Below are 114,850 nucleotides of genomic sequence, written 5' to 3'. Positions count from 1 at the left end.
GGACTGACCGGCATGATCGTCGAGGCCAGCTTCACGCTTGTGCCGATCCAAACCGGCTGGATCAGCCAGCGCACGGTCGTGGCGCCTGATCTCGATCGGGCGCTGGCGGCGCTGCGTGATGCGGCGGAGGCCACCTACAGCGTCGCCTGGATCGATTGTCTGGCACGGGGGGCGGCCCTTGGCCGGTCGCTGGTCTATCTGGGCGAGCATGCGACGCCGGCCGATCTGACGGCGCGGGCGGGGGCTGACCGCTGGCCGCCGGCTGTGGGCGGCCGTTTCACGGTGCCGCTGGATGCGCCGTCGATGATGCTGAACCGGCTGTCGGTGGGGGCGTTCAACGCGCTCTATTACAAACGCGGTGCCCGGGCGGCCGGCCAGGCGATGCTGGTGCCCTGGGACCGGTATTTCTTTCCGCTCGACGGTATCGGCGACTGGAACCGCCTGTATGGCGCACGCGGCTTCGTGCAATATCAATGTGTTCTGCCGATGACTGCGGCCGCAGGAACGCTCGCCGATATCCTGGAACGGGTATCGCGGGCCGGTCACGCCTCGTTTCTGGCGGTGCTGAAGCAACTGGGTCCGGCTCATGGTGATCTGTCGTTTCCGATGGAGGGCGTGACCCTGGCCCTGGATCTGCCGGTGTCGGCACGGGTGCTGGCCCTGCTCAACGACCTGGACCGGCTGGTGGTGGCGGCCGGCGGCCGGCTGTATCTCGCCAAGGATGCCCGCCAGTCTCCCGCCACCTTCGAGGCCGGATATCCCGGTCGCGACCGGCTGCGCCGCCTGCGCCACCAGATCGGCGCCCCGGGGCGGCTGTCCTCGAAACTCTCGACAAGGCTTGGCATATGACCGCGAACGCGCTCAGCAAGACACTGCTCGTGATCGGCGGCAGTTCCGATATCGGCCGGGCGATCGCCAGCCGCTATGCCGTCGCCGGCTGGCAGGTGGTGCTGGCGGTGCGTGACGTGGCGGCGGGCACACGCAACGCCAGCGACATCGCGGCGCGCAGCGGCCGGGCGGTGCCGGTTCACCGGCTGGACATTCTGGAGACCGACCAGTTCGCGGCCATGCTCGACGGGCTGCCGGTCTTGCCGGATACGGTGGTGTGTGTGGTCGGCGACATGGGCGATCAGGCCCGGTCCGAGGCGGATCCCCTGGCTGCTCAGCGGGTGTTGCGGGCGAATTTCGAAGGACCGGCGCTGTTTCTGGGTATGATCGCCGAGCGGTTCGCTGCCCGTGGCACCGGCGCCATCGTCGGGATCAGTTCGGTGGCGGGCGACCGTGGCCGGGCCTCGAATTATATCTATGGCGCGGCAAAGGCCGGGTTCACGGCATTCCTGTCGGGCCTGCGCAACCGGCTGGCCGGCCGGGGCATCCGGGTGGTCACGGTGAAGCCCGGCTTCGTGCGCACCCGGATGACAGAGGGCATGGCGCTGCCCGGCCCGCTGACCGCCGATCCGTCGGAGGTGGGCCGTGCGGTGTTCCGGGCGGCTGAACAGGGCCGGGGTGAGGTGATCTATGTCCGTGGCGTCTGGCGGCCATTGATGATGGTGATCAGGGCCGTTCCTGAGCGGATCTTCAAGCGGATGCAATTGTGACGACACGCGATCTGCCCGGCCCCGGCCCCGGCCCAGACATCGGCCCCGACCATCTGCGCTGGCACACTGTGCTCGCCCGCCCCGGCGTGGTGATCATGCTGGTCTGCGTGGTCGCGGCGCTGGTGCTGGCGGTACCGGGCCAGACCGTGACCAACAAATACGTCAACGACCTGTTCATCTTCCTGGATGGCGTCTGGCGGATCGATCAGGGTCAGGTGCCCAATCGCGATTTCCATACCGCGCTGGGGCCGCTGGTCTATTACATCCCCGCCGCCGGGCGCTGGATCGGCGGCAGCTTCACCAGCGCCATGCCGATCGGGATGGGTCTGCTGCTGCTGGCAATGGCGCCGGTGATCGCCCATGTGCTGGCCTCGCGGCTGCGGCCGGTGCTGGCCATTCCGCTGGGCGTGTTTCTGGTTCTGGTGGTGGCGGTGCCGATCAATCTGGGCGAGGACATCCGCGAGCTGTCGTTCGCCATGTTCTATAACCGGGTGGGCTGGGCGGCGCTGGCGCTGCTGCTGATGCTGTATGTGCCGTCGCGGCAGCCAGCCGGCGACGGCGCGTCTGCCCGTCTGCTGATCTCGGACACCGCATCCGCCACGTTTCTGACCGTGCTGATGCTGTATATCAAGATCAGCTACGCGGTGGTGGCGCTGGCGTTTCTGTGTCTGCTGCTGATCGACCGGCGCCACCGGCTGTGGGCGGCGGCGACCCTGGCCGCCGCCATGCTGGTGGCGATGGCGGTGGAGGCTGTCTGGGGCGGCACCGCGTCGCATCTGCTGGATCTGATGCTGGTCGGGCAGGTCAGTGGCAATATCGACGATGTCGGCAAATATGCCCGGCTTCTGGGCGACAACCTGGCGGATATCGTGGTGTTCGCGGCGGCCGTGATGCTGTCGCTGTGGCGCACCCGCAGCCTGCGCGATCTGGTGTTCTTCGCGGTCTGTCTGGCGGGCGGCATGATGCTGCTCGCTCAGAATTTCCAGGTGCGCGGCATCGTGACCCTTGCCGCCGCGATCGTGGCCGCGGCTGAACTGGCGTGGCGGGTGCCGGCGACCCACCGGCGCGCGCGGCCGGCCTGGACGCTCGCCGCCATTCAGTTGCTGGTGCCGGCGATCCTGCTGCCGCCGATCGTGTTCAACGGCGCCGCCCTTGGCATTCATGCCGGACTTGCGGTGAGCGGACAGGGCGAGGGCTTGCCTCTGCCCAACTATCAGGGCATCCGGATGGTGGCGGCGCGGGATGGCTGGCTGCAGTCGATTTTCGACCGCTATCGGACCAGCATCGCCGATGGCCGCGACATTCTGGACGATCTCGGCGTCACCAGCGATCCGGCGGCCGGCGGCGGGCGGGTGGTGGTGCTCGATTTCGTCAACCCGTTCACCGCCGGCATGGGGCTGGCGCCGCCGCATGGCGACAGCACCTGGCACCACTGGGGGCGCACGATCGACGATCGCCACTACCTGCCGGCCGCGACCATGTTCCGCGATGCCGAGGTCGTGATGGAGCCCAAGGCGCCGATCGAGCGCGGCACCGCCGAGGGTATGCGCCGGATCTATGACGACACCCTGACCAGCCAGTTCCGGCTGGTGCGGGAGACCAGCGAATGGCGGGTGTTCATGCGCCGGTCGTCGATGCCGGGCGGGCCGCCGGTCCCGTCGCCGTGGCCGTCGCCGCCGGCATCGCCGGATCTGCCGCTGATCCTGACGGCCCGCTGATCCGGCCGGCCTGCGCCGACGGCACCCGCTGTCGCCAGCGATCCGCGACCAGTGACCCGAAGCAGATCAGCAACGCCCAGCCATAGACCGAGCCCAGCGTCAACTGGTCCAGCGCCGGGGCGCCCATCCGCGCCAGCACCATCGGCACCGGCACGCACAGCATCAGCCCTGCCAGCCGGATTTCGGGACGGTGCCAGCGGGACAGCAGCAGCGGCAGCAGGAACAGGGTATAGTGGATCCAGCCCAGCGGCGAGGCGAGCAGGGCCGCGAGCAGGGCGAAGCCGCTGGCGCGTTCGATGCCCGGGCGCCGGCGCACTGCCCAGAGCGCCAGCCCCAGCAGCAGCGCGATGCTCAGCGGCATGCCGGCCCAGGGCATGCCGGCGCGAGCGGCAAAGCCCGCGATCGAGGCATTGGTCAGGAACACCGCCCGGCTGCCGTCACCGGCGACCAGAGACAGCCATTGTCCATAGATATCGGGGCCATAGACCAGCAGCGGTACCGCGCTGACCACCGCCGCCGTGATCGCGGCGGCAATCGGCGCCGGGCGATGGCCGGCCAGGAACAGCAGCACCGGCCAGACCAGGACATTCGGCTTCATCGACACCACCAGCCCGATCAGGATGCCGGCGGCGATGTGCTGCCGGCGTTCCAGCAGCAGCCAGGCGGCCACGGCCATGAACACCAGCGGGATATAGATCTGGCCCAGCAGCAGCGTGTCCCAGAAACCTGCCAGCGCGAACACCCACAGCACCGTCAGCGGCGTGGCGCCATACCGGTCGAACAGCAGCAGCACGGTCGCTACATAGATGGCGATGCTGATCATCCGCCAGACCCGGAATGTCTGATGGACATCGCCGCCGTCGAATAGCTGGAACAGCAGGGCCGAGATCGGCGGATTGAGGTTGGGGTTCCACATGTCGAAGCCTGCGATCGACACGTGGAAGGTGAGTTCGTGAATGCCATAGGGGTCGAGCCCCTGGGCGGCCGCGCGGCCCGAGGCCACGAACGAGCCGAAATCCCACAGCAGATCGCCAGGCAGGGTGCGGAGGAATTCCCCGCCGATGACCCAGACGAGGATAAGGGCCACCAGCAGCCGCAGCGGCCAGTCGGTCATGGTCCGGACCATCGTCATCCTTCCGGCAAAACAGCATCCACCCGCACAGCAACATCCTGAACCGGCAAAGCGTTCCCCGGTTTCCCTTGTCGGGGCCGGTCGCCGCTGCCACCCTGCGTCGGACAAAATTTAAAATGATCTCAGATGGAGGGACGCACAGATGGCGGACACGACGGCGACGACGACGTTGGAGGGCGTGGAACTGCGCTCCAAGGTGACATCGGATGGCCGGATCGAGGTGTCGCTGATCCGGGTCGACGTGCCCGAGCCCGCCGCCGACGAGGTGGTGGTGCGGATCGAGGCGACGCCGATCAACCCGTCGGATCTGGGCCTGCTGCTGGGCCCGGCCGATCTTGACACCATCGCGACCGGCGGCACCGCCGATCTGCCGGCGATCAGTGCCGCGATCCCGCCCGCGGCCATGAAGGCGATGGCCGGGCGGCTGAACCAGTCGCTGCCGGTGGGCAATGAAGGCGCCGGGGTGGTGATCAAGGCCGGCGCCGATGCGGGCCATCTGCTGGGCCGGACAGTGGCGATGATCGGCGGCGCCATGTATGCCCGCTATCGCGTGATCAAGGCCGCCGACTGCCTGCTGCTGCCGGACGATGCCAGCCCCGCCGATGGCGCATCCTGCTTCGTCAATCCGCTGACGGCGCTGGGCATGGTCGAAACCATGCGCCGCGAGGGCCACACCGCCCTGGTCCATACCGCCGCCGCATCCAATCTGGGCCAGATGCTGAACCGGATCTGCCTGAAGGACGGCATCGGTCTGGTGAACATCGTCCGCAACGCCGAACAGGTGGCGCTGCTTCGCGGGATGGGTGCCGCCCATGTGCTCGACAGCACCAGCCCCGATTTCGCCGACCGTCTGACCGAGGCGCTGATCGAGGCCGGCGCCACCATCGGCTTCGATGCCATCGGCGGCGGCAGGCTGGCCGGCCAGATCCTGTCGGCGATGGAAGCGGCGATCGCGGCACGGGCCACCGGCAGCTACAGCCGCTATGGCTCGTCGGTGCACAAGCAGGTCTATCTGTATGGCGCGCTCGATACCCGCCCGGTCGAAATCCAGCGCAATATCGGCATGGCCTGGGGGGTGGGCGGCTGGCTGCTGTTCCCGTTCCTGCAACGGGTGGGGCCTGAGGTGGCCGGGCGTCTGCGCGCACGGGTGGCGGCGGAGCTGAAGACCACCTTCGCCAGCCATTACACCGCCGAAATCTCGCTGGCCGAGGTGCTGAAGCCCGAGGTGATCGCCGGCTACAGCAAGCGGGCGACGGGTGCCAAATACCTGATCAACCCGAACAAGGGCCTCTGACACGGAGCGCCCCGGATCTATCCCCGGGCGATCAGATGCAGGAACGACCCCGCGACCCGGCCGTGGCACAGCCCGGCCGCGGCCGCGGGCTCGCCCAGGGCGTCGGTGACCGCCCGCCACAGCGGCGGACCATCCTCGGCGGTGATGCTGGCATAGTGGAATTCGTGGCCGCGATAGCCCTGGCCCGCCTGCCCCAGCGGGCCATCGCCGGCCAGCCGGGCGCGGCGATAGCCAAGATGCAGCCGGCGGCGGGCGAAGCTGGTGTCGAGCGCCAGCAATCCGGCCATCGGCCAGTCGCGGCCATCGGCGTCGGTCAGGCCCCGCCCCAGCGCCATATAGCCACCGCATTCGCCGAAGATCACCGCGCCGCGCTGCGCCGCGGCCCGCAGGCCCGCCACCCAGCCATCGGGCCGCGCCCCCATGGCGGCCAGAACGGGGGCATGCAGTTCCGGATAGCCGCCGGGCAGCCAGACCGCATCGGCGTCCCTGTCTGGCGCCTCGCCGGCCAGGGGTGAGAACGGCAGTATTTGTGCGCCGGCATCGTGCCAGTCCTCCAGAATATGCGGATAGGCGAAGGCGAAGGCGTGGTCGCGGGCCACCGCGATCCGCTGGCCCAGCGGCGGCACGGCCGGTGTCGCGGGGCTGGCCGTCAGCCGGGGGCCGGTCGCGGCCCGCCGTGCCAGGGCCGCGATACCGTCGAGATCCAGATGAGCGGCCACCAGATCGCCCAGCCGGTCGAGCAGGGCATCGAGCCCGCCGGTCTCACGCGCCTGAACCAGTCCCAGATGCCGCGAGGGCAGGGCGATATCGGCCTGGCGGGGCACGAAGCCGAAGGCCGGCACCCCGGCTTCGACGGCGGCTGCGGTCAGGCTGCGGATATGGCCGGCACCGCCACAGCGGTTGAACACGACGCCGGCCAGATCGATGCGCGTGTCGAAACTGCGGAACCCATGGATCAGGGCGGCGGCGGAGCGGGCCTGCGCCGAACCGTCGACCACCAGCAGCACCGGCAGCCCGAACAGTGCCGCCAGGGCCGCGGCCGAGCCGTCACCGCCAGCCCCTGGCGCCGGCGCGCCGTCGAACAGCCCCATCACGCCCTCGATCAGCAGCAGGCCGGCATCGCCACGGCTGTCGATCATCCGCGCCAGCCGGTCGGGTGTCATCGCCCAGCCGTCCAGATTGACCGATGGCCGGCCGGATGCCGCCTCGTGAAAGGCCGGGTCGATGTAATCGGGGCCGATCTTGGCCGCCGCCGGCCGCCGGCCGGCGCGGGTGAAGGCGCGCAGCAACCCCAGTGTCATCGTGGTCTTGCCGCCCGAGGATGACGGCGCCGCGATGATCAGCGCTGACGGCCCGGTCACGCCTCTCCCGGTCACGACCCGGTCTTCTTCTGGCCATGGCGGGTGCCCAGTGGGTCGGCTGTCAGAGCCCGGCCGTCGAGCGCGCCCAGCCAGTCCAGCGCCGCCCGCAGCCGCACCACCGGCCCCATCACCACGATCGCCGGCGCCTCGATGCCTGATGCCGCGACATCGGCCTCGGCCCGGCTGACCGTGGTTTCCAGCACCCGTTGCGCCGGGGTGGTGGCGCGCGCGATCACCGCCACCGGCTCGTCCGGGTCGCGACCGCCGGCCATCAGCCGGGTGGCGATCTCGCCCAGATGTTTCAGTCCCATATAGAGCACGATCACCGGCGAGCCCTTGGCCAGCGCCTCCCACTCGATATTGCCGGTGACGCCGCCGGTGGTGTCGTGGCCGGTGATGAAGCTGACCACGTGGTTGGTGTCGCGATGGGTGACCGGGATGCCGGCATAGGCCGAGCCACCGATGCCGGCGGTGACGCCGGGAATGACCCGGAACGGGATACCGGCCTCGACCAGCGCCAGACCTTCCTCGCCGCCCCGGCCGAACACGAAAGGGTCGCCGCCCTTCAACCTGAGAACCCGCTTGCCCTGGCGGGCCAGATCGATGATCCGCAGCGTGATATCGGCCTGTTTCGGCGACGGGCGGCCGCCGCGCTTGCCGGCATATTCCAATTGCGCGTCGGGGCCGGCCAGCGCCAGGATGCGTTCGTCGACCAGCGCGTCATAGACCACGACATCGGCCGAGGCCAGCGCATGGGCGGCACCCAGCGTCAACAGCGCCGGATCGCCCGGCCCGGCGCCGACCAGCCACACCCAGCCGGGTTGAAATATGGGCAGGCCCAGGAAACCGGGCAGGGTGACGCTGGTCCGGGTCGCCTCGCTCATGCTGCCTGTCTCCTGTCGCTGACGGTGGAAAGATATCGTCCCGGTCTTGTCCCGGCTGGGGCTTTCCGGGGGTCGGGCTGCAATGGTATCGTCCGGCCATGAGCGATGCACCGTCCGACGCAGTCCCTGTCGATCAGTCCGACGCACCGACCGGAACGCCGGTTGAGGCGCCGGCCGGTGGCGGCCGCAAACCCGAAGGGGTGTTGCGTCGCGGTTGGACGACCGGCGCCTGTGCCACAGCCGCCACGGCCGCCGCTTTTACCACATTGGCCACCGGCCGGTTTCCCGACAGTGTCCAGATCGCTCTGCCCAAAGGCGAGCAGCCGGTCTTCACCCTGGCCGAGCGCCGGGTGGAGCCGGGCGGCGCCATCACCGCCGGCATCGTCAAGGATGCCGGCGACGATCCGGATGTCACTCATGGCGCGCTGATCCTGGCGACGGTCGCACTGGCGGCCCCCGGCAGCGGCGTGGTGTTTCGCGCCGGAGCGGGGGTCGGCACCGTCACCCGCCCCGGACTGCCGGTGCCGGTGGGAGAGCCCGCGATCAACCCGGTGCCGCGCCGGCTGATGACCGAGACCATCACCCGGCTGGCGGGGCTGTTCGGCCATCCGGGCGATGTCACGATCACGATTTCGGTGCCCGGCGGTGCCGCCCTGGCCGAGCGCACCTGGAACCCGCGCCTGGGCATTCTGGGCGGCATCTCGATTCTGGGCACCACCGGTGTGGTCGTGCCCTATTCCTGCGCGGCCTGGATCCATTCCATTCACCGGGGCGTCGATGTGGCGCGCGCCGCCGGTCTGGCCCGGGTCGCCGGCTGCACCGGCTCGACCTCCGAGGCGATGCTGCGCCGCCTGCTGCCCGATCTGCCCGATCATGCGCTGATCGACATGGGCGATTTCGCCGGCGCGCTCGCCAAATATCTCCGCGCCCATCCGGTGCCGCATCTGGTGGTGGCGGGCGGTTTCGCCAAGCTCGTCAAGCTGGCGCAAGGCGCGCTGGACCTGCATTCCTCGCGCTCGACGGTCGATTTCGGCCGGCTCGCGGCCGCCGCCGCCGGCATCGGCGCCAATGCGGCGCTGGTATCGGCGATTGCCCGCGCCAACACCGCCAAACAGGCGCTCGACATGGCCGTGGCGGCAGGCCTGCCGCTGGCCGAGGCCGTTGCCAGAGATGCGCGGGCAACCCTGGTCGCGGCGCTCGATCCGGCACCGGTCATGGTCGATGTAGTGGTGGCCGACCGGCTGGGCAAGCCGATGGCCGCCACCGATCCGGTTCTGCTCGGGGCGGCATGACATGGCGATCGGCACGCCCCTGAAGCTGCTGATCCTGGGCGGCACCGCCGAGGCGCGGGCGCTGGCCGAGGCCGCGACCGGCGCCGGCCACGATGTCTGGACCTCGCTTGCCGGTGTCACCGATGAACCGCGCCGGCCGGCCGGGCGGCTGTTGAGCGGCGCGCTTGGCGGCATCGACGGGTTGACCCGGTTGTTGCAGGCGGAAGGCTTCGACCGGCTGATCGATGCCACCCACCCCTTCGCCGAAACCATGTCGGGCCATGCGGTCGAGGCCGCGCGGCGGGCGGCGGTGCCACGGCTGGTGCTGCGCCGGCCGCCCTGGACCGCCGGGATCGGCGATCGCTGGTATGGTGTCGCCGATCTGGCCGAGGCGCTGGAGACCCTGCCGCGGGCGGCGGCGCCCGAGGATGGCCGCGTGTTCGTGGCCACCGGCCGGCGTGGGCTTAACCTGCTCACCCGGCGCCCGGAATACGGCTTCGTGGTGCGGACGATCGAGCCGGTGACCGTGGTGCCGCCGGCCGTCGACATCCGCTTCGTGCGTGATCGCGGGCCGTTTGACATCGCCGCCGAACGTCGGTTCTTTGCCGACCACGTCGTCTCCGCCGTGATCGCCAAGAATGCCGGCGGCACGGGGGCCATGGCCAAGATCGATGTCGCGCGGGAATGCCGCATCGCCGTCCTCATGATCGACCGGCCGCCGGTGCCCGACGGCCCGCTGGCGGCGGATGTCGCCGCCGCCATGGACTGGATCGGTCTGCCCGCCGAGCCGGCCTGAACTGCCGCCGAGCCGGCCTGAGCGACCTCACGTCCAGGCCGTATCGGCCTGTGTCAGCCGACCATCAGCGCCACACCGGCCAGCGCGATGCCGGCGCCGACCGCACGCTCAAGCTTCGCGACCTGGGCCTTGCGCATGCCCATGGCCAGTGCGATGCCGGCCAGATGCAGCAGGGCGGTCGCGGCCACGAAGCCCAGCGCATACAGTGCCGCCGATCCGCCGGCCGCCATCTCGGTGCCATGGGCATGGCCGTGGAACAGCGCGAAGACACCGGCGATGGCGGCGGCGGCCACCGGGTTCGGCCTGAAGGCGAAGGCGATCATCAGCCCGAAGACCACGATCGAGGCGGTGATGCCAAGCTCGACACCCGGCAGGCCGATGCCGGCCATGCCCAGCGCGCCGCCGGCGATCATCAGCGCAATGAAGCCCAGCGGTGCCGCCCAGATCATGCGGCCGCCGGTCTGGCCGGCCCAGAAGCCGACCGCGAGCATGGCCAGCACGTGATCGAGCCCGCCGATCGGATGGGCGAAACCGCTCATGAAGCCCGCGACCTCATGGCCGGTATGGGCGAAGGCCGGGCTGGCCAGGAGCAGGGCAGTGGCTGCGGTCGCAAGCGTGGTGGGCAGAAGGCGTCGGAACATGGGTACGGTCTCCGTCGTCGGGACGTCTGGCGTCGTGGATGTGAACGATAAGAACGGGCAGTTGGGGGCAGTGCGGGTCAGCCGGGGTCGGCGGTCACCACTCCGACGCGGGGGACGGCGTCTGTGTCGGCATCCGTGCGGCCGGCCGCGGGCGCCGGTCTGGCGCGTCGGGGCGCGGTCCGCTTCGGGCGCAACACATGCGCATGTCCAGGATCATAAAGCGCACTGTCGGCGAAGTCGCCGGGTGCGAAGACGTGGCCCACCAGCACCAGCGCCGTGCGGGTGATCTTGGCGGCGCGGACCTTGGCCGCGATATCGGCCAGCGTGCCGCGAATGATCATCTGATCGGGCCAACTGGCGCGATAGACCACCACCACCGGGCAGTCGTCACCGTAATGGGGGCCCAGTGTCCGGTGGATCTGGGGCAGGAAACGGATCGACAGATGGATGGCGAGCGTTGCCCGCGATCGGCCCAGTTCCTCAAGCGTCTCGCCCTCGGGCATCGGTGATGAGGCATGGCCAGTGCGGGTGACGATGATGGTCTGCGAGATGCCGGGCAGGGTCAGCTCGCTTTGCAGCGCCGCTGCCGCCGCCGCGAAGGCCGGCACGCCGGGGGTGACGTCGAAGGGAATGCCCAGCGCCCGCAGCCGGCGCATCTGTTCGGCCGTGGCGCCATAGATCGACGGATCGCCGGAATGGACCCGCGCCACGTCGTGGCCCTGGTCATGGGCCTGGCGCATTTCCTCGACGATCTCGTCGAGCGTCAGTGGCGCGGTGTCGATGATCCGCGCGCCCGTGGGCGCATAGTCGATCACCTCACGCGGGACCAGCGAGCCCGCGTAAAGGCAGACCGGGGCGCGCGCGATCAGGTCGCGGCCGCGCAGGGTGATCAGGTCGGGCGCGCCCGGCCCGGCGCCGATGAAATGAACCGTCATGCCACCTCCTCGCCGCGGCTGCCATAGCCGCGGGGTGTATAGACCCGCACCCCCTGACCCAGATCGAGCCGGCGGGTGCCGCGCGCGCCGACCATCACCAGGGTCAGCATGTCGACGGCGTCGACATCCAGGCTTCCAAGCTCGATCACCGTCACCGTCTCGTCGGGTCGGCCCAGATTGCGGGCCAGGATCACCGGCGTTGCCGGGCCGCGCGCGGCCAGCAGAATTTCGCGTGCCCGAGCCAGTTGGTGGCGGCGGCGGCGCGAGACCGGGTTGTAGAACGCGACCACGAAGTCGCCATCGGCGGCGGCCTGCACACGGCGCTCGATCACCGGCCAGGGGGTCATCAGGTCCGATAGCGAGATGGCGCAGAAATCATGGCCGAGCGGCGCGCCGGCGCGCGCCGCCGCCGCCTGCAGGGCCGAGATGCCGGGCGAGACCTGCACCCGCACCCGCGACCACAGCGGACGCGGACCGCCCTGATCCTGGCCACGCTCGATCAGTTCATAGACCAGGGCCGCCATGGCATAGATCCCGGCATCGCCCGAACAGACCAGGGCGACCTGGCGCCCTTCGGCCGCGAGGTCGAGCGCGCAGGCGACCCGGCGCTCCTCCTCGCCCAGCTCATAGCCATGGCGGCGCTTGCCTGCCGCGGCCGGCCCCAGCAGATCCAGATACAGGCCATAGCCGACCAGATCGGTCGATGCGGCGACCATGCGGTCCACTTCGGGCGTGCGCCAGTCGGCGCGGCCGGGGCCGATGCCCACCACATACAACATCCCCGGCGCCCGGCCGGTGTGGTCGACATCGATCGGCGCCGGTGCCAGCGCCACGGCACAGGTCGCCCGCGCCGATCTGCGCTTGGCCACGATCAGTCGGCCATCGGGGCCGGCGGCGGCCAGGGCCGCCGCCTCGGCCACACCGGCCACCCCCACCGTGGCCCGCACATAGTCGGAGGGGGTTTCCAGCCGCGGGGTTTCCTCCGCCAGCCGTGTCGCCGGATAGATCCGGACCGGAAGGCCAAGGGCGTCGGCGGCGGCGGCGATACCGGCCTCGTCGGCCTTGATGTCGATGGTGGCGATCAGTGCGACCGCCTCGGGCGCCAGTCCGGCATCGGCCAGTGTGTCATCGATCAACTGGCTGATTTCGGCAGCCGGCGCGCCGCGATCTGATCCGATGCCGACCGCGAGGCTTCGCGGATGATAGAGCAAGCCGCCGTTCGGGGGCACATCGCGCCGATGGCTGGTCACCACCGATACGGCGCCGTCGGGCGCCCGGGGTAGATGGGAAAGCCAGTCGGGCAGGGCGGTGCCGGACCGGATGGCTGCCCCGGCGACCAAGGCGGCCATTGCCGGCTTCGGGTCGCAGGCCGCAGCCAGTCGCCAGCCCGCCGGCGGATCGTCGAGCGCCACGCCGAAGCGCAGATCGCCGGCGGTGGTGATGGCCGCGATCGCATCGATGGCACCGGCGATCCGCCGCGCCAGATCATTCGCGCCATGATGGCCGCCCAGCAGCGGCACCACCACGCTGGCATCTTCCGCCACCGCCAGCACCGGCGGTTCTGTGGCCTTCGTGGCCAGCACCGGCGCCAGCATCCGGATCAACGCGCCGGCGGCGGCGATGCCGATCACCGGCCGGCCAGCCAGGAACAGTGCCCGCAGGCCATCGGCCACCGGCTCAAGCGGCACCACCTCAATGCGCTCGGCCACATCCAGCCGGGCATGGGGGCCGGTGATCACGGCGCCGGGCAGCAGCGCCGCCAACCGTCGGGCCAGCGGCAGCGCCGATGGCCCGAGGATCAGGATGGCGGGGGTCATGTCGGTCATCGGGTCGCCTCGCCGCGTCGGTGAACCAGGATCAGGCTGAAATAGGGTGCCGTGTCATCGGCCAGCATCGACAGCTTCAGGATGCGTTCCTCCGGCCGGGTCGCGCGTTCCACATACCAGGCGTGGTCGGCAAGACCCGCCGCCGCCAGCACCCGGCGCAGCTTGGGCAGATGGCGGCCGATCTTCAGAAACGCGGCACCATCGGCCGCGTCCAGCCGGCGGGCCAGTTCGGCTTCGGGCAGGGTCGCCGGGATGATCGCCAGGCTGTCGGTGCGCGCCGCCAGCGGCAGCACCAGCCGGGCGGCGGCGGCGGTCATCGAGGTGATGCCCGGTACCACCTCCACCCGGAAGCGCCCCGACAGCCGGGCCGCCAGATACATGAACGAGCCGAAGGTGAGCGGGTCGCCCTCGCACAGCACGCCGACATCGTGGCCCTCGGCCAGATGCCCGGCGATCCGGGCCGCGCCGGCATCATAGGCGGCGGCACCGGCGGCGCGGTCCTCGCGCATCGGCATCGCGATCGCGATCAGCGTGGCATCGGTGCGGATCAGCTCACCGGCGATGCCACGGGCGAGTCCGGCCCCCGAAGGCGCCGCCTCGCCGCCGGTTTCAGGCGTCTCTGCGTGGATATGTGCGATCACCGGCAGATGGCCCAGCAGCCGGGCCGCCTTCAGCGTGATCAACTCGGGGTCGCCCGGCCCCATGCCCAGCCCGATCAGCCGGCCGGCGGCGGCATCGCCGATCCGCGCCGCCATCAGCGTTTCCTCCAGGCATATTGAGTGACCGGCATGGCGGCACGCCAGCCCATATGCGGCCCCACCGGCACCGCGCGCGCGGCCTGAACGCGGATCAGGTCGCCGCCATGGCGATGATGAGCATCGGCCAATGCCGCCTCGCCCGAGAGCGTGACCGCGTTGGCGACCAGTCGCCCGCCTGGGATCAGGCGATCCATCAACAGCGCGATCAGGCCATCTTGTGCCACGGCGCCACCTAGAAAGATCGCATCCGGTGCCGGCAGTTCGTCCAGCACCGCTGGTGCCGATCCCTCGATCACCGTCAGCGCCGGCACGCCCAGCGCCTCGGCATTGCCGCGGATGCGGGCCGCCCGGTCTGCGCGGGGCTCGACCGCGATCGCCCGGGCGGTGGCCTCGGCGCGCAGCCATTCGATGCCGATCGATCCATTGCCGGCGCCGATGTCCCACAGCAGCGCGCGCGGCGCCGGCATCAGGCGGGCCAGGGTGATCGCCCGCATTTCGCGTTTGGTCAACTGGCCGTCATGATCGAAGGCGTCGTCATCCAGCCCCGGCACGGTCGGGTGCCAATCGGTCGCGGCATCGGCCGCAAGTGTCACCGCCACCGTGTTCAGGTCGGCGGTGGTGGCATCGCCCCAATCGGTGGCGCGGGTCTGGCGGATGGTCTCATGCGGGCCGCCCAGGCAGGCGAGCACGGTCATCCGGCTGGCACCGAAGCCGCGTTCGGCAAGCCGGCCGGCGATCGCCGCCGGGGCAGCACCGTCGTCGGTATATATAATGAGCTGCGCGCCCGGCTGGAGATGCCGGTCGAGCAGCGCCAGGGGCCGGCCATGCAGGGTGATCAGCCGCACATCCGGCAGCGACCAGCCCAGCCGCGCGCAGACCAGGCTGGCGGCCGAGGGTGCCGGATGCACTGTCAGCGCATCGGCGCCGAACCAGCGTGCCAGCGTGGTGCCGATGCCCCAGCAGAACGGGTCGCCGCTGGCCAGAACCACCAGATCATGGCCGCGCGCCGCCTCGATCACCGGCCGCAGGGCCTTGAGCGGGCTGGGCCAGGCATGTTTCGGGCGGGTATCGCCGGCCGGCAGCATCGCCAGATGACGGTCGCCGCCGATCAGGATGTCGGCCGCATCGACGCATGCGCGTGCCTGCGCCCCGAGACCGCCAAGCCCGTCCTCGCCGATGCCGACCACCGTGATCCAGGGGGCGGTGCCTGCCCTCATGGTGTCCATCACGGCGCCTCCTCATTCGGCGCGGCAATGGCGTTCACCGCCGCCGAGGCCATGGCGCTGCCACCCATCCGGCCGGGCAGGGTGAGGCAGGGGATGGCGAGCCCGGCATCGAGCAGCGCCTGCTTGCTTTCCGCCGCACCGACGAAGCCCACCGGAAAGGCCAGGATCGCCGCCGGGCGCGGGCCGCCGGCCGCGATGATCTCGATCAGCCGGAACAGGGCTGTCGGCGCGTTGCCGATCGCGATCACCGCGCCGGCGATCTGGTCACCCAGCGCATCGATCGCGGCCGCCGACCGGGTGGTGCCATTGGCGGCGGCCAGCCGGTCGGTCCGGGGGTCGTCGAGCCCGCAGAGCACGGCGTTGCCGGCGGGCAGGCGGCGGCGGATCACGCCCGACGCCACCATCCGGCAATCGGCGATCACCGGCGCGCCGCCGGCCAGGGCCGCGCGGCCGGCCGTGGCGACATCGCCCTGAAACGCCAGCCGGCCTGCGACATCGACCATGCCGCAGGCATGCACCACCCGGATCGCCACACCATGCAGGGTGTCGGGCAGATGGCCCAGCGGTGCTTCGGCCCGGATGATCGCGAACGATCGGGCATAGATCGCGGCCGGGTCGCGGTCATAGGCCGGGTCGCGGTCATAGGTTGGGGTTGCGGCCTCGTTCAGAGCCAGCGGCGCCGTCATCCCCGGGCCGCCTTCAGGCTGACAGGGCCCAGCGGATGGTCGGCATGGGGGTAGGGATGGTGATGATGGCCGTGGTCATGCCCATGCCCATGCGCGTGGTCATGGCTGTGGTCGTGCCCGTGCCCGTGCCCGTGATCATGACCGTGATCATGACCATGATCATGGTCGTGATCATGATGTGCGGCGTCATGGCCGGCCTCGGCCGGGGCGGGTGCGCCGGTGCCGATGCCCTCGACATGATGGTGATGGCTTTCCTGCGGCAGCCCGCGTTCGGCTTCGAAACCCAGCACCTGCACCCGGTATTTGCAGAGCTGGCAGTTCATGTTGCCGGTGCCGTGCACGATCTCCTGCACCCGGTCGACCATGGTCTCGATCACCTGGGGGTGGTCGCGCAGATAGCCGGCCTTCACGAATTCGATCTCGGGGAAATCGGCCGCGACCCGGTCGACGGCGTCATAGATCCGCTTGACCAGAATGCCGGTGAACAGGAAATAGGGGAACACCACGATCCGCCGGAAACCCAGCCGTACCGCATGGCGCAGACCCGGTTCGGTTAGCGGGAAGGTGACGCCGGAATAGGCGGTCTCGGCCCAGCCCAGGCCCAGCCCTTCCCACAGCATCCGGCTGACCTTGGCGACATTGGAATTGGCGTCGGGGTCCGAGGCGCCGCGCCCCACCACCACCAGCAGGGTATCGTGCCGCGACACTGCATCACCGGCCGTGCGCGCGGCATCGGCGCGGGCGATGGCGCTGTCGACGCGCTCGCCCGCCGCGCGCAGCATCCGCGGATCGATGCCCAGCTCGCGACCATAGCGGATGGTGAAGCCGGGATCGGCCCGGCCCTGGGCCATCTCACCGCCGGCGCGCACGCTGGTCTGATAGGTGTTCAGGACCGACGGAATGTCGTTCTTGGCGTGGCCGGCCGCGAACAGCATCCCCGGCACCGCCAGCACCTCGCGCACACCTTGGGCGCGCAGCCGGTCCAGTCCGTCGCGGATGATGGGCCTGGCGAATTCCAGATAGCCGTACTCGACCGGCACCGATGTGAAGCGGCGACGCAGCGCGATCGCAAGCTCAGCGAATTCGTCGACCGCGCCCTGATCGCGGCTGCCATGGCCGCAGATCATGATCCCCTGCCCGTCACCCAGTCCGAACATCGCCTTGCATCCTCCGGTCTCACACGATCCGGGCATCCGGCATCGGGCGGGCGGGGTGGAAGGCGACAGAGCGCGTCGGGGGCGCGGGCGGCGCGGCTGTCCCGCCGGGGCATCCGCTCTCTATATAAGAGAGAGTGGCGCCAAGCGATCCGCGACGATCGGCATCCCACGCGGGCTTCCGTCAGGATCCGCCCGTCCGCCGGCGCTGGTTGGCCCGGCGAAGCCCCGTCGCGACTGGCGTCCCGGGGCGTGGTGGCCGGTTCCGCTGTCATGCGGGCCGGCCTTCATCTCCGATCACCATGCGTCAACCGCGTCTGGGATGCAACAGCCGGCCGCTCTTCAATCACCGCGCAAGTAATATGTGCGGTGCACCTACACTGTGGCGGGTCTGAGAGGCGGAATTCGTCCTCGGCATGGGCTCCATGATCCCTTCCGGGTTGCAGGGCCGGGGGTGCGACCCCATGGCACCGTGTGCCCCGGCGGGCGGCTGCCGGAAATGCGAGTGCTTGAAAGTCAATGGGTTAGCCTGGCCAATCCCTTGTAAAGCAAGGGGTTTTCATTCTTGACACGCATATGGCTTCCCCGTATGGTTCACGCGCCTTCGGCAGCGCTGTTGCGGCGCGGCCGGCGCGCCCGGATCGCCGGATGACGGTTCGTCATATGTGTGATGCTCACACATCGATGATCCGGCATTCGTTGGTTCACCAGGGCCTTTCACCGACCGGATGCAAAGGCGGGCCAGACGCTCATGAACGACCGGGACGATGACCTGGGACTGAAAGAGCTTGAAGCCCGTCTGAAGCAGGCACGCTTGTCCACCGACCGCCGCAATGGCGACGGCCCGGAGAATTCGCGTGGGCCGGCGAGGGGCGTGGGGTTCGCCGCCCGTATCGGAACAGACATCCTGGCGGCGCTCGTCGTCGGTCTCGGTCTGGGCTGGTTTCTGGACCGGTGGCTCGGGACGGCGCCTTTCGCGATGATGGTCTTTTTTGTACTTGGTGCGGCGGCCGGCATACGCAATGCCTATCGCCTGGCCAACCGCACAATGGGCGAGATCGACGCGGAAGAGAAGGCGGACCGGGAGGCAGGGGGCCGTGACGCGGCGGACCAGGACGTGGCGGGCAAACAGCCCGACTCTGACAAGGATCGCTGACGGGCGGCATGCCTGCGGGCTTGGCACGCTACAGATTTCGCTGGCCATGGATCGGTGATCCGCGGTACAGCCGGACGGAAATCGGGTCCGCGGGGTAACCGCGGGCATAAGGTGCGGAAGGTGTACGGCACGGTGACTGACGTGCCGAACGGCTCCGGCCAGGGTTGAGTTCTTAAAAGAGCGAGGACCACGGTGGCGGAAGCGCATAGCCCGCTTGAGCAGTTCGAGATCAAGCGTCTGGTCGACCTCCAGATCGGCGGCGTCGACATCTCCTTCACCAACTCGTCGCTGTGGATGTTCATTGCCATCGCGGGCGTGACCCTGTTCCTCACGCTTGGCTCTCGCAGCCGGGCGATGGTGCCGGGCCGAGGCCAGTCGATGGCGGAAATGTCCTACGAGTTTGTAGCGAACATGCTCCGCGATAACGTGGGATCAGAAGGCCGGAAGTATTTCCCCTTCATCTTCACGCTGTTCATGTTCATTTTGTTCGCCAATCTGGTGGGCATGCTCCCTTACAGCTTCACCACGACCAGCCATATCGTCGTGACCTTCGCGATGGCGCTGTTCGTCTGGATCCTGACCACGGTCATCGGTCTGGTGAAGCATGGCACGCACTTCTTCAGCTTCTTCGTTCCGCAGGGCGTGCCCGTGTGGATGATGCCGCTGGTCGTGCCGATCGAGATCATCTCCTACCTGTCGCGGCCGATCAGCCTTGCGGTGCGACTGTTCGCCAACATGGTTGCCGGTCACACGATGCTGAAAGTGCTGGCCGGTTTCATCATCGCACTCGGCGTCGCCGGCATTGCGCCTCTCGTGGTGGTCGTGGGCCTTACCGCCCTCGAACTCTTCATCGCGGCACTCCAGGCCTATGTCTTCGCGATCCTGAGCTGCATCTACCTGAACGACGCACTTCACCTGCATTGAGAACATTCGGGCCTCGGGGTTCAGGGCCGGCGACGTCGCCGGGCCGCCCCTTGGTCGCGAGCAGGTTCTGGGCGATCGCCCCTCGTTGAAAACCAGTCCCTTTGTCAAGATAAGGAAGTTGAGCGATGGAACTGGAAGCCGCAAAGATGATCGGTGCCGGCCTCGCTGTGCTCGCGCTGTTCGGCGTCGGTATCGGTATCGGCAACATCTTCTCCTCGCTGGTCAGCTCGCTGGCGCGCAACCCCTCGGTCCGCACCACCGTGTTCCCGCTGGCAATGCTGGGCTTCGCGCTGGTTGAGGCGGTCGGCCTCTTCGCCCTGCTGATCGCGCTGATCATCCTCTTCGTGTTCTGATCAGCACGCAGCCGGGATCCGGTACCGAACGGGCCCGAGGGGTGTGAAAACACCACCTCGGGCGCGTTCGTGAGGGCCCGGAGGGCCAGCGCACGACATCATGGTTCTGAGCCATGCATCGCCTGCCCGTGCCCGTCCGCGCCAGACTTTCGACATGACGGCCGGCCTAAAGGCCCCGTCCACGAAATGCCCCGGGAGACCCATGCCTCAGTTCGAACCGAGCACCTTCGCGTCGCAGATCTTCTGGCTGGTGGTATCCTTCGGCCTGCTCTATCTGCTGATGTCGAAGATCGCGCTCCCGCGCATCGCCGATATCCTCGAGGTGCGCCAGGACCGTATCGCCGCTGATCTCGATCGTGCCGAAGCGCTCCGGCGCGAGGCCGAAGAGGCGCGCGCGGCCTATGAACTGGCCCTGAGCGACGCCCGTTCCGAAGCCCAGAAGCTTCTGGAAAACGCGGCCGAGCAGGCCCAGGCCGAGGCCCAGCGTCAGCTTGACGCGCTCGATGAGCGTCTGGCCGCCAAGGTGCGCGAAGCCGAAGCCGGCATCGCCGCCGCCAAGACGGCTGCCATGGCCGACATGGCGACGCTTGCGACCGAGACAGCCGAAGCCGCGACCGCCAAGCTGGCCGGCGCACCGGTCGATCCGGTCACCGTGCGCCGCGCCGTCGACACGGCGCTTGCCGCCACCTCGTCGCGGAAGGAGTGAGGCTGATGTTCTCCGATCCCACCTTCTGGGTCGCTATCGCCTTCATCCTCTGCATGGTGGGCCTGGGGTTCCTCAAGGTCCACAAGACGATCGGCGGCATGCTCGACGCCCGGGCCGACGCGATCCGTGCCGAACTCGATGCGGCGCAGAAGCTGCGCGAGGATGCCCAGGCCCTGCTGGCCCAGTATCAGCGCAAGCAGCGTGAGGCGATGCAGGAAGCCGAGCAGATGGTCGCCCATGCCCGTCACGAGGCCAAGCGCATCGTCGAGCAGGGCCAGACCCAGCTCTCGCAGTCGATCGAGCGCCGCGAGCGGATGGCGATGACCAAGATCTCGCAGGCCGAAAGCGACGCCATCGCCGAGGTCCGCGCGACTGCGGTCGACGTGGCTATGGCGGCGACCGAGCAGGTGCTGCGCACCCAGCTTTCGGCCGATCGTCAGGCCAAACTGGTCGACGACACCATCGCGAGCCTGAAGACCCTGCATTGAGGCCGAAAGGCCGGGCGGCTATGCCGGCGAAGCCGGCCATGGCGTTTTAGATGCCGGAAAATGCCCCTGACGGTTCTGCCGCCAGGGGCATTTTCCGTTGGGCGGCCAGATCGCTGTTGCCCTGCTGGCACGGAGGTTGCCGACGGTCCATCAGCCATGCCTGCGGTCTCGCCATGGCCTCGGCGATCAGGCAGGATGCGAACGCGGGCGGGCGGGTTCGCGGCCGGATACAGTCGCCAGGATGCGGCCGATGCTGCCGGTGGCCGGCCGGTGCGATCCGGGGCTCCGGTGCGATCCGGGGCCGGACGCATCTGGGCGGTCCGCAGAGCAGTCAAGATGGGGACGGGACGGGGCGTGTTACGGTTTCATTCACTCAGGGTGGCGGTGTTCCTGGGCGTCGCGCTGATTCTTGGCGTGACCGCGGGCGTCATCCTGCCATCGACCACCATACTGCTTGAACGAAGCTTCGTGGCTGAGCGCGACCGCGAGGCCCGCAACACGGTCGACCTGTTCGCGACCAGCCTGCGCGAGCGGTTCCAGGCCCTGATCCGCCAGAAGGTCGATACGGTCGAGCAACGCAAGCGCTCGCTGGAGGATCACGGCAATCAGGTGGTGTCGGTGCTCCAGTCGTTTCGTGGCATGGCGGCAACCGGGCGGATGTCCGAGACCGAGGCGCGAAACGCGGCGCTCGACTGGCTGGTCAGCCAGCCGCGCAGCGAAACCCGCTATATTCTGGTCTATGACAGCCAGATGCGGATGCTGGTGCATCCCGACATCGCCCGGCTTGGTCAGACCCTGCTCGACGGCGTCGACATGAAAGGCCGGCCGACCTTTGCCGCTGCGCGCGCGGATGTGCTGACCTATGGCAATACCTTCTCGACCTTCGAACGCCCCAGCCTGGACGAGACCAGCACCCGGCTGAAATTCGGTTTTTTCCGCGGCTTTGCCCCCTGGGACTGGACTGTGGCGATCATCGCCGATGCCGAGGATGTCCAACGCGCCGCCGATGCCCAGATCGACCAGATGATCCGCGATCTGACCACCAGCGTTCACGCGCTGCGGCTGGGCGATCGCGGCCGGGCGATGATCTTCGATGGCGCCGGCCAGATGGTGATCGCCCCCCAGGGCGGCGATGCGGCCTGTGCCGCGGTCACCACTGGTGCCGGTGGCTGTGGCGATCTGTTCCATATGCTGCCGGGCGATCTGCCACGACAGCGCACGATGGGCATCGCCCCGCCCGATGACGCCGGCGACCTGGTGCTCTATGCTTATCTGTTCCGCCCGCTGGACTGGCGGGTGGCGCTGGTGCTGTCGCGCGACGACATTCTGGGGCCGGCACATGAGGTGACGCGCAATCAGGCCCTGCTGCTGGGCAGCGTGCTGGTGTTGTCGTTTCTGGCGGCCTATCCCCTGTCGGGCCTGCTGGTCCGGCCGTTGCGCCGGCTGGAGGTGCGGGTCCGGGCGCTGTCGTCGCAGGACTTCACCCGCGATGCCGAGCCCGACGCCGATCTTGCCCGGCTGATCGACGACCGGCGCGACGAAATTGGCCGGCTGGCCGGCGCCTTCGCCTTCATGGACCGTACGCTGCGCGAGAAGATCCGCGAGCTGATCAAGATCACCGAAGAGCGGATGCGCATCGAAGGTGAACTGGCGGCGGCGCGAGACATTCAGGAAGGCCTGCTGCCCAAGACCTTCCCGCCCTTCCCCGGCCGGCCGGAAATCAACCTGAACGCACGGCTGATCTCGGCCAAGGAAGTCGGCGGCGATCTGTTCGACTTCTTCTTTGCCGAGGACCGCTATTTCTATTTCGTCGTCGGCGACGTTTCAGGCAAGGGCGTGCCGGCGGCGCTGTTCATGGCGATCACCCGGACGCTGTTGAAGACGTCGGCCGAGAAGGGCCTCAGCCCGGCGGGCATGCTGGCCGAGGTGAATGACATGCTGGCGCGTGACAATCCGAACACGATGTTCGTCACCCTGTTCTGCGGCCGGCTGGATCTGGCCAGTGGCCGGCTGGAATACTGCAATGCCGGCCACAACCCGCCACTGCTCTTGCGCAAGGGGGCAGCCCCGGAAGCGCTGACCACGGTCTGCGGTCCGGCGCTGGGTGTGATCGAGGACATGCCCTATCGGGCCATGGCGCTGGACCTCATGCCCGGCGATGACCTTCTGGTCTATACCGATGGCGTCACCGAGGCCCATAATCCGCAGAACGTCCTGTATGGCGAACCCCGGCTGTTCGGCATCGCCGAGCCCGGCATGCAGGGCGATCCCGCCGGCTTCGTTGACCGCCTGTTCGACGACATCACCGAATTCGTCGACGGTGCCGCCCAGTCGGACGACATCACCGTCTTCGCCCTTCACTATGCGGGGCCGGCCGAGGCCGCCTCGAACCCGCCTGCGGCACTACGGAGCATCGGATGACCTTGAGGAAGCCTGCCACCCTGTTCGGCCGCGCCATGCTCTCGCTGCTGATCGGCCTTGCCCTTGCCGGACTGCTTCTGGGCCTTGTGCCGGCACCGGCAGATGCCGCCGAGGCGGCAGCCTCTCCGCCGCCGACCGCCGCCGAGCGCGCCGCCGCCGAAGCGGTGCCGGAAACCCCGCCTGCCGTCGCGCCCGAACACCGGTTCCGGATCGGCTATTACGAGGGCGGGCAGTACGCCGACTACAAGATCATCCTGGCGGCGATCGTGCGGGGCATGATCCAACTGGGCTGGGTGCCGGACATCGACCTGCCGCCGAATGACAGCTTCACCGATTCGGCCGATCTGTGGCAGTACCTGGTGGCCAATGCCCGCGGCCCCTATGTCGAATTCGTGGCCGATGCGCATTACACGGCCGGCGATTTCGACCCGGAGCGGCGCAAGCTGGTGCGGCCTGAACTGATCGAGCGGCTGGCGACCCGCGGCGACATCGACCTGATGATCGCGATGGGCACCTGGGCCGGCCAGGATCTGGCCAATGACGCGGTGGCGGTGCCGGTGGTCGTGGCCTCGACCTCCGACCCGGTGGCGGCGAAGATCATCCCCAATCCGGATGACAGCGGCCGCCCCAATCTGCATGCCAAGGTCGAGCCCGGCCGCTATGGCCGCCAGGTCGAACTGTTCGAGGACATCGTCAAGGCCGATCGCCTGGGCATCGTCTATGAGAACACGCCGGAAGGCCGGACCTTTGCCGCGATCGAGGAACTGGAAGCGGTGTCGGCCGGTCGCGGCTTCGAACTGGTGACCTGTTTCGCGCCGTTCAACGGCGTCGATCAGGAGGTGGCGAAGGCCGAGGCGGTGCGCTGCTATGAGGAACTGGCCCCGAAGGTGGATGCCTTCTACATCACCGTGCATCGCGGCGTGACCAGCAGCAGCCTGCCGCGCATCGTACAGGCGGCGCTGGATGCCGGCATCCCGACCTTCTCCATGGCCGGATCGGCGGATGTCAGCCGGGGCGTGCTGATGAGCATCGCCCAGGGCGACTTCACCTATGTCGGCCGCTATCACGCCGAAATCATCGGCCGCATCCTGAACGGCGCCCTGCCGCGGGCGCTGGATCAGCGCTGGGTGGCGCCGGCGAAGATCGCGCTCAATCTTGAGACCATGGAGGTCATCGGCTTCAACCCGCCGGTCGACATCCTGCTGGCCGCCGACGAGATCTATCGCACCATCGAGCAGTGAGCCGGCGCGCATGATGCTGGCAGATCCCGCACGGAGGCCGGATATGACGACAGGGCGCCGCCGCCAAGGCTGACAGGCACATGGCGGCGCGCGGCCACCAGCGCGCGCAGACGCCGGGCCATGCTGCCATGACCGGCCTCGACCATGGCGATGGCGCGGTCAGCGCCGCTCTGGCCGGTGCGGCAGACATGGTCGGGATAGGCCAGGAAGCGCTGATCGGCGGCGTCCAGCCCGCCGGCCGCAATCTCCACCAGTTCGGCGGCCAGGGCGGCGGCGGTCAGGCCATCGACCTCGGCTGCCATGGCATCGCGGATCGCGGCCGTCCGGAGCGCCATCAAACGGCCCCAGCCATGGCGGTCGATGGCGGCAAGCGCGCGGTCCGGATTGGCGAGCAGGCCCTTCTGAAGCGCGCCGGCGGCATTGACCACGCTGCCGGCGACCGCCGGCCCGGCCCGGTCGATCAGATCGCGATCGGGCAGATTGGCGCCGGGGGCGCGGCCCTCCAGATAAACCGCACGGGTGCAGGCGCCCATCAGCGCCGCGATGGCGTCGTCATCGTCGATCGCCGCCACCAGATCGGCGGGATCGGGCATGTGATCGGGGGAAAAGGTGAAGCGCAGCCGGGCGTCGAGGAAATTCGACGACTGCATCGCCGCGAAATGGCCGGCGGTGGGCGTGACCATCACCTCGGCGCCGCTGTCGCCATACAACCGTCCGGCCCAGCCCTGCCGGCGGGTCAGAAACTGGCGCAGACTGGGTGTGCCGTTGATCTCGACCAGCCCGCCGATCTTCGATGTCGGCGCCAGATCGGCCGGGCCGAAGGGCAGGGCCGGAACCGGCGCATCCATGCCCAACGCCCAGCGCAGATAGGCGCCAAGGCCGTTGAACGGCTGCGCCGGCGGCTGAAAGCAGATCCGGTCACGCGCCGCATGGGCCGTGCCGCACATCCGCGGCCACAGGGTCAGCCGGTTTTCCTTGAAGCCGGTGGCCGCGCCATTTTCGAACGGGCTGTTGGCGAACAGGGCGATGAAGGCGGCGGAAAAGCCCAGCACGATGTTGACCGCATCGGCGCCGCGCGCGATCTCGACATCGGTCGACGGGCTGTTATGGGCCTTGGCGTCGATACCCGAGGCATGCACCCAGCCCCGGGTCTGGTTCCAATAGTCATAGACCGGTTTGGGCGCGCGGGTGCGGGCATAGAAGCCGGCATCGGTGGCCTGGAACGGATGTTCGGCCAGATTGACCAGCATGCCGCCTTCGGCCGCGACCGCGGCGCCGATCCGCTCCAGGGCTGTCGCCGCCGATGCGTCGAGGGCGGGCAGATCGGGCTCGGGGCCAAGCGATGCTTCCAGATTGTTGAAGCCGTTATCGACCGAGATCACGCCCGACGGGTCGCGCAGGCCGATCAGCGCCCCACCCAGCATCAACGCCGATACCGGCGCATCGCCAGCGCCGACCCCCGACAGAAGATGGCCGAAGGCGCCGGGCACCGCCAGGCTGCGGCCATCGGCCTCTGCCGCCACCGGCAGTTCCACCTCGACGCCTACTTTGACCGGCGCGGCACGCCACCCGATCCGGTTCATTGGCCGGTCACCTTGCCCACGGGGGCGTCTGTTGCCGCCATATCGCCCGGCTGGCCGCCGCCCGGGCCGGATGAGCCCGCCAGCCCCTTGGCGATCCCCAGCTTACCCGGCGCCTTGTCGAGCAGCAGGAAGATCAGCCCGGCCATCAGCATCAGCCCGGCCGTGGCGGCAAGGCCGGCGGTGGTGCCGACCACGGCGAACAGCCCGCCGACGATCAGCGGCCCCAGCATCTGCCCGAATTTGTCGGCCGAGCGCTTCATGCTGACCGCGCGGCCGATACCGGCGCGGGCGACGCCTTCACCCTGCAGGCCATGGGCGCTCTGCGCGCCGCCGGCGATGCTGCCCGACACGCCGATCAGGAATACGGCGGCGACCAGCGCCATCAGATTGCCGCCCAGGCTGGCGACCACCAGGGCCAGGGCGGCGGCGATCGCGCCCGCCACGATGAACGGACGCTTGTCGGTCATCCGGTCGGTCAACCGTCCGAACAGCGGCCCCAGGATGATCACCGCCAGACCATTCACCATCAGCACGCGGCCGATATCGGACTGGTTGATGCCCTGTTCCGACAGATAGACCGGCACGGCGAAATTCAGCAGCCCGACCTGAGCGATCGAGAACGGCACCACGCTGCACAGCAGCACCAGCATGAAGGTGCGGTCACCGAGCAGGCCTCGCCAGCCGCCGCCCTCTGCGGCGGCAACCGGCCGGGTGGCCGGCCCGATCACGGGGGCGGCCGGCAGCGGCGTTGCCGTGTCGTCATCGACCACGGCCATGGCGTCGGTGCCGCCGGCGGTGGCGGACAGCTGCTGACGGGCGGCGGTGATCGCCACCACCGCCACGATCAGCGGCAGCAGCAGGAACACCGCCGCCATCAGGAACACATTGCCATAGCCAAGCTGCTCGGCCAGCATCGCGCCGATCGCGGTGCCGCACATCTGGCCCACGAAGATGCCGGCGATCAGCGCCGCCGTGGCGCTGCCCCGGCGTTCCGGCCGTGTGGTGGCGTAAAGATGGCTCTGAATGCCCATCCAGGCGAAGCCATAGCCCAGCCCGCCCAGCGCCCGGGCGGCAACGAAGCCCAGGGGATCGTTGGTGACCGTCATGACCAGCATCGAGCACAGATTGGCCAGACCGCACAGGGCGAAGCCGGTCAGCACCGGCACCTGCCAGCCCCGCCGGTCGGCCATCGGGCCGGCGATCAGGGCCGTGATCAGCGCGCAGAACATTTCAGCCGAGACCGGGGCCGCCATCAGCATGTCGCTGGGCGGCTGTCCGCCCGTGGACGACAGCGCCCGCATCGCCAGCGGCACGAACGACAATGGCAGCGACCAGGACAGCAGAAACAGGAAAGCCATCGGTCGGGCGAAACGGCTGTCGGCGATGGCGGTGGCCGCGGCCGAGCGCCCGCGCACGGCCGCGAACACGAAGATCAGCCCTTCGCCCACGATCATCGCCGACACCAGCGCGAGCGTGATGGCATCCAGCACGCGGGCGCGCACGCTGGTGGCGATGGTGCTGCCCGACAGGGTGACGGCGACATAGCCGGCGGGGCGGTCGTTCGAGCCGATGGCGGTGCCGTCTGCCGCGACCGATCGGGCCAGGGCGCGACGCACCACCGGGCCGCTGCCGGCATCGGTCACGCCATAGCCGGCGATCCGCCGGCCATCGGCATCGATCAGCTCGGCACCGCCGATCAGCGGCACGGCATCCACCAGCCGGGCGAAATTATCCTCGATCCGGCTCATGAAACGCAGACCGATGCCCTTGTCGAGCAGTTGATCCAGGTCATGGGCAACCGACATTGCCAGTCGGTCGCCTTGCCGGCCGGCGGCGGCTTCGACGGCGCCCCGGAATTCGCGGATGCTGTAGGCCGCGAAGGCAAGCTGGGCCACCACCACCACGGCGATGCCGGCGATGCGCATCCAGCCCAGTTGCAGGGTGCCGCGACGCCGGCCACGACGCGACAGGGCGAGGCCCAGCCCCACGGTCAGCACCACGCCGGCGAGCGTGATGGTGATGGCGGCCAGGGTCATCGCCTGGACGGTTTCGGTGACGGCGGCAGTCTGTGCCCCGGCGGGCAGGGCGGTCGCCAGGTGGCCGATCACCTGTCCGCCCGCCTCGCGGATCGGGAACAGCACCCAGCGGGAGCCATTGACCACCACGTCATGCACCCGGCCGCCGCCACTATCGGCCTGCGCGGCCGGTGGCAGTTCGCCCCGGCCCCGCATCTCAAGAACGCCGCCCGTGGCATCCAGCACCGCGGCCTGGGTGACCACGGGGATGTCGGCGCGGATATCGTCGAGCAGGGCGTCGAGGCCGGCGAATTTCTCCAGCGGCTTGCCATAGCGCACCGACACCTGCAGCCGGTCGGCCCATTTGCCGCCAACCGCCTGCACCTCGCTCAACGTGGCTTCGGCATCCACGCGCTTCAGGGCGGTGAGGTTCAGAAAGCCTGCGATCCCCATACAGACCGGCAGCAGCAGTGCCAGAGCCAGGGTCAGCCGGAAGATCGGTCCGCGGGGGGCAGATGGCGAGGTCATGTGTGCAAAGGTCCGACGGCAGATATGGCTGCGGCCGGAGCGACCGTCAGCGGCGCCTATCCTACGACGGTCCGTCAGAAATTGCGCGGGGCAGGCGTTGCCGGATCAACCCGGATTGACACAGGTGGCCACAAGAGCGGGCAATGCTGCAACAGCCGGCAGGACCGGGGCGGCGCGCGTGGAACCGGGGAGGGATCGGCCCGGATCGCCGGTCATGCAAAAACCCCGCGCCTCGGATGAGGCACGGGGTCTTCGAAGCTCAGTCCGGTGGGCTCTCGGCGAACCCTGGACGGCAAACCCGCTAGGGTCAGCCGACGATCCGGAGGTTGTCGGCAGTCATCTTGCCGCTGCGACGGTCAGCGACCAGTTCGTAATCAACGCGCTGGCCTTCGACCAGCTCGCCGATGCCCGAACGCTCGACGGCGCTGATGTGCACGAACGCGTCATTGCCGCCATTGTCGGGAGCGATGAAGCCGAAGCCCTTCTGGGCGTTGAACCACTTAACGGTGCCGGTCTGCATGGGGAATGTCCTCATCTGCAGTGTGTCTACATAGCCGCGTTACCGCAGCCATCGGAATCGCATTTCAGGAAAGAAGAGTATCAGCTCGACGCAAATTTTTTAGCGCAAGATCAAGTCATTCTGGTCCATCCATCGACGGGCTGAACATGAGCGTATTCTGAGAGAAATTCAAGCGTCATGATCGGATTTCCGGTCGATTCATCGTCCGGCTCGGGCGAGCGGGACAAAAATACATCGCTTTTCCGGCGGTGTGACAGTTCATCACCTCACCGCTGCGCCGTACCGGATGGCGGGCCGCCGGTCGCCTGGAAGCCCATGATCCGGGCAAAACTATTCAGCGTGCGGTCGCGTGCATCCGGATCCCGCAGCAGGCGGCTGGTCTGGGCATAGGCCAGCACCATGCCGAACAGCAGGAAGGCGCGGTCGCGGTCGCAGCCGGTGGGGCTGGCGCGATCATCGGCGGCCGAGACCAGTTCCGCCAGCAGGTTCTGCCACTGGCGTTGACCCTCGACCAGTTTGTCGTGCAAGGGGCCCGGCTGGTCGTCGAGTTCCACAGCCGCCGCGGTCAGCGGGCAGCCGCCGGGCAGATGATGGCCATCCACCCAGGCCAGCCAGTTCAGGAACACCGCCGCAAGCCGCGCCCGGCCGGGTGGCTGCGCGCGTGCCGGGCGCCAGACCACGGCGGCGAAGCGGTCCTGCATGGCGTCCAGCAGGGCGGCCTGCAACGCTTCCTTCGACCCGAAATGGGCGAAGACCCCGCTTTTCGACATGCCGAGCGCCGCCGACAGTTCCCCCAGGCTCAGCCCCTGCATGCCCTGCAGGCTGGCGCGGTCGAGCGCCGCGGCGATGATCCGCCGCCGGGTGGTCTCCGCTTTGCTCATCTATCCGCTCCTGGCATCCGCTCCTGGTCGCATATCTGGCCGCGGCGTCGCCTCGGCGCCGATCCAGCATAGGGGCCTTGACCAAAAAGTACGATCGTTCACTAATAATCCACAGACCGTTTTTTTGTGGAGCCCCCGCCGCCATGTCCGACATCACCTTGTTCTATGCCAGGGCCGCCTGCTCGCTGGCCGTGCGGATCGTTCTTGAGGATCTGGATCTCGCCTATGAGGACCGGGCTGTCGACGTCAAGGCGGGTGAGGCCGGGGCGCCCGCCTTCCTGGCGGTCAACCCCAAGGGTCGGGTGCCGGTTCTGGTGACGGCCGCGGGCGACACGCTGACCGAGGCGCCGGCGATCCTGATGTATCTGGCGCTCAGCCACCCGCAAGCCGGGTTGCTGCCCGCCGATCCGCTGGGTCATGCCCGGGCGCTGGAATGGTTGAGCGAGTTGTCGGGCGTGATGCATGGCCAGGGCTATGGCGGGCTGTGGCGCAGCACCCGGTTCAGCGACGATCCGGCGGCGCAGGATGGCATCCGTGCCCGCGCGGCCCGGACCATCGCGGACCAGTCGGCACGCATCGATGCCCGCCTGTCCGGACGCGACTGGGCGCTTGGCGACCGCTATTCGGTGGTCGACGCGTTCCTGCTGGTCTTCTATCTGTGGGGGCTGCGCGGCGGCACCGACATGGCGGGGCTGTATCCGAACTGGCATGCCCAGGCGGAACGCGTGCTGGACCGGCCGGCGGTGCGGCGGGCGCTGGCGCGTGAGGGGTTGGCCTGAGTGCCGTGGTTATGTGGTTATATGGGGATGGCCGGGTGACGGCTATCCCTGCGGCCGCATGATGAAATCGATGAAGGCCCGGAGCGCCGGCGGCACCTGACGTCGGCTGGGATGATACAGATAGAAGCCGGGAAAGGGCGGTGACCATGCTGCCAGCAGATGCCGCAGCCGCCCGGCCGCAACGTGGTCGCGAACCAGATCGGCGAAGAAGCAGCCGATCCCGGCGCCATCGAGGGCGGCGCGCACCAGCATGTCGGGCGCATTGGTGATCACCGGGCCCGGGACCGCGACGGTCAAGGCCTCGCCATCGCGGCTGAATTCCCAGCGATAGGGGGCGCCGCTGGTGGGCCAGCGATAGTTGAGGCAGCGATGTCGGCCCAGATCGCGCGGCGATGACGGTGTGCCGTGACGATCCAGATAGGCCGCGGCTGCCACGACCATCATGCGCTGTGCGCCGCCCAGGCGGATGGCGATCATGTCGCGGGCCACGGTTTCGCCCAGGCGGACGCCGGCATCGAAGCCGCCGGCGACGATGTCCACCAGACGATCATCGACCGTGATGTCGAGCATGACCGCCGGACAGGCGGCGCTGAACGGGGCGATCAGGGGTGCTATGTAATGCAGTGCCGCATCCCGGGTCACGTTCAGCCGCAGAACACCGTGCGGGCTTTCACGATTGCGGGTCAGGTCATCGACCGCGACATCGAGTTCCGCGAGCGCCGGCAGGATGCGCGCCAGCAGGCTGGCGCCGGCGTCGCTGATCGCGACACTGCGGGTGGTCCGGTTCAGCAGCCGCACCCCCAGCCGGTCTTCCAGGGTGCGGATCGTCTGGCTGAGCGCCGATGGCGTCATGCCCAGATGGGCCGCGGCGCGCGCGAAGCTTTCATGCTCGGCGACAGCCGCGAAGGCCCGCAGCTCGGCGACGTCACGCCCTCTCATTATGCCCCCGTTTCTTCATGGTTCATTCAGATCATAAGCCATTCTCTGCAGAATGCGCAGCGGCGATGCTCACACCGGATGGACCAGATGGCCATGACGGGAGACGACCATGCATGACATTTCCGGCCTTGATCACTATCGCCTGCTCGGTCGCTCGGGCTTGCGGGTGTCGCCGATGGCGCTGGGCACCATGACCTTCGGCACCGACTGGGGCTGGGGGGCGGATGAGGCGGCCGCCCGCCGGATCTTCGATGCCTATGTCGACCGGGGCGGCAACTTCATCGACACCGCCAACGCCTATACCGATGGCAGCGCGGAAACCATGCTGGGCCGGTTCGCCGCGGGGCGTCGCGACCGGCTGGTGATCGCCAGCAAATACACCCTGCCGACGCGGAAGGGCGACGCCAATTCAGGCGGCAATCATCGCAAGAGCATGGTGCGGTCGGTGGAGCAGAGCCTGATCCGGTTGAAGACCGACCATCTCGACCTGCTATATCTCCATGCCTGGGATGGGACGACGCCGGTCGAGGAGATACTGCGCGCGATGGACGATCTGGTCCGCGCCGGCAAGCTGCTCTATCTGGGGCTGTCGGATATTCCGGCCTGGCAGGCGTCGCGCATGCAGGCGATCGCCGATCTGCGCGGCTGGTCGCCGCTGATCGCGCTGCAGGTGGAATACAGCCTGGTTGAGCGCACTGTCGAGCGGGATCTGATTCCGATGGCGCGTGAAATGGGGCTTGGCGTGATACCCTGGTCGCCGCTGGCAAGCGGCGTGCTCAGCGGTAAATACAGCCGGTCGGATCTGGGGCGCGACGCCGGGGCGGCGACCACCACTACCCGCCGCGATTTCGCCAGGGCGAACGGCGCGTTGACCGCGCGGTCGCTGGCGATCGCGGATGTCGTGAGGGCCGTGGCGGCAGCCTGTGGCGCCACGGCGTCGCAGGTGGCGCTGGCCTGGACGATGTTGAACGGCGCGGTGGCCGCCCCGATCATCGGCGCGCGGACGGTTCAGCAGCTCGATGAAAATCTGGGGGCGCTGGCGGTCAGGCTCGATGACGCTCAGCGCCGGCAACTGGCAGAGGTGAGCGCGATCGATCCGGGCTTCCCGCACGAGATGCTGGCACGCGCGACCACCCGCGCGGTGATGTCGGGCGGGGTGACAGTCGTCGGCCGTTGACGGTGGTGGCGCCGTTGACCGTGACTCAGGATACCGGCTCGGCGGCGGCCGCCGGCGACAGCCGTTCCCCCCGGCGCAGCATCTGGCCTCGGCCGACGGCGATGCCCATCTCCAGGCTGGCGGCGATGCGGCCGGCCCGGTCGATCAGCAGGGCGGCGCCGGCCTCGGTGCAGATGGCGGTGACGGTGTCGCGAAACAGTGCCAGCCAATGATCGAAATCGGCACCGCTGATCGGCAGCGGCAGATGCGCCGGCATCGGCCGGCCATGATAATCGCCGGTCATCAGCGCCACCGATGACCAGAACCGGCGCATCTGCGCCAGATGCGCCGGCCAGCGCTCGTCGGCGATGTGGGCCGCGAAAATCGGGCCGAGCACCGGATCGACGCGGATCCGGTCATAGAAACTGTCGACGACCCGGGCGATGACCGTTTCGGTCAGGCCGGTTTCCTCGATGATCCGGACGGTCAGCGCGGCCCGCCGTTCGGGGCCGCCCTCGGGGTGCAGCGACATCGCAGAGCCTCATCATTCAATGCATTGCATATACATCTTATGGGCTCACCCCGACGGGATGACAAGCGGCGGGGCCGGCCTGCGACCACCGGTCACGTGGCGGCACGGAACAGCAGATCGCCGACCGGCCGGCCCTGTTTCAGATGCTCGTCCACGATGCGGGCGGCGGCGGCGGCATCGGGCACCGCACACCAGTATCCGCCGGGATGCAGGGTCAGAACCGGCCCGCGATTGCAGGGGAACAGGCAGCGGCTGCGGGTCATCATCACCCGGTCGGTGGCTTTTGCGCGCAGACCCGCCGCTTCCAGCGCCGCCAGCAACGCCGTCCAGACCGGCCCCGAACCGCGATGGGCACAGCGTGGCCCGTCACAGGCAAAGATGTGATGGGCATGATCCGGCGGGTCGTTCCATGACGGCCTGGTGTCGATGGCGGGGCTGTTGCGGATGTTGTCGTGGTCGCTGGCGGCGATGCGCGCGGCGATCGCGTCGATGAAAAGCGGGTCGCCCTCCACCGGGGCGCTGAAGCTGATGTCGAGGGTGATGGCATGGCGCTGTGCCCAATCATGCAGGGCACCCGGCAGCCAGCCACGCAGGCTCATCTCGGCCGGCACCACCAGATCGACCAGCAGCACCGTGCGATGGCCGCCGCCGGCCAGGTCGCCAAGCGCGCCCGAGACGGCTGGTACCGCCAGTTCGGTGAAGGCCAGCACCACCGGCCCGTCAAAGCCTGAGATGTCCCGCAGCCGGGCGGCCACCGCCGCGCGCAGGGTTTCCAGCCGGCGCGGGCTGCCCTGGCCGCGTCGCACCAGCAGGATGACCGCGTCGTGGTCGATCCGGGCAATCGTCGGTGAGGCTGGCGTCGGCGAGGCTGACGTCGTGTGGTCAGCCTGCATCGCGGCCGCGATCTGCGAATGGCCGATAACGGTTTGATGTATCTATATAAATCGCCATCTCTGCACCGTCACCAGTCGCCTCCGCCGAAACGGATCGGCGGTCCATGGGTCAATGGCTGACAGCGGAGGTGGGTGCGGCGATGTCCGGGGGGCGGCATATGGGGCGGGCTGTCCGGCGGGTCCGGAACAGCCGCATGCGCGGCCCTGGATCAGCGCGCACCGCCCTCCGCGGCTTGCCGGTCGTGTCGCAGGCTGGTTTCCGGGCTCGACTGCGGGAGGCGTGCAGAACCATGTCATGGTCCTGATCCTCCGGGCCCGTGCCTTCCCAGGTGCCCGGCCGATGCTGGCGGGGTAAAACCCAGTGGCTGCGACGGGCTTGCCGCGTGTCCTACCGTTGCGGGGGCAGCGTCGGCTTCCGCCATGCCGGATCGGGTGATCCGGGATCGCGTGCCGACTTCCCAATTCTCCGCGAGTAACCCTGATCGGGCCACTCGACGGCACCTGTGCAGCGCTGATGCTAGACTGCCGGACCTGCGTCTGCAACGCGTTTTCACGGCGTCGACGAGACCGGAATGGCGTCGGCCGGTTCGCCATGCGGTCTGAAGACAGCGGATTGACGGCGGCCCCCACACGCCTCTACCGTTGCCCCGACCCGATTGAACCAACGCGAGGCGCGCATGAGCACCCGGTCGAAAATACCTGCGACGATCGTCACCGGCTTTCTCGGCGCGGGAAAGACCACGCTGATCCGGCATCTGATCGAGAATGCCGGCGGTCGGCGTCTGGCGCTGATCGTGAACGAATTTGGCGATGTCGGCATCGATGGCGATCTGCTGAAGGGTTGCGGAATAGACACGTGCCCTGATGAAAACGTGATCGAACTGGCCAATGGCTGCATCTGCTGCACGGTCGCCGATGACTTCCTGCCGACCATGGAAGCGCTGCTGGCCCGCGAGCCGCGCCCCGATCACATCATCATCGAAACCAGCGGGCTGGCGTTGCCTAAGCCGCTGGTACAGGCCTTCGCCTGGCCGTCGGTGAAGACCCTGGCGACGGTCGATGGCGTGATCGCGGTGGTCGATGGCGCGGCGCTCGCCGAAGGCCGGGTTGCCAATGACCCGGAGGCGCTGGATCGTCAGCGCGCCGCCGATACCTCGCTCGACCATGAGGCCGAGGTCGACGAGCTGTTCGAGGATCAACTGGCCTGCGCCGATATGGTGATCGTGACCAAGACCGATCTGCTGGATGCGGCCGGTCTGGCCCGTGCCCATGCGGCGATCGCGCCCGAATTGCGGCCGGCGACCCGGGTGATCGAGGCGGCAGAGGGCAGGGTCGACCCCGCCGTGCTGCTGGGGATCGGCGCCGCGGCCGAGGATGACATCGCGTCGCGACCCAGCCATCACGACGGCACCAGCGAGGAAGAGCACGGCCATGACGCCTTTGCGAGCTTCGTGGTCGAGCTTCCGGACGGCATGAGTCCTGATGACATCAGCCGGCGGATCGCGGCGGCGGTGGCCGATCATCCGATCTATCGGGTAAAGGGTTTCGTTTCAGTCACAAACAAGCCGATGCGGCTGGTGGTCCAGGGCGTGGGGCCACGGCTTCAGCAGCATTTCGACCGGCCCTGGGGTGCCGGCGAGGCCCGGCGGTCGCGGCTGGTGGTGATCGGCGCGCAGGGGCTGGATGCCGGGGCGGTTGCTGCCGCACTCGGCGGACGGACCGCGGCCTAGGGCCGGGCGGGGCGGCCCCCGATGCATCTGCTGGCAGCCGAACCCGGCCGGATCGACGATGGCGACGAAGCCATCGACCTGCGCCAGAGCCCGGCCGAAATGGTGGTGGTCACCGCCGCCGACACAGAACTTGCCTGCCTGTCGGCAGCGCGGGACCGGCTGGGCGATGCCGCACCCGGGCTGCGGCTGGTCAATCTTCAGCGCCTGAAGCACCCGATGTCGGTGGATCTGTGGGTGGACCGGACGCTGGCCCATGCCCGGCTGGTGATCGTGCGCCTGCTTGGCGGCACCGCCTATTGGCCCTATGGGCTGGAGCGGCTGACCCAGATCGCCCGCGCCCGGCCGATCGCCCTGGTGGTGATCCCCGGCGACGACAAGCCCGATGCCTCGCTCGACGGGCTGTCGACGGTGTCGCCGGCGGAGCGGCGGCGGGTGCTGGCCTATTTCTCGGGCAATGGCGTCGGCAATGCCTGCGGGCTGCTGCTCCATGCCCAGCATCTGCTGGGGCGGCGCGCCGAACCGGGCCCGGCGCCGGTGCCGCTGCCGCCGGCCGGCCTGCATCCGGCCCTGGCCGAGGCGGGCGATGGCAGCACCGCCGACAGCGCCCCTGACCAACCTCTGCATGGCTTGAGCGGCGCCGATATCGAGCGGATCGACGCGGCGGTGGCGACCGGCCGGCCGGTCGCCGGTATCGTGTTCTATCGCGCGCTGGCCCTTGGCGGCCAGACGGCGGCGGTGGATTCGCTGGCGGCGGCCCTGTCGGCGCAGGGGCTGACACCACTGGCCATCCATGCCCAGAGCCTGAAGGATCCGGCGGCGGCGGCCTTCGTGCGCGCGGCGCTCGACCGGGCCGGGGCCGCCATCGTGCTGAACACCACAGCCTTCGCGCTGGGATCGGCGACCGGGGCGGGCGCGCCGGCCCGCACGCCCTTCGACGGGCTCGACCGGCCGGTGTTGCAGGTGGTGCTGTCGGGGGCGAGCGAGGCCGCCTGGGCGGGCGGGCATCGCGGGCTTGGCCCCGCCGACCTCGCCATGCATGTCAGCCTGCCCGAGATCGACGGCCGGGTGCTGACACGCGCGGTTGCCTTCAAGGCCGAGGCCTGCTGGGATGCCGCGACCGAATGCCCGATCCTGGTTCAGGCGCCGAAGCCCGACCGGGTGGACTTCGTGGCGGCGCTGGCCGCCGCCTGGGTGCGGCTGGGCCTGACACCGCCCGCGCGCCGGCGGGTGCTGCTGGTGGTGGCGAATTATCCCAACCGTGATGGCCGGATCGGCAATGGCGTCGGCCTGGACACGCCGGAAAGCGTTGCCCGGATTCTGGGTGCGCTGACGGCCGCCGGCTATGACACCGGCGACGCGCCGACCGATGGCGCCGCATTGATGGCCCGGTTGCTGGCAGGCCCCACCAACGACCTGACCCGACGGCGCACCTCGGCGGCGACGGATGGCGGTGATCAGATGGCCGGTATCGCCTGGAGCCTCGATGCCTATCGCACCTGTCTGGCGGCGATGCCGGCCGGGGCGGCGGCGCGGATCAGCGGCCGCTGGGGCGATCCGGCCGATGATCCCTTCGTGGCCGATGGCGCCTTCCGCCTGCCTGTGCATGTCTTCGGGCGGGTGGCGGTGGCGGTGCAGCCGGCGCGTGGCTACAACATCGATCCGGTGGAGAGCTATCACGATCCGGCCCTGCCGCCACCTCATGGCTATGTGGCGTTCTATGGCTGGGCGCGCACGGCGTTCGGCGCCGATGCCGTGGTGCATGTCGGCAAGCATGGCAATCTGGAATGGCTGCCGGGCAAGTCGCTGGCGCTCTCAGCGGATTGCCTGCCGGAAGCGGTGCTGGGCCCCCTGCCCAATCTGTATCCGTTCATCGTCAACGATCCCGGCGAGGGCGCGCAGGCCAAGCGCCGGACGGCGGCGGTGGTGGTCGATCATCTGACCCCGCCCCTGACCCGCGCCGGCAGCTATGGCCCGCTGGGCCGGCTGGAGGCGCTGGTCGATGAATATTACGAGGCGACAGGGCTGGACCCGCGCCGGCTGCCGGAGTTGGGGCGCGGCATCGTCGCCGAGGCGGCAAGGCTGGGGCTCGACAAGGATTGCGGCGTCGAGGCCGGCATGGCCGAAGAGGCGGCGCTGGCCCGGATCGACGCCCATCTCTGCGACATCAAGGAACTTCAGATCCGCGACGGGCTGCACATCTTCGGCAGCAGCCCCGATGGCGACCGCCTGACCGAATTGCTGGTCGCCATCCTGCGCAGCCCGCGTCAGACGGGCAATACCGGGGCTGATGGGGGCGGGGACGCGTCGATCCTGCGGGCGCTGGCGCTTGATCTGGGGTTGAGTGACCCTGCCGATGGCGGGTTCGATCCGTTGTCACGCGATTTCGCCGCCCCCTGGACCGGGCCGAGGCCCGCCGTGCTGGGCGATGCCGCCGGCTGGCGCAGCGCCGGCGACACGATCGAGCGGCTGGAAACCCTGGCCCATGATCTGGTCGCGGGCACGCGGCCGGCCGATCCGGTCTGGAGCCGCACCGCCGCGGTCCTCGCCATGGCCGACCGGGTGATCAGGCCGGCGATCGAGGCCTGTGGCATGGCCGAGATGACGGCCTTGCTGCGCGGCCTCGATGGCCGGTTCGTGGCGCCGGGGCCCTCGGGCGCGCCGACGCGCGGCCGGCCCGAGGTGCTGCCCACCGGCCGCAATTTCTTCTCGCTCGACAGCCGGTCGCTGCCCACACCCGCCGCCTGGACGCTGGGCTGGAAATCGGCCGGCCTGCTGGTCGACGCCCATGTCCAGGAACAGGGCATGTGGCCGCGCCGGATGGTGCTGACCGCCTGGGGCACCGCCAATATGCGCACCGGCGGCGATGATATCGCCCAGGCGCTGGCCCTGATTGGCGCCCGGCCGCGCTGGGACGACATCTCGGGCCGCGTGGTCGGGTTCGAGGTGCTGCCGGCAGCATTGCTGGGCCGGCCGCGGGTGGACGTGGTGTTGCGGGTATCGGGCTTCTTCCGCGATGCGTTCCCGGCCCAGATCGACCTGTTCGACAGTGCTGCGCGCGCGGTGGCGGCGATTGGCGACGAGGATGACGAGACCAACCCGATCGCGGCGGCGATGCGCGACGACCGGGCCCGGCTGGAAGCCGATGGTGCCGATGGCGAGGCTGCCGCGCGTGCCGCAGGCTTCCGGGTGTTCGGTTCGGCGCCGGGGGCTTACGGCGCCGGGCTTCAGGCGCTGATCGATGAGGGCGGCTGGACCAGCCGCGCCGATCTGGCCGAGGCCTATCTCACCTGGGGCGGCCATGCCTATGGTGCGGGCGCCGAGGGTGAGGGCGCCCGCGGCCTGTTCGCGGCCGCCCTGTCACGCGCCGATGCGGTGGTCCAGAACCAGGACAACCGCGAACACGACCTGCTGGACAGCGACGATTACTATCAGTTCGAGGGCGGGGCGGCGGCGGCGGTGGAAACCTTGTCCGGAAAGGCGCCGGTGGTCTGGCATCCGGATCACAGCCGTCCTGAACTGCCGGTGATCCGCACGCTCGATGCCGAGATCGCCCGCGTGGTGCGCGGCCGCGCCGCCAACCCGAAATGGATCGCGGGGGTGATGCGCCACGGCTATAAGGGCGCCTTCGAAATGGCGGCGACGGTGGATTATCTGTTCGCCTTCGCGGCCACCACCCATGCCGTGGGCAACCACCATTTCGACCAGCTTTATGACGCCTATCTGGCGGATCCGGCGGTGCGCGACTTCATCGCCGAGGCCAACCGCCCGGTGCTGGACGAGATGGCCGCGCGCTTCGCCGAGGCGATCGATCGCGGGTTGTGGCGCCCGGCCCGCAATGCCGTTCATGATGAACTGACCGCCCTTCGCGCCACCGGCCATGCCGGCCGTGCGGACCAGCCCCTTCCGGAGACCGACCGATGACCGACAGTCGCACGCCCGAGACCCCTGAAGACCTCGACCGCCGCCATTCCGAGAAGATGGCCAAGAAGAAGGCGGTCCGCGACAAGATCGTCGCCGGCAAGACCATCGAGAAGGGGTTGCTGATCGTCCATACCGGCAAGGGCAAGGGCAAGTCGACCGCCGGCTTCGGCATGGTGCTGCGTGCCATCGGCCATGGTTTCAAGGTGGGTGTGGTCCAGTATGTGAAGGGCGCCTGGGACACCGGCGAGCGCACGGTGCTGGAACGCTTTCCCGATCAGGTGACGATCAAGGCGCTGGGCGAGGGCTTCACCTGGGAGACCCAGGACCGGACCCGCGACGTGGCCGCCGCACGCGCCGCCTGGAACGCCACGCTAGAGATGCTGGCCGATCCTGAGATCCGCATGGTGCTGATGGACGAGATCAACATCGTGCTGCGCTATGGCTATCTGCCGGTCGACGAGGTGATCGAGGGGCTGTCGCGCCGCCACCCCGACACCCATGTCATCGCCACCGGCCGCAACGCCCCCGATGCGCTGATCGCCGCCGCCGATCTGGTCACCGAGATGACCATGATCAAGCATCCGTTCCGCGATGGCGTGAAGGCGCAGGCCGGCGTCGAGTTCTGATCGTCGGGTCCGGTCAGTCGACCATCTGCTCGGCTTCCGACAGGTCGACCGAGACCAGCCGGCTGACCCCGCGTTCGATCATCGTCACGCCATACAGCCGGTCCATGCGCGCCATGGTCATCCGGTGATGGGTGACGACCAGAAACCGGGTGTGGCCGGCCGCGGCGATGTCCTCGACCAGCGACAGGAAGCGGTCGACATTGGCATCGTCGAGCGGTGCGTCGACCTCGTCGAGCACGCAGATCGGCGCCGGGTTCGACAGGAACACCGCGAACAGCAGCGCCAGCGCGGTCAGCGCCTGTTCGCCGCCCGACAGCAGGCTGAGCGATTGCAGCTTCTTGCCGGGGGGACTTGCCAGGATATCGAGCCCGGCATCCAGCGGGTCGTCGCGCTCGATCAACTCCAGCCGGGCGCGACCGCCACCATACAGCCGTTCGAACAGCCGGCCGAAGGCGCCATCGACCTCTTGAAACGCGGCCAGCAGCCGGGCGCGGCCGTCGCGGTTGATATCGGCGATACCGCGACGCAGCCGGTCGACCGCGCCCTGCACATCGTCGCGTTCGCCCTGGATCTGGTCGTGCTCGGTTCGCACGGCCGCATATTCCTCGGCGGCGCGCAGGTTCACGGCGCCCAGCGCCTCGCGCCGGCGGGTCAGATCGGTCACCCGGCGCAGCAGCACGGGCTCCTCGGCCGATGGCAGCACCGGGCTTGTGAAGCGCGGGCCGGCCGATGGTGGGGATGATGGCGATGCCGGCTCAGCCGCGGTATGGCCTGAGAGCGGCAGTTCGGGCTCGCCATCATCATCCTCGCCCGCGTCGTCGTCGGTGTCGCCCAGCAGCCGGCGTTCGGCGCGCACCGCGTCTTCCAGCGCATCCGGCCCCAGATTGAGCCGTTCGCGCAGATCGGCGACGAAGGCGTTCCAGGCCTCGCGCACCTGATCGGACTGGCCGGTGGCGCGGGTGCCGGCATCGCGGGCTTCGGCCAGACGGGCGGTGGCGGCCCGCTCGTCGGCGGCGGCCGTGGCACGGGCGGCCTCGGCCAGCCGCAGCTCTTCGCTCGCCCGGTCGAGCGCGGTTACGGCCGCGCGCAGTGCCGCATCGGCGGTGGCGCGGGCGGCTGCCAGGGCATCGGGCTGTCCGGCGATCGCCTGCTGGCGGGCATCCAGATCGGCGAGCCGCCGGTCCAGCGCCGCCAGCCGGTCGGACGCCGCCTGCCGGCGGGTGGTCGCCCGCACGCGATCGGCGGCCAGATCGTTGCCACGTCGGGCCAGCGATGCGGCCTCGGCTTCATGGCCGGCGATCCGGCGGGCAATCTCGTCACGCGCCGCACGGGCAGGGTTGAGGGCGGCTTCCGCCGCCTCCGCCGCCGCGCGGGTCTCGATGACGGTCCGGTCGCCCGCCAGCCGGTCGGCCAGATCGTCGTGGCGGCGCGCCGCCTCCTCGGACTCGACCCGGCTGGCGGCGGCCTGCGCCTCCAACTGGTCGCGGCGCCGGGTCAGGCCGCGCTGTTCGCCCTCGGCGCGCTCCAGCGCCGCGCGGACTTCATTGACCTGGCGGTCCAACTGGCGCAGGCGGCCATCGGCCCCGCGCAGGGCGGTATCGGCGGCACCACGCTGGCGGCGAGCCTCGGCCAGCGCCTGATCGGCGGCGGCAAGCCCCGCGCGTGCGGCCTGATCCTGCGCCTGGGCCTCGGCCTTTGCGGCGGTGGTGGCGGCAAGCCCGGCCGCCGGGTCGGCATCGGCCGCGATCGCCGATGCCGCGGCCGATGCCTCGGCCAGCGCGTCTTCGGCGGCAGACAGTTTTTCGGCGGCGAGGCCGGCACGGGCGGTGGTGTCTCGGACGACAGCGGCCGCGCGCGACGCGGCCTCTGCCGCCGTCGCGGTATGGCGCCGGGCCTCGGCGGCGGCCTGGCGGGCAGCCTCGCGCCGGCTGCCGGCGGCCTGATAGGCGGCGGCGGCCGTGGCGGTCGCGGCCGCTCTGGCATCGCGGTCGGTGGTGGCTTCGGCGATGTCGGTGGTGAGCGCGCGCCGCCGCGCCCGGCGACGCAGATCGGCGGCCCCCGATGTCTCGCCGGCGGCGCCGGCATCCGGACGCAGGCGATAGCCATCGGCGCGCCACAGTCCGCCATCGGTGGTGACCAGCGCCGCGCCGGCCGGAAGGGCCGGGGCAAGGGCTTCGGCGGCGTCGGCATCGGCCACCAGCCAGCACGCGGCCAGTGCCGGCATCAGCATCTCAGGGCCACGGACCAGGTCCGACAAGGGCCGGGCGCCGGCATTGGCGATGGCGGCGGGCATGGCCGGCGCGGGCGTTGCCTGATCGGCCCAGTGGCGCGGTGCCCCGGCTGTCAGACGGGCGGTGAGCCCATCACCCAATGCCACGGCCAGGGCGGCGGCAAGATCGTCGGCCACAGTCAGCGCGGCGCTTGCCGGTGGCCCGCCTGCGTCACCTGCGTCTTCGGCGCCGGCTTCTGCCGCGATCAGCCGGTCCAGTGCCCGGGCCTCGGCGGCGAGCGCCGCAAGTGCCGCCGTGGCATCGGCCTCGGCGGCGCGGGTGGCGCGCAGGGCGGTTTCGGCGGCAGTGAAGGCGACCTCGGCCTCGGCCTCGGCTGCGTCCGCCGCGCGCGCGGCTTGGGCGGCGGCATCGGCGCGGCGCCCGGCATCATCGGCTGCCGTGGCCAGTGCGGTCGGATCGGGCAGGCTGACGGTCGCGGCGCGGGCCTGATCGCGTCGGGCGGTGGCGTTGCGCAACCGGGTTTCCACCTCGATGGCGCGGCGGCGGGCGGCTTCGGCGGCGGCACCGGCTTCCTCGACCGCGCGATGGCGGGCGGCAAGCTGCTGGGCGGCTTCGGCGGCGGCGGTCACCGCCGGGTCGCGGGCGGCCTCGGCCTGGGACAGCGCCGTATCGGCCATATGCAGGGCGGCTTCGGCGGTGTCGCGGACGGCGGCGGCACGCGCTGCCTCGGCCTCTACCTGTCCCAGCCGGGCCTCGGCCTCGTCCAGACGCCGGCGGTCGGCCAGACGGCGGGTCACCTCGTCCAGCTCGCGGGCAGCGGTGCGCGCCACCTCGGCCAGCCGGTCGCGATCGCGCGCCAGGGCGGCCAGGTCGCGCGCGGCACCGGCGGCCCTGGCCTCGGCCTCGGCGCGGGCGCGGTTGGCATCGGTCAGGGCGGCTTCGGCAGCGGCCATGGCGGTTGCGGCCGCTGTCGCCGCTGTGGCGTCGTCGGCACGGACGGCAGCAATCGCCGTCGCCGCCTCGGCCAGCGCCGCCGCCTCGGCGGTCAGGCGGTCAAGCTCGGCCTCGGCGCCCGCAGCATCGGCGGTGGCGGTGGCGCGGTCGCCGTCCAGCGCCGTGCGGGCACGGGCCAGTTCCTCGGCCAGGGTGTCGATGCGCGCGGCTTCGGCCGCCAGCCGTGCCAGTTCGGCCTGGGCCAGATCGCGGCCGGCGCGCGGGGCCTCCAGCGCCAGACGCGCGGCCTCGGCAGCCCCGGAAGCGGCCTGGGCCACGGCGGTGGCGCGGGCGGCATCGGCGGTGGCGTTGCGCATGGCGGCATCGGCGCCGGCTTCGCGCTCGGCCGCGCGTGCCCGGCGTTCGACCAGGGCGATGCGCCGCGCCAGCATCAGTTCGGCCTGGGCAAGTCTCAGGCGTTGCGACAGCCGCCGATAGCGGCCGGCCTCGCGTGCCTGCTGGCGCAGTGCCGCAACCCGCAGCGCCAGGGCGGCGATGATGTCGTCCAGCCGGGTCAGATTGGTCTCGGCGGCGGTCAGGCGCTGTTCGGCCTCGCGCCGCCTTGCATGCAGGCCGCTGATCCCGGCCGCCTCCTCAAGGATCGCGCGGCGATCCGATGGTTTGGCGGAAATGATCTGGCCGATCTGGCCCTGACCGACGATGGCGGTGGAGCGCGCGCCGGTCGCGGCGTCGGCGAACAGGATCTGCACGTCGCGGGCGCGGGCCGGGCGGCCGTTCACCCGATACTGGGTGCCGTGGCCGCGTTCGATCCGCCGCCTGACCTCGATGGTCTCGGCCTCGGTCCACGGCATCGGCGCGCGACCATCGGCATTGTCGAGCACCAGGGTGACATCGGCCAGATTGCGCCGCGCCCGGCCCTCGGCGCCGGCGAAGATCACGTCGTCCATCTCGGCGCCGCGCAGATTGCGGGCCGATGCCTCGCCCATCGCCCAGCGCAGCGCTTCCGTCAGGTTCGATTTACCACAGCCATTGGGGCCGACCACGCCGGTCAGCCCCGGCGCGATCTCGACCTCGGTGGTGTCGGCAAAGGATTTGAACCCGCTCAGGATCAGGCGGACGAACTGCATCGGCGCGATCCGGTCTCGGGCGGCGGCCGCCGGGCGATGGCTGGTCTGACCTTACGGCAGCTTGGCGTCGATGACTTTGGCGAATTCATCGATCGGCAGATTGCCGGTCACCTTCTCGCCATTGACGATGAAGGTGGGGGTGCTGTCGATCTGGAAGACGCGCGAGCCTTCAAGCCGCTGGCTCAGGATCTTCTCCTCGATCGCGCCATCGGTCAGGCAGGACTGCATCCTGTCGTCGCTCAATCCGGCCAGACGGCCATAGCGCTTCAGGCCCTCGGTCGGATCCTGCATCGTGCCCCATTCCGCCTGGCTGCGGAACAGCACGTCGACGAAGCCGGCATAGCGTTCCGGCGCCACGCATTCGGCAAGCTTGGCCGCGACCAGCGCCGGCTCGTTCAGCGGAAAATGACGCAGCACGACCTTGACCTGGCCCTGATCGATATAGCGGGCCTTGATGTCCTGCAGCGTGGTGGCGTGGAAGGCCGCGCAATGCGGGCAGGTCAGCGAGGAATATTCAACGATCGTCACCGGCGCCGCCGGATCGCCGATCACATGGTCGCCGGGCTGGGCCTGAGCCAGTGCCGAGGCACCGGCCGTCGACTGGTTGGCGGCGGGCTGGCTGCTGCCGGCGGCCGGTTGGGCGGGCGTTGCTGCCGGCTCGTCCTTCAGGGCGAACTGCCATGCACCGAGGCCGACGACGGCGACAGCGGCGATACCGATCAGGCCATAGGTCAGATTGCGCACCGGACGACGAAGCTCCTGCTGAAACGCGATTTGGTTGGCTGGGGAGTGTAGTGCGGGATGCCGGCTCAGGCCAGTATCGATACGGTGACCTGGTGTCGCAGAGACGCTCCGGGCGTGGCCATTCCCACAGGGAGGCCGCATCGGCGTCATGTGCCTTTCAGCGCGTTGCGCGCCAGCACCGCACGGCCCAGCCGTTTCAGCCGGGCGGCGAGGTCGGGGTCTTCGGTGCCGTCGAACATGCGGTTCAACCGCATCTCTTCGGCGGCTGGCAGTGGTGCCGCCGGCGCGCGGCGGCGGCTGTGGCTTTCAGGGATCGGCCCCTGGCGGATGCGCAGCCGCGCCACGGCGCCATAGCCGAAATAGGCATTCACCCGTTCGATCAGCAGGTCGCCCAGCATCTGGATTTCCGTCGCGAAGGGGCCGGCGACCTTGACATAGAGCGTGCCGCCCGCGCGTTTCCCGGGCGGAAAGGTCAGCTCCAGCGGCATGGTCACCCGGTCCAGCGGCTGGCCGATGATCTGCGGCCAGTCGGTGACGATGCGGCCGGCCATGAAGCCGCGCCGCCTGAGATCGCGATCGAGCAGCCCGGGCACCAGATCGGCGATCCGGCGCTCGGCCCGGATACGCCTGGGCGCCTCGTCGGCGGGCTTCGGCGCCGGCCGGCGCTTCGCGGCGGGTGCGGGATCGGACATCGGGGCTCCGGTGGCGGCAGGTCGGGTGATGATGCGGCCAGTCTAGGCCGATGACGGCCTTCCGAACAGGGGGGTCAGGTGCGGCAGGCGGCGGCACGGGCCAGAAGATGGGCACGTTCACGCGCGTTACGGGTCAGCCCGGCGGCGTCCACGAAGTGCTCCCGTGCCTCGGCCTTGCGTCCGGCACGAAACAGCAGGTCGCCGATCACCGCCGGCAGCGGCGCATATCCGGCCAGCGCCGGCAGGGTGGCCAGCGTCATGGCGATCGCCAGCCCGGCCTCGGGGCCGTGGGCCATGCCATGGGCGACCGCGCGGTTCAACGCCACCACCGGCGACGGCATGGCCATCGCGAGGTCGTCGTAAAGCCCGACGATCCGCATCCAGTCTGTGGCGGCGAAATCCGGCGCGCGCGCATGGCAGGTGGCAAGCGCCGCCTGAAGGGTGTAAGGGCCGCGGGTCTCGGCCAGTCTCCAGGCCTGGGCCAGGGTATCCAGCCCCTGGCTGATCAGCAGCCGGTCCCAGCGCCGCCGGTCCTGCGCGTCGAGCGGCACGGCCGACCCGTCGGGGGCGATGCGGGCGGCAAGGCGCGATGCCTGAATGTCCATCAGCGCCTTCAGGCCCAGCACCTTGGGGTCGGCCGGCATGGCGGCGGCCAGAACCCGGCCCAGGCGCCGGGCCTCGGCACACAGCGCCGGCCGGGTCAGGTCGGGGCCGGCGGTCGCCGCATAGCCTTCGTTGAAGATCAGATAGATCACCTCAAGCACCGAGGCGAGCCGCGGGGCCAGCGCCGGCCCGCGCGGGATCTCCCAGGCAAGGCCGGCGTCGGCCAGGGTTTTCCGTGCCCGCACCAGGCGTTGCGCCATGGTCGCCTCCTTGACCAGAAAGGCGCGGGCGATCTCGTCGGTCGCAAGTCCGCCGATCAGGCGCAGGGTCAGCGCGGCGCGCGCCTCGCGGGTCAGCACCGGGTGGCAGGCGGTGAAGATCAGCCCCAGAACCTCGTCACCCAGATCATCGTCCATGGCCGCTTCCACGCGCGCGATCCGGCGCAGCCCGTCATGTTCGGGCACCTCCGGCACCGGGGTCTGCGCCAATTCGGCCAGCGTGCGGCCGCGCATCCGGTCGTGGCGGAGATGGTCGACGGCCCGGCGCCGGGCTGTCGCCATCAGCCAGGCGCCGGGATTGGCGGGGATGCCGGTCTCTGGCCAGGTCGCCAATGCCGCGACCAGCGCATCCTGGGCAAGATCCTCGGCCCGGGTCAGATCGCGCAGCATCCGGGCGAGCCCGCCGATCAGGCGGGCCCGCTCCATCCGGAATACGGTCTCGACCGTCCGGGCGACCGTGCCCGCCTGCTGGTCGATCTCAGCCAAGGCGGTCCCGGACCCGATCGTGGACCGCCGCCGCCTCAGGGGTCATGACGGCGTCGAAATCCGACAGCTCGTAAAGCGGTCGGATCTCGATCTCGCTGGGGCCGGGCATCGGGTTCGGGCAACGCTTCACCCATTCCACCGCCTCGGCCATGTCCTTCACCTCCCACAGCCAATAGCCGGCGACCAGTTCGCGGGTTTCCGCGAACGGGCCGTCGATCACGGTGCGGCTGGGACCATCGAAAGCCACGGGACAGCCTTTGGATGACGGCTTCAGCCCGTCGCCGGCCAGCATGATGCCGGCCTTCACGAGTTCCTCGTTGTACAGCCCCATGGCTTCAAGAAGGCCGTCGGGGGGCATGACGCCGGCTTCGCTGTCGGCCGTGGCCTTGACCAGAACCATCACACGCATCGTCGCATCTCCTGTCGGATGGGCACCCGAAGCGGGTGCGATAACCATACGACGAACGATGCCCCGCGTGATCGACAGGCCGGCGGTGGATGCCGAAAAAAGACTTGTCGCCCGAATCCGGAGCGCGCTCAGCCGCCCCAGGAACTGGCATCGGGCACCACCGCCGCGAAACGGTCGGCCAGCGCCGCCAGGGTCGCGCGGTGCAGCAGCTCGGCCGGCACCGGTTCGGCCTCGCCGCCGGCCGGTGGCAGGTCGCGGGTGGCGCAGCCCCGCGCCACCACGGTCGGGCTGAAGCCCAGATGCAGGGCGGCACGGGTGGTGGTGGACACGCACATATGGGTCATGAAACCGGCGAAGACCGGCTGGTCGCGACCGGCGGCGCGCAACCGCCCGGCCAGATCGGTGCCGGTGAAGGCATCGGGCAGGGCCTTCGGGATCACCGGCTCGTCACCGCGCGGGCCGGCTGCGGGGATGATCAGCGAGCCGCTGCCATCGGGGTCGAACAGGGCGCCGCCGGGCCGGCCCAGATGGCGGATGTGGAAAACCGGCACCGCCAACTGCCGCATGCGGTGGACCAGCCGGATGATCTCGTCCAGCGCCGCATCCACCCCCACCAGCGGCAGACGGCCATTGCGATATTCTTCCTGCACGTCGATCAGCACCAGGGCGGCGCGGCTGGCCTCCGCCGGGGCGAGGCTGGCGCCGGCATGGGCGAGAAGGGTGGTGGCAGGGCCGGTGACGGGCATGGGATCGGCTTTCCGTGCAGGTGCGGACTGGGGGGCAGGAGGGGTCTGGGGGGCAGGTGCGGGCTGGACAAGTCAGGCTAGGGCAATGCCATGATGCTGGCGGAAGATGACGGGGTCAGAACGGCCAGACCGGGCGGGGCGGTTCAGGCAGCGGATCGGGCAGGTTCAGTGCGCGATGCTCGCCCCGCGGCACCGCCCCATGGGCGGTCGTGGCGGCAGGATGGAACAGCCGGGCGACAAGGCGGAACAACAGGGGCCGTATGATGGACGGCCGGATCGGATGGGCGCGGGCAGGAAAGGCGAATGCCGGCGGGCCCGGCCGCGGCCGCAGGGCGGGGGCCAAGGGCGGGGAGGGGAGCATGGAACGTCTCCGGGGTTCGTGATACGGTCCAATCTACGCCGCGCCGGACGGGGGTGCGATCGAGGCTTTCTCGCCCATAGCCCTAACATGGCTGAGTCTCGCTCATCCATGGCCGCCGCCTCCGGCCATGCGTCCGTCCCATTGCCTCAGAGGGTGCGTTGAGCCAGCCACCGCTACGCCGTCGTCGTCTGCCGCCGCTTCTGGCGCTGCGCCATTTCGAGGCGGCGGCCCGCCTTGGCGGCTTCGCCCGCGCGGGCGAGGAACTGGGGGTCACGCCGGCGGCGGTCAGCCAGCAGGTCCGTCAGTTGGAAGACTGGCTGGGCCGGCCGATGTTCGCCCGCCATGCCCGCGGTGTGGAGGTGACGGAATATGGCCGCCGGCTGTTGCCGACGCTGACCGAGCAGTTCGACACGCTTGAAGCGACCCTGCGCCGGGTGCAGGAGGCCGATGCCGATGTCAGCCTGACGGTATCGACCCTGCCGAGCTTCGCCGGCCGCTGGCTGCTGCCGCGCATGGAACGGATGACGGCGGTGCTGGGCGGCCGCCAGGTCAGCCTTCTGGCATCTTCGACACTGGCCGATTTCACCCGCGACGGCGTCGATGTGGCGATCCGCTATGGCGGCGGGCGCTATGTCGGGCTTGCCGCGCATCATCTTCTGCCCGGGCAGATGGTTGTGGTCTGCGCGCCGGCCATGGCCGATCGGCTGCGCGCGCCGGCCGATCTGTGCGGCGTGACCCTGCTGCATGACGAAATCGAAACCGGCACCACGGTGGTCGAACCGGGCTGGACCGATTTTCTGCGCCGCTTCGGGCTGGGGGCGATCGATGGTGGGCGGGGGCCGCGTTTCGGCCTGACCTTCCTGCAACTGGATGCGGCGGCGGCCGGCATGGGGGCCGCCTTGGTGCCGCTGGGCCTGGCCATCGATGCGCTGGTGGCCGGCACACTGGTGCGACCCTTCGCCCAGGCGCTGGAGGTGCCCTATGATTACTGGCTGGTCTGCCCGGAAGACCGCGCCGGTGCGCGCGCGATCCGCGATTTCATCGCCTGGGCGCTGGACGAGGCCGGCCGCCAGATGGCGGCGCTGCCGCCGCCGGTCCATGGCTGACCGCTTGCCGATCGGGCCTGTGGCCGCTATCTGATGGCGCCTGCCCTGTTGCCTTGCCCGGATCGGAAACCCACCGCCCATGCCCCGAGGTCGCCCTGCCAAGCCGAAGCTCGCCATTGCCGTGCCGGCGATCGATCCCGATCGCCGCGACCGGCTGCGGCTGGCATTGCTCGACTGGTATGATCGTCACCGCCGGGTGCTGCCCTGGCGGGCGGAGCCGGGCAGGCCCGCCGACCCTTACGCCGTGTGGCTGTCGGAAATCATGTTGCAGCAGACCACGGTTGCGGCCGCCGGCCCCTATTTCCGTGCCTTTCTGGATCTGTGGCCGCGGGTGACCGATCTGGCGGCGGCAAGGCGCGAGGCGGTGCTGGCGCGCTGGGCGGGGCTTGGCTATTACGCCCGGGCCCGCAATCTGCATGCCTGCGCCGAGGTGGTGGCCGATCGCCATGGCGGCCGCTTTCCCGACACCGAGGCCGGCCTGCTGGACCTGCCGGGGATCGGCGCCTATACCGCCGCGGCGGTGGCATCGATCGCCTTCGACCGGCCGACCGTGCCGGTGGACGGCAATGTCGAGCGGGTCTGCGCGCGGCTGTTCGCGATCGCCACGCCTCTGCCCGATGCCAAGCCGGAATTGCGCGCGCGGGCGGCGCAGTTCGCCCATGACCACAGGCCCGGCGATTTCGCGCAGGCGATGATGGATCTGGGAGCGACGCTGTGCACGCCGCGCCGCCCCGCCTGCCATCGCTGCCCGTGGAGCGGCGATTGCGCGGCCGAGGCCGCCGGTATCGCCGACACCCTGCCGGCGCGGCTGCCCAAGGGCGACCGGCCCGTCCGCCATGCGGTGGCCTTCATCACCCTGCGTGCGGCCGATGGTGCCATGCGCATCCGCACCCGCCCCGATGCCGGCCTGCTGGGCGGCATGACCGAGGTACCGGGCACGCCATGGGAAGAAGGGGCGCCGTGGGATCAGGCCGCGGCGCTGGCACATGCACCGCTGTCCCCCCAGGGCTGGCGGCTGCTGCCGGGGGTGGTGGTGCATGTCTTCACCCATTTCCGGCTGGAGGCGCGGGTGATGCTGCGCCATCTGGACCGGGCGGAGGCCGCAGCGCTGGATGCAGCCGAGGCGGGCGAGACCGGTGATCCGCGCTGGTGTCCGCCCCAGGATCTTGGCCGGGCCGGGCTGCCCAGCGTGATGGCCAAGCTGGTCGAGCATGCCCGGATCGGCACCGGCCAGCCGGGGCTGCCGCTATAGCCGAACCGGATCCGGCTGCTGAATGCGGCAATCGGAACTCTTGATCCCGGGGGACGCCACCGCCAAGCTGACAGGGGCCAGCCATCCGCCACGCCATCCAGAGCAGATCCCGATCAGGTGGAACCACCTGATCGGGTGAAGATGCTCGATAAACGAATAGCTTAGAGCGATTTTCGTGAACCAGATGACGCGAAAATCGCTCTTAACCCAAGGACAGCCAGCCCATGCCCGTCACCCGCCAGACCGACCGCCTGGACAACCCCGTCACCACCGGCCTTGCCGGCACGCTCGACGGGGTGAATGCCTTTATCGGCGGGTTTCTGGGCTATCGCACCGAAGCCGTCGATCTGCTGCCCGCCGCCGATGCCGACCCGGATGCGGCGCTGGCACAGGCCTATGCCGCGGCCTTGCACATGTTCGCCGAAGCCCATGACGCCACCGCCAATGCCACCCCCTATCTGGCGCGGGCGGAAGCGGCGGCGAAGGGCGCGACCGAGCGTGAGCAGTTGACGGTGAAGGCGGTGGGGGCCTGGGTGCGTGGCGACATGCCGGCCGCGATCCGCCTGCATGAGGAAACCGTCGCCCGGTTCCCCCGCGATCTGGTGGCCGCCAAGCTTGGCCAGTATCACGCCTTCAATCTGGGCGACAGCCCGACCATGCTGCGGATCATCGACCGCGCGGCACCCCATGCCGACGAGGTGGCCGAACTGCACGGCATGCGGGCCTTCGCGCTGGAGCAATGCCATCTGATCGACGAGGCCGAGGCGGAGGCCCGGGCGGCGATCCGTCTGCGCCGCGATGAACCCTGGGCGCATCATGCCATCGCCCATGTCTGCCTCAGCCGTGGCCGCACCGATGACGGGCTGGCCTTCATGCGCGAGATGAGTGAGACCTGGGTGGGGCTGAATTCATTCATGTCCACCCATAACTGGTGGCATCTGTGCCTGTTTCTGCTCGACCGCGACCGCATCGACGATGTGTTCGACATCTTCGATGGCCGGGTCTGGGGGGTGTGGAAGGAGTATTCGCAGGATCAGGCCAACGCGGTCTCGCTGTTGATGCGCCTGGAACTGGCCGGGGTCGATGTCGGCGACCGCTGGGCGGATGTGGCGACCTATCTGGCCCCACGGACCGGCGATCATGTTCAGCCGTTCCTGGACCTGCATTATCTGTACGGGCTGGCGCGCGCCGGCCGCTGGGCCGAGGCCGGGGCATTGCAGGGCTCGCTGCACGCCCATGCCCATGCCGTGCCCGCCTTCCTGAAGACGGTATGGGGCGACGTGGCGGTGCCGGCAGCCGATGGCCTGCTGGCCCATGCCCGTGGCGACTGGGCGGATGCCGTGCGGGGACTGGGACGCGCCCTGCCGCGGATGACCGAAATCGGCGGCAGCCATGCTCAGCGCGACCTGTTCGAACAGGTCTATCTGGATGCGCTGATCCGCGCCGGGCGGCTGGTGCCGGCCCAGCAGATGCTGGAACTGCGCCGGGCGGCGACGCCCGATGTGCCGGCCAATCTGCGGGCCCTGGCGCGGGTCTATGGCCGGCTGGGGCTCGATACCCGCTCAGCGGCGCTGGACGCCCGGGCCGAGGCGCTCAGCCGGCGGTATCGCCACGGGTAAGTTCCGCCTTCAGGCTGGACAGGATCTCGTTCGACAGCTCAGGATCGGTGGCGGCCGCGGCGCGTGCCAGTGCCAGCCCCCCGACCAGGGCCGACATCATCAGCAGGGCCTTGCCGCGGTCCGGCGCCCGGCCGTCGCCGTCATTGCCGGCCAGAGACGGGAAGCGGCCGATCAGCGTGTCGGCGAAATGGTCTATGCCCTGGGCATATTCGGCCTGAACGCCCACATCCTGGCGGGGAATATCCGATGCGAAGGCGGCGATCGGGCAGCCGATATCGCGGCGGTCGCGATGGGTTTCAGACAGATAGCCATCGACATACTGCGCCAGATCGCCCTTGGCCAGACCGCGCCCGCCTGCCAGCCGGTCGACCATATCCTTGAACGCGACGCCGCAGGCTTCGGCCGCCAATGCATCCTTCGAGGCGAAATGGCCATAGAAGCCGCCATGGGTGAGGCCAGCGGCCTTCATGATTTCCGCCACCCCCACGCCATCGAAGCCGCGTTCGCGGAACAGCCGTGCCGCCGCCTTGACGATGGCCGCGCGGTTCGCGGCGGCCTGTTCGCGTGTCACCTTCACCTGTGGCCCCCATTGATGCATGCGCGTCCCGGCTGTCGCGCCAGGCCGGTCATGGAACGGCCGGCCTGGGGATGTCGGATCGGCGCTTGACTTCAATTATGATGTTCATCATCAATACTATAATCCGATGATCACCATCATCATAAATCGAACGACGTTTGCGGGCAACCAACGCCGATGCCGCGCTAGCCCGTCATCCCCCAGCCCGTCATCCCCCAGCCCGTCATCCCCCCGCCCGTCACCGCTCCCAGGCGGACCCGGCGGCAGATCAGGAGCCGCACACCCCATGTCCACCCCCCGCATCGCGGCCGCATTGGCCCGCCGCCAGGTCCACTACGGCTGGGTGGTGGCGGCCGTCACCTTCCTGACCATGCTGATCTCGGCCGGCGCCGTCGGCGCGCCCGGCGTGCTTCTGCTGCCGTTGCAGGCGGAATTCGGCTGGGAAACCGCCGATATCTCGCTGGCCATGGCAATCCGGCTGTTGCTGTTCGGGTTGATGGGGCCGTTCGCGGCGGCGCTGATCAACCGTTTCGGCGTGCGGCGGATGACCTTGACCTCGCTGTCGCTGGTCGCGGGCGGGTTGGCATTGTCGATGGCGATGACCCAGCTGTGGCAGTTGATCCTGCTATGGGGCGTGGTCGTCGGGATCGGCACCGGGCTGACCGCTCTGGTGCTGGGCGCCACGGTCGCCACCCGCTGGTTCACCCATCGCCGCGGGCTGGTCATCGGCCTGCTGACCGCAAGCTCGGCGACCGGCCAGTTGATCTTCATGCCCCTGCTTGCCTATATCGCCGAGGAAACCGGCTGGCGGACGGCATTGATGCTGCTGTGCGGGTTGATGGTGGTGGCGGCGCTGGCGGTGCTGGCTTTGATGCGCGACCGCCCGTCGGATCTGGGCCTGCCGGCCTATGGCGAGACCGAGGTGGCGCCGCCGGCGGCGGCGTCGGGCCGCTCGGTCGCCTTCGCCGCCATTGATGCCTTGCGTGACGCCGCTCGCACCCGGGTGTTCTGGGTGCTGTTCGGCACCTTCTTCATCTGCGGTGCCAGCACCAATGGCCTGATCCAGGTGCATCTGATCCCGCTCTGTGCGGATTTCGGCGTGCCGGCGGTGCGTGCGGCCGGGCTGCTGGCGCTGATCGGCGTGTTCGACTTCATCGGTACGGTCGGGTCGGGCTGGCTGTCGGACCGTTATGACAATCGCTGGCTGCTGTTCTGGTATTACGGCCTGCGCGGCATATCGCTGTTGTTCCTGCCGTTCTCGGATTTCACGCTCTATGGTCTGTCGCTGTTCGCGGTGTTCTATGGCCTGGACTGGATCGCGACCGTGCCGCCGACCATCAAGCTGACCGCAGACCGCTTCGGCCGTGAACGCGCGCCACTGGTCTTCGGCTGGATCTTCGCCGGCCACCAGATGGGGGCCGCCGCCGCCGCTTTCGGCGCCGGCCTGTCGCGCACCATGCTCGACAGCTATCTGCCGGCATTCTTCGTGGCCGGCGCGCTGTGTCTGGTGGCGGCGGTTGCGATCCGCACGCTGGGGCAGGGGCGCCCGGCGGCCGAGGCGGAGAAGGGATGATCCGGGTGTGATCCGCGGCGCCCGGGTGTGATCGGCGGGAGTGGTGCGGATCAGGCGCCCACCGCTCTTGGCCGGGTGCCGTCCATCGCCCACAGCCAGCCCAGGGCGCAGGCGGTGATGGCGACCGGCGGCAGTGCCGCCATGGTCAGCGTCGCCCAGTCGAAACGCTCGATCAACTGGCCCGAGAAGAAAGCCGACAGCGCCACCAGCCCGAAGACGATGAAGTCGTTCGCGGCTTGGCCGGGGCCACGTTCGGCCGGCAGCAGCGACAGCGATACCAGAGTAGTCGCACCCACGAACAGCGCCGACCAGCCCAGCCCGAGCAGGGTGAGGCTGATCCGGAAGTGCCAGAGACTGATGCCGGATGCGCCGACGCCAATGGCCATCGCCATCAGGATGCAGCCGCCGAACATCACTGGCATCAGGCCGAAACGCTCGATCAGCCGACCCACGATCAGCGCCGGGGCGAACATGCCGAGCACATGCCATTGAATGACCTGCGCAGTGTTGGCGAAATCCAGCCCGCAGGCGGCCATCGCCAGCGGCGTCGCGGTCATCAGCAGGTTCATGACCGTATAGGATGTGATGCCGGCCATGACCGCGATGACATAGCGCGGGCGCCGGAAGGCGGCGCCAAGGCCGCCGGACAGTGATTTGGGCGGGCCGGCGGGCCGGCGCATGTCCAGCGACAATGCCGCCACGAGCATCAGGGTCGCCGCCCCGGCGATCACCAGATAGGTGCCAAGGAATGGATAGGGCGCGATGGCATCGCGCGAGGCCCGTGCCAGCGTGGGCCCGACCAATGCCGCCATCAGCCCGCCTGAGATGACCAGTGCGATCGCCCGCGCCTCACGCCCGCGCGGTGCCGCCTCGCCGGCGGCATGGCGCAGAAACACGCTGAAGCCGTTCGACATGCCGACCAGAACCATGGCCGCGCACAACAGCAGGAAGCTGCCGATCGCGATCGATGCCGCCGCCACCAGCGCGCCGGCGATGCCGAAGCTGGCGCCGATCGCGAAACCGGTGCGCCGCCCGGCCCGCGCCATCAGCATTGATGCCGGAATGGTGGTGGCGGTGTTGGCGATGAAGGTCAGCGCGAAAGGCAGGGTGGCGAGGCTCTTGTCCTCGGCCAGCATATAGCCCGCAAGGCCCGAAACCGTGACCAGCAGCATGGTCATGACAGTGTAGAAGCCCTGGGAGAGCGACAGCAGGGCGATGGAACGCCGGCTGCCGCCCTGGGCCGCATCGGCGGGGGCGGTTGCAGTCATCGAGGGTGGGATACTCCAAAGCCGTTATCGCCAATGCGACCGTTATCGCCGGTGCGTCTGCTATCGCCAGTGCAACAGTTGTCACCAGTGCGGGCCCCTATCGTCCAAGCCCGACAGTTCCACTATCCTAAGGTGTCCAACCGCCGGCGTCCATACCACGTTCAGCAGGGCTTCCGGTGATCCGCCGTGCATGCCACTCTGTGACCCGTCCTTCAGCCCCGGCCCGCCTGTGATGGCGGCGCCACCGCCGAAAGCCGTCTGATGCCTGTTGCCGCCATCCCCCCGTTGATCATCGATTGCGATCCCGGCGTCGACGATGCCCATGCACTGTTCGCGGCCATCGGCGCCCGCCAGCGGCTGGGGCTGGAAGCGGTGACGGTGGTCGCGGGCAATGTCGGGCTGGGTTTCACCCGCGCCAATGCCTTGCGGATCCGCGATGCCACCGGGCTGGATGCGGCGGCGCTGCCGATCCATGCCGGCTGTCCGGCGCCCCTGACGGGCGGCACCACCGACGCTGCCGATATCCACGGGCAGGATGGCCTGGACGGCGCCGGGCTGCCGCCGTCACGCGGCGACGTGGAACCGGCGCATGCGGTGACGTTTCTGATCGAGCGGCTGCGCCGGGCGGCGGCCCAGGGCCGGCCGGTCAGGCTGGTGACCCTGGGGCCGCTGACCAATCTGGCGGCGGCGCTGATCCTGGCACCCGACATCGTCGACGGGTTGCTGGAGGTGCGGGCGATGGTCGGCAGCGCCGCGCGCGGCAACATCACGTCTGCGGCCGAATTCAATGCCTTTGTCGACCCTGAGGCGCTGGACCGGGTGGCGGCGGCGCTGGACGTGCCCGACGACGTGGCGCCGCGGCTGCATGTCTATGGCCTGACTCTCACCCACACGGTCTGCGCCGATGCGGCCGAAATCGCGCGCTATGCGGCACTCGGCACCGTGCCGGGCCGGGCGATCGCCGGCATGCTGGGCGCCTATCTGTCGCGTCATCGCACACCGCCGCTGCCGGGGATGGGTGGCGCCCCGGCCGATGCGGCACCCCTGCATGACCCGTGCGTGATCGGCCATCTTCTGGCGCCCGATGCCGTGGCTGGGGTGGACGGGCGGATGACGGTGGTGCTGCGCGGCCCCGCCCGGGGCCAGACCCTGGCGAGCTTCGGTGACGGCGCGCCGGCGGCGGGGCGGGCGCGGGACGTTCGGGTGCGCTGGATGGTGGATGGCGATGCTGCGGCACTGATGGCGGCATTGCGCGACGCTGTTGCGGATTGTGATCCGGTGTAATGCTGGCAGCGGTGGCATCTGCGACGACACCGGATCCGCAAATTCCGCAGAGTGTTAACGATCGCCTAAGCTTCAAGGGTTCAGCATAGGGATACCGGGTGTTGATCACGCGGGACGCGTGCCGTAAGAGCATCGCCGCGAACGGTCGGAACGGCCGCAATAAACCACAAGGGGAGGCAGGGCAGACATGACCGATCAGTCATTGGATGAGGTTGAGGCTGCGGAGACCCCGGTCGACCGGCCGCCGCGAAAGATCGGCCGGCTGGGTCGCATCGGTCTGGGGCCGAAGCTGTTCCTGGCCTTCGCGATCGTGGCGATCCTGGCGGTGATCGCAAGCGGTGTGGCCTGGATTTCCTATGATCGGGTCGAGAGTGGCTTTGAACGGGTGCAGGAACAAGGCGTGCGGCCGCTGACAGCGGCGCTGCGCATGGCACGGCAGGCCGAGGTGCTGGCGGCGCTGGCCCCCGCCGTGGCTGCCGCCGGGTCGGCGGAAGCGCTCGACGGTGAGCGTCAGGCGATCACAGCGGCCATCGGCGCGATGCGCGGCGATCTGGCCGCCCTGCAATCGGCAGGGCTGGATGGTGACCTGATCGGCATTGTCACCGAGGATTCCGACACGCTGATCACCCGGCTGAACGAATTGCTGGAGGCGGTGGAGCAGCGCTATACCCTGACCGAGCGCCGCGAGACCGTGACCCGTGACCTGGCCGGCGCCCGCGACACCTATCTGGCGGCGATTTCACCCGGTGCGCAACGCATTGCCCAGGACTTCCGCAACCGGTCGGAGGCGACCGCCGGCATGTTCGAACTGGGCACCCTGCAGGATGCGGTGCACGACCTGACCGCCCGCCATCTGCCGGCTTTGCAGTTGAGCATTCAGCTGCGCGGCGACATCGCGGCAGCCCAGGGCATCATCAATGAGACCGCCACCATCACCAATGCCCAGCATCTTGAGCGGCTGCGCCAGCGGTTGGCGGCCGCCGCCTATGCGCTGGACCGCGACACCAAGGCGCTCGACGACCGGATCGCCAAGGAGCGGCTGTTGGAGGCCGTGGCCCGCTATACCACTGCCGCGACGGCCGGCGACCCGACCAATGTGTTCGAGATGCGGGTGGCCGAGGTGACGGCGATCGAGCAGGTGGAGCAGCGGCTGGAAGCCGCGCGTGACGCCGGCGTGCTGCTGGCCGAAGACGTCGACGGCCTGGTGTTCCAGACCTCCGGCGCCATCGCCGAGGTGCGGGCTCGCACCGCCGAGGATCTGGAACAGAGCCGGACGGTGCTGCTGGCGCTGGCCATTGCCAGTGTCGCCGTGTCGCTGATCATCGCGCTGGGCTATGTCGGGCGGCGGGTGATCGGCCGGCTGAAGCGGCTGGAAGGCGCCATGCGGGCGGTGGCGGCGGGTGATCTGGACGCACCGCTGCCGAAGCCCGCCGGCGACGAGATCGGCCGGATGACCGATGCCCTACGCGTGTTCCGCGACACCACCGCCGAGGTCGAGGCAACCAAGCGCCGGGCTGCGGACGAGGAAGCCCGCCAGGCGGCTCTGCGCCGTTCCGACATGCTGGAACTGGCCGCGACCTTCGAGGCCGAGGTGAAGGGCGTGGTCGACCAGCTTGCCGAGGCGGTCGGTGCTCTGGGTGGCAGTGCGGTCGAGCTGTCAGCGGCGGCCGCCCGCGGCAATGAACGCGCCCAGACGGTGGCTGCGGCCAGCGAGCAGGCCGAACGCAATGCCGAGACGGTGTCGGACGCGACCAGCCAGCTATCGGGCGCCGTGGCCGAGATCGCAACCCAGGTGCAGGAGGCATCGACCATCGCACGCGGTGCGGTGTCGCAGGTCGAGCGCACCGATGCGACGGTCGAGGAACTGGGCAAGGCCAGCGAGGAGATCAGCGAGGTGGTGCGGCTGATCGGCGAGATCGCCGGCCAGACCAATCTGCTGGCCCTGAATGCCACCATCGAGGCGGCCCGTGCCGGTGAGGCCGGCAAGGGCTTCGCGGTCGTGGCGGGCGAGGTGAAGACGCTGGCGGCCGAAACCGCCAAGGCGACCGGCCGGATCAGTCAGCGGGTGGAGGCGATCCAGAGCCGCACCGGCGAGGCGGTGGCGGCCATCCGGGCGGTGCGCGACACCATCCTGCGGCTGAATGAAATCGCCGGCGCGATCGCGGCGGCGGTCGAGGAGCAGGGCAGCGCCACCCAGGAGATCGCCCGCAGCGTGTCGGAACTCACCGCCGGCTCCCGCGAGGTGTCGGGCTCGATCGCCGACGTCGCCGATGCCAGCCGCCAGACGGCGGAAGGTGCCCAGCAGGTGCGCCACGCGGCCGACGCGCTGGGCGCCGCATCCGGCAATCTGGACAACTCGATGGGGGGGTTCCTCAACAGACTCCGGCGTGCATAGCGATCGCATTTCGCAGTAATAGCGCCCACGATACGTTGAGTGTGACAGGACTCATTCGCGGCAATTGTATCTTGTTTGAAGCCGGGGCCAGCCCAGTTCTTTAGACATAGACGGGCTGGGCAGGCCCTGCTGCAAATGAGGACAGAGACATGAGACATTCAGGCGCCGATACCACTGTGGCCAGGCGGCAGGATACCAAGATCGTTCATCTGGGCGCCCACCGCCGGCAACAGGCCTTGCGGGTACTGGTCGAGAATACCCGCAAGGCTGGCGCCGGCATGGCCCCGGCACCTGATCGCGATGATGATGGCGGGGCGCAGGCTGCCACCGCCGCTGCTGGCGGGCAGGTGGTGGCTTTCGATCGCCGCAGCCGCGCGACCGAGCGGCTGGCACGGGCCATGGCGTCGATCAACGCCGCCGGCGTCGAGCTTGCGACGGCGCGAGGCAATCTGGCCGATCAGTCCCGCCGGCTGGATGACCAGCGCCACCGGCTGTCGACCCATTCCGATCGGCTGACCGGCATCGTCGACGACCTGAACCAGCGTGCGGCGCGCCTGCGCCAGATCGAGGCGGCGGCCGGAGAGGTGATGGCGCGTGCCGAGGCCCTGCCCGGACCAGAGGTCGATCACCAGCCGCGCTGACCGCTGCCGCTCCGGTCAGAACCAGAGCCGGATGCCGGTCACGACGGCGAGGTCGTCGTCATCCTCGCCATCCTCCCGGGCCAGACGCGCGGTCTGCCCCATCATCCGTCGCCAGTTGACGCCTATATAAGGTCCGATCTTGCGGGTGAGGTCATAGCGGAGCCGCAGCGCCAGTTCCAGATCGTTCACCCCCGATCCGACGCCCCGTTCCGGCACGTCCTGAAGGGCGACGTTCAGCTCGGCCGTCGGCTGGAGCACCAGCCGGCGGGTGACGGACAGATCGTAACCGGCGTTGAGCCGGGCCGAGACCTCGCCGTCATGGCTGACAAAGGCCGAGGCGCCGACCTCGAACCACTGCGGCGCCAGACCCTGTATGCCCAGCACGGCGAAGCTCCGTGCCGGAGCGCCATCATCGCCAGCCGGTTCCGGGTCATAGCGCAGCCCCGCCTGAAGATCGTAGAAGGCATCCAGCCTGCGGCTGTAAAGCAGCTGGATTTCGGCCTCGGCCAGCCGGCCGCGGTCGGTGGTCTCGCCCTCGGATTTCAACCATGCGCGATGGTCGTCGGTGCCGATCCAGCCCTGGATGTCCCAGTTCAGGCTGTCGGCGCCGTCGCGCGACCGCCGTTCCAGTTGTTCCGCCTGTAAAAAGGTGAAGATCTGGCCGGCTTCGGCGGCCTCTGCCGGCGGGGCTGCCAGGATCGGCAGCAGGGTCATCGCGGTAATCAGGCCCTGGCGTCTTGCGTGCACTGTCATGGCCGGGCCCTCACGTGGTCTGATCGTCGACGATGAAGCGGGTCATCATGCCGGCGGCCATGTGATAGAGCAGATGGCAGTGGAAGGGCCATTCGCCCGGCTCGCTGGCCGTCAGCACGACCGACATGGTCCTGCCCGGCGGCACCAGCACCACATGCTTGCGCGGCATGCGCCGCCCCTGTCCGTTCTCCAGCGCCACGAACATGCCGTGGAGGTGCATGGGATGCGCCATCATGGTGGTGTTGACATAGGTGATCCGGATGCGGTCGCCCTGCCGGACCCGGATCGGCTGATCCTTGCCGAAAGGCCGGCCGTTCAGGCTCCACATATAGCGGTCCATGATGCCGGTCAGTTGAACCTCGATCACATGATCGGGCGCGCGATCATCGCCATTGACCGTCGCGGACACCAGATCGGCATAGTCGAGCGCCTTGTCGCCGGGGGGCGTGGATGCATCCGCCCAGCCCAGCGGACGGCCAAGATCGGTGGTATCCGCCATCGCCATGGTCGCGTGATCCATCCCGGCCATGCCGTCACCGGTCATCGCCATTCGGGAATGGTCCATGCCGTCCATGCCCATTCCCATGTCGGCCATGGTCAGAAGGGTGCGCGGGCGCGGTTCGGGAAGTGGGCCGGACATGCCGGGACGCGGTGCCAGCGTGGCGCGGGCATGGCCTGTGCGATCGATCGGTTCGGCGAGGATCGTATAGGCCCGGTCCTCGCGCGGCAGAACCACGACATCATAGGTCTCGCCCACGCCGAAGCGGAACTCGTCGACCCTGACCGGCTGAACGGTCTGGCCGTCGGCCGCGAACACCGTCATCGGCAGGCCCGGGATCCGGACATCGAAGATGCTCATCGCCGAGGCATTGATGATCCGCAGGCGCACCCGCTCTCCGGGTGTGAACAGCCCGGTCCAGTTGTCCTCCGGTCCGCGACCATTGACCAGAAACCGATAGCCGGAGACATCGGCCAGATCGGTCGGGTCCATCCGCATGGCCCCCCAGTCGAGGCGGTCGGACAGGGCGGCGTTGAAGCCGCTGTCGCGGGCGTCGCGGACGAAATCCATCAGCGTCCGCTGGGCCTGGTTGTAATAGCCCGCATCCCCCTTCAGGTTGGACATCACCCGCATCGGGTCTTCGGCCGTGTGGTCCGACAGCACCACCACGTAATCACGATCGGCCCGCACCGGCTCGGGCCCCGCCGGGTCGATCACGATGGCGCCATACATGCCGGCCTGTTCCTGAAGCGCCGAATGGCTGTGATACCAGTAGGTGCCCGACTGGCGCAGCCGGAAGCGATAGGTATAGGTCTCTCCCGGTTGAATGGCGACATAGCCGTTGAAGCCGGGCGCGCCATCCATGACGCCGGCGATCAGCAGCCCGTGCCAATGGATCGATGTCGGCTCGTCCAGCCGGTTGGTGGCATGAACCACCACCTCCTCGCCTTCCCGCCAGCGCATGGTGGGGGCGGGAACCGTTCCGCCCATCATGATGGCCTTGCTGCTGACCCCGTCGATGATGATGCGATCGGCGGTGATCGCCAGTTCATAGATGCCGGCCGCCGAGGCGAAGCTCCGCCGGCCGGTGTGGATGGTGACAAGGCTGGCCATGCCTGCGATGCCGCCAAGCTTCAATGCCGAGCGCCGGGACAGGCCGGCGGCGGTCGTGAACCGTGTCATCCTGACCTCCCGCCTCACTGCCCGAAGCCGATCGGTCCGATCATCCCGGACTCGTAATGGCCTGGAACGTTGCAGGCGAATTCCAGCGCGTCGGCTTTTGCGAACTGCCAGACCAGTTCCGCCGTGCCGCCCGGCGCCACCAGCACGCTGTTCGGGTCGTCATGTTTCATGTCCGACATGTCCATGCCAGACATGGTCTTGCCAGACATATCCATGCCGGAGATCCGGGCGTGATCCATGGCCGGCATCTCCCGCATGCCGGTCGCGGTCAGCATGCCGTGCTCCATCATCATCGCCATTTCGCGCTGATGGCGGGCATGCATGTCGGGCGTGCCGAGATTGAACTCGTGAAGAAGCGCGCCCTCGTTTTTCAGCACGAAACGGATCACCTCTCCGGGTGCCACCGTCAGGCTGTCGGGCTCGAACAGAACGTCGCGCATGGTGATGGTGACGCTGCGGGTGGCCTCGGTCGCCGTGGCCGGCCTGCCGAAGGCGAAGCCGTGACCGCCATCGGCGCGGGCCGGTGCGGCCGAGGCGATGATGGTGGCCGTCAGCACGGCGGTCAGGGCAAGAGTGATGGTGCCGACGGCGCTGCTGGCGCGTCGGGGCGTGATGGCTGTCATCGACATGAAAGCACGGTCCGTTCCGAAGCCCGGCCGGTGATGCCGGACGGGCAGTGTCAGACGGAGGATCGCGCGGCCGGCAGGTCGGGCGAGACTGGGCGACCCTCTTTATGAAAACGGAGACGGCAAGACCGCGAGCAGCGGTGGTCCGCGCAGATGTGGTCCTGCGCGGGCCGGCTTGCCGTCAGCGGGTCATAGCTGACGGCGTGGCGGGCGGAACAGATCGTCGGCGATGGTGGCGACAAGCACCTGAGCGGCAGGTGGCGCGCGCCGGCTCGTCACGAAGGCCGGCATGCCGGCATCGCTGCCGGCGGCGGGGGCGAGCCCCGGGGCACACAGACTGACGCAGCAACCGCCGGCCATGCCATGGCCTGCCGGCATATCGGCCTGCCCGGCTGTCGCGGCAGCCTCGTCGGCCGGTGCCACGCAGCTTGCGGCGTGCAGGATCATCCCGTCATCGGCGGTGGATGACAGGGCCGGCATGGTGCCGTGCTCGTGCTGCATCGGCATCTGGGCCGGAGACTGGCCGGCAATGGCCACAAACATGCCAAGCAGGGCCAACGCCGCCCAGATGCGACGCAGCGCCTGTGCGGTGATGCCCCGCGCGGTGATCAGATATCGGAATGCCTGCCCCATAGCGACACCCTAGCACGACAGCGCGCCGCCGCAAGGGCTGGCAGCGGCTGGCCCGCCTGCGGCGCTTGGGCGCAGCCGGGCACGGCACCCACAAGGAAACGGGCCGGCGGAATGATGATCCGCCGGCCCGTTTCCTTGTGTCGAAGTCCGGTTGGTGCCGCTGTGCGGCGCAGGCTCAGCTGCCGTCTTCGATCTCGCCGGCGGCGGTCTGAAGGTAGTTCTGAAGGCCCAGCGCGTCGACCAGGCCCAGTTGGGTTTCCAGCCAGTCGACATGGTCTTCCTCGCTCTTCAGGATCGAGCGGAACAGGTCGCGGGTGACGAAGTCGGCCTTGGTCTCGCAATCGACGATCGCGGCCTTGAGGTCGGGGATCGCCTTCATCTCCAGATCCAGATCGGCCTGGAGCATTTCCGGCACGGTCTCGCCGATATGCAGCTTGCCCAGATCCTGAAGGTTCGGCAGGCCTTCCAGGAACAGGATGCGCTCGATCACCTGATCGGCGTGCTTCATCTCGTCGATCGACTCGTGATACTCGACATGCGCCAGCTTGCGATAGCCCCAGTTCTTCAGCATGCGGGCGTGCAGGAAGTACTGGTTGATGGCCGTCAGCTCATTCTTCAGCACCATGTTGAGGTGCTTGATGATCTTCGGATCGCCCTTCATGGTCGTCTCGTCCTCATTCTTGTGACCTGTGGCGCGGCCGGGGCGCGTGGCACAGCCGTCTTGGAGAGAATATAGGACGAAGGGCCGCCCCGATGCCAGTCGGGACGGCCATTATTTTCAGATTTCCCCTGTGATTACTTGAGTTTGCGTCGCAACTTCGTGTTTTGACTGCGGCTGCGTCTCAACTTCGTATGCTTTACAGCGACTGCGCCGCAAGGGCGCCGGAATTGCCTGCGGCTGAAAATCAGGCGCGAACCGAAGCCGGAATGGTGGTGTTGGCGGCATCGCCGGTGCCGCCGCAACCGGCCAGCATGCCGCGTACACAATCGATGCACTTGCCGCATTGCGGCCGGCTGTCCAGGGCGCGATAGACACCGGAGACACTGCGCGCGCTGGCTGCCGCCTCACGCACGCGCCGTTCAGTCAATCCGTTGCAGATGCAGATATACATTCTGAGCCGCAGCCTCCGATCGGGTGCGGTCGCCCCGGCCCGGGGGAGGGATAGGTGGCCCGGGAACCGTTGCGAACCGCTCGCAAAATCAGAGTGGCGACTCTGAGAATGAATGTCAATCGCCTTTGCGTGCCTCGCGATCCTTGAGCACCCGCCTCATGATCTTACCCGTTGCGGTCATCGGCAGCTCGGCAACGAAGGCGATCTCGCGGGGGTATTCATGGGCGGCCAGCCGGTCGCGGACATGCTGCCCCAGCTGGCGCGCCAGATCGTCCGAGGGCTCGACCCCCGCGGCCGGCACCACAAAGGCCTTCACGATTTCGGTGCGCAGCGCATCGGGCTTGCCGATCACCGCCGCCATGGCCACGGCCGGATGGCGGATCAGGCAATCCTCGATCTCCCCCGGGCCGATGCGATAGCCGCCGCTGGTGATGACATCGTCGGCGCGGCCCATGAAATGGAACAGTCCCTGGGCGTCGCGACGGCCCATATCGCCGGTCAGCAGCCGGCCGGCGCGGAACTTGGCCTCGGTTGCGGCAGGGTTGTTCCAATAGCGCAGGAACATCACCGGATCTGGGGCGGCCACGGCGATTTCGCCTGCCATGCCATCGGCCACCGGCTGGCCGTCCTCATCGACGATGGCGACGTCGTGGCCGGGCACCGCGCGGCCCATGGCGCCGGGCGGCGATGGCTCGATGCGCTGGTTGCACGACACCACCAGATTGCACTCGGTCTGGCCATAGAACTCGTTGATCGGCACGCCGAAGGTGTCGCGGCCCCAGTCGAGCAGCTCCGATCCCAGGCTCTCGCCACCGCTGCCGACACTGCGCAGGGCCAGATCGGCGGGCATGGCCGCACGGCTCACCCCGCGCATCAGCTTCAGCGCCGTCGGCGGCAGGAACACGTTGCGCACCCGCTCGGCTGCCATCAGCCGGAAGGCGGCCTCAGGGTCGAATTTACGCATCCGCTGCGACAGCACCGGCAGGCCCATGGCCCAGGCCGGCAGCAGCACGTCCAGCAGGCCACCGATCCAGGCCCAGTCGGCGGGGGTCCAGAACATATCGCCGGCCTGTGGCGGAAAATCATGGGGCATCTGAACACCGGGCAGATGGCCGGTCAGCACCCGGTGGGCATGCAGCGCCCCCTTGGGATTGCCGGTGGTGCCCGAAGTATAGATGATCACCGCCGGGTCGTCGGCGGCGGTATCCAGAATGCCGGGCAGGGCGCCGGTGGCATCGCGGAGCAGGCGGGCGAAGGCGGTGGTGCCGGCGGCCACCGGCTCCGGGCCGGTCACGATCACATGGGCAAGATCGGGGCAGTCGGCCCTGACCGACATCAGCGCCTCCACCCGGCCGGGATCGACCACCACGGCGCGGGCGCCGCTGTCGGCCAGCCGGAAGGCCAGCGCTTCCGGCCCGAACAGCGTGAACAGCGGCAGGGCGATCGCGCCGATCCGATAGACCGCCAGATGCGCCAGCGCCGCTTCGGGGCTCTGGCTCAGGCAGATGCCGACCCGGTCGCCGGGCTGCACGCCCAGATGCAGCAGGCCGGCCGCCAGCCGCGCCGCCTGACGGTCCAGATCGGCGAAGCTGAACACCTGCCGGCCGCCATTTTCATCGACATGCACCAGCGCCGTCCGATCAGGTGTTTCGGCCGCCCAGCGGCCCACGGTCTGGTGGGCGATGTTGATCCGCGGCGGCACTGACCAGCGGAAGCGGGCGCGCCACGCGGCCGTGGTTTCCTCGGGGCGGGGGGCTTGCAGCATTGGGTATGATCCTTCGGATGGCGGTACGGCATCTGCCGATCCTGCCCCGGCGGCGGTGCATCGTACAAGTCCCGCCACGACCTTGCCCAATAAGTTGGCACTGTCGGGGCTGGCGGTCCAACAGCCGCTTGACCCGCCCGTACACCCCGCTATCGTGCGGCAGCGGCACGGATCCGTGCGGCCAGGGGCTTTCGGGCGGGATTCAAAGGGATATAACGGGCATGGGCGGTCAGATCCCTGCGCATATCATCGTGCTGGGCAACGAAAAGGGCGGCTCCGGCAAGTCGACCACCGCCATGCATCTGGCGGTCGGGCTGATGAAGCTGGGGCAGAAGGTGGGCGTGATCGATATCGATGGCCGCCAGCGGACCATCAGCCGGTATATCGAAAACCGGACCATTTTCGCACGCGACCAGCCGAACTGGATGCCTGTGCCGGAAAACGCGGTCATCGCGCGATCAGACAAACAGAACCGCACGGATGTCGAGGCGGAAGAGCGTGAAAACTTCATCACCGCTCTTGCCAAACTGGCCCGTGACAATGACGTGGTGATCATCGACAGCCCAGGCAGCGATCATTTCCTGGCGCGACTGGCTCATTCCTTTGCCGACACGTTGATCACGCCGATCAATGACAGTTTCATTGACCTGGACGTGCTGGCGCGGGTGGATCCTGAAACGCTGAAGGTGCTGGGGCCCAGCGTCTATGCCGAGATGGTGTGGAACGAGAAGAAGAACCGCGCCATCCGCGATCGCGGCACCATCGACTGGGTGGTGATGCGCAACCGCCTGTCATCGACCGAAAGCCGCAACAAGCGCGATATGAGCCGGGTGGTGGAACAGTTGTCGCGGCGGGTGGGCTTTCGTGTGGCGCCCGGCTTCGGCGACCGGGTGATTTATCGTGAGTTGTTCCTGCGTGGGCTGACCATGCTGGATCTGCGCGACGTCGACGCCAATATCTCGCTGTCGATGTCGCATATCGCCGCCCGCCACGAGGTGCGCGGCCTGATCGAGGCCTTGCGCCTGCCGATGCTGGACGGCCGCGACCTGATCCTGTGATACCATGACCGCCACGGCCGCGGGTTGCGATGCCGCGGGCGGCATGATGGAATGCACCCGGTCCAGATCCCGCCGGAGTGCCCCGTCATGCATCAGTCGATGATCGTCGTCGACGACTTCTACGAAAACCCGCTTGAGGTGCGCGCTCAGGCGCTGGCGCTGGATTACCCGATGGTGGAAGGGCCGGGGATCTATTTTCCCGGCCGCAATTCCAGACAATTCATGCTGCCGCCCGACAGCGACCGCATGTTCAGCTATCTGGTGCGCGAACCGGTGGCGGGCAATCGCGGCATGGCCCATGGCAAATGCCGGCTGTCCTATGCCGCCGACACCCGGGCCGGCGTGGTGCATATCGACCCGGGCTGCGCCTGGGCCGGCATCGTGTTCCTGTCGCTGGACGAACATGCCCGCGGCGGCACCGAATTTTTCCGGCACAAGGAAACCGGCACCGACCGTGCGCCGCTGAGCAACGAGGAAGCCCAGGCGAAATTCGGCTGTGCCACGCCCGACGAGGTCTTGGACACGGTGCTGAAGCGCGATGGCGGCGACCGGTCGAAATGGGATCTGCAGATGGTTCTGCCGATGAAGTTCAACCGGCTGATCCTGTTCCGGCCCTGGCTGTGGCACACCAGCGGCGAGGATTTCGGCGATAGACCCGAGAACGGCCGCCTGGTCCAGATCCTGTTCTTCAAGCCCGGCGCAGCGTCGGCGGCGGCACGGCCGCAACGATAGGCCGTGGCGCGGCCCAACTGTCGCTGGCGGGATCGCCGCCGGTCGCGGCGGCCGTGCCATCGCCGGATGATGGCGGTGCCGCGGGGACCGTCGGCTGCATCCGGCGCGGTGTGCCCTGCGGTTCAGGCGGCAGGATCTGCGTGCGGATGACGTTTTCGACGAAGGCTGCGAGTCCTCCGGTCATTGCCGGCTCGATGACCGACAATGTCAGTGCCAGTGCTGCCCGTACCGCTTCAAGGGCAAGCGGCGCCTGTGTTGCGGGCAGCGTGTGCAGGCAGGCATGGATCACCAGAAACCGCAGATTGAGGCGGACCATATCGGCGACCAGACCGCCTTCGCTGCAGAAATCGGCCGGATCGCCAGGGGGCGGTGGCAGAACGCCGTCCGACAGGGCCAACGGGTCCAGTTGAGCCGCGGCCTGCTCCAGCGCGCCCGCAATCAGCAGCATGCGCGATGCCAGATCGGGGGTGGAACAGGGCGCGCCGGTGGTCCGCAGACAGCCGGCTGCCAAGCCGATGCCGGCCGCAGCCCAGCAACTGGCCGCATGATGGGATGGCTGGGCCGGCATGCCCATTGCTATCGACGGCGCCGGCATCGCTTTGGGGGCGGCAGCCGCCAGCATCATCCGCAGCACGGCCCGCCGGTACAACCCCGGTGGCAGCGCGTCTGCAAGGCGCGGGTCGGCAAGGTCGATCGCAGGGATCATGGGTGACGGACCGATCTGACAACAACAACCCATCGGGTCCGCGATATGGCCCGGCGGTGGGGCTTCTTGGCGCGGGCTCCGGCGAACAGGCGTAACAGCCCTGCCATGGCACACGACACCAGCGCAGGCGCGCGACATTATGTGCGGAATATGGTCGGGACGCCCGTCTGGGCGGGGCAACCGATTGGTCTGTGGGGAACCGATAGCGCTTCTGCAGGCCGGCTTCAAGGCCGGCACCGCGGTGTGCACGTTCATCCGTGCATCAGATTTCTACTTGAGGTTATTGGCAAAATCGCCTGTCCGTCAAGTGCCTTGGGCGGAAACTGCCGGGCAGAGGCCGCGACAGTCCGCATCGTGAAACAATTTTGACTGTGTGCGTCCTGACGAAAGCCGGCAGCGCGCACGAAAAAGCCGGCCACAAACCCCTGGCGGGGGCTGTGGCCGGCTTGATTGGCCGGCGACCGTGGCTGGTGTCGGTGTTACACCACCGGTTCCGGCATCTGATCGTGGTTGGGGCTCGTCGCCTCGCCACCATCGCCTTCGGGGCCGGTCGGGCCGGTATCGGGCACCGAGCCGCCACCGCGACGGCCGCCACGCGGCCGGTCGGGGCGCTTCGGCTTGTCGACGCCGCTGTCGAAGCGGAACACCGGCTTGCCCTCGTCGACATCGATCACGACATGGCCGCCATCGACCAGATGCCCGAACAGCACCTCTTCGGCCAGCGGCTGCTTGATCTTCTCCTGGATCACCCGGGCCAGTGGCCGGGCGCCCATCGCCTCGTCATAACCGGCATTGGCCAGCCAGCGGCGAGCCTCCTCGGTCAGCGAGATGGTGACCTTGCGGTCGGCAAGCTGGGCTTCCAACTGGTTGATGAACTTGTCGACCACCAGTTCCACCACGTCGATCGGCAGCCGGCCGAAGGGAATGACGGCATCCAGGCGGTTGCGGAACTCTGGCGTGAACATCCGCTTCACGACGTCCTGATCCTCGCCCTCACGGTCGACGCGGCCGAAGCCGATCGGCGCCTTGGCGATCTCGGCCGCACCGGCATTCGAGGTCATGATCAGCACGATGTTGCGGAAGTCGACCGTCTTGCCGTTATGGTCGGTCAGCTTGCCATAGTCCATGACCTGCAGCAGCACGTTGAACAGGTCGGGATGGGCCTTTTCGATCTCGTCCAGCAGCAGCACCGCATGCGGGTTCTGATCGATCGCGTCGGTCAGCATGCCGCCCTGGTCGAAGCCGACATAGCCCGGCGGTGCGCCGATCAGCCGCGACACGGAATGGCGCTCCATATACTCCGACATGTCGAAGCGGATCAGCTTGATGCCCAGCACTTCGGCCAGACGCTTGGCCACCTCGGTCTTGCCCACGCCGGTCGGGCCGGTGAACAGATAGGATCCGATCGGCTTTTCGGGGTCGCGCAGGCCGGCACGGGCCAGCTTGATGGCGTTGGACAGGGCGTCGATCGCCCGATTCTGGCCATAGACCACGGTCTTCAGGTTGTCGCCCAGATTGCGCAGGCTGTTCTTGTCGCGCGCCGACACGCTCTTTTCAGGGATGCGGGCGATGCGGGCAACGATGCCCTCGATCTCCTTGACGCTGATCTGCTTGCGGCGGCGCGATGGCGGCAGCAGCCGCTGGGCGGCGCCGACCTCGTCGATCAGATCGATCGCCTTGTCGGGCAGTTTGCGTTCATGGATATAGCGCACCGACAGGTCGACCGCGGCCTTCAGCGCGGCCTCGGTATACTGGACGTCGTGGAACTTCTCGTAATATGGCTTCAGACCCTTCAGGATCTTCACCGCATCCTCAGGGGTCGGCTCCGACACATCGATCTTCTGGAACCGGCGCAGCAGCGCGCGATCCTTTTCGATGTAGTTGCGGAACTCCTTGTAGGTGGTGGAGCCCATGCAGCGGATGGTGCCGGCCTGAAGCGCCGGCTTCAGCAGGTTCGACGCATCCATCGCTCCGCCCGAGGTGGCGCCGGCGCCGATGACGGTGTGGATCTCGTCGATGAACAGAACCGCATGGTCCTGCGCCTCAAGCTCGGTCACAACCGCCTTCAGCCGTTCCTCGAAATCGCCGCGATAGCGGGTGCCGGCCAGCAACGCGCCCATGTCGAGCGCATAGATGGTGGCGTCCTTCAGCACTTCGGGCACGTCGCCGGTCACGATCCGGCGCGCCAGGCCCTCGGCGATCGCGGTCTTGCCGACACCGGGGTCGCCCACCAGCAGCGGGTTGTTCTTGGTGCGCCGGCACAGAACCTGGATCGCGCGTTCGACCTCGCCGTCACGACCGACCAGGACGTCGATCTTGCCGGCGCGGGCCTTGTCGTTCAGGTTCACGCAATAACTGGCCAGGGCTTTGGCGCTGCCCTTCTGGCCGGTCTTGGTGCCCTCGCGCTGGGCCTCGTCCTCGGGCGCCTGGCCGGTGACCGGGGCGCCGCGCACGGTGCGGTTCTCGGTCATGCCCGACGCCTTGGCGATGCCATGGCTGATATAGTTGACCGCGTCCAGACGCGACATGTCCTGGGTCTGCAGGAAATAGACCGCATGGCTTTCCCGTTCCGAGAACAGGGCGACCAGGACATTGGCCCCGGTAACCTCGGCCCGGCCCGAGCTTTGGACATGGATCGCCGCCCGCTGGATCACGCGCTGGAAGCTGATGGTCGGTTTGGCCTCGACCCCGCTGTCTGTCACCAGACTGGCGAGTTCGTTGTCGAGGAAGTCGTTGAGGTCGACGCGCAGTCGATCGACATCCACGTCGCATGCCTTCAGGACAGCAACCGCATCCTGATCATCCAGCATCGCGAGCAGCAGATGTTCGAGCGTCGCGTATTCGTGCCGCCGGGCGTTCGCGATGGCGAAGGCGCGGTGCAGGCTCTGCTCGAGGTTCTTGGAAAGAATCGACATCAGTCCTTTTCCATCGTGCACTGGAGCGGATGCTGGTTGCGGCGGGCGTAATCCATAACCTGGTTGACCTTGGTTTCGGCAACCTCGAACGGAAACACGCCGCAGACACCGACGCCGTGATTGTGAACGTGGAGCATGATGCGGGTAGCTTCCTCCGCACCCTTGCCGAAAAATCGCTGCAGCACGTCGATCACGAACTCCATCGGAGTGTAATCGTCGTTCAGCAGCAAAACCTTGTACATCGACGGTTTGCGGGTCGCCGTCTTCGGTCGGGTATCGACCTCAGTGACTGTACCGTAACCGGGACGGTCTTCATCGGGCCTGCGTTCGCCGCTCATTCCCATTCCGTCGTGTTCGATCAGGATCCCTATGCCCTACCGTCTGAGGATATTGGATTTGGCCCGGACAGGAAAAGGCCTTGAAACGGTGACGCGTCGACCTATTGAAACCCCTGCGGCGCGATAAATTTTCGCACCGCGCCGAAATCGGCGCCTCACGGCCGATTGTGAACCGTCCTCCACGGCCGAAAAAAACCCGCAGCCGGTGATGCGGCTGCGGGCTGTTCGGATGTCCGCGCCCCGGATTGTGTCCGTGGTGCAACATCTGGATACTCTAGGCGGGGCTGAACGCTGTAGACGGGGCCGGGCGTCGTCGAGTGGGTCAGGCCCGCGGACGGCTGCCCGGCAGCACGAAGGTCTTCTGCCAGTGGCGGTTCATCGGCGACAGCGCCGCGCCGGCCAGTCTGAGGCCCACTTCCGACAGCTTCGCCGCATGTTCGACGTAAAGGTCGACCAGCCCGCGGGTATAACGCTCCTGCACCGCCGCCATCTCTTCGAACGACTGGGCCGACATGGCTTCGCGGGCGGTGTTGATGCCGAAGTCGATCCGGGCCTGAGTGAACGACACCAGACCATCGGTGGCATCGCCGAACGCCTTGGCGGCTTCGTTCGATGCATCGACCAGACCGCTCATCGCCTCGTCACGCATGCGCTGTGCCTCGGCGAAGGCGGCGGCAGGGTCGGTGATCATCTCAGCCGACATGCTCTTCTGCATGCCGTCGAACACCTCCATCGCCGCGGCGGCGGAGCGCTCGGCGATGCTGGTGGCGGTGCGCAGGGCCTCGGCCGCAACATCGGCCGCGGTGGTCGCGGCGGCGCTGGCGGCCACCTCTTCCATCAGCTCGGCCTGGGTCTTGCCGGTGGTGTGGGTCGCGGTCCTGGCAATCTCGGTCGTGGTCTTCGCCATCTCGGTCGCGGTCGACGCGGCGGTCTCGGTCGCGTCGGTGGTGGCGTCGACGATATCGGCGGCGGTCTCGGTCATGGCCTCGGTAACCTCGGCGGTCTGCGCCACAGCGGTATCGGTGGCGGCCTTGGTGGCGGCCGCGGCTTCGGTCGCGGCGGTGTCGGCTGCGCCCGTGCTCTCCGAGGTCGTGCTCTGAAGGGGCGAGGTCTCGGCGGTCACGGGCGCCTCGACAGGTGTCGCGGCGGCCGCTTTGGCCGGGGCTTTCGCGGGCGACGCCGCCTTCGTGGCGGTGGTCCGGGGCGTGGCACCGTTCGCGTCGGACGCGGTGCCGCGGGTGGTCCGGCCGCGCGTGGCGGGGCCGGCGGGCTTGCGGGTGGTCATGCGTCTCTCTCCGTTCGGTTCCGCACCGTCTGGCCGTGGGGTGCGGGCACCCTCTGCGGCGGTCCGGAATGCCGTGGACCGGACCGGCGAATGCCGGAATCCGGGGCTGGCTCTCAAAGATCTGTCCGGCTCAAAAAAAGTCTGGCCCGGACATGCCGACCTGCACCGCGACCCCGTCTGCCGGGTTCGCCTGCAAGGTTATGTTGCGTCGCAACATAACTTAACGCCTTCACGTGCTTGAGGTCAAGCCCGCCCGCGCTTGCGTTGCATCCGGTGACGTTGCATCCGGTGACGTTGCATCCGGTGACGCAGGCCGGCCGCCCGGTTCCCTTCGTGACACCGGTTCCCTTCGTGACCGACGGGGCGCGCCCGTTCAGTTGCGGCCATCGTAATCGACGCCGACCAGACCGTTCTTCGACACGGTCAGCTCGAAGGGCTGATGGCCGTCGACCAGCCCGCCATCCTGCGAGCGGATCGGCGGGTTGGTGACCACCGGGCGGGGCTCGCGCGGCGGCACGGGGTTGCCGTCGATCGAGAACAGCATCTGGGGATGGAACGCGGTGAAGGCCGGATCGGGCGCCTCGGCGGCCCAGAAACCGAACCGGCCATCCTGGCAGCGGGCCACCGTCCAATAAAAGCCCAGTGAGTGCAGGCGCTCACCCGCCGGCGCCGGCCTGAAGCCGCCCCCGGCAGCCAGCCGGTCGATCAGGGCTGCGGTCTGGGCCGCGCCAAGTTCGGTGCGGCTTTCGGTCGGCCCCCAGGGCGCGCCCGGCCGGCTCGCGGTGATCTTGGCGAGGTTAGCGCGTTCCCAGACCGTGGTGACCAGCGTCGACCCGCTCAACCGGCCACGGTTGTCTTCGCGGGTGACCAGATCATAGGTGCGGACCTGTTCGGGAAACACCGCATTATAGACCAGCCGGTATCGGTCCGGGATACCCGGCGCGCAGGATCGGGCCAGGTTGCCGCCGCCGACATAATCGAACCAGGTGAAGCTGCGGGTGATCGGGTCGCCCGCCGGGCCGCTTGCGGTGCAACCGGCGGTGATGGCGGCGGCAACCGCTGCCACGATCACGGCAGCACGCCTCCGGCCGCGGCTGCGTCCGATGGTCGAGGGTGCCGGCATCATTTCGGGCATGCGCGCTCCTTTGGTCACACCATGGCTGAGGAAATGGAATTAAGCCCATACACAACAAGAATTTTTGGGTTGCCGCAACTGCCCTCCCATGTCTAGGATGCAATTCCACGGATCACAACACTTCAGCCACCATTGCACAGAGCGCGTGTCGCTTGCCGGCCGCGCAATGGCAGATCGTCCCGAGGTCCGGGATACACGGCCCCGCCCTTTTTGGCTGGGCGTGAAACCCTGGGTCGTGGAACGCTGCGCTCCGCCCTCAGGCCGCCCTCGGGACGGACGGCACAGGCAATAGTGGCTGGAAGACAGGTCGTGATCCGGCACCGCAAGGTCAATGCAGCCCGGATGCTTCTGGCGCATCCGGCAAACGACAGGGACGGACACCATGGATATCGGTCGCTACAGCCGGATGCGGATCGCAAGGCCCGACGGATGCACGCGGTCGATATCGACGCGTGCGACGGCGGCGGTCGGAGTGACGGCAAGCGCCGGGCGCCCGGCCCGGTCATCGTTGGCTCAGGTGTCGCTGGCACGGCTGCCGCTGATCAGGCTGGCGCTGGTTCTTCTGGTGGCCGTGATGGCCGCCACCGGCTTCGCCCGCGATGCCGCCGCCGGCTATGCGGCGCTGGTGGTCGAGGCCGATACCGGCCGGGTGCTGTATTCCAAGAACGGCGATGTGCGCAATTACCCGGCGTCTCTGACCAAGATGATGACGCTGTATATGACCTTCGAGGCGATCAAGGCCCGCAAGTTTTCGATGGACACGGCCCTGCCGGTGTCGGCGCGTGCGGCGGGCATGGCGCCGACCAAGCTGGGTCTGCGCGCCGGCCAGACCATCAAGGTCAAGGATGCCATCTACGGCCTGATCACCAAATCGGCCAATGACGCCGCCGTGGTGCTGGCCGAGGCGATCAGCGGCAGCGAGATCGCCTTCGCCCGCGCGATGACGGCCCGGGCGCGCAAGCTTGGCATGGAGAAGACCACTTTCCAGAATGCCAACGGGCTGCCGAACCGCCATCAGTTGTCCACCGCCCGCGACATGGCGACGCTGGCCGTGCGCCTGATGAACGATTTTCCCCGCGAATACGCGCTGTTCTCGACCAAGTCCTATAACTACAAGGGCCAGGAACTGCGCAATCACAACCGGCTGCTCAGCTCCTATACCGGCACGGACGGGATCAAGACCGGCTATACGCGCGCTTCGGGCTTCAACATCGTGGTCTCGGCGGTGCGGGGCGATCGCCGGCTGATCGGGGTGATCTTCGGCGGCTCCACCTCGCGGGAACGCGACAAGGCGGTGGCGGCGCTGCTGGACAAGAGCTTCACCCGGCTGGCCTCGGAAACCCCGGCCGAGCGCCAGCGCGCGATCGCCTCGGCCCGGGCCCGCGGTGAATTGCAGATCGCCCGGCTGGAGCGTGATCTGGACGATATCGGCGGCAGCGGCATTCAGGTGGCCTCGATCACCGACGCACAGGTCGCGGCCGCCGAGCGTGACATGACCGGTGCGGCCGCCATCGCCGCGGTCGACGAGGATGATGCCGAATTTGCCGAGGCAACACAGGTGGCTGCCGCCGCCGCCCCCACCCCCGCACAGGCCCCGGCAACCCAACTCGCGGTCGTCGCGCCGGTTGCCGCCGACACGACCAATGCCCGCGCCGCAGATGTCCGCACCGGTCCGGTGCCGCAGCCGGTTGCCCAGGGTGACACGCAGTATGCGGCGGTTGCGCCCAAGCCGCGGGTGTTCGACGCGCAGGGCCGCTGGGGCATTCAGTTCGGTGCCTTCGGCCGGGTCGATGCTGCCCAGGGCCTGGTCGGCCGGGCGCAGGATCTGCTGCCGGCAGAGCTGCGCGGCGGGGCCGAAACCGCGGTGGAACCGCACAGCATCGGCGGTCGCTATATCTATCGGGCGCGGATGATGGGCTTCGAAGGCGAGCGGCCGGCCCGTCAGGCTTGCGCGCTGCTGGACAAGCGCGGCATCGCCTGCATCCTGGTGCCGCCGATCAGCGCGCTGTCGGCCGCCGGCTGATCAGCCGGCCGCGACCTCAAAACCACGTTCCCGTCAAACCTGCCCCGGTCGATCGATCGGGGCAGGTTTGTTTGCTGGCGGCGCGGGTGTTCATCGTGCTGGCGGCGCCGGTGTTCATCGCGCTGGCGGCGCGGGTGTTCATCGCGCTGGCGGCGCCGGGCTTGACCCGCGCCGCCACAGCCGCCACCCTGCCAAACGTCGCGCGGGCCAGGGGGCGGCGCGTTCAGGGCGCCACGTCTGGGCAGCCGTTCATCCTATCGGCGCAGGAGCCTCCGCATGAAAACCTATCTGATCGTCATGGCGCCCGTGCTGCTGGGCATTCTGCTGCTGGGGCTGTCGATGGGTGCGGTGGACTGGGTATCTGCGCTCATCGTGGCGGTGATCATGACCCTGCTGTTCGTCTTCACCATGTGGTACCGGCCGCGCGGCTGACCGCTGCGCTACACAAACAGGGGGCGACGCCCATGGCCCGGCCGCGCGGGGTGCTGGTCTTCGGATCGGTCAATCTGGATCTGGTTCTGCCCTGCGTGCATCTACCGGCGGCGGGCGAGACGGTGGCCGCCGCCGACCCGCTGCATCTGCCGGGCGGCAAGGGCGGCAATCAGGCCTTCGCCGCCGCCCGCGCCGGGGCTGCGACCCGGCTTGCCGCCAGCCTTGGACATGATGCGGCAGCCGATGCGGCGCTGGACGGGCTGGCCCAGGCGGGTTGCGACCTATCGCTGACTGTGCGCGGCACCCGGCCCACCGGCATCGCGGTCGTGGCCATCGGCCCGCGCCGGGCGGCTGTCGATACGGCCAGCGGCAGCTCGGCATTTGACAACCAGATCATCGTGGCCGCCGGTGCCAATGCCGATCTCGACGACCGCGCGGTCGCCGATGCCGATCTGGCGGGCATGGTGCTGGTCACCCAGAACGAAACCCCCGCTCCGGCGCTGGCGCGGCTGCATCGCCGCGCACGCACCGCCGATGCCGTGGTGGTCCACAATGCCGCACCGGCCCGGGGGCGGGATGCGCCGCCGCTGATCGCGGTCGACTGGCTGGTGGTGAATGAAACGGAATGGGCTGACCTGTCGGGTCAGGCCATGGACGATGACAGCGCCGGTGACGGCCAGGGCGGCCGGAGCGCGGACGGCGCGCTTGCGGCGGTCCTGCTGGCCGGCCGCGATGCGCTGGGCCTGCGGGCCGATCAGCGGGTGGTGCTGACCTTGGGGCCGCGCGGCGCCGCGGTTCTGGATGGCTGCGACGTTCTGATTCAGCCTGCCCCGGCGGTGGCCGTGGTCGACAGCACCGGTGCCGGTGACGCCTTCGTTGGCGCCTTCGCGGCTGGCCTGGTGCAGGATGCTGCGGCGACGGGATCGGCGCTGGCGGCCGGCGTCGCGGCCGGCGCGCTGGCCTGTGGCGCTGTGGGTGCCCGCAGCGCCACACCCGATGCGGCGGCGATCGCGGTGATGCGGGCCGGCCTGCCGCCGCAGCGGCTGGTGCAGGGTCAGCCGTCGGCGCGATAGGCCAGACGGATCACCCCCCAATGCCGGCCCTGCACGGCGATCGGCACCGCCAGATCCTTCATCAGGGCGAATTGTCCGCCGCCCATGTCGCGGCGATAGGTCTGTAACAGGAAGCGCTTGGTGCTGCGCGCGGCCCGAAGCCCGGTACGGTCGTCGAATTTGCGCCGGTTGCGGGCATTGGCCGCATTCCACACCGCATCCCGGCCCTGGGGCTTCGAGAATTTGGCATTGTGGGTCGGCAGATAACCGTTGCGGTCGACCGCCGCGCAGAACACCACTTTCGGGTCCAGGCTCAGCACCGGTTCCTGGATCCGGGGCAGAAGCTGATCGCACAGATCGGTGAAGGCGGTGGTGAACTGTATGGGGTTCGATCCGGCCACCGGGCGATACTGTTCGTCGAACAGGCCGCGAAGATCGATGCGGCCGGCCTTGAGCGCCGTTTCGAAAGCCTCGCCGGCCAGGGTCGCGGCCCGCGTCGCCGCGGCGATGAACGGGGTGTCGACGGTCTCGGCGCCGGCGCCGGCCGTCAGCTCGATCAGGCTTTCAGACACGTCGAGCAATTGCACCAGTTGGGTGTCGGCTTCGTCCAGTCGGGCGCGCGACTGCGCCACTTCGCCGTTCAGGGCGCCGACCTCGGCGCTGATCTCGGTGCACACCCGGGTGTTTTCACCGGCGCCGGCGGCGATCCGGCCGACCTCGCCGCCGATCATGCCCACCGCATCGGCCAGTCCGTCGATGACCCCGCCGATCCGGCCGGTGCCGTCACGGACATGTTCGGCCCGACCCAGCGTGTTGCTGCTGACCTCGACCAGGGCGCGTACCTCTGTGCCAAGCTCGCCCAGCGTGCGGGCGATCTGCGCGGTCGCCTCCTGAGTGGAGCGGGCAAGACTTTTCACTTCGCCCGCGACCACGGCAAAGCCACGGCCGGCATCGCCGGCACGCGCCGCCTCGATCGTGGCGTTCAAGGCCAGCAGATTGGTCTGCTTGGCAATCCCGTCGATCTGGCCGGACACCTTGCCCACCCGGTCAAGTGCCGCGGCCAGGGCATCCAGGCGCCGGGCGATATCCGCGACCCCGCCAGCCAGATCGCGGATCTCGTCCAGCGTCTGGGCGGCCTCGGCACGCGACGAGGCGGCCTGACGTGCCGCCTCGGCCGCGCGTTCATTGGCGGCGCGCGCGGCGGTGTCGATCGCGCGATTGTCCTCGGCCATCCGGTCGACCCGGGCCGACAGGGTGCCGAACCGTTCCGATTGTCCACGCAGGGCGCGCGCGACATCATCCACCTTGCCGACGATGTCGGCGACCCGCACCCCCAATCCGCCCGCGCGGTCGGCAAGGCGGGCGATCGTCTCGCTCATCGACATGCCGTCGCCCGTGGTGGATCTTTCGGGAACTCCCATCGCTGTCATCTTTCCTCCCCAGGACGTTATACCGGGTGCGGATTGCACACCGGCGATGGCCATCCCTCGGCTTGCCGCGTTCTTTTTGATGCGCGGTCTGGTTGACCATCATGTCGCAAGCCTTCGCCACATGCCAGCGCCGGACGCCGATCGTATCGCGAACAGGACCAAGGTCGGGGATGTGCGACCCGTGATCGATCTGGGGGAAGTGTGGCGGGTGCAGGGAAGCATACTTGCGGCGGTGGTATCAGGAGCCTAAAACCGGATCTGGCTGTGGTCCGGACGGCAGACCGCCGGCATCGGCACAGATCCCGGCATTCGAAGGTTGGTTATCACCGTGCCAGAATTTCTCATGTCCGCCGACGGGCTGGGCGCGCTCGCCACCGTGATCATGATCGACATCGTGATGTCGGGCGACAACGCCGTGATCATCGGCATGGCCGCAGCCGGTCTGCCGGCCACGCTGCGGCGCAAGGCCATCATCTATGGCATTCTGGCGGCCACGGTGCTGCGGATCGCCTTTGCGGCGGTGACCGTGCAACTGCTGGCAATCATCGGCCTGACGCTCGCCGGCGGCATTCTGCTGCTGTGGGTGGCGTGGCGGATGTGGCAGGAACTCCGCGCCAGCCGCCGGGCCGCCGCCGCCGAAGCCGCCGCTGCCGCCAGCCCCCCCGGCGCATCGGCCGGCGACGGGGTGGACCTGCCCGGTGCGGCCGCTGCCGCGCCCAAGACCATGCGCCAGGCGCTGACCTCGATCATCATTGCCGATGTGTCGATGTCGCTCGACAACGTGCTGGCGGTGGCCGGTGCTGCGCGCGAGCATGTCGAGGTGCTGGTCATCGGTCTGGTGCTGTCGATCGCCCTGATGGGGCTGGCCGCCAATTTTGTCGCCCGCCTGCTGGAGCGCTGGCACTGGTTGGCCTATCTGGGTCTGGCGATCATCACCTATGTGGCCCTCGACATGATCCTGCGCGGCAGCACCGAGGTGATGCAGGCGGGAGTGTTTTTTTAGGCCCTCGCCGGGCGGGCGCTGCCGCGCCCTTGGCCGCCGCCTCAATGGCGGCTGGGGGAAAGGGTGGGCCGTCGCCGCGTTTAGGCCCAGTCTGTTTGCCCCTCGCCGGGCGGGCGCTGCCGCGCCCTTGGCCGCCGCCGCAATGGCGGCTGGGCGCGCGCGTCATCGGCTCGGGCGCATCATCGGCTCGGACGGTCTCAGGCGAAGACGGTCCGGATTTCGGCTGCGATGTCGGCCGCGTGGGTTTCCAGGGCGAAATGGCCGGTGTCGAGGAAGGTCACCCGCGCCTCCGGCATGTCGCGCTGGAACGCCTCGGCGCCCTGCGGCAGGAAAAACGGATCGTGGCGGCCCCACACCGCCAGGAAGCGCGGCTTGTGGGTGCGGAAATACGCCTGGAATGCCGGATAGAGCGCGATATTGGTCTTGTAGTCGCCGATCAGGTCCAGTTGCACATCCTCGGCACCCGGACGGCCAAGATAATGGACATCCAGGGTGTAGCCATCGGGTGAAACGGCCGACGGGTCCGCCACCCCGTGCGTGTACTGCCAATAGGTCGTCTCCGGCGTCAGCATCGCGCGCAGTGCCTGACGATTGGCGATGGATGCATCGGCCCAATAGGCACGGGCGGGGTTCCAGCCCTCGCTCAACCCGTCGACATAGGCGTTGCCGTTCTGAGAGATGATCCCGGTGATCCGCTCCGGATGGCGGATCGCGAGGCGGAAGCCGGTGGGCGCGCCATAATCGAAGACATAGATGATGAACCGGTCGAAGCCCACGATTTCGGTGAAGCGCTCGATCGTGCCGGCGATCGACTCGAAGGTGTTGGCTTCAGGATCGGCCGACCGGCCAAAGCCCGGCAGATCCGGCGCGATGATGTGGAAGCGGTCGGCCAGACGGGGCACGAGATCGCGGAACATATGGCTGGAACTGGGGAAGCCGTGCAGCAGCAGCAGCTTGGGCGCGCCAGCCGTCCCCGCCTCGCGGTAATGGGTGCTGATGCCGTCGACATCGATGGTCCGATAGGCAATCGCGGTCATGGCGGTTCTCCTGATCACGTGTAACCGTCTAATATCTCACAAACCGGTTATCCATCGACCAGTGTCCGATGTCAACCGGCATCGTAACCTCTCAAGTAGATTTTTGACGGTTACCTCTCTTTCCATGTGGGAACAGCCGGCGTCGGATCGCAGCACGCTATGGCGGTGGTAGCCCCATCCGATATTGGATATGAAACCTGACCATTGCCAGAAAGAGGGTTACGATCCGCTCTCATCATGGCTATCTTGATGATGATATGGACAGTCACGGATTGATGGATGGACAGCACCGCCATGCCTGTGAACATGCCGGCCTATTTCATTGCCGATGCCTTGGGGCTCGATTTTCTCAATGCGATCGCCACCACGACCGATGGGCCGGTCGACTGGATCGGTGATGGCAAGGGGCTGGTCGACTGGCTGCGGCAGGCGGCACTGGTGCCAGAGCCGGAGCTTGACGCGATTGCCGGGCGTGCCATGCCGGGAGAACTCGATCGCGTCGCCGATCAGGCCCGCGATCTTCGCGAATGGTTCCGGGGCTTCGTGACCAGCCATATGGGTAAGCCGCTCACGGCCGGGATGCTGCAGGATCTGGCCCCGCTCAATCGCCTGCTGGAGCGTGACGAGGCCTTCAGCCGGATCACCCTTCATGACGGGAACCATCTGGCCCTGGAGACGGCGCGGCGCTGGCGCTCGCCGGAGGGGCTCCTGCTCCCGATCGGTGAGGCGATGGCACGCGTGGTCGTGGAGGAAGATTTCACACAGGTGAAAGCCTGCCAGGGATCGGGCTGCACGCTTCTCTTTGCCGACCACACCCGCAGCCGGTCGCGCCGCTGGTGCAGCATGAGTGTTTGCGGCAACCGGTCCAAGGTATCGTCGCATCGCAGCCGCCGGAAGGCGGCAGAGGTGTAAGGCCGGGGGGTTGGCCGGGGTCGGCGGCAATCCCGGCACGGCATTCGGGATGGGCGAGCTGCGATCGGACATGCAAAGGGCCGCATCCTTGCCAGATGCGGCCCTTTGCATGTGGACGGGACCGGATCGTACCGGGCGCGCGGATCAGTCGGCGATCGCGGCCGGAACCGCGACGCCGGCCCTGGTCAGCACCCGGGCAAGCTCACCCTTCAGCACCGCCAGGCGGTCGGTATCGGCCGCCTCGGCGCGCGCGACCAGCACCGCCTGAGTGTTGGAGGCGCGCAGCAGCCACCAGCCGCCATCGACCTTCACCCGAACGCCATCGGTCCGGTCGACCTCGGCACCCTCGGCCGCCAGCAGATCGGCGATGTCCGCAACCACGTCGAACTTGCGGTCGTCGGCACAGGGCACCCGGATTTCGGGGGTGTTGACCATGTCGGGCAGGCTGTCGCGGATGTCGGTGATGCTCTCGCCGCTGGCCACCAACTGGTCGAGCAACCGCATGGCCGCATAGAGCGCGTCGTCATAGCCGTAATAGCCGTCGGCGAAGAACACATGGCCGCTCATCTCGCCGGCCAGCGGGCTCGATGTTTCCTTCATCTTGGTCTTGATCAGCGAATGGCCGGTCTTCCACATCAGCGGCGTGCCGCCCAGGCGTGCGATCTCGTCGAACAGGGCCTGGCTGGCCTTCACGTCGGCAATGATCGTGGCATTGGGGATGCGGGCGATGATCGGGCGCGCCAGGATCATCAGCAGCTGATCGCCCCACAGGATCCGGCCCTTGCCGTCGACCACGCCGATGCGGTCGCCGTCACCGTCGAAGGCGACGCCGAAATCGGCGCCTTCCTCGGCGACCCGCGCGATCAGGTCGACCAGGGTGTGCGGCTCGGTCGGATCGGGGTGATGATTGGGGAAGGTGCCGTCGATATCGGCATAGAGCAGAACATGACGGCCGGGCAGGTTGCGCGCCACCATGGTCAGCGCCTCGCCGGCGGCACCGTTGCCCGCATCCCACACCACCACCGGTTCGCGGGTCACGGCCTGGAACAGGCCCTCGGTCAGGCGGGCGACATAGGCCGAGAGCACGTCGGGGGCATCGTTGTCGGCACCGAGCGAGGGGGCTGCCAGCAGCTCGCCTCCGGCCGCCAGCCGGCCCATCTCGCGGATGTCCTCGCCGAAGAACGGCTTGCCCAGCATGACCATCTTGAAGCCGTTCTGGTCGGGCGGGTTGTGCGACCCGGTGACCATGATGCCGCCGTCGACGCCCCGGGTCTGGGCCGCGTAATACAGCATCGGCGTGGGGCCAAGGCCGACCCGCAGCACATCGACGCCGCCTTCGGTCAGGCCACGGACCAGGGCGCCTTCCAGTTCGGGCGAACTGATCCGCCCATCGCGGCCGACGGCGGCCGAATTGCCGCCGCGGGACTTCAGCATATGGGCGAAGACCCGGCCGATGGCATAGGCATCCTCGGTCCCCAGGGTCTCGCCGATGATGCCGCGGATGTCATATTCACGCAGCACGCTCGGATGAAAGCGGTGGACGAGCTTGGTCACGGATGGCCTCTCGGGGTCGGTTGCACGCAGGGGCGATAGAACGAAACGGTGCGAACGGAATGTGCCGCGGTACCGGCTGTGGTGGCGCGATCAGGCGGCGCCGGGTGTCGGCCGGCCGATCGAGGTATAGGTGAAGCCGCGACCGACCATTTCGGACGGGGCATAGACGTTGCGAAGGTCGACCATCACCGGCGTCTTCATCACCGCCTTGACCCGGTCGAGGTCGAGCGCGCGGAACTGGTTCCATTCGGTGATCAGCACCGCGACATCGGCACCTTCCAGGGCATCATAGGCATCCGCGGCCCAGGTCACCCCGGTCAGCAGGCGTCGTGCCTCGGTCATGCCTTCGGGATCATAGGCCCGCACGCGCGCGCCGGCCCGCAGCAGCGCCGGAATGATGTCCAGGCTCGGCGCCTCGCGCATGTCGTCGGTGTTGGGCTTGAAGGTCAGGCCCAGCACGCCCACGGTCTTGTCGCGCAGGCTGCCGCCGGCTGCAGCGACCACACGCTCGGCCATCCGGCGTTTGCGGGCCTCGTTCGACGACACGACCTGCTCCACCAGAGTCAACGGCGCGCCATATTGCTGGGCGCTGGACACCAGGGCGCGGGTGTCTTTCGGAAAGCACGATCCGCCGAAGCCGGGCCCGGCATGCAGGAACTTGCGGCCGATGCGGCCGTCGAGCCCGATGCCGCGCGCGATGTCGTGAACATTGGCGCCGACCTTCTCGCACAGATCCGCCATTTCGTTGATGAAGGTGATCTTGGTCGCGAGAAAGGCGTTGGCGGCGTATTTGATCAACTCGGCGCTTTCGATCGTCGTGTGCACGATCGGGGTTTCCATCAGGAACAGCGGCCGGTACAGCTCGGTCATCAGGTCGCGCGCACGGTCGCTGTCGGTGCCGGCAACCACCCGATCCGGGCGCATGAAGTCTTCGATCGCCGAGCCTTCGCGCAGGAATTCGGGGTTCGAGGCAACGTCGAACTCGATCTCAGGCCGGGTTTCGGCCAGCAGCGCCCTGACCCGGCCACCGGTGCCCACCGGCACGGTCGACTTGGTCACGACCAGGCGATAGCCGTCGGCGGCCAGCGCCACCTGACGCACCGCCTCGAACACATAACTCAGATCGGCATGGCCGTCGCCACGACGGCTGGGGGTGCCGACGGCGATGAACACCACCTCGGCGCCGCGCACCGCCTCGGCCAGATCGCTGGTGAAGCCCAGCCGGCCGGCGCGGACATTGCGCGCCACCAGATCCTCCAGCCCCGGCTCGTAGATCGGGATCTCGCCGCGCAACAACCGCTCGATCTTCGACTGGTCGTTGTCGACGCACACGACCGAATGGCCGAATTCGGAAAAACAGGTGCCCGACACAAGCCCGACATAGCCCGTGCCGATCATCGCGACGCGCATGAAGCCCTGGTCCTTCTCAAGCTGGCTGGCCGCCGGTATCCGCCCTGGCGTCTACCCCGACCGCGCATCCCGGCCTGGCCGGAACGCGCAAACGGCGCACGAAGCCTGCGACGCGCCGCGATCGCGGTCGGTCATCAGGCTCCGTGCGCCGAACTATAGCCTTACTGGGCGGCGTCGCGGTAGGCCGAAAGCCGCTCGGCCAGGAAGTCCTTCACCTGATCGCGCAGGTCCACCCGGGCCAGCGAAAAGGCGATATTGGCATGGATGAAGCCGGCCTTGTCGCCGCAGTCGAAGCGCTCGCCCTCGAAGCGCAGAGCGTGGAAAGGCGTGTTGCCCACCATGGCGCGGATGGCGTCGGTCAGCTGGATCTCGCCGCCCGAGCCGCGTTCATGCCGGCCCAGATGCTCGAAGATCTCGGGCTGCAGGATGTAGCGGCCGATCACGGCGGTGCGCGACGGCGCATCGCCGGATTTGGGCTTCTCGACCATGCCGCGGGCGGTGACCAGACGGCCGTCGTCATCGGCGATGTCGATAATGCCATAGCGCGCGGTATTCTCGGCCGGCACGTCCATCGCCGCCACGACATTGCCACCCTTCTGCTCGTAGACCTCGACCATCTGGCTGAGGCACGGGCGGTCGGCAAGCACCAGATCGTCGGCAAGCAGCACCGCGAAGGGCTCGTTGCCAACCAGATGGCGGGCGCACCACACGGCATGGCCCAGGCCCATCGGCTCCTGCTGGCGGGTATAGGACACATTGCCGGCCTTCGGCAGCCAGCGGCGCAGCTGCGCCAGTTCCTCGCGCTTTCCGCGCTCCTGCAGCGTCCATTCCAGCTCGAACGACTGGTCGAAATGGTCTTCAATGGCGGTCTTGTTGCGGCCGGTGACGAAGATCAGCTCTTCGATGCCGGCGGCACGGGCCTCTTCCACCGCATACTGGATCAGCGGCTTGTCGACGACAGGCAGCATTTCCTTCGGCATGGCTTTGGTGGCCGGCAGGAAGCGCGTGCCCAGGCCACCCACGGGGAAGACGGCTTTACGAACGGGCTTGGTGATGCTCATGGACCTAATCGCTGGATCGAATTCTTGAGGCGTTCTTCGGAACGATCGTCCGACCGGTCACGTCACTGCCGATATCGCGGAGACCACGTGCTGCCCACACGCTCCGCAGCGGATGCCGGTTGCCTCCTCGCCTCGGGCAGGAGCAACGTCGATCCGCCGATCGACTGTATGTATATTGCATCGCAACAGAGGGCGATGCGACGCCTAATTTCACCTGCCCCGTTTTTGTCACCGGAGGGGGCAATCAGGCGTGTCACGGTCACATGTCGGACCTATCTGCGCCGTGTGTATACCCTTTCCGACCCGAAAATGCAATCGCAGCCCCGATCTCGCGTCTGCGGAAACAGCCAGGGGCCTGTGCATACGGCAAGGATCATGCGCCGGATGCGGGCCGGGTCAGGCGGTCGCGGGCGGCGTTGACCCGGGCCGCCAGCGCGGCGCTGCCGCCCTGATCCGGATGCACCCGGGCCATCATCCGCCGCCAGGCCGCATGGATGTCGGCGGGGCTGGCATCGGCGGCCACATCCAGAATGGCACGGGCTTCCGCCGCGGTCATCGCCTCGTCCGAGGGGGGCGGCCCGGCCTGTCCATCGCCGTCACCGGTTCCGTCACCGGCCGGGCCGGCCGCGTCATCGGCCCAGTCCGGACCGATCATGCGCTCTCCCCAGGTCTCCAGCAGCCGCGCCGCATCCGGGTCGTTGATCCGCCAGTCATTGAGCCAGTGGCGCAGGCGGTCGGGGGGCAGATCGGCCAGCGCGCGGCCGCGATCGGGGCCGGTCAGGATCACGCCGGTCATGGCGCCGGTGTCGGGGTCGAGTGTCATCCGCAGGCTGGCGGTTTCCACGGTCTTCGGGCGGGCCTGCGCGCGGCCGGCCTGTCCGAAGCCGCCGCCGGGCGGGTTGGCCGACCGTGCCCGGCGCAGCAGGTGATAGACCGGCGCCAGTTTCAGGGCGGTGCCCGCCAGCCGCAGCACCAGGGGAAACGCCGCCGCAGCCACGGCCACCACGGCCGGCCATCGGCCGGTGACCGCCAGCAACAGGGCGGCCACGACGGCGATCGCGGCCAGACTCCATAATGCCACCCGGGTCAGGGCGGCGCGGCTCATGCCGCGGCGTCTGCCGTGGCGCCTGTTTCCCAGCGCACCGCCCAGCCCCAGCACGACCAGCAGCAGCGTGACGAACCCCGCCAGCAGCGCCCAGACCATCGGTCAGCCTCCGCCCATGCGGTCGGCCAGCAGGCGCAGGGCCGCCGGATCGGCGCGCCCCGGCCGGTCCAGGGCACGGGGGCCGTGCGACACGAAGGCCGCGACCGCCCCCAGCAGGGCACGCAGCCGGTCGGGCCCGGTGCTGTCGAAGGGCAGCAGGGCGCCGCCGGTCATCCGCGCGATCCGCTGGAAGCCGGCGGCCGCCACCGGATCATGTCCTTCCTGAAAGATGAAGGCGCGCACACCGAGCAGCGCCAGATCGGCCGCGTGGCCGTCGAGCACGTCCTGGGGTTCCTCCAGCGCGTCGCCCACGAAAACCAGCGCCTTCACCGGCACCACGCGCGCCTCGGCCACGGCATGCGACAGGACGCGTGCAATCTGGGTGCGGCCGCCCCGGCAGTCGATCCTCGACATGGCCCGGGCAAGCCCTTGGGCGTCGCCCGTCCAGCGGCTGGCGCGGCATTCGTCCAGACCGCGATAATAAACCAGTTGCACCGCCAGCCCGCCATCGCCGGCAACCCGGAACATCTCGCCCTGCTGGCTCTGGGCCAGATCCCAGCCCGGCTGCCGGCTCTGGGTGGCGTCCAGCGCCAGGATCAGCCGAGCGGCACCCGTGCCGGCGGCGGCAGGCTGCGCCGGTGCCATCTGGCGGGCCTCGGCCAGAAAGGCATCGACGGCGCCGCGCGATGCCGGCTGCACATGACCGGATGGCGGTGTGCGGCCGCGGCGATGGTCCAGATCTGAGCGGTCACGGGTCATCAGGCGGGGGTTCCGGGCATGCTGGCAGGATATCAGCCCCTGAAACACAAGGCTCATACAGGCGATGTGGTGTCGCCGCCCCCGATGGCCAATGGCTTTGATCCGCCGACGTCGATCCGCCGTCGCCGATCCTTCTGGCGGGTTCAGGGGATGATCGACCAGTTGCCGGAAAGGGGAATATAGGTCGTGTTTGCGGCGGCAACGCCGCCCGCGACCGCTTCCAGGGCGGCGTCATCCAGATCCCGGTCGCTGCTGCTGCGCTTCAGCCGCGGGATCAGTGACCGCCAGTCGAATTTGAAACCGCGGGACTGGCCGGCCTGGCCCAGAATCTGTGCGGCCTCCTCTGGCGTCATCGCCGCGATCAGCGCCGCCGCGGTCTGCGGATCGGCGGCCAGAATCATCAGATTGGCAGTGGATATCATCGGGTGCGCTCCGGCTTGCCGAGATGTGGATCAGTTGGCGGTGATCGACCAGGGTCCGGCCAGCGGCACGGGCATGCCGCCGGCGCCGCCGGCGACGCCTTCAAGCGCCGCATCGTCGAGGTCGCGATCGGCCGACTGGCGCTTCAGTCGCGGGATCAGCGATCGCCAGTCGAATTTGAACCCGCGCGCCTCGCCGGCATCGCCCAGAACCCGGGCGGCATCCTCGGCGGTCAGCGCCATCACCAGCGCCCCGGCGACGGTCGGGTCACTGGCAAGCATGATCAGGCGGGATGTGGGAACCATGGCTGCATCCTCCGTGGGGCGCCTTGTCGATCATCGACGGCCACAGAATGCACCGGCCGGGCGCCTTGCGCATCCGGGAATGGCCGGCCGGGTTGCCCGTGGTTCACCGGGCCATGCCGTCGGCGCGGCGTCCCGGCACGCTCCGATCACCTGGGGCCGTATCGCCAGCGATCGATCATGAATGCCACCTGGCGATCATCCGGGGTCAGATGAGACAGGCGGTCGCGGCGATGCAGCCAGATCGATACGAGTTCGGGCACGAAACCGCCGGCCAGGACGTCCGGGCTGAAATTGCCATGGACATCGCCCTCCCATGGTCGGGTCGGCGGCTCGCCGGTCAGCAACTGGCCACCGGTTCGCGGCAGGTCCGAGAATGAGAAGGCCAGCGGCTCATCGGGATAGAAGCCGGGATGCCATGCCTCGATGCCGCCACCGATATTGACCAGCCCGGTCGCCGCATGGGCGATCCAGGCGTCGATACTGCGTGCCAGCAAGCGGAACAGCGACTTGTCGCCGTGGTCGGGAAACAGGTTCGCACCATGATACAGGATCAGCTCGATGCCGTCGGTCAGTCGCGCCTGTCTCGCCTGAAATCGGGTCCGGCGCGCGAACACCTTCAGCTTCAGGGCATGGTCGGCGTCGCTCAGATCACGGTCATTGGTGGAAAGCAGCATGTCGGCCCGAGGGTGTTCCGCAAAGCGCAGCGAGAAGGCCGGTGTCAGGCCGGCGCGGAGATTCTCGCGTGCCGCCGCGATCGCCCGCAGATTATCCGCCACCCGTCCGCCGAGCGTGTCCTTCAGCGACACCACGAATTCGGCGGGAAGCGGCGCGGGGCGCGTGACCGGGGCGGGTGCGGCAGTGGGTGTGGCGGAGGGCGGGGGATCTGCCGGCAAGACGGTCATGGCCGGATACTGCCGTGTCACCCGGTCGAAGATCATCTCGATGGTCGCCAGATAGTTCGGCACCGATATCACCGGCGCCACCTTGCCGCGCGCGCCCTGACGCACACCCAGCCACACGCCATAGGCATGCATGGCCCGATCGTCGCTGGCCCCGGCGGCGACGGCCAGGGTCAGTTCGCGCAGGCCGCGCGCCAGATCGGCCGTCTGGGCCGCCGGCATGCCGGGATCGGCGGTCGCCACGGCAAAGGACCGTATCAGCTCTTTCGGAACCGGGTCGGCATGGGCCGCGATCGCGAACCGGACCCGGCCATTGGCGCCGATGGTGAGAAAGCCCGCGCGGGTCTTCTGGACGCGTTGCGCCAGGTCGCGATGCGGTGGCGCCAGGACCGTGTATGACGCCTCCGCCAGTCTGGCAAGCCGACTGCCGCTCAGCAGATCGATTGCCGGCGTTTCGGTCAGGATCGCCGAATTGCCATCCTTATGGACAGCAAGGGCGCGTTCCCATGCCGTCACCGGCACCAGACTGACGATCTGGTCATCGGCGGATGCGCGGTGGAGGATCTTGAGCAGCGTCTGTTCCAGGTCGATCTTGGCGTCGCGCAGATGATGAAGCGCGGTCACCCGGCCGCTGACGCCCAGGCTGTCCCACGGCACCTCGACGATGACATCCAGATCGCTTGACTCCGCGTCGAAACGCAGGCCGTCGTCATTGACCGCGCTGCCGAACAACCAGGCGCCGCCGATCAGCCCCTGGTTGGCGACGGTCTGGCTCCATGAGGTCAGCGCCTCGACCGCCCGATCGAGCATCGGGCTTCTGATCAGCGGTGATGGTGGCGTGTCGGCGGGACCGGTCATCATGCACACTCGAACCAGGATCATGTGCGCACAATTTTAGGCGGGCCAGAGGTGCCGTCAAGCGGCCGTCACGCTGGCCCGTCACGCTGGGCGGTCAAGCCGGGTCGTCACGTCGAAACGGCAGATGATCGGCCAGCGCCTCGGTCTCGGCGTCGACCGCGGCGCGTTCCTGGTCCAGAAAGCCCTTCACCGCGCGGGCAAGGCGCGGATCGGCGATCCAGTGGGCCGAGCGGGTGGTGACCGGTTCATAGCCGCGCAGCAATTTGTGGCCGCCTTGGGCACCGGCTTCGACCCGGGCGAGGCCGCGCTCGATCGCCACATCGATCGCCTGATAATAGCAGGTCTCGAAATGCAGAAAGGGCAGGTCGACCACCGCCCCCCAGTTGCGGCCATAAAGCGCGTCGTCGCCGATCAGGTTCAGGGCGCCCGCAACCGGGCGGTCGCCGTCATAGGCCATGATCAGCACCACGCGCTCGGCCATCATCTGGCCCAGCCGGTCGAAGAAATCGCGGGTCAGATAGGCCTCGCCCCATTTGCGGTCGACCGTCGCGTGATAGAAGCGGTGAAAGGCGTCCCAGGCCTCGGCGGTGATGTCGGCGCCGGACAGGGCCCGGAAGCGCAGGCCGCTGTCGGCCACCTTCTGGCGTTCCTTGCGGATGGTCTTGCGCTTGCGGGCCGCCAGCCCCGCCAGGAAATCGTTGAAACTGCCATAGCCTCGATTATGCCAGTGGAATTGCACGTCATGGCGTTCCATGAAGCCGGCCATGGCCAGCGGTGGCATGTCGTGATCGGCGACGAAGGTGGCATGTACGCCCGACACCTCCAACGTCTCGGCCACCGCCACCAGCCCGTCGGCCAGCGCCCGGCGGATGGCCGGCGCGTCGGGGCCATCGCCCGCCAGCAGGCGCGGCCCCGGCACCGGTGTGAACGGCACAGCGGCCTGAAGCTTGGGATAATAGGCGCCGCCCGCCTGTTCATAGGCGCGCGCCCAGCTGTGGTCGAAGACGTATTCGCCCCAGGAATGCGCCTTCAGATACAGCGGCACGGCACCGACCAGCCGGCCTGTGGCGGTCGACAGGATCAGATGCCGGGGCAGCCAGCCGGTCTGTTCCGACACCGAGCCGGATTGTTCCAGCGCGTCCAGAAAGGCATGGGCGAGGAAGGGATTGCCGGGACCGGCCAGGGTGTCCCATGCGGCCGGGTCGATCTCGGCCATGCTGCCGGCGGTGGTCAGGGTCAGGCGCGTGTCCTGCTCGGTCATCGGCTCCGGTTCCGGCGTCTCGTGTTGCTTGGCGATGGATCCTCCTATACTTGGCGCCCCGGCGCCGGGGAGCAAGGCTCGACCGCGGCCGGTATTGCGCCGGCACGGCCGCGGCTGCGGACATAGACCGCGCAGAACACCAGCCCGATGCCATAAGAGGGCGCGATCGTGGCCAGGATGCGGGGCGTGCCTGCGATGGCATGGGCCGCCGCGAACACCAGCGCCAGCAGGGTGATCGGCAGCACCGCCGCCGCCAGCCGCCGCGTCAGGCCGGCCGGTGCGTCGCCCGTGGTCAGCACTGCATCCATCGCCATGGTCAGTATGGCGGTGGCGCCGAAGCTCAGCGCGAACTGCACGCCCGCGGCCCGCAGGGCCGCTGCCGGATCGGCCGTGTGGTTGGCGAAATATGCCCAACTGCCATAGATCAGCCCCGATGCGAGCCCAAGCATCAGGGCGCGCCGCGTGACGATCACGCGGCTCATGAAGCGGCGGCCCTGAGCGGTGCTGCATCCTGCGCGTCTTCGGCCGCATCGTCGCCGGCGATCTCTTCCAGAATGAAGCCGGTCAGGGCACGGACACTGGCAAAGGGGCTGACCTTGCGCGACACCGCCTTCTCGGAGGTCAGAGAGACCATCGCGCCCAGATCGTCTTCCAGCTTTTCCTCGACCGTGGTCAGGAAGTTGACCAGCCCCATGCTGTCGAACACACCACCGGTGCCGTACAGGATCAGGTCGGGGCCGGGGCCGAGATCGAAGGGTTCGTCGCGATCCTCGTTCACCTCGCCAAGTGTTGCCATGATGATGTCGTGGATCTGCCGTTCGGTTGCCTGGGCCATCGTCGGGCCTCCTTGTGGTCTGGTGGTGGGTGGTCTGGTGGTGGGTGTGGTGGCAGGTGGCCTGGTGGTGGTCATGCGGGCAGGGTTGCGGGCGCAAGCAGCGCCTCGTCGATGATGCCGGCGATCTCGGGCAGCAGCCGGTCGGCCAGCAGGTCGAAATGGCCGCCATCGACATCGATGCGGGTGAAGCGGCCGGTGGTGTGGGCGGCCCAGCGGTCGGGCCGGTGCTCGGCCGGATCGCGGCGGGCCGATATCATGGTGATGTCGCCACGGATGGCGCCGCGCGCCTGCCAGCCGGCGACGGCACGGGCATTGCGCAGCACCAACGCCTTCAGCCGTGCGATGGCAGCCCGGTTCAGCGTGGCGGCGGTCCGCCCCATGGCATCGCGGGTATCGAGGGCTCGGCGGCTGAACTCCCGCTCGAATGTCAGCGAGACCGCGTCGTCATGCGTCGGCACCGGCGCCACCGCCGTGTCCAGCAGCACCAGATCGACCCGCGCGCCGGGATGGGCGGTCTCGATCAGCCGGGCCGCCTCGAAGGCGACCATTCCGCCCAGCGAATAGCCGACCAGACGCCAGCGGCGCCGGGCCGCGCCGTCATCGGCGGCCGGATCGGGCTGGCAGGCCAGCATGCAGGCAGCGGCATGGCGGGCGAATTCCGGCAGGCCGGCGGCAGTGGCGGCCGGAAAGCGCAGGCCGATCGCCGGATGATCCAGCCGTCGGGCCAGATCCAGGAACACCGCCGGCTCGCCCGCGACCGGCGGCAGCAGGAACAGCGGCGGCCGATCGCAGGCCGGATCGCGCGGGGTCAGTGGCACCGGATCATCGGTGGCCGGGCGGCCATCGCGCGACCGCTCCAGGGCCGCGGCAAGCCCGGCAGGCGTCGGGTGCAGGAACAGTTGTTTCAGATCAGCGCGCAGGCCGGTCGCCGCCTCCACCTCGGCCAGCAGCCGCAACGCCAGCAGCGAATGACCGCCGGCCAGGAAGAAATCGCTGCCGGCATCGATATCGGCGGCATTCAGCATCTGCGCGAATACCCGGGTGATCACGGCCTCAAGCGGCGTGGCCGGGGCCAGGGCCGTGCGGGGCCCATTCAGGGCGTCGACCGGCATCGGCAGCCGGGCGGCATCCAGCTTGCCATTCGGGCGCACCGGAAGGCTGTCGACCGCGATCAGCGCCGCCGGCACCATCCAGCCGGGCAGGCGTTCGGCGACCCAGGATCTGAGGGCTGCCGCATCCAGCGCCACGCCGCCGGTGGCATACCAGCCGATCAGCCGCTGCCCGCCCGGCATGCGCACCGCCCTGACCGCCGCTTCGCGCACGGCGGGATGGCCGAGCAGGCGGTCGGCGACCTCGTCCGGCTCCACCCGCGCGCCATCGATCTTCACCTGATCGTCGGACCGGCCCAGATAGAGCATCACGCCATCGGGGGTGAGCAGCGCACGATCACCACTGTCATACCACCGGCGTCCGGTGCCGTCCGGCGCGATCGGGAAGCGCCGGGCGGTCAGATCCGGCCGGCCCAGATAGCCGCGGGCAAGCTGCACGCCGCCGATCATCAATGCGCCCGGCCGCCCCACCGCGACCGGGGCGCCGTTCGTCGGGTCGACCACATGCAGGCTGGTGTTCCAGACCGGGCGGCCGATCGGCACCAGGGTGTCCTGCGGGTCGCCGTCATGGCGACTGACGTCGATCGCGGCCTCCGTCGGGCCGTACAGGTTGATGATCCGCGCAGCCCGCCAGCGCGCCGCGACGGTGCGCACGCATTCGGGCGGCAATGCCTCGCCACTGGTGATCACCAGCCGGACGCCGGCCATGTTGGCGTCGTCGGCCGGTGTCATCGCGGCCAGCGCGGCATTCAGCGCCGACGGCACGAAATGCAGGCAGGCGACCCGGTGGCGGGCGATCAGCGCCGCCAGGGCCGCCGGGTCATGGGCGGTCAGAGCCGGGCACAGCACCATCGGCGCGCCGAAGGCCGGCGGCATCAGCATTTCCCATACCGAGACGTCGAAACTGCTGGTGGTGCGGTGCAGGACCGGCTCGTCCACGCGATGGCCCAGCGCGTGCCATTGCCAGACCAGACGATTGAGCAGGGCCCCATGCCCGATCATCACGCCCTTGGGCCGGCCGGTGGTGCCCGAGGTATAGAGCACATAGGCAAGGTCATCGCCCCCAATGGCCGGCAGGTCGGGCAGAGGCGGCGTCGCGGCGATGTCAACATCGGCGGTGTCGCCGATCACCAGGAGCGGCGCCGGCGGCGCCGTGCCCAGCTGATCGGCGAAGGTGGGCCGGTCGACGAAGGTGGGGCTGTCGATGAAGGTGGGACGGTCGGCGAAGGCTGGGCAGGTCACGATGGCCGTGGCCGACGCATCCGCGGCCAGTTCTGCCAGCCGCGCCGGTGGCAGGGCCGGATCAAGCGGCAGGAAGGCGGCGCCGGCCTTCATCACCCCGATCACGGCGGCGATCATTGCCGGGCTGCGATCGATCATCACGCCGATCACCGGCTGATCGCCGGCGGTGGCCCCGGTGTCGATCAGCCGCCGGGCGATGGCATCCGACCAGCGATCCAGCGCGCCCAGGCTGGTGACGGCGCCCGCCGCCGTGATCAGTGCCGGCGCCTGCGGGGCTGCCGCCGCCGTGGCACGGATCAGGTCGATGACGCTGGCGGCATCGTCGGCAGCCCCCGGCAGGGGGCGGGCGGTGTCGTTGAACCGGGCGATCAGCCGGGCCTCGGCCCCGGGCATCGGCGCCAACAGCATGCCAAGCGGCGTCTCGGGGGTGGCATCGGCCAAGGCATCGAGCATCGGCCCCAGGCGATCCAGGGCAGGACTTGCGCCAAGCTCACCCCAATGCGCCGCATCCATGGCCAGATCGAAATCCACCAGCCCCTCGCCGCCCAGATCGCGGACATGCAGCGACAGGGCGTATTTGTCGCCCTCATGGCTGATCGGGTGCAGCACGGTGGCGCAGCCGTCGAAACTCGGCGTGCGGGCGCGGGTTTCGAACGAGAACAGAACATCGCCCAGCATCGCGTCGCCCCCGCCGGGCCGGCGGCCAAGGGCCTTGCCGATCGCGCCCATCGGCAGGCGCTGGTGGCGGAATCCACGGCGCATCGCGGCCTGAACCCCGGCCGTGGCGGTGCCGACTGTGGCATTCGGGTCGATGGCGAGCCCCAGCGGCATCAACCGGACATAGGGCGTGATCGCGGCGCGCTCGGCGGCGGTCATCCGGTTGCGCACCGGGGTGGCCAGAACGATCGCCTCCTGGCCGGTCAGGTCATGGACCAGCAGGCCGAACAGCGTCATCAGCAGGGCCGGCATCGGCGTGCCGCAGGCCGTGGCCACCGCCTCGATCCGGCCGAACCTGTCGCGGTCGATCGACAATCGCGCCTTCAGCGACGGGCCGAAGGGCGGCCGGCGCAGGAAGGCCGCCGGCTGCATACAGGCCAGCTCGGCGGCCCAGAACGCGGCATCCGCGGCGGCTTTCGGGCTGTCGATCCACGCCAGTTCCGCAGTGGGATCGGGCAGCGGCGCCGGGTCCGGATCGGGCGAGACACCAGACCTGATCGCGTCATAGGCGCGGCGGAACCGGTCGAACAACTGCAGGCCTGCCCAGCCATCGATGATCAGGTGATGGCAGCGGAACAGCACGATCCGCCGGTGGGGGTTGATGCGGATCAACCGCATGTCGTGCATCAGCCCGCCGTCTTCGGGCCGGATCGGTTCCGCCCACAGCGCCTCGGCGCGCGCCACACCGGTCATCTCGGGCTCGGCCGTGGCCGAGATATCCTCGATATCGATGTCGAGCGCATCGGCATCGTCCGGCGGTGCCACCGCCAGCATCGGGCGATGGTCGCGCACCACCAGCCGCGCCCGCATCGCCGCGACGTCGCGACCGGCGGCGCGATAGGCCGCCCGCGCGACATCTTCATCGAACGGGCCGTCGACATGCATCTGGCCGCCGACCAGATACAACCGGTCGGGGTTGAGCGTGCGATCGAAATAGATGTCGCGCTGCGCAAGGTTCAGGTCGTGCAACTGGGCGTCGCACGGTCCGGCGTCATAAGGCATTGCGGGCCTCCTGGACACGGCAGGTCTTGGGCCGGTTGCGGGGGAGCGTCGACAAGGGCCGGATGTCAGCCGTCCTCGATCAGTTCACGCAGCAGATCCTGGCCCAGCGGCCAGACCCCGAAGCCGCTGTCGGCATTGATGTGTCCGGCGTCGCGGATCTCGACCAGATCGGCGCCCCAGGCGGCCGCGAAGGCGCGGGCGCGTTCCGGTGCCACGAACGGATCATCGGTGCTGGCCACCACCAGGGTGGGGAAGGGCAGCCGGCCCATGCCCACAGGGGCAAAGACCCTGGCCTCGTCAGGGGTGTGGTCGGGGCTGTCGACATCCGCCGGCGAGACCAGAAGGGCGGCGGCGATCCTGCCGGCGCGGGCGGATGTCTCCGCCCAGCGCACCACCATGGCGCAGGCCAGGCTGTGCGCCACCAGCACCACCGGCGACGGCGCCAACGCCACCGCCTCTTCCAATGACGCCAGCCATTCATCGGCGACCGGGTGGTCCCAGTCGCGTTGCCGGACCCACCGCCAGCCGGGGTTTTCCGCGCCCCACAGGCTCTGCCAGTGGTTGGGGCCGGACCCGCCAAGCCCCGGCACGATCACCACGGTCCGGCGCGGCACGGCATCTGCATCGGTCACGGGCATGGCATCAGACCTCGTATTCCGCACCGACGCCGTCGAAGCGCAGACGGTGCTGGACCTGGACCGGCGCATCGCTGCGGTCATAGCCTTTCAGCATCCCGGCCTCGATCAGCCGGATGATCATCTGCGACGACAGATCGGGGCCGTCATCGGCCTGCTTCAGCCGCTTGACCAGATCGCGATAGCCAACCCGCTCCGTCTTCAGGCCGGCCAGCACCGCACGATGGGCATCGGTCATCGGGTATTTCACCATCCGCCGCCCGGTGTCGTCGGCCACGAGCTGGCGTTCGACCAGTTGGAAGCTCAGCGGGTCGACCTTGAAGGTCGGCACCAGCGAGACCTCGCCGCCGGTCCATTCGAACCGGTCGATGCGGTTCAGGCTGCGGGTCAACTTGCCGATCCACTGCACGCGCTTGGCGGCCAGTTCCTCTTCCGTGAAGTCATCGGTCAATTCGGTGCGCAGATGCTGGCCCAGGCTGATCATGTTGCCCGAGCGGTTGACGAAATCGCGCAGCAATTCATCCTCGCCGGCGGTCTCGGCGGCGGCCTGACCGGTCATGCGGGCAAACCAGGCCTTGTCGCTGAACCGCTTGTCGCCCAGCCCCTGCACCCGTCGCTTCGACCAGAAGGTCGAGGCCGGCATCACCTCGGACGCATAGCTGTAGAACGAGGCCAGAAACTCGTGATACTGCGAATAGCTCTCGCGATAGGCGGCATCGTACCAGGCGTGGATGTCGTCGGCGCGGTCGGGATTGTCGAGCAGGAAGTCGATCGCGGCGCCGGCATAGACGCCCGACTGGGTGGCCAGATGCACCCCTTGCGAGAACAGCGGATCGGTGAAGCAGGCGCTGTCGCCGGCAAGGAAAGCGCGGCCGACCGACATCTTCTCGGCATTGTACGACCATTCGCGGATGATCCGCGGCTCGGCGCGGGGATCGTCCAGATCGACGATGCTCGCGACCTCGGGCGCCGATCGCAGGCACTGGTCCAGAAACGCCTGCCGGCCGGTTTCGTGGATGTCGCCGGCATTGTCGACATCGACCACGGCGCCCACCGAATAAGTGCCGTCCTTCAGCGGGATCATCCACACCCAGCCCTTCTCGAAGGTGATCGAGAAGGTGGTGCCGTCCAGGTCGCCGGTGAATTTGCGGATCGCCGGGTAATAGTTCCACACCGCCAGCGAGCGATAGAATTCGTCATAGCGGCGCAGGTTCAGTTCCCGCGCGATCAACCCGTTCTGACCGGTGGCATCGACCACATAGCTGCCGGGCAGCACGACCTCGTGATCGCCCTCCACCGTGCGGGCCCGCACCAGCACGCCGTCGCTGTGGTCGTAATCGATGGTGGTGACGGCGTGGCCCATGCGCACATCCACCCCGGCATCGCGGGCGGCATCCAGCAGCAGGCCGTCGAATTCCTGCCGATAGACCTGGATGGCATGGTCATAGATCCAGGGCTCGGGACGCGGGGTGGCGAAGGAGAAGGTCCACGGCGCCTGCCCCATGCCCCAGACGAAGGTGGCGGAGGGTTTGGAGACGAAGCCGCGTTCGTTGATGCGGTCCATCAGCCCGAGCCGGTCGAGCAGCGACAGGGTGCCGGGCAGCAGCGATTCGCCGATCTTGTAGGCGGGCTCCGATGCCCGCTCCAGCAGGATGACGTCGCGGCCGCGGCGGCGCAGGGTCAGGGCGGCAACACAGCCGGCCGGGCCGGCACCGATGATCAGGACGGGATCGGACATGGGGCGCATGGACCTCGATCGACGGGTTGCGGGATCAGCCCTCGCCGGCGGTATCGGCGGCGAGGATGGGGGCGGTGAACAGAAAGGCGGTCTTCGGCTGGTCCTTGCGGAACACGAAGGCGCCGGAGCCGACATCGGAGGCCACCGACACGCCGGCCTGGATACGGTTACGGTCACCCAGCGTCAGGCGTGGCTGGACCGAGGCGCTTATGCCGAAGAAATTATCGGCGCCGAGCGTCACATAGCCCGCCAGATGCACGCCCGATGCCAGCACGTTGTTGCAGCCCGACACGCCGTCATGACCGAAGGAGCAGCCGTAATTCATCACGGTGAACCGGCCGGGCCGCGCCTTGACGCCGACATGCGACCGCGGCCCCATCACCGATCCGGCGCCGATCGTGGCGCCCGGCATGATGGTGGCGGTGGGGTGGATGATGGTTGCCGCCGGCCAGCCGCCGCCGCCGTCACTGTCTGGAGCCTCGAACCAGCGGGCGATCAGCCGCGCGCGGATGGCGGTGTCGGCGATGCCCAGCGCGAAGAGTTCGGTGCCGTCGGGGCGATAGTCCTCCTCGCGGCCCAGCCAGCCCGGCTCGGGCGCGCCATGGCTCCGCCATGCCTGGTCCGAGACGTCGAGGAAGCCACGCAACCGGAAGCCGGCATCGGCGGCATAGGCCGCGACCTCCTGGGCGAAGCCGCCCGACCCGAAGATCACCAGATCGGTCATGACGCCTCCCGCGCGATCAGCTTCTTGAACCGGGCCGAATAGGGAATGTCGGTGACCACCTTCACCCGCACCGGCACCTTGAACGCGTCCAGACGGCTGCGGGCATGGGCCTTGACCGCCTTGACCAGATCGGGGCCGCCATCATTGCCGGCCGGCACGACCTCGGCCCAGACGCTCTGGCCGGTGATGGCGTTGGGCTGGCCGAAGACCTTGCAGTCGGCCACCAGACCCGATGCCATCAGCACGCCTTCCACCTCGGCCGGAAACACCTTCTCGCCGCCGACATTGATGATCTCCTTGGCGCGGCCCTTCACCTTCAGGAAGCCGTCGCCGGCCTCCTCCACCAGATCGCCGGTGCGGAACCAGCCGTCATCGGTGAAGGCCTCCATGCTGTGGTTCAGATAGCCCAGGATCCGCCGCCGGCTGCGCAGCCACAATTCGCCATCCACCACCCGGTGTTCGACCGCGTCATCGTCGAAGCGCATCAGCAGGCTGTCGGATGCCTTGCTGACGGTGGACACGATGCCGGTCTCGGAGGTGCCGAAGGTCTGTAGCAGCCGCGCCCGTGGCAGCCGGCCGCGCAGCAAGGCCAGCAACCCGTCGGGCATCGGTTCGGTGCCATAGGTGATCATCCGCAGGCATGACAGATCGTGGCGTGCGGCAACCCCGCTCATCAGCATCAGGTTCAGGAAGGTGGGCGAGGCCGGCAGCACGCCGACCCGGTGGGCGGCGATCGCGGCCGCGACACCGTCGGGCGTGCGGGCAGCGGGCAGAACCAGCGTGGTGCCCTGGGCGAGACTTGCGAAGATGGTGTTGATGCCGCCGATATGGTCGAACATCAGGAACAGCAGCAGCCGCACCGATTTGGCGCGCGGATCGCCGGCGATATAGCTGTCGGTCAGCCGGTCCAGATCGTGGAGCATCGCCTTCGGCCGGCCGGTGGTGCCGCTGCTGAACAGGATCAGCCCGGCACGACCGCTGGCCGCAAGCGCCGCCACCAGCGGCGCCGGGGCCTCGCCGGATGGCGGCAGCGCCTGCGGCTGGTGCCTGTCTTCCGGCGCCAGCCGCCAGCCTGCGCCGGCCAGTGCCGCCTTGTCGGCTCGTTCCGCCGCCACGGTCGAGGTATCGAGCGCCGTCACCGCCCCCAGGCTTTGCAGGGCCAGCAGCAGGGCCAGCGTGCCGGCCGCCGCCTCGCCATCCAGCTTCGCCACGGCACCGGGGCCGATGCCGGCGGCGGCAAGCTTGTGGCGGGCTTGATCGGCGGCGTCGGCCAGATCGGCGAAGCTGGTCTCGATACCGGTCGCGGCATCGATCAGCGCCACGCGCGGTCCCAGCGCGCGCAACCGGTCCAGGAAGCGATCGGCGGCGTCAGTCATGCGAACACCCCTCCCAGATAGATGACCTGGCCGGTCACCATGGCGGCCCCCGGTGCGGCCAGGAAATCGATCACCCGCACCACCTCGTCCATGGCGGCCAGACGCGGCACCGCCTGGGCCGCAAGCAGCCGGTCGATGGTCTCGGCCGGCACGGTGCGGGTCAGGCGGGTGCGCACCGGCCCCGGACCGACGGCATTGACGGTGATGCCCTGCGGCGCCAGTTCGCGGGCCAGGGTGCCGGTCAGGCTTTCGACCGCGGCCTTCGACGCGGCATAGGCGGCGGCACCCGCCAGCCGCAGCGGCACGGCGACGCTGGTCAGATTGATGATCCGGCCACCGGCTGGCGGCGATCCGGTATCGGCGGCATCGATGTCGTCTTGTGCATCCTTCCGTCGCGCCTCGGGCCGCATCAGGCGGGCGGCTTCCCGCGCGCAGACGAAGCTGCCGACGACATTGGTGCGCAGCATGGCGTCCAGCGTCGCCGCCGGGGTCAGCAGGGCATGGTTCATCGATGCGATACCGGCGGCGTTGACCAGCACGTCGATCCGGCCATGGGTGCGGCGGATGCGGCCGCACATCGCCTTCACCGCCGCCTCGTCGGCCACATCCAGCGTATGATGGTGATAGGCGGCATGATCGATGCCGGCATCACCGCGCGTGCAGCCATGAACGATGTCGCCCGCGCCCAGAAAATGCAGGGCCGCGCCGCGACCGATGCCCTTGCTGGCACCGGTGACCAGCACGATCCGCGATGGCGCGGCCGTGCAGGATGCGGGTATGGGCGACATGGCCTCTCCCTCTGTCATCGGCCGTCACGGCCGACACAGGGTCGCCTGCCCCACAGTGCTGCGCAGAATGTCCTCATCGGAGAGTCGTCCTGATGAACAAATTACCTATGGTTGCATTTTTCGACGGAGTCTCGACGCCATTGCCGTCGCGTCAAAACGACGGTGCAAAGCGTCGCCGGCTGTGGCGCGGGGGCAGGCGGCGCCGGGGTGCCCGGTCATGCATGGAGTGGGTGGATCCGGCACGCTGGGGGCGACGCGGGCACGGATCTGAAACGTCAGGGTTATGTCTTCCCAAGTATCTCCCGCCCCGCGGAATCTTCAACATTATTCTGGGTTGATGAGATTGGTGAATACAAACCAAAAGCGATCGCATCCCGGCTGCGACGATCCGGTGGCCGCCGCCTCAGGGCCGGTTCTGCTTGTCCGACCGCCGGACCGGGCCTTTGGGGCCATCGGGGCCAGGATGAGAGCCGGTGGCGGCATCGGCGCAGATCTGCCGCAGGGCCTGCCAGCCGGCATCATCCAGAAGGGCCGGTCCTGATGACAGCGTCTGGGCGGTGCCGGGCGCCGCTGCCAGCCGGTCGAGCCGTTCGACACTGACCGGGTGGCTGTCAAGGATCGTCCCCCGGCTGTCGCTGCCGGTGATGCGCACCAGCAAGTCGCCGAAGGCGGCGGGCGGACGCCCCAGGGCGGTGACGGTGGCGGCGGCGAAATCATCGGCCACGCGCTCGGCATCGCGCGACTGCGCGGCATCGAGCAGGGCGTTGGCCGCGAAGATGATCGCGGCGCCACCGGTGACGTCGCCGAACAGCAGGCCGATCAGAAACGAGGTGCCGCCGGCCCGGATCACCGTGCGCAGGCCGTCGCGATTGTGGACATGGCCCATCTCGTGGGCGATCAGCCCGGCCAGTTCATCCGGGGTTTCCGCTTTGCGCAACAGGCCGTCGAAAACATAGATCCGCCCGCCGGGCAGGGTTACCGCATTGGCGACCGGCGATGACAGCACCAGCACCTCGACCGGGCGGGCGATGCCGCCGGCCGTGCCGAGCGCCTCCACCATCCGCGCCAGGGCCGCCGCGCCATCGGGGCGGGTGCAGACCCGGCCGCCGAGCATGGCGCGCAGCCGTGTGTCGGTGGCATCGCCCAGGCGCTGTTCCACGCTCAACGGCACCAGCGGCGCCAGCCGGCCGGCGGCGAAGGGGATGCCATAGAGGACAAGGGCCAGGATCGACACACAGGCCGCCAGCGACCAGCCGACGATCTGGCGGGCGCGGCCATGGCCACGACCCGCGTCGCGCCCCGACGCCGGCAGGCGGGCGAGCAGGCTGGCCGCCAGGGCCTCGTCGGCGATCTCCAGCCGGGCCAGTGGCGGGCCCGACAGGCAGCGCAGGCGCAGCCGGCCATCGCCGTCGGCACGCCGGATGTCGCCATACGCCCAGCGCGCGATGGTGACGCCGTCTTCCTCCATCGCCAGATCGGGGCCCGTGACAAGCCGCACCGGATGCCTGCGGTTCGAGGCGCCGTCGTAGAAAACCGCCGGCGGCCGATCCGCCTGGTCGGGAGGCATCAGATCCCGCCCAGATTGAGGTCGAACCCGCCGGCAAAGCCTTCGCCCAGCGCATCGGCGGCGCTGCCCTGGCCGGTGACGCCATCGGCGGCCGACAGACCATGGATGGCGGTGGTCTCGGCGATCCGCGCCCAGATATCGCGGGTCAGATAGATCCGGATCACCACCCCCAACCCCAGCACCATCAGCAGATAGCCGATGGCGATGCCGGCCACCACCAGCGGGTGCTGAAATGCCATGGCATAATCAGGCGTGCCTCCCGGCACCGGCGCCGTCGCCAGCGCGGCGGCAATACCCAGCACACCGCCGAGCCACAGGCCCATCATCACCGCCAGCAGCACGGCCCAGCCGGTGGCCTTCCAATAGCAGCCGAACAGGCTGTCGCGGTCCAGATAGCTGTGAAAGCGCACCGCGCCGAAGCGGATGTTCGACACCCACCACTGCCACAGGATCGCGCGGAAAGCGGCCACCAGGAACGGGATGGGAATGATCAGCAGCACGCCGGGGATTGCCAGCAGCCATAAGGGCCAGCCCCGCCGGAACAGGGCGCCGCCGGTGCCGTCGAAGGCGCCCGCCAGCGTGCCATAGGCGGTGTGGCGCATCTTATAGCGTTCCAGCGCCGCCTGCCGCCATGGCAGCGCCAGCCCCAGGCTGATCACCACCAGCAGATCCCAGGCCACCATCCGCAGCGCATAGCCGATCCCCGATCCGGTCATCGAGGCGCGCAGGCCCCGCCAGACCGTGCGGGTGACCCGATAGCGCCGCGACCGATAGGCGGCGAAGCCCGCGAACACATACAGCACAAGCACCAGCGGCAGGCCGGCGAAGGCCTGCAGCCGTGTCGCCTCAAGCCCGATCAGGAAATAGGCCAGATAGACCGGCACCAGGATGGCGGTGGCGACCAGAAAGCCGATCAGCAGCTCGCGCGCCCGGCCGACATATTCCAGCGGGTCGCCATCGATCAGGGTATGCGACCACAGATGCCGGCGGATATCGGTGGCCAGCCAGAACCGATAGAAGCCGGCGGTCAGCAGTTCGAGCAGCGCCCCGCGCATCACCAGCCGCCGGAAGGTCGGGCGCCGGCCATGGAACCGCACCCAGCGGGCCGGTTCCGGGGCTGCCGGTTCCGGGGCTGTCGGTGCCAGGGCGGTGACTGCCAGGGCGGTGACTGCCAGGGCGGGCTGGTCCATCGAGGACACTCCGTCTGATCGCGGATCGCCGGCGGTCAGGCGGGCGACAGACCATCGCACCTCATGAACGGCCTGATCCGGTCATAACGGAAGATGTGACGACACGCAACTCAGGCGTTCATGGCGCCACATGTCAATCACTCTGTCGTCGGCGGCCACTCTGTCGTTGGCGGCTCAGGCCAGGGGGCCATAGGCCGAGATGTCGCGCGGGTCGGTCTTCACATGCACCAGCGCCGGGCCGTCATGGGCAAGTGCCGCGCGGAATGCCCCGGCGAAATCCTCCGTCCGCTCCACCGTGAAGCCGGCGGCGCCATAGGCGCGGGCCAGCATCGCGAAATCGGGCCGCGACAGCACCACGCCATGGTCGCGCCCACGGCCGATGCGGCGGGTCTGGTGCATCAGAATGGTGCCATAGACGCCATTGTCGACCACGATTACCTTGACCGGCAGCCGTTCCAGCACGGCGGTGGCCAGTTCCTGGCCGGTCATCATGAAGCCGCCATCGCCGGCGAACACCACCACCGGGCGCCGGTCATCGGCCGCCGCCGCCCCCAGCCCGGCGGGCAGGCCATAGCCCATGGCGCCGGCCTGGGTGGCGAACTGCGTGTCGGGACGGGTGAACGGCCAGTAGCGATGCACGAAGCCCGCGAAATTGCCGGCATCGATCGCGACCGCCGCATCGGGGCCGGCGATGCTGGCTGTGGTCATCACGACCGCCGCCATGTCCACGGCGCCCAGCACCGGGCGCACCGGATCGGCGGCGAAACGCGTGACCTCGCCATGGATGGCATCACGCCAGTTGATCCGGTCGGCCGGCGGGATGGTATCGGCCAGCCGGTCGGACAGCGCATCCAGGCTGGCCGTGACGTCGCCCACCAGCAGATGCGCGGGCAGATGGGGGTTTCGTCCGGCGGCGCGGGCGATCGCATCCGCATCGGGATAGAGATGGATCACGGTCTGATCGGCGGCCGGCATCGTCCAGCCCTCGGTGGTCACGTCGTCCAGCCGGCTGCCGGCGATCAGGATCAGATCGGCTTCGGCGAAGGCACGCTTCTGGGCCGGGCTGCGGCCCAGTCCCAGATGCCCGAACCACGCCGGATGATCGGCCGGCACCAGATCCTGGCGGCGGAAGGCGGTGGCAAGCCCGGCGCCGGTCAATCGGGCCAGCCGGTCCAGCGCGCCATGGGCGCGGTCGAAGGCCGCGATCTCGCCGCCGATGATGATCGGGCGCGCCGCCTGCGACAGCGCCTCGGCGGCGGCGATCACCGCCGCCGCACCCGGCAGGCCGGCGGCGGCGCGCAGATGCGCCAGATCCAGCGCATGGGCGGCGATGCCGTGGCTGATATCGGGCACGGTGGCGGCGGCATCCCCGGTCAGCACGCCCTCGGTCACGTCTTCCGGCAGGACCAGGATCACCGGGCCGGGGCGGCCGGCCATGGCGATGCGCAGGGCGCGCGCGGTGGCGCCGGCACAGTCGGCGGCGGCGCGCGGCTCGATCACCGCCTTGACCGCCTGGCCGAACATGGCGGTGTAGTCGACCTCCTGGAACGCCTCCAGCCCGTATTCGGCGGTGGCGATCTGGCCCACCATCAGCACCAGGGGCGTTGAATCCTGCGCCGCCACATGCACGCCATGGGCCGCGTTGCTGGCGCCGGGGCCACGGGTGACCATGGCAATGCCCGGCAGGCGCCGTGCCCGCGCCCAGGCTTCGGCGGCACAGGCAGCGCCGGTCTCGTGGCGATGGACCAGCAGGCGGATCCGGTCGTCATGCACCCGCAACCCTTCCAGCACCGCCAGATAGCTTTCGCCCGGCACGCAGAACGCGGTGTCGATGCCATGGGCGATCAGCGTGCGGATGATGGCCTCGCCGCCGGTGATGGTGGCGGCGGTCGCGTCAGTGGTGGTGGCGGTGGTCATGGGGCGGGGGTCTCCGGGGCGGCGGGGGATGCCTCAAAGCAGAACCGCCGCAAACCCCGGGGAGAGATTTGCGGCGGCATCAGGTCCGGATCAGGCGATCTCGGCGACGATCTCGACTTCCGTCGTCACGTCCAGGGGCAGTTCGTTCACCCCCACGGCCGAGCGGGCATGTTTGCCCGCGTCGCCGAAGATCTCGACCAGCACGTCGGAGGCGCCGTTGCCGACCTTGGGCTGATCGTTGAAGCCGGCGGCCGAGGAGACGAAGATCACGACCTTCACGATCCGCTTCACACGGTCGAGGTCGCCACCGCAGGCGGCCTTCAACTGGGCGATGCAGTTCAGCGCGCACAGCCGCGCCGAGGCGACGCCATCCTCGATCGAGCGTTCGGCGCCGAGCTTGCCCTTCCAGGCAACCGCGCCATCGGCGACCGGCACCTGGCCGGAGGTGTAGACGAGATTGCCGGTCACGGCGTATGGCACGTAATTCGCGACGGGGACGGCGGGCACCGGCAGGGTGATGCCCAGTTCTGCGAGACGCGCCTCGATCTTGCCCGACATTGCGCTGCTTGCTCCTATCAGTCGTGGATGAGGCCGGTCAGCGTCAGTCAGGCGCCGGGCCGGCCGGCCGCGCCGGCGGTCAGCCGGATCGCGACATTCTTGGTCTGGACATAGCCGAGCAGGGCTTCGACACCCTTTTCGCGACCATAACCCGACCGCTTCATACCGCCGAACGGCGTTTCGATGCCACCGGCAAACCACTCATTCACGAACACCTGACCGGCCACCAGACGCTCGGCCACCAGATGCGCGCGGGCCAGATCGCGGGTATAGACACCGGCACACAGACCGTAATCGGTGCCGTTGGCGATGGCGAGCGCTTCTTCGGCATCGTCGAAGGGCAGGATGGTCAGCACCGGGCCGAACACTTCCTGCTGGGCGATTTCCGAATCCGGCGTCGCATCGGCCAGCACGGTGGGGGCCATGAAATAGCCCGGACGCTCGATCCGCCGGCCGCCGGCGACGGCGCGGGCACCGTCCTGCACCGCGCGCAGGCACATGGCCTCGATCTTGTCGCGCTGGCCGTCGGAGATCACCGGGGTCAGTTCGCTGTCGTCGATGCCGGGGCCGACCGTCAGCGCGCCGGCGGCGGCGCCCATCCGCTCCACCACCTGATCATAGACCGCGCGTTCCACCACCAACCGGGCCGAGGCCGAGCAGACCTGCCCGGCATTGGTGAAGATGCCGCCGCGGGTGGAGGCGATCACCTGATCGATATCGGCATCCTTGAACACCACCCCGGCCGATTTGCCGCCAAGCTCCATCACCGCCGGCACCACCCGGTCGGCCAGCGCGTGCAGGATGCGGCTGCCGGTGGCGACCGAGCCGGTGAACACCAGATGGTCGATATCGCCATGGCCGGCCAGTGCTGCCCCCGCCTCGTGGCCATAGCCGGTCAGGATGTTGACCACACCCGCCGGCACGCCGGCGTCATGAACGGCCTCGGCCAGCGCCGCCAGCGACAGCGCCGACAGTTCCGGGGTTTTCATCACCACGGTGTTGCCGGTGGCAAGCGCGCAGGCGATGGAGCGCGCGCCGATCTGCAACGGGAAATTCCACGGCACGATCTGCGCCGACACGCCGAATGGCGCATGGACGGTGTAGTCGATATAATCGGGGCCGAGCGGGATCGACTTGCCTTCCAGCTTATCGGCGAGCCCGGCGTAATACTCGAAATAGCGGGCGGCGGCGCCGACATCGCCGCGGGCCGAGGAAATCCGCTTGCCGTTGTCGAGGGTCTCGACCAGGGCGATCTGTTCCGTGCGCTCCAGCAGGATGCGGGCGATGCGGTGCATCAGGCGCGACCGCTCCACCGGCTTCATGGTCAACAGCCGCCGGGCGTTGAAGGCGCGGCGGGCGGCAGCCACCGCCATGTCGACATCGGCGGCCCTGGCGCAGGCGATGTCGGCGATAACCTCGCCGGTCGCGGGGTTGACCACGGGGATGCGGCTGCCATCCAGGCTGTCGACGAAGCGGCCGTCGATATAATGCTGCCAGCTCCGCTTGATCTCGGTCGAACCGGTCATGGGCTTTCTGATGCCTCCCTGATGATGTCGACGCCCGGGGGTCCGGCGGTCATGCGGGGCGGGCATGCGGGGACGGGCGAAGGCGGCAGCATGCCAGCCCCGACCGGCGCAGACAACGTCCGCAAACAGCGATGCCGACAGAATTCCACCGGCCGTCCACTCAGGGGCGCCGGCCCGTCCATTACCGGGGACGGTGACGATCCGCCGCAGCGCGGCGGGTGCGGTTGGTCGCGGCGACGGTGGCGATCGTCACGCAATCAGGCGAAGATCAGATCCGACATGCGCTCCACCCATCCCATCAGCGACGGGACCATACAGCCGATATGCTCAGAATCGCCAACCGCACATTCGACGACATCCGCACCGGCGATGACGCGGTGCTGGTCCACGAAGCCGGCGCGTCGCTGGTCGACCGCCTGGGCACGATGGCGCTGGACATCGACCCCGCCCATGTCGACCCCGCCCTTGCCGCCGATGCCGGCTTCAGGGGCACGACGGCGCTGGGGGCCCTGCCGGGCCTGCTGATCGACCTGCTGATCGCGGCCGAACTGCCGGGGCCCGGTGCCGAGGTGCTGACCTCGCGGCTCGACCGGCTGTGCCCGGTGGTGGCGGGTGAAACCCTGACCGCGCGGGTGGTGGTGACCGCCATTGCCGCCGACCGCCGTCTGACGCTGGCCTGTACCGTCTCGGGCGCCGGCGGCCGGATGGTGGCCGAAGGTCACGCCGAGGTGCGGGCAGGGGCGGTCCGGGTCGACCGTCCCTATGTCATGGCGCCGGGGGCGGCGATCGCGGCCGCGGTGGCGGCGGCGCCCGAGAACCGGCCGGTCTATCGCCATCTGCTGGCGATGACCGCCGAGCTGCCGCCGATCGCGACCGCCGTGATCCATCCGGTCGATACCAATTCGATTGAAGGCGCGCTGGATGCGGCGGCGGTCGGGTTGATCCTGCCGATCCTGGTCGGCCCCGAAGCGAAGATCAGGGCCGCGGCCGAGGCCTGCGGCCGCAGCCTGGCCGGCATCCGGATCATCGATCAGCCCCACAGCCATGCCGCGGCCGAGCGCGCGGTTCTGCTGGTGCGCGAGGGCGAGGCGGCGGCGCTGATGAAGGGCGCGCTGCACACCGACGAAGTGATGTCGGCGGCGGTCGACAAGGCGTGTGGCCTGCGCACCGCGCGGCGGATGAGCCATGTCTTCGCTCTGGACGTGCCGGCCTATCCCAAGCCGCTGTTCGTCACCGACGCGGCGATCAACATCTATCCCAACCTGGATGCCAAGCGCGACATCGTCCAGAACGCCATCGATCTGGTCAGGGCACTCGGCACCGACCGGCCCAAGGTCGCGATCCTGTCGGCGATCGAAACCGTCTATCCGCCGATCGCCTCGACCGTCGAGGCGGCGGCGCTGTGCAAGATGGCCGATCGCGGCCAGATCACCGGCGGTGTGCTCGACGGTCCGCTCGCCTTCGACAATGCGGTCTCGAAAGCGGCGGCCCGCGCCAAGGGCATCGTCTCGGAGGTGGCCGGCGATGCCGACATCTTGGTCACCCCCGATCTTGAGGCCGGCAACATGGTCGCCAAACAGCTGATCCATCTGGCCGGGGCCGAGGCGGCCGGGCTGGTGCTTGGCGCGCGGGTGCCGATCATGCTGACCAGCCGCGCCGACGGCCCGGCCGCCCGGCTGGCCTCGGCGGCACTCGCCCAGATCTTCGTTCATCGTGGAGCACGGCCATGACCGCGACGCCCGCCAACCGGTCATCCGCCGATCAGGTATCCGCCAATCAGGCATCCCCCACGGAACGGCTGATCATCACCGTCAATGCCGGCTCGTCGAGCCTGAAATTCGGCGTGGTGCAGATGTCGGACATGGTCGAGATCGGCCGTGCCGAGGTGGAGATGATCGGCACGCTGAAGGGGCCGTCGGCCAATGGCCGCGGCGTGCATCTCGACGATATCGGCAACCCGCCCGAAGGATTGGCCGACCATGCCGGGCTCACCGCCTGGGCGCTGGGGCGGATCACCGACATCGTCCATCATCTGGGCGAGGTGGTGGCGGTGGGCCATCGCGTGGTCCATGGCGGTGCCAGCTTCTCGGCGCCGGTGCTGATCGACGATGCGGTGATCGAGGCGCTGAGCCGGCTGACGGCCCTGGCGCCCAATCATCAGCCGCATAATCTGTCGGGCATCGCCGCCACCCGCCGACTGTGGCCGGATCTGCCGCAGGTCGCCTGTTTCGACACCGCCTTTCACCGCACGCAACCTCGCCTGGCCCAGTTGATGCCGATCCCGCGTGAGCTGTCGGATGACGGCATCCTGCGCTATGGCTTCCACGGCCTGTCCTATACCCACATCGCCTCGGTCCTGCCCGACTATGCGGGCGACCGTGCCGACGGCCGGGTGATCGTGGCGCATCTGGGGCACGGCGCCAGCCTGTGCGGCATGCAGGGGCGGCGGTCGGTGGCGACCACCATGGGGTTCACGGCACTCGATGGCCTGATGATGGGCAAGCGTGCCGGCAGCATCGATCCGGGGGTGGTGCTGCACCTGATCCGCGACCGCGGCATGAGCGCCGCCGAAGTCGACCGGATGCTGAATGCCCGGTCGGGGCTGCTGGGCGTGTCGGGGATTTCCGCCGATATGCGGGTGCTGGAGGCATCGGACGATCCGAAGGCCGAGGAGGCGATGGCGCTGTTCGCCTATCGCGCCGCGCGCGAGGCGGGGTCGATCGCCGTGGTGCTGGGCGGATTGGACGTGCTGGTCTTCACCGCCGGCATCGGCCGCCACTCGGCGCAGATGCGGGCGCGGATCGCCGGATATCTGGCATTCATGGGGGCGGTGATCGACCCGGCGGCCAATGCGGCCCATGGCCCGGTGATTTCGGCACCCGACAGCCGGGTTCTGGTCCTGGCCCTGGACACCGATGAAGAGGCGGTGATCGCGCGCGAGACCGCGCGTCTCGTGTTTGCATGAGCCATTCGGCCCGGAATCCGTTTGGCGACATGATGTTGAGGCGATACAAACAGGACGGCGCGACCACCCGCATTGAAAGACGGCTCCCTTGAGGCTCAAGATCGACGTATCCCCCGGCGAGGTGATCGACAAGCTGGTCATCCTGTCGATCAAGGCGGCGCATATCGATGCGGCCGACAAGCTGGCGCATGTCCGGCGCGAGATGGCGGCGCTGGAGGAGGTGGTGGGGCCGGTGATCCGGGGCCACGACGCCCTGCCGCCCCTGATCGCCGAACTGCGCGAGATCAACCAGGCGCTTTGGGACATCGAGGATGCCTTGCGCGTGCATGAGCATGAGGCCGATTTCGGTCCTGACTTCATCGCCCGTGCCCGCCTGGTCTACCAGACCAATGACCGCAGGGCGGCGGTGAAGGCGAAGATCAACGATCTGCTCGGCAGCGATATCGCCGAGCAGAAGGCCTATTCGGTCTGACGCCCAGAATGGCGCAGTTGTTCATCGGCCCGACCCGGCTTGGCGACGCGATCCTGGTCAGCGGCGTGCTCGCCTGGATGCGGGATGATGCCCCCGACAGCCCCATCACCATCGCCTGCGGTCCGCAGGCGGCACTGGCCTTCAGCGGCTGGCAGGGCGTCGAGGCCATGCATGTCGTCCACAAGCGCCCGCATCACCGCCACTGGCTCGATCTCTGGCAGAAGACGCGTAACCGGCGCTGGCGTCGGATTGTGGATCTCAGGCGGTCGGCCCTGCCCTGGTTGCTGCGGGCGGATGCGCGCTATCGGATTCCGCCGGGCCTGCCGGGCGAGCATCGCGTGATCCAGGCGGCGCGAACCCTGGGTCTGCCACCCCAGATGCCGCGGATCGACCTCGCGGCGGCAGAGCGTGCCCATGCCCGGCGCGATCTGCCGGACGGTGTACCGGCACTTGCCATCGGCCCCGGCGCCAGCCAGATCTTCAAGACCTGGCCGGTTGAGCGGTTCGCGGCCGTGGCGGACCGGCTGCTGTCGATGGGGGGGCCGCTGGCCGGCGGACGGCTGGTGCTGCTGGGCAGCGACGCCGAGCGTCGGGACGCGGCGGCATTGTTCAAGCTGGTGCCGGCCGACCGGCTGGTCGACGGCTTCGGTCTGGATATCCCGGCCTCGGCGGCGTTGCTTGAACGATCGGCGCTGTTCATCGGCAATGACTCGGCGATGATGCATCTGGCGGTCGCGGCTGGAACCCGCACCGTCGGCCTGTTCGGGCCGACCCGGGATGACCATTACGGCCCCTGGGGGCCGAAAGGACTGGTCGTGCGCACGCCGGAGAGCGAGGAGGCCCTTCAGGCCCGACTTGCCGCCGAGGGTGGAGGCGGGTCGTTGATGGCGTCGCTGACTGTCGAGGCTGTTTGCGATGCGGTTCTGCGGCGCTGGCCTGATCTGTCGGCCGGCGCGCATCTGGCCTGACGGATGCATGCCGCGATACACCCGGTTGCCTGAGGCGCGACGCGATCCCGCGGGCGTCAATCGCAGGGCAACGAGTTCAGGTTAACGCGGTGATCGGAATCTCTGGCGCACGATAGTTTGGCGTGATTCAACAGGCTTCCACAG

General features: G+C 68.9%; 99 protein-coding genes and 1 riboswitch (1 of these 100 cut by a window edge). Of the genes, 36 read left to right on the top strand and 63 right to left on the bottom strand.

Annotated features, from left to right (window positions below; all coding sequences use genetic code 11):
* The 3 genes in view from IEW15_RS04655 to IEW15_RS04645 are tightly spaced (each overlapping or abutting the next) and all read left to right on the top strand, a layout consistent with a single transcriptional unit that may run on beyond the window.
* Window positions 1-849 carry the 3' portion of an FAD-binding oxidoreductase gene (locus IEW15_RS04655; protein ID WP_188575408.1) on the top strand. It extends 498 nt beyond the left edge of the window, so 849 of the gene's 1,347 nt are visible here — the last part of the coding sequence; its start codon lies beyond the left edge, outside the window; its stop codon occupies window positions 847-849.
* Window positions 846-1,598 carry an SDR family oxidoreductase gene (locus IEW15_RS04650; protein WP_188575405.1) on the top strand — a complete coding sequence of 251 codons (753 nt, stop codon included), beginning with the start codon at window positions 846-848 and terminating at the stop codon, window positions 1,596-1,598. The genes IEW15_RS04655 and IEW15_RS04650 overlap by 4 nt, the downstream gene beginning before the upstream one ends.
* Window positions 1,595-3,316, top strand: coding sequence for a hypothetical protein (locus IEW15_RS04645; protein WP_188575403.1), 1,722 nt, complete (start codon window positions 1,595-1,597; stop codon window positions 3,314-3,316). The genes IEW15_RS04650 and IEW15_RS04645 overlap by 4 nt, the downstream gene beginning before the upstream one ends.
* On the opposite strand, the gene IEW15_RS04640 is transcribed toward IEW15_RS04645, so the two are convergent.
* On the bottom strand, window positions 3,216-4,442 hold the full coding sequence (locus tag IEW15_RS04640) for a glycosyltransferase family 87 protein (RefSeq protein ID WP_188575401.1): 1,227 nt from the start codon (window positions 4,440-4,442) through the stop codon (window positions 3,216-3,218). The two genes, IEW15_RS04645 and IEW15_RS04640, sit on opposite strands and share 101 nt — an antisense overlap.
* A 148-nt stretch (window positions 4,443-4,590) precedes the next feature.
* On the opposite strand from IEW15_RS04640, the gene IEW15_RS04635 reads away from it, so the two are divergent.
* Window positions 4,591-5,742 (top strand): zinc-binding dehydrogenase, encoded by a 1,152-nt coding sequence (locus tag IEW15_RS04635; protein ID WP_188575399.1) that lies wholly within the window; start codon window positions 4,591-4,593, stop codon window positions 5,740-5,742.
* Between the two features lie 17 nt (window positions 5,743-5,759).
* Here IEW15_RS04635 and IEW15_RS04630 read toward each other — a convergent pair whose 3' ends face one another.
* Together IEW15_RS04630 and cobA are read right to left on the bottom strand one after the other, a co-directional pair.
* Window positions 5,760-7,118: a cobyrinate a,c-diamide synthase gene (locus IEW15_RS04630; RefSeq protein ID WP_229707817.1), complete on the bottom strand. Its 1,359-nt coding sequence runs from the start codon at window positions 7,116-7,118 to the stop codon at window positions 5,760-5,762.
* The gene (gene cobA / locus IEW15_RS04625) at window positions 7,115-7,987 is read right to left on the bottom strand and encodes a uroporphyrinogen-III C-methyltransferase (RefSeq protein WP_188575398.1); all 873 of its coding nucleotides are present in this window, start codon (window positions 7,985-7,987) and stop codon (window positions 7,115-7,117) included. Before cobA ends, IEW15_RS04630 begins: the two co-directional genes overlap by 4 nt.
* 98 nt (window positions 7,988-8,085) lie before the next feature.
* On the opposite strand from cobA, the gene IEW15_RS04620 reads away from it, so the two are divergent.
* On the top strand, window positions 8,086-9,279 hold the full coding sequence (locus tag IEW15_RS04620) for a cobalt-precorrin-5B (C(1))-methyltransferase (protein ID WP_188575396.1): 1,194 nt from the start codon (window positions 8,086-8,088) through the stop codon (window positions 9,277-9,279).
* Window position 9,280: 1 nt separating this feature from the next.
* Window positions 9,281-10,054, top strand: coding sequence for a cobalt-precorrin-6A reductase (locus IEW15_RS04615; RefSeq protein WP_188575393.1), 774 nt, complete (start codon window positions 9,281-9,283; stop codon window positions 10,052-10,054).
* A gap of 53 nt (window positions 10,055-10,107) precedes the next feature.
* On the opposite strand, the gene IEW15_RS04610 is transcribed toward IEW15_RS04615, so the two are convergent.
* The 7 genes from IEW15_RS04610 to IEW15_RS04580 form a co-directional block, all read right to left on the bottom strand.
* On the bottom strand, window positions 10,108-10,695 hold the full coding sequence (locus tag IEW15_RS04610; RefSeq protein WP_188575391.1) for a HupE/UreJ family protein: 588 nt from the start codon (window positions 10,693-10,695) through the stop codon (window positions 10,108-10,110).
* A 77-nt stretch (window positions 10,696-10,772) separates the two neighbouring features.
* On the bottom strand, window positions 10,773-11,630 hold the full coding sequence (gene cobM / locus IEW15_RS04605) for a precorrin-4 C(11)-methyltransferase (protein ID WP_188575389.1): 858 nt from the start codon (window positions 11,628-11,630) through the stop codon (window positions 10,773-10,775).
* Entirely contained in the window at window positions 11,627-13,456 is a 1,830-nt protein-coding gene (gene cobJ, locus IEW15_RS04600; RefSeq protein WP_188575388.1) for a precorrin-3B C(17)-methyltransferase, read from the bottom strand. The genes cobM and cobJ overlap by 4 nt, the downstream gene beginning before the upstream one ends.
* Window positions 13,453-14,211: a precorrin-2 C(20)-methyltransferase gene (gene cobI / locus IEW15_RS04595; protein WP_188575385.1), complete on the bottom strand. Its 759-nt coding sequence runs from the start codon at window positions 14,209-14,211 to the stop codon at window positions 13,453-13,455. Before cobI ends, cobJ begins: the two co-directional genes overlap by 4 nt.
* The gene (gene cbiE, locus IEW15_RS04590; protein ID WP_229707816.1) at window positions 14,211-15,440 is read right to left on the bottom strand and encodes a precorrin-6y C5,15-methyltransferase (decarboxylating) subunit CbiE; all 1,230 of its coding nucleotides are present in this window, start codon (window positions 15,438-15,440) and stop codon (window positions 14,211-14,213) included. The genes cobI and cbiE overlap by 1 nt, the downstream gene beginning before the upstream one ends.
* Window positions 15,440-16,126, bottom strand: coding sequence for a precorrin-8X methylmutase (locus IEW15_RS04585; protein ID WP_188575383.1), 687 nt, complete (start codon window positions 16,124-16,126; stop codon window positions 15,440-15,442). The genes cbiE and IEW15_RS04585 overlap by 1 nt, the downstream gene beginning before the upstream one ends.
* Entirely contained in the window at window positions 16,123-17,283 is a 1,161-nt protein-coding gene (locus IEW15_RS04580) for a sirohydrochlorin chelatase (protein WP_188575381.1), read from the bottom strand. The genes IEW15_RS04585 and IEW15_RS04580 overlap by 4 nt, the downstream gene beginning before the upstream one ends.
* A 748-nt stretch (window positions 17,284-18,031) precedes the next feature.
* Here IEW15_RS04580 and IEW15_RS04575 point away from each other — a divergent pair.
* The 7 genes from IEW15_RS04575 (at window position 18,032) to IEW15_RS04545 (ending at window position 24,569) form a co-directional block, all read left to right on the top strand.
* Window positions 18,032-18,436, top strand: a complete 405-nt coding sequence (locus IEW15_RS04575) for an AtpZ/AtpI family protein (RefSeq protein WP_188575379.1) — start codon at window positions 18,032-18,034, stop codon at window positions 18,434-18,436.
* A 192-nt stretch (window positions 18,437-18,628) separates the two neighbouring features.
* The gene (locus IEW15_RS04570; RefSeq protein ID WP_188575376.1) at window positions 18,629-19,360 is read left to right on the top strand and encodes a F0F1 ATP synthase subunit A; all 732 of its coding nucleotides are present in this window, start codon (window positions 18,629-18,631) and stop codon (window positions 19,358-19,360) included.
* 125 nt (window positions 19,361-19,485) lie between these two features.
* Window positions 19,486-19,713 (top strand): ATP synthase subunit C family protein, encoded by a 228-nt coding sequence (locus tag IEW15_RS04565; protein ID WP_014746295.1) that lies wholly within the window; start codon window positions 19,486-19,488, stop codon window positions 19,711-19,713.
* A 202-nt stretch (window positions 19,714-19,915) separates the two neighbouring features.
* Window positions 19,916-20,419, top strand: coding sequence for a F0F1 ATP synthase subunit B family protein (locus IEW15_RS04560; RefSeq protein WP_188575374.1), 504 nt, complete (start codon window positions 19,916-19,918; stop codon window positions 20,417-20,419).
* 5 nt (window positions 20,420-20,424) lie between these two features.
* The gene (locus IEW15_RS04555) at window positions 20,425-20,907 is read left to right on the top strand and encodes a F0F1 ATP synthase subunit B family protein (protein WP_188575371.1); all 483 of its coding nucleotides are present in this window, start codon (window positions 20,425-20,427) and stop codon (window positions 20,905-20,907) included.
* 354 nt (window positions 20,908-21,261) lie between these two features.
* On the top strand, window positions 21,262-23,328 hold the full coding sequence (locus IEW15_RS04550; protein WP_188575370.1) for a SpoIIE family protein phosphatase: 2,067 nt from the start codon (window positions 21,262-21,264) through the stop codon (window positions 23,326-23,328).
* A complete protein-coding gene (locus tag IEW15_RS04545) occupies window positions 23,325-24,569 on the top strand; it encodes an ABC transporter substrate-binding protein (protein ID WP_188575368.1) in 1,245 nt (414 codons plus the stop codon). Before IEW15_RS04550 ends, IEW15_RS04545 begins: the two co-directional genes overlap by 4 nt.
* Here IEW15_RS04545 and IEW15_RS04540 read toward each other — a convergent pair.
* From IEW15_RS04540 to IEW15_RS04525, 4 genes are all read right to left on the bottom strand, one after another.
* On the bottom strand, window positions 24,548-26,152 hold the full coding sequence (locus tag IEW15_RS04540) for a glutamate-cysteine ligase family protein (protein WP_188575366.1): 1,605 nt from the start codon (window positions 26,150-26,152) through the stop codon (window positions 24,548-24,550). The two genes, IEW15_RS04545 and IEW15_RS04540, sit on opposite strands and share 22 nt — an antisense overlap.
* Window positions 26,149-28,695, bottom strand: a complete 2,547-nt coding sequence (locus IEW15_RS04535) for an MFS transporter (protein ID WP_188575364.1) — start codon at window positions 28,693-28,695, stop codon at window positions 26,149-26,151. The genes IEW15_RS04540 and IEW15_RS04535 overlap by 4 nt, the downstream gene beginning before the upstream one ends.
* Window positions 28,696-29,002: 307 nt before the next feature.
* Complete coding sequence (locus tag IEW15_RS04530) at window positions 29,003-29,215, bottom strand: cold-shock protein (protein WP_188575362.1); 213 nt, start codon at window positions 29,213-29,215, stop codon at window positions 29,003-29,005.
* 266 nt (window positions 29,216-29,481) lie between these two features.
* Window positions 29,482-30,096, bottom strand: a complete 615-nt coding sequence (locus tag IEW15_RS04525; protein ID WP_188575360.1) for a TetR/AcrR family transcriptional regulator — start codon at window positions 30,094-30,096, stop codon at window positions 29,482-29,484.
* A 143-nt stretch (window positions 30,097-30,239) separates the two neighbouring features.
* Between IEW15_RS04525 and IEW15_RS04520 the strand changes: the two genes are divergently transcribed.
* On the top strand, window positions 30,240-30,875 hold the full coding sequence (locus tag IEW15_RS04520) for a glutathione S-transferase family protein (RefSeq protein ID WP_188575358.1): 636 nt from the start codon (window positions 30,240-30,242) through the stop codon (window positions 30,873-30,875).
* A gap of 42 nt (window positions 30,876-30,917) precedes the next feature.
* On the opposite strand, the gene IEW15_RS04515 is transcribed toward IEW15_RS04520, so the two are convergent.
* Window positions 30,918-31,814: a LysR family transcriptional regulator gene (locus IEW15_RS04515; RefSeq protein WP_188575356.1), complete on the bottom strand. Its 897-nt coding sequence runs from the start codon at window positions 31,812-31,814 to the stop codon at window positions 30,918-30,920.
* 109 nt (window positions 31,815-31,923) lie between these two features.
* Between IEW15_RS04515 and IEW15_RS04510 the strand changes: the two genes are divergently transcribed.
* Complete coding sequence (locus tag IEW15_RS04510) at window positions 31,924-32,991, top strand: aldo/keto reductase (protein WP_188575355.1); 1,068 nt, start codon at window positions 31,924-31,926, stop codon at window positions 32,989-32,991.
* A gap of 25 nt (window positions 32,992-33,016) precedes the next feature.
* Here IEW15_RS04510 and IEW15_RS04505 read toward each other — a convergent pair whose 3' ends face one another.
* Complete coding sequence (locus tag IEW15_RS04505; protein WP_188575353.1) at window positions 33,017-33,502, bottom strand: group III truncated hemoglobin; 486 nt, start codon at window positions 33,500-33,502, stop codon at window positions 33,017-33,019.
* A gap of 92 nt (window positions 33,503-33,594) precedes the next feature.
* On the bottom strand, window positions 33,595-34,395 hold the full coding sequence (locus IEW15_RS04500) for a (2Fe-2S) ferredoxin domain-containing protein (protein ID WP_188575351.1): 801 nt from the start codon (window positions 34,393-34,395) through the stop codon (window positions 33,595-33,597).
* Between the two features lie 233 nt (window positions 34,396-34,628).
* Window positions 34,629-34,915, bottom strand: a riboswitch (cobalamin riboswitch).
* Between the two features lie 157 nt (window positions 34,916-35,072).
* Between IEW15_RS04500 and cobW the strand changes: the two genes are divergently transcribed.
* Genes cobW through cobO form a run of 3 tightly spaced genes read left to right on the top strand, consistent with a single transcriptional unit; the run spans window position 35,073 to window position 40,672 of the window.
* Complete coding sequence (gene cobW / locus IEW15_RS04495) at window positions 35,073-36,125, top strand: cobalamin biosynthesis protein CobW (protein ID WP_188575348.1); 1,053 nt, start codon at window positions 35,073-35,075, stop codon at window positions 36,123-36,125.
* Window positions 36,126-36,146: 21 nt separating this feature from the next.
* The gene (gene cobN / locus IEW15_RS04490; protein ID WP_188575345.1) at window positions 36,147-40,046 is read left to right on the top strand and encodes a cobaltochelatase subunit CobN; all 3,900 of its coding nucleotides are present in this window, start codon (window positions 36,147-36,149) and stop codon (window positions 40,044-40,046) included.
* Window positions 40,043-40,672 carry a cob(I)yrinic acid a,c-diamide adenosyltransferase gene (gene cobO / locus IEW15_RS04485; protein WP_188575343.1) on the top strand — a complete coding sequence of 210 codons (630 nt, stop codon included), beginning with the start codon at window positions 40,043-40,045 and terminating at the stop codon, window positions 40,670-40,672. Before cobN ends, cobO begins: the two co-directional genes overlap by 4 nt.
* 13 nt (window positions 40,673-40,685) lie before the next feature.
* Here the strand turns inward: cobO and IEW15_RS04480 are convergent, their stop codons facing one another.
* From IEW15_RS04480 to IEW15_RS04450, 7 genes are all read right to left on the bottom strand, one after another.
* Complete coding sequence (locus tag IEW15_RS04480; protein ID WP_188575341.1) at window positions 40,686-44,984, bottom strand: chromosome segregation SMC family protein; 4,299 nt, start codon at window positions 44,982-44,984, stop codon at window positions 40,686-40,688.
* A 51-nt stretch (window positions 44,985-45,035) separates the two neighbouring features.
* Window positions 45,036-45,728 (bottom strand): DsbA family protein, encoded by a 693-nt coding sequence (locus tag IEW15_RS04475; RefSeq protein ID WP_188575339.1) that lies wholly within the window; start codon window positions 45,726-45,728, stop codon window positions 45,036-45,038.
* 146 nt (window positions 45,729-45,874) lie between these two features.
* Window positions 45,875-46,420 carry a DUF721 domain-containing protein gene (locus tag IEW15_RS04470; RefSeq protein WP_188575337.1) on the bottom strand — a complete coding sequence of 182 codons (546 nt, stop codon included), beginning with the start codon at window positions 46,418-46,420 and terminating at the stop codon, window positions 45,875-45,877.
* 74 nt (window positions 46,421-46,494) lie between these two features.
* Window positions 46,495-47,727 (bottom strand): RNA polymerase sigma factor, encoded by a 1,233-nt coding sequence (locus tag IEW15_RS04465; RefSeq protein WP_188575430.1) that lies wholly within the window; start codon window positions 47,725-47,727, stop codon window positions 46,495-46,497.
* Window positions 47,728-47,779: 52 nt separating this feature from the next.
* The gene (locus tag IEW15_RS04460) at window positions 47,780-48,196 is read right to left on the bottom strand and encodes a YciI family protein (protein WP_188575335.1); all 417 of its coding nucleotides are present in this window, start codon (window positions 48,194-48,196) and stop codon (window positions 47,780-47,782) included.
* A 128-nt stretch (window positions 48,197-48,324) separates the two neighbouring features.
* On the bottom strand, window positions 48,325-48,942 hold the full coding sequence (locus IEW15_RS04455; protein WP_188575332.1) for a cysteine hydrolase family protein: 618 nt from the start codon (window positions 48,940-48,942) through the stop codon (window positions 48,325-48,327).
* Between the two features lie 115 nt (window positions 48,943-49,057).
* A complete protein-coding gene (locus IEW15_RS04450) occupies window positions 49,058-49,303 on the bottom strand; it encodes a hypothetical protein (RefSeq protein ID WP_188575330.1) in 246 nt (81 codons plus the stop codon).
* Window positions 49,304-49,461: 158 nt separating this feature from the next.
* Between IEW15_RS04450 and IEW15_RS04445 the strand changes: the two genes are divergently transcribed.
* The 3 genes from IEW15_RS04445 to IEW15_RS04435 all read left to right on the top strand — a co-directional run bounded on the left by IEW15_RS04445 (window position 49,462) and on the right by IEW15_RS04435 (window position 53,280).
* The gene (locus IEW15_RS04445; protein WP_188575328.1) at window positions 49,462-50,409 is read left to right on the top strand and encodes a LysR substrate-binding domain-containing protein; all 948 of its coding nucleotides are present in this window, start codon (window positions 49,462-49,464) and stop codon (window positions 50,407-50,409) included.
* Between the two features lie 79 nt (window positions 50,410-50,488).
* Window positions 50,489-51,661, top strand: coding sequence for an A/G-specific adenine glycosylase (locus IEW15_RS04440; protein ID WP_188575326.1), 1,173 nt, complete (start codon window positions 50,489-50,491; stop codon window positions 51,659-51,661).
* A 224-nt stretch (window positions 51,662-51,885) separates the two neighbouring features.
* On the top strand, window positions 51,886-53,280 hold the full coding sequence (locus IEW15_RS04435) for a tetratricopeptide repeat protein (protein ID WP_188575324.1): 1,395 nt from the start codon (window positions 51,886-51,888) through the stop codon (window positions 53,278-53,280).
* Here the strand turns inward: IEW15_RS04435 and IEW15_RS04430 are convergent.
* Window positions 53,255-53,857 carry a TetR/AcrR family transcriptional regulator gene (locus IEW15_RS04430; RefSeq protein ID WP_188575322.1) on the bottom strand — a complete coding sequence of 201 codons (603 nt, stop codon included), beginning with the start codon at window positions 53,855-53,857 and terminating at the stop codon, window positions 53,255-53,257. The genes IEW15_RS04435 and IEW15_RS04430 overlap by 26 nt on opposite strands.
* A gap of 286 nt (window positions 53,858-54,143) precedes the next feature.
* On the opposite strand from IEW15_RS04430, the gene IEW15_RS04425 reads away from it, so the two are divergent.
* Window positions 54,144-55,430 carry an MFS transporter gene (locus tag IEW15_RS04425; protein WP_188575320.1) on the top strand — a complete coding sequence of 429 codons (1,287 nt, stop codon included), beginning with the start codon at window positions 54,144-54,146 and terminating at the stop codon, window positions 55,428-55,430.
* Between the two features lie 50 nt (window positions 55,431-55,480).
* On the opposite strand, the gene IEW15_RS04420 is transcribed toward IEW15_RS04425, so the two are convergent.
* Entirely contained in the window at window positions 55,481-56,698 is a 1,218-nt protein-coding gene (locus IEW15_RS04420) for an MFS transporter (RefSeq protein ID WP_188575318.1), read from the bottom strand.
* Between the two features lie 261 nt (window positions 56,699-56,959).
* On the opposite strand from IEW15_RS04420, the gene IEW15_RS04415 reads away from it, so the two are divergent.
* The 3 genes from IEW15_RS04415 to IEW15_RS04405 all read left to right on the top strand — a co-directional run bounded on the left by IEW15_RS04415 (window position 56,960) and on the right by IEW15_RS04405 (window position 61,018).
* On the top strand, window positions 56,960-57,982 hold the full coding sequence (locus IEW15_RS04415; protein ID WP_188575316.1) for a nucleoside hydrolase: 1,023 nt from the start codon (window positions 56,960-56,962) through the stop codon (window positions 57,980-57,982).
* 187 nt (window positions 57,983-58,169) lie between these two features.
* Window positions 58,170-60,377, top strand: coding sequence for a methyl-accepting chemotaxis protein (locus IEW15_RS04410; protein WP_188575313.1), 2,208 nt, complete (start codon window positions 58,170-58,172; stop codon window positions 60,375-60,377).
* A 149-nt stretch (window positions 60,378-60,526) separates the two neighbouring features.
* Entirely contained in the window at window positions 60,527-61,018 is a 492-nt protein-coding gene (locus IEW15_RS04405; protein WP_188575311.1) for a hypothetical protein, read from the top strand.
* Between the two features lie 15 nt (window positions 61,019-61,033).
* Here the strand turns inward: IEW15_RS04405 and IEW15_RS04400 are convergent, their stop codons facing one another.
* The 7 genes from IEW15_RS04400 to IEW15_RS04370 all read right to left on the bottom strand — a co-directional run bounded on the left by IEW15_RS04400 (window position 61,034) and on the right by IEW15_RS04370 (window position 67,588).
* Window positions 61,034-61,771 carry a copper resistance protein B gene (locus tag IEW15_RS04400; protein ID WP_188575310.1) on the bottom strand — a complete coding sequence of 246 codons (738 nt, stop codon included), beginning with the start codon at window positions 61,769-61,771 and terminating at the stop codon, window positions 61,034-61,036.
* A 10-nt stretch (window positions 61,772-61,781) separates the two neighbouring features.
* On the bottom strand, window positions 61,782-63,452 hold the full coding sequence (locus IEW15_RS04395) for a copper resistance system multicopper oxidase (protein ID WP_188575308.1): 1,671 nt from the start codon (window positions 63,450-63,452) through the stop codon (window positions 61,782-61,784).
* A gap of 14 nt (window positions 63,453-63,466) precedes the next feature.
* On the bottom strand, window positions 63,467-64,075 hold the full coding sequence (locus IEW15_RS04390) for a cupredoxin domain-containing protein (protein WP_188575428.1): 609 nt from the start codon (window positions 64,073-64,075) through the stop codon (window positions 63,467-63,469).
* A 192-nt stretch (window positions 64,076-64,267) separates the two neighbouring features.
* Complete coding sequence (locus IEW15_RS04385; RefSeq protein WP_188575307.1) at window positions 64,268-64,711, bottom strand: hypothetical protein; 444 nt, start codon at window positions 64,709-64,711, stop codon at window positions 64,268-64,270.
* Window positions 64,712-64,886: 175 nt separating this feature from the next.
* Window positions 64,887-65,372 carry a bacterioferritin gene (gene bfr, locus IEW15_RS04380; protein ID WP_188575306.1) on the bottom strand — a complete coding sequence of 162 codons (486 nt, stop codon included), beginning with the start codon at window positions 65,370-65,372 and terminating at the stop codon, window positions 64,887-64,889.
* 244 nt (window positions 65,373-65,616) lie between these two features.
* The gene (locus IEW15_RS04375; RefSeq protein WP_188575303.1) at window positions 65,617-65,823 is read right to left on the bottom strand and encodes a (2Fe-2S)-binding protein; all 207 of its coding nucleotides are present in this window, start codon (window positions 65,821-65,823) and stop codon (window positions 65,617-65,619) included.
* Window positions 65,824-65,938: 115 nt separating this feature from the next.
* Window positions 65,939-67,588: an acyl-CoA synthetase gene (locus IEW15_RS04370; RefSeq protein ID WP_188575301.1), complete on the bottom strand. Its 1,650-nt coding sequence runs from the start codon at window positions 67,586-67,588 to the stop codon at window positions 65,939-65,941.
* Between the two features lie 221 nt (window positions 67,589-67,809).
* On the opposite strand from IEW15_RS04370, the gene IEW15_RS04365 reads away from it, so the two are divergent.
* Both IEW15_RS04365 and IEW15_RS04360 read left to right on the top strand, forming a co-directional pair.
* A complete protein-coding gene (locus IEW15_RS04365) occupies window positions 67,810-68,646 on the top strand; it encodes a division plane positioning ATPase MipZ (RefSeq protein WP_188575299.1) in 837 nt (278 codons plus the stop codon).
* A gap of 87 nt (window positions 68,647-68,733) precedes the next feature.
* Window positions 68,734-69,378 (top strand): DUF6445 family protein, encoded by a 645-nt coding sequence (locus IEW15_RS04360; protein ID WP_188575297.1) that lies wholly within the window; start codon window positions 68,734-68,736, stop codon window positions 69,376-69,378.
* Here the strand turns inward: IEW15_RS04360 and IEW15_RS04355 are convergent.
* From IEW15_RS04355 to IEW15_RS04335, 5 genes are all read right to left on the bottom strand, one after another.
* A complete protein-coding gene (locus IEW15_RS04355) occupies window positions 69,335-70,084 on the bottom strand; it encodes a hypothetical protein (protein ID WP_188575295.1) in 750 nt (249 codons plus the stop codon). The two genes, IEW15_RS04360 and IEW15_RS04355, sit on opposite strands and share 44 nt — an antisense overlap.
* Before the next feature lie 479 nt (window positions 70,085-70,563).
* On the bottom strand, window positions 70,564-72,999 hold the full coding sequence (gene clpA / locus IEW15_RS04350) for an ATP-dependent Clp protease ATP-binding subunit ClpA (protein WP_188575294.1): 2,436 nt from the start codon (window positions 72,997-72,999) through the stop codon (window positions 70,564-70,566).
* The gene (gene clpS, locus IEW15_RS04345) at window positions 72,999-73,343 is read right to left on the bottom strand and encodes an ATP-dependent Clp protease adapter ClpS (protein WP_188575291.1); all 345 of its coding nucleotides are present in this window, start codon (window positions 73,341-73,343) and stop codon (window positions 72,999-73,001) included. Before clpS ends, clpA begins: the two co-directional genes overlap by 1 nt.
* Before the next feature lie 316 nt (window positions 73,344-73,659).
* Window positions 73,660-74,622, bottom strand: a complete 963-nt coding sequence (locus IEW15_RS04340) for a phasin family protein (RefSeq protein ID WP_188575289.1) — start codon at window positions 74,620-74,622, stop codon at window positions 73,660-73,662.
* A gap of 373 nt (window positions 74,623-74,995) precedes the next feature.
* Window positions 74,996-75,757: a hypothetical protein gene (locus tag IEW15_RS04335; RefSeq protein ID WP_188575287.1), complete on the bottom strand. Its 762-nt coding sequence runs from the start codon at window positions 75,755-75,757 to the stop codon at window positions 74,996-74,998.
* A gap of 382 nt (window positions 75,758-76,139) precedes the next feature.
* Here IEW15_RS04335 and IEW15_RS04330 point away from each other — a divergent pair, with 382 nt between their 5' ends.
* Window positions 76,140-77,780: a D-alanyl-D-alanine carboxypeptidase gene (locus IEW15_RS04330; protein ID WP_188575285.1), complete on the top strand. Its 1,641-nt coding sequence runs from the start codon at window positions 76,140-76,142 to the stop codon at window positions 77,778-77,780.
* A gap of 16 nt (window positions 77,781-77,796) precedes the next feature.
* On the opposite strand, the gene IEW15_RS04325 is transcribed toward IEW15_RS04330, so the two are convergent.
* On the bottom strand, window positions 77,797-77,958 hold the full coding sequence (locus IEW15_RS04325; RefSeq protein ID WP_188575283.1) for a hypothetical protein: 162 nt from the start codon (window positions 77,956-77,958) through the stop codon (window positions 77,797-77,799).
* A gap of 98 nt (window positions 77,959-78,056) precedes the next feature.
* Between IEW15_RS04325 and IEW15_RS04320 the strand changes: the two genes are divergently transcribed.
* Window positions 78,057-78,212, top strand: a complete 156-nt coding sequence (locus tag IEW15_RS04320; RefSeq protein ID WP_188575282.1) for a hypothetical protein — start codon at window positions 78,057-78,059, stop codon at window positions 78,210-78,212.
* Window positions 78,213-78,244: 32 nt separating this feature from the next.
* Window positions 78,245-79,285: a PfkB family carbohydrate kinase gene (locus IEW15_RS04315; protein WP_188575280.1), complete on the top strand. Its 1,041-nt coding sequence runs from the start codon at window positions 78,245-78,247 to the stop codon at window positions 79,283-79,285.
* Here IEW15_RS04315 and IEW15_RS04310 read toward each other — a convergent pair.
* Window positions 79,267-80,685: a methyl-accepting chemotaxis protein gene (locus tag IEW15_RS04310; protein WP_229707812.1), complete on the bottom strand. Its 1,419-nt coding sequence runs from the start codon at window positions 80,683-80,685 to the stop codon at window positions 79,267-79,269. The two genes, IEW15_RS04315 and IEW15_RS04310, sit on opposite strands and share 19 nt — an antisense overlap.
* Before the next feature lie 352 nt (window positions 80,686-81,037).
* Between IEW15_RS04310 and IEW15_RS04305 the strand changes: the two genes are divergently transcribed.
* Window positions 81,038-81,697, top strand: a complete 660-nt coding sequence (locus IEW15_RS04305) for a YjbE family putative metal transport protein (RefSeq protein ID WP_188575278.1) — start codon at window positions 81,038-81,040, stop codon at window positions 81,695-81,697.
* Between the two features lie 197 nt (window positions 81,698-81,894).
* Here IEW15_RS04305 and IEW15_RS04300 read toward each other — a convergent pair whose 3' ends face one another.
* Window positions 81,895-82,734: an alpha/beta fold hydrolase gene (locus IEW15_RS04300; protein WP_188575276.1), complete on the bottom strand. Its 840-nt coding sequence runs from the start codon at window positions 82,732-82,734 to the stop codon at window positions 81,895-81,897.
* A 294-nt stretch (window positions 82,735-83,028) separates the two neighbouring features.
* On the opposite strand from IEW15_RS04300, the gene IEW15_RS04295 reads away from it, so the two are divergent.
* Window positions 83,029-83,646, top strand: coding sequence for a CGNR zinc finger domain-containing protein (locus IEW15_RS04295; protein ID WP_188575274.1), 618 nt, complete (start codon window positions 83,029-83,031; stop codon window positions 83,644-83,646).
* 144 nt (window positions 83,647-83,790) lie between these two features.
* Here IEW15_RS04295 and pgmG read toward each other — a convergent pair whose 3' ends face one another.
* From pgmG to IEW15_RS04185, 22 genes are all read right to left on the bottom strand, one after another.
* The gene (gene pgmG, locus IEW15_RS04290; protein ID WP_188575272.1) at window positions 83,791-85,200 is read right to left on the bottom strand and encodes a phosphoglucomutase/phosphomannomutase PgmG; all 1,410 of its coding nucleotides are present in this window, start codon (window positions 85,198-85,200) and stop codon (window positions 83,791-83,793) included.
* A gap of 90 nt (window positions 85,201-85,290) precedes the next feature.
* Window positions 85,291-86,610 (bottom strand): UDP-glucose dehydrogenase family protein, encoded by a 1,320-nt coding sequence (locus tag IEW15_RS04285; RefSeq protein ID WP_188575270.1) that lies wholly within the window; start codon window positions 86,608-86,610, stop codon window positions 85,291-85,293.
* A gap of 161 nt (window positions 86,611-86,771) precedes the next feature.
* On the bottom strand, window positions 86,772-87,665 hold the full coding sequence (galU, locus tag IEW15_RS04280) for a UTP--glucose-1-phosphate uridylyltransferase GalU (protein ID WP_188575424.1): 894 nt from the start codon (window positions 87,663-87,665) through the stop codon (window positions 86,772-86,774).
* A gap of 379 nt (window positions 87,666-88,044) precedes the next feature.
* Window positions 88,045-88,875: a J domain-containing protein gene (locus tag IEW15_RS04275; RefSeq protein WP_188575268.1), complete on the bottom strand. Its 831-nt coding sequence runs from the start codon at window positions 88,873-88,875 to the stop codon at window positions 88,045-88,047.
* 3 nt (window positions 88,876-88,878) lie between these two features.
* Window positions 88,879-89,634, bottom strand: coding sequence for a VWA domain-containing protein (locus IEW15_RS04270; RefSeq protein WP_229707811.1), 756 nt, complete (start codon window positions 89,632-89,634; stop codon window positions 88,879-88,881).
* 143 nt (window positions 89,635-89,777) lie between these two features.
* Window positions 89,778-90,056, bottom strand: a complete 279-nt coding sequence (locus tag IEW15_RS04265) for a hypothetical protein (RefSeq protein ID WP_188575266.1) — start codon at window positions 90,054-90,056, stop codon at window positions 89,778-89,780.
* A gap of 30 nt (window positions 90,057-90,086) precedes the next feature.
* On the bottom strand, window positions 90,087-90,359 hold the full coding sequence (locus IEW15_RS04260) for a hypothetical protein (protein ID WP_188575264.1): 273 nt from the start codon (window positions 90,357-90,359) through the stop codon (window positions 90,087-90,089).
* A gap of 146 nt (window positions 90,360-90,505) precedes the next feature.
* The gene (locus IEW15_RS04255; RefSeq protein ID WP_188575262.1) at window positions 90,506-92,119 is read right to left on the bottom strand and encodes a hypothetical protein; all 1,614 of its coding nucleotides are present in this window, start codon (window positions 92,117-92,119) and stop codon (window positions 90,506-90,508) included.
* 91 nt (window positions 92,120-92,210) lie between these two features.
* Complete coding sequence (locus tag IEW15_RS04250) at window positions 92,211-93,377, bottom strand: GNAT family N-acetyltransferase (protein ID WP_188575260.1); 1,167 nt, start codon at window positions 93,375-93,377, stop codon at window positions 92,211-92,213.
* A 44-nt stretch (window positions 93,378-93,421) separates the two neighbouring features.
* Window positions 93,422-93,859, bottom strand: coding sequence for a hypothetical protein (locus tag IEW15_RS04245; RefSeq protein ID WP_188575258.1), 438 nt, complete (start codon window positions 93,857-93,859; stop codon window positions 93,422-93,424).
* Entirely contained in the window at window positions 93,856-94,212 is a 357-nt protein-coding gene (locus IEW15_RS04240) for a hypothetical protein (protein WP_188575255.1), read from the bottom strand. Before IEW15_RS04240 ends, IEW15_RS04245 begins: the two co-directional genes overlap by 4 nt.
* 71 nt (window positions 94,213-94,283) lie before the next feature.
* A complete protein-coding gene (locus tag IEW15_RS04235) occupies window positions 94,284-98,282 on the bottom strand; it encodes a non-ribosomal peptide synthetase (RefSeq protein ID WP_188575254.1) in 3,999 nt (1,332 codons plus the stop codon).
* Between the two features lie 65 nt (window positions 98,283-98,347).
* Window positions 98,348-98,920, bottom strand: a complete 573-nt coding sequence (locus IEW15_RS04230) for an RBBP9/YdeN family alpha/beta hydrolase (RefSeq protein ID WP_229707810.1) — start codon at window positions 98,918-98,920, stop codon at window positions 98,348-98,350.
* Window positions 98,921-98,924: 4 nt separating this feature from the next.
* Window positions 98,925-100,655: an NAD(P)/FAD-dependent oxidoreductase gene (locus IEW15_RS04225; RefSeq protein ID WP_188575251.1), complete on the bottom strand. Its 1,731-nt coding sequence runs from the start codon at window positions 100,653-100,655 to the stop codon at window positions 98,925-98,927.
* Window positions 100,656-100,689: 34 nt separating this feature from the next.
* Window positions 100,690-101,379, bottom strand: coding sequence for an acetyltransferase (locus IEW15_RS04220; RefSeq protein WP_188575249.1), 690 nt, complete (start codon window positions 101,377-101,379; stop codon window positions 100,690-100,692).
* On the bottom strand, window positions 101,376-102,755 hold the full coding sequence (locus IEW15_RS04215; RefSeq protein ID WP_188575247.1) for an ANL family adenylate-forming protein: 1,380 nt from the start codon (window positions 102,753-102,755) through the stop codon (window positions 101,376-101,378). The genes IEW15_RS04220 and IEW15_RS04215 overlap by 4 nt, the downstream gene beginning before the upstream one ends.
* Window positions 102,752-103,543: an SDR family NAD(P)-dependent oxidoreductase gene (locus IEW15_RS04210; RefSeq protein WP_188575245.1), complete on the bottom strand. Its 792-nt coding sequence runs from the start codon at window positions 103,541-103,543 to the stop codon at window positions 102,752-102,754. The genes IEW15_RS04215 and IEW15_RS04210 overlap by 4 nt, the downstream gene beginning before the upstream one ends.
* A 403-nt stretch (window positions 103,544-103,946) precedes the next feature.
* A complete protein-coding gene (locus IEW15_RS04205) occupies window positions 103,947-105,110 on the bottom strand; it encodes a M48 family metallopeptidase (RefSeq protein WP_188575243.1) in 1,164 nt (387 codons plus the stop codon).
* Window positions 105,110-106,300: a DUF898 family protein gene (locus tag IEW15_RS04200; protein ID WP_188575241.1), complete on the bottom strand. Its 1,191-nt coding sequence runs from the start codon at window positions 106,298-106,300 to the stop codon at window positions 105,110-105,112. Before IEW15_RS04200 ends, IEW15_RS04205 begins: the two co-directional genes overlap by 1 nt.
* Window positions 106,301-106,474: 174 nt before the next feature.
* Window positions 106,475-108,217, bottom strand: a complete 1,743-nt coding sequence (locus IEW15_RS04195) for a thiamine pyrophosphate-dependent enzyme (RefSeq protein ID WP_188575239.1) — start codon at window positions 108,215-108,217, stop codon at window positions 106,475-106,477.
* Between the two features lie 90 nt (window positions 108,218-108,307).
* On the bottom strand, window positions 108,308-108,775 hold the full coding sequence (locus IEW15_RS04190) for a RidA family protein (RefSeq protein WP_188575237.1): 468 nt from the start codon (window positions 108,773-108,775) through the stop codon (window positions 108,308-108,310).
* A gap of 47 nt (window positions 108,776-108,822) precedes the next feature.
* On the bottom strand, window positions 108,823-110,301 hold the full coding sequence (locus IEW15_RS04185) for an aldehyde dehydrogenase family protein (protein ID WP_188575235.1): 1,479 nt from the start codon (window positions 110,299-110,301) through the stop codon (window positions 108,823-108,825).
* A gap of 323 nt (window positions 110,302-110,624) precedes the next feature.
* Here IEW15_RS04185 and IEW15_RS04180 point away from each other — a divergent pair, with 323 nt between their 5' ends.
* The 4 genes from IEW15_RS04180 to IEW15_RS04165 all read left to right on the top strand — a co-directional run bounded on the left by IEW15_RS04180 (window position 110,625) and on the right by IEW15_RS04165 (window position 114,706).
* Complete coding sequence (locus tag IEW15_RS04180) at window positions 110,625-112,031, top strand: bifunctional enoyl-CoA hydratase/phosphate acetyltransferase (RefSeq protein ID WP_188575234.1); 1,407 nt, start codon at window positions 110,625-110,627, stop codon at window positions 112,029-112,031.
* Window positions 112,028-113,266, top strand: a complete 1,239-nt coding sequence (locus IEW15_RS04175; protein WP_188575231.1) for an acetate/propionate family kinase — start codon at window positions 112,028-112,030, stop codon at window positions 113,264-113,266. Before IEW15_RS04180 ends, IEW15_RS04175 begins: the two co-directional genes overlap by 4 nt.
* Window positions 113,267-113,354: 88 nt before the next feature.
* Window positions 113,355-113,738, top strand: a complete 384-nt coding sequence (locus tag IEW15_RS04170; protein WP_188575230.1) for a DUF6165 family protein — start codon at window positions 113,355-113,357, stop codon at window positions 113,736-113,738.
* Window positions 113,739-113,746: 8 nt separating this feature from the next.
* A complete protein-coding gene (locus tag IEW15_RS04165; RefSeq protein ID WP_188575228.1) occupies window positions 113,747-114,706 on the top strand; it encodes a glycosyltransferase family 9 protein in 960 nt (319 codons plus the stop codon).
* Window positions 114,707-114,850 lie beyond the last annotated feature (144 nt).

Source organism: Tistrella bauzanensis, from assembly GCF_014636235.1.
GTDB lineage: Bacteria > Pseudomonadota > Alphaproteobacteria > Tistrellales > Tistrellaceae > Tistrella > Tistrella bauzanensis.
The sequence above is the reverse complement of the archived record's forward strand: the minus strand, read 5'-3'. Positions and strand labels throughout refer to the sequence as shown.

Bases quoted from the DNA above. Each gene is read 5' to 3' on its own strand.
- IEW15_RS04650 (WP_188575405.1), top strand. From the start codon at position 846: ATGACCGCGAACGCGCTCAGCAAGACACTGCTCGTGATCGGCGGCAGT.
- IEW15_RS04640 (WP_188575401.1), bottom strand. From the start codon at position 4,442: ATGGTCCGGACCATGACCGACTGGCCGCTGCGGCTGCTGGTGGCCCTT.
- IEW15_RS04635 (WP_188575399.1), top strand. From the start codon at position 4,591: ATGGCGGACACGACGGCGACGACGACGTTGGAGGGCGTGGAACTGCGC.
- cobA (WP_188575398.1), bottom strand. From the start codon at position 7,987: ATGAGCGAGGCGACCCGGACCAGCGTCACCCTGCCCGGTTTCCTGGGC.
- IEW15_RS04620 (WP_188575396.1), top strand. From the start codon at position 8,086: ATGAGCGATGCACCGTCCGACGCAGTCCCTGTCGATCAGTCCGACGCA.
- IEW15_RS04615 (WP_188575393.1), top strand. From the start codon at position 9,281: ATGGCGATCGGCACGCCCCTGAAGCTGCTGATCCTGGGCGGCACCGCC.
- IEW15_RS04610 (WP_188575391.1), bottom strand. From the start codon at position 10,695: ATGTTCCGACGCCTTCTGCCCACCACGCTTGCGACCGCAGCCACTGCC.
- cobM (WP_188575389.1), bottom strand. From the start codon at position 11,630: ATGACGGTTCATTTCATCGGCGCCGGGCCGGGCGCGCCCGACCTGATC.
- cobJ (WP_188575388.1), bottom strand. From the start codon at position 13,456: ATGACCGACATGACCCCCGCCATCCTGATCCTCGGGCCATCGGCGCTG.
- cobI (WP_188575385.1), bottom strand. From the start codon at position 14,211: ATGGCGGCGCGGATCGGCGATGCCGCCGCCGGCCGGCTGATCGGGCTG.
- cbiE (WP_229707816.1), bottom strand. From the start codon at position 15,440: ATGGACACCATGAGGGCAGGCACCGCCCCCTGGATCACGGTGGTCGGC.
- IEW15_RS04585 (WP_188575383.1), bottom strand. From the start codon at position 16,126: ATGACGGCGCCGCTGGCTCTGAACGAGGCCGCAACCCCAACCTATGAC.
- IEW15_RS04580 (WP_188575381.1), bottom strand. From the start codon at position 17,283: ATGTTCGGACTGGGTGACGGGCAGGGGATCATGATCTGCGGCCATGGC.
- IEW15_RS04575 (WP_188575379.1), top strand. From the start codon at position 18,032: ATGAACGACCGGGACGATGACCTGGGACTGAAAGAGCTTGAAGCCCGT.
- IEW15_RS04565 (WP_014746295.1), top strand. From the start codon at position 19,486: ATGGAACTGGAAGCCGCAAAGATGATCGGTGCCGGCCTCGCTGTGCTC.
- IEW15_RS04560 (WP_188575374.1), top strand. From the start codon at position 19,916: ATGCCTCAGTTCGAACCGAGCACCTTCGCGTCGCAGATCTTCTGGCTG.
- IEW15_RS04555 (WP_188575371.1), top strand. From the start codon at position 20,425: ATGTTCTCCGATCCCACCTTCTGGGTCGCTATCGCCTTCATCCTCTGC.
- IEW15_RS04545 (WP_188575368.1), top strand. From the start codon at position 23,325: ATGACCTTGAGGAAGCCTGCCACCCTGTTCGGCCGCGCCATGCTCTCG.
- IEW15_RS04540 (WP_188575366.1), bottom strand. From the start codon at position 26,152: ATGAACCGGATCGGGTGGCGTGCCGCGCCGGTCAAAGTAGGCGTCGAG.
- IEW15_RS04535 (WP_188575364.1), bottom strand. From the start codon at position 28,695: ATGACCTCGCCATCTGCCCCCCGCGGACCGATCTTCCGGCTGACCCTG.
- IEW15_RS04530 (WP_188575362.1), bottom strand. From the start codon at position 29,215: ATGCAGACCGGCACCGTTAAGTGGTTCAACGCCCAGAAGGGCTTCGGC.
- IEW15_RS04525 (WP_188575360.1), bottom strand. From the start codon at position 30,096: ATGAGCAAAGCGGAGACCACCCGGCGGCGGATCATCGCCGCGGCGCTC.
- IEW15_RS04520 (WP_188575358.1), top strand. From the start codon at position 30,240: ATGTCCGACATCACCTTGTTCTATGCCAGGGCCGCCTGCTCGCTGGCC.
- IEW15_RS04515 (WP_188575356.1), bottom strand. From the start codon at position 31,814: ATGAGAGGGCGTGACGTCGCCGAGCTGCGGGCCTTCGCGGCTGTCGCC.
- IEW15_RS04510 (WP_188575355.1), top strand. From the start codon at position 31,924: ATGCATGACATTTCCGGCCTTGATCACTATCGCCTGCTCGGTCGCTCG.
- IEW15_RS04505 (WP_188575353.1), bottom strand. From the start codon at position 33,502: ATGTCGCTGCACCCCGAGGGCGGCCCCGAACGGCGGGCCGCGCTGACC.
- IEW15_RS04500 (WP_188575351.1), bottom strand. From the start codon at position 34,395: ATGCAGGCTGACCACACGACGTCAGCCTCGCCGACGCCAGCCTCACCG.
- cobW (WP_188575348.1), top strand. From the start codon at position 35,073: ATGAGCACCCGGTCGAAAATACCTGCGACGATCGTCACCGGCTTTCTC.
- cobN (WP_188575345.1), top strand. From the start codon at position 36,147: ATGCATCTGCTGGCAGCCGAACCCGGCCGGATCGACGATGGCGACGAA.
- cobO (WP_188575343.1), top strand. From the start codon at position 40,043: ATGACCGACAGTCGCACGCCCGAGACCCCTGAAGACCTCGACCGCCGC.
- IEW15_RS04480 (WP_188575341.1), bottom strand. From the start codon at position 44,984: ATGCAGTTCGTCCGCCTGATCCTGAGCGGGTTCAAATCCTTTGCCGAC.
- IEW15_RS04470 (WP_188575337.1), bottom strand. From the start codon at position 46,420: ATGTCCGATCCCGCACCCGCCGCGAAGCGCCGGCCGGCGCCGAAGCCC.
- IEW15_RS04465 (WP_188575430.1), bottom strand. From the start codon at position 47,727: ATGGAGCGGGCCCGCCTGATCGGCGGGCTCGCCCGGATGCTGCGCGAT.
- IEW15_RS04460 (WP_188575335.1), bottom strand. From the start codon at position 48,196: ATGCGTGTGATGGTTCTGGTCAAGGCCACGGCCGACAGCGAAGCCGGC.
- IEW15_RS04455 (WP_188575332.1), bottom strand. From the start codon at position 48,942: ATGCCCGTCACCGGCCCTGCCACCACCCTTCTCGCCCATGCCGGCGCC.
- IEW15_RS04450 (WP_188575330.1), bottom strand. From the start codon at position 49,303: ATGCTCCCCTCCCCGCCCTTGGCCCCCGCCCTGCGGCCGCGGCCGGGC.
- IEW15_RS04440 (WP_188575326.1), top strand. From the start codon at position 50,489: ATGCCCCGAGGTCGCCCTGCCAAGCCGAAGCTCGCCATTGCCGTGCCG.
- IEW15_RS04435 (WP_188575324.1), top strand. From the start codon at position 51,886: ATGCCCGTCACCCGCCAGACCGACCGCCTGGACAACCCCGTCACCACC.
- IEW15_RS04425 (WP_188575320.1), top strand. From the start codon at position 54,144: ATGTCCACCCCCCGCATCGCGGCCGCATTGGCCCGCCGCCAGGTCCAC.
- IEW15_RS04420 (WP_188575318.1), bottom strand. From the start codon at position 56,698: ATGACTGCAACCGCCCCCGCCGATGCGGCCCAGGGCGGCAGCCGGCGT.
- IEW15_RS04415 (WP_188575316.1), top strand. From the start codon at position 56,960: ATGCCTGTTGCCGCCATCCCCCCGTTGATCATCGATTGCGATCCCGGC.
- IEW15_RS04410 (WP_188575313.1), top strand. From the start codon at position 58,170: ATGACCGATCAGTCATTGGATGAGGTTGAGGCTGCGGAGACCCCGGTC.
- IEW15_RS04405 (WP_188575311.1), top strand. From the start codon at position 60,527: ATGAGACATTCAGGCGCCGATACCACTGTGGCCAGGCGGCAGGATACC.
- IEW15_RS04400 (WP_188575310.1), bottom strand. From the start codon at position 61,771: ATGACAGTGCACGCAAGACGCCAGGGCCTGATTACCGCGATGACCCTG.
- IEW15_RS04395 (WP_188575308.1), bottom strand. From the start codon at position 63,452: ATGACACGGTTCACGACCGCCGCCGGCCTGTCCCGGCGCTCGGCATTG.
- IEW15_RS04390 (WP_188575428.1), bottom strand. From the start codon at position 64,075: ATGACAGCCATCACGCCCCGACGCGCCAGCAGCGCCGTCGGCACCATC.
- IEW15_RS04385 (WP_188575307.1), bottom strand. From the start codon at position 64,711: ATGGGGCAGGCATTCCGATATCTGATCACCGCGCGGGGCATCACCGCA.
- bfr (WP_188575306.1), bottom strand. From the start codon at position 65,372: ATGAAGGGCGATCCGAAGATCATCAAGCACCTCAACATGGTGCTGAAG.
- IEW15_RS04375 (WP_188575303.1), bottom strand. From the start codon at position 65,823: ATGTATATCTGCATCTGCAACGGATTGACTGAACGGCGCGTGCGTGAG.
- IEW15_RS04370 (WP_188575301.1), bottom strand. From the start codon at position 67,588: ATGCTGCAAGCCCCCCGCCCCGAGGAAACCACGGCCGCGTGGCGCGCC.
- IEW15_RS04365 (WP_188575299.1), top strand. From the start codon at position 67,810: ATGGGCGGTCAGATCCCTGCGCATATCATCGTGCTGGGCAACGAAAAG.
- IEW15_RS04360 (WP_188575297.1), top strand. From the start codon at position 68,734: ATGCATCAGTCGATGATCGTCGTCGACGACTTCTACGAAAACCCGCTT.
- IEW15_RS04355 (WP_188575295.1), bottom strand. From the start codon at position 70,084: ATGATCCCTGCGATCGACCTTGCCGACCCGCGCCTTGCAGACGCGCTG.
- clpA (WP_188575294.1), bottom strand. From the start codon at position 72,999: ATGTCGATTCTTTCCAAGAACCTCGAGCAGAGCCTGCACCGCGCCTTC.
- clpS (WP_188575291.1), bottom strand. From the start codon at position 73,343: ATGGGAATGAGCGGCGAACGCAGGCCCGATGAAGACCGTCCCGGTTAC.
- IEW15_RS04340 (WP_188575289.1), bottom strand. From the start codon at position 74,622: ATGACCACCCGCAAGCCCGCCGGCCCCGCCACGCGCGGCCGGACCACC.
- IEW15_RS04335 (WP_188575287.1), bottom strand. From the start codon at position 75,757: ATGCCCGAAATGATGCCGGCACCCTCGACCATCGGACGCAGCCGCGGC.
- IEW15_RS04330 (WP_188575285.1), top strand. From the start codon at position 76,140: ATGGATATCGGTCGCTACAGCCGGATGCGGATCGCAAGGCCCGACGGA.
- IEW15_RS04320 (WP_188575282.1), top strand. From the start codon at position 78,057: ATGAAAACCTATCTGATCGTCATGGCGCCCGTGCTGCTGGGCATTCTG.
- IEW15_RS04315 (WP_188575280.1), top strand. From the start codon at position 78,245: ATGGCCCGGCCGCGCGGGGTGCTGGTCTTCGGATCGGTCAATCTGGAT.
- IEW15_RS04310 (WP_229707812.1), bottom strand. From the start codon at position 80,685: ATGGGAGTTCCCGAAAGATCCACCACGGGCGACGGCATGTCGATGAGC.
- IEW15_RS04305 (WP_188575278.1), top strand. From the start codon at position 81,038: ATGTCCGCCGACGGGCTGGGCGCGCTCGCCACCGTGATCATGATCGAC.
- IEW15_RS04300 (WP_188575276.1), bottom strand. From the start codon at position 82,734: ATGACCGCGATTGCCTATCGGACCATCGATGTCGACGGCATCAGCACC.
- IEW15_RS04295 (WP_188575274.1), top strand. From the start codon at position 83,029: ATGCCTGTGAACATGCCGGCCTATTTCATTGCCGATGCCTTGGGGCTC.
- IEW15_RS04285 (WP_188575270.1), bottom strand. From the start codon at position 86,610: ATGCGCGTCGCGATGATCGGCACGGGCTATGTCGGGCTTGTGTCGGGC.
- IEW15_RS04275 (WP_188575268.1), bottom strand. From the start codon at position 88,875: ATGGTCTGGGCGCTGCTGGCGGGGTTCGTCACGCTGCTGCTGGTCGTG.
- IEW15_RS04270 (WP_229707811.1), bottom strand. From the start codon at position 89,634: ATGACCCGTGACCGCTCAGATCTGGACCATCGCCGCGGCCGCACACCG.
- IEW15_RS04265 (WP_188575266.1), bottom strand. From the start codon at position 90,056: ATGATATCCACTGCCAATCTGATGATTCTGGCCGCCGATCCGCAGACC.
- IEW15_RS04260 (WP_188575264.1), bottom strand. From the start codon at position 90,359: ATGGTTCCCACATCCCGCCTGATCATGCTTGCCAGTGACCCGACCGTC.
- IEW15_RS04255 (WP_188575262.1), bottom strand. From the start codon at position 92,119: ATGATGACCGGTCCCGCCGACACGCCACCATCACCGCTGATCAGAAGC.
- IEW15_RS04250 (WP_188575260.1), bottom strand. From the start codon at position 93,377: ATGACCGAGCAGGACACGCGCCTGACCCTGACCACCGCCGGCAGCATG.
- IEW15_RS04245 (WP_188575258.1), bottom strand. From the start codon at position 93,859: ATGAGCCGCGTGATCGTCACGCGGCGCGCCCTGATGCTTGGGCTCGCA.
- IEW15_RS04240 (WP_188575255.1), bottom strand. From the start codon at position 94,212: ATGGCCCAGGCAACCGAACGGCAGATCCACGACATCATCATGGCAACA.
- IEW15_RS04235 (WP_188575254.1), bottom strand. From the start codon at position 98,282: ATGCCTTATGACGCCGGACCGTGCGACGCCCAGTTGCACGACCTGAAC.
- IEW15_RS04230 (WP_229707810.1), bottom strand. From the start codon at position 98,920: ATGCCCGTGACCGATGCAGATGCCGTGCCGCGCCGGACCGTGGTGATC.
- IEW15_RS04225 (WP_188575251.1), bottom strand. From the start codon at position 100,655: ATGTCCGATCCCGTCCTGATCATCGGTGCCGGCCCGGCCGGCTGTGTT.
- IEW15_RS04220 (WP_188575249.1), bottom strand. From the start codon at position 101,379: ATGACCGATCTGGTGATCTTCGGGTCGGGCGGCTTCGCCCAGGAGGTC.
- IEW15_RS04215 (WP_188575247.1), bottom strand. From the start codon at position 102,755: ATGACTGACGCCGCCGATCGCTTCCTGGACCGGTTGCGCGCGCTGGGA.
- IEW15_RS04210 (WP_188575245.1), bottom strand. From the start codon at position 103,543: ATGTCGCCCATACCCGCATCCTGCACGGCCGCGCCATCGCGGATCGTG.
- IEW15_RS04205 (WP_188575243.1), bottom strand. From the start codon at position 105,110: ATGCCTCCCGACCAGGCGGATCGGCCGCCGGCGGTTTTCTACGACGGC.
- IEW15_RS04200 (WP_188575241.1), bottom strand. From the start codon at position 106,300: ATGGACCAGCCCGCCCTGGCAGTCACCGCCCTGGCAGTCACCGCCCTG.
- IEW15_RS04195 (WP_188575239.1), bottom strand. From the start codon at position 108,217: ATGACCACCGCCACCACCACTGACGCGACCGCCGCCACCATCACCGGC.
- IEW15_RS04190 (WP_188575237.1), bottom strand. From the start codon at position 108,775: ATGTCGGGCAAGATCGAGGCGCGTCTCGCAGAACTGGGCATCACCCTG.
- IEW15_RS04185 (WP_188575235.1), bottom strand. From the start codon at position 110,301: ATGACCGGTTCGACCGAGATCAAGCGGAGCTGGCAGCATTATATCGAC.
- IEW15_RS04180 (WP_188575234.1), top strand. From the start codon at position 110,625: ATGCTCAGAATCGCCAACCGCACATTCGACGACATCCGCACCGGCGAT.
- IEW15_RS04175 (WP_188575231.1), top strand. From the start codon at position 112,028: ATGACCGCGACGCCCGCCAACCGGTCATCCGCCGATCAGGTATCCGCC.
- IEW15_RS04165 (WP_188575228.1), top strand. From the start codon at position 113,747: ATGGCGCAGTTGTTCATCGGCCCGACCCGGCTTGGCGACGCGATCCTG.